98 protein-coding genes, 2 tRNA genes and 2 pseudogenes (2 of these 102 running past the window's edge) are annotated in these 115343 nt (G+C 71.4%); 55 read left to right on the top strand and 47 right to left on the bottom strand.

From position 1 onward, the window contains the following. From CV755_RS29070 to CV755_RS29085, 4 genes are all read right to left on the bottom strand, one after another. On the bottom strand, nt 1–211 hold the 5' portion of the coding sequence (locus CV755_RS29070) for a multifunctional oxoglutarate decarboxylase/oxoglutarate dehydrogenase thiamine pyrophosphate-binding subunit/dihydrolipoyllysine-residue succinyltransferase subunit (protein ID WP_193553494.1). The gene continues 3596 nt to the left of window position 1, outside the view; only the first 211 of its 3807 coding nucleotides appear in the window; it begins with the start codon at nt 209–211; its stop codon lies beyond the left edge, outside the window. 250 nt (nt 212–461) lie between these two features. Further along, nucleotides 462–1559 (bottom strand): HAMP domain-containing sensor histidine kinase, encoded by a 1098-nt coding sequence (locus CV755_RS29075; RefSeq protein ID WP_109283217.1) that lies wholly within the window; start codon nt 1557–1559, stop codon nt 462–464. Beyond that, nucleotides 1556–2293 carry a response regulator transcription factor gene (locus tag CV755_RS29080; protein ID WP_109283218.1) on the bottom strand — a complete coding sequence of 246 codons (738 nt, stop codon included), beginning with the start codon at nt 2291–2293 and terminating at the stop codon, nt 1556–1558. Before CV755_RS29080 ends, CV755_RS29075 begins: the two co-directional genes overlap by 4 nt. A 78-nt stretch (nt 2294–2371) precedes the next feature. Further along, nucleotides 2372–3073, bottom strand: coding sequence for a spermidine synthase family protein (locus CV755_RS29085; RefSeq protein ID WP_109283219.1), 702 nt, complete (start codon nt 3071–3073; stop codon nt 2372–2374). 135 nt (nt 3074–3208) lie between these two features. On the opposite strand from CV755_RS29085, the gene CV755_RS29090 reads away from it, so the two are divergent. From CV755_RS29090 to CV755_RS36815, 3 genes are all read left to right on the top strand, one after another. Beyond that, on the top strand, nt 3209–4081 hold the full coding sequence (locus CV755_RS29090) for a rhomboid-like protein (RefSeq protein ID WP_193553495.1): 873 nt from the start codon (nt 3209–3211) through the stop codon (nt 4079–4081). 302 nt (nt 4082–4383) lie between these two features. Next, nucleotides 4384–6780 (top strand): endopeptidase La, encoded by a 2397-nt coding sequence (gene lon, locus CV755_RS29095; RefSeq protein WP_109283220.1) that lies wholly within the window; start codon nt 4384–4386, stop codon nt 6778–6780. A 338-nt stretch (nt 6781–7118) separates the two neighbouring features. Next, a complete protein-coding gene (locus CV755_RS36815) occupies nt 7119–10367 on the top strand; it encodes an AfsR/SARP family transcriptional regulator (protein WP_109283221.1) in 3249 nt (1082 codons plus the stop codon). 154 nt (nt 10368–10521) lie between these two features. Here the strand turns inward: CV755_RS36815 and CV755_RS29105 are convergent, their stop codons facing one another. From CV755_RS29105 to CV755_RS29120, 4 genes are all read right to left on the bottom strand, one after another. Further along, a complete protein-coding gene (locus tag CV755_RS29105) occupies nt 10522–11082 on the bottom strand; it encodes a CocE/NonD family hydrolase C-terminal non-catalytic domain-containing protein (RefSeq protein WP_161968762.1) in 561 nt (186 codons plus the stop codon). Next, complete coding sequence (locus CV755_RS29110; RefSeq protein ID WP_109283223.1) at nt 11072–11803, bottom strand: ABC transporter permease; 732 nt, start codon at nt 11801–11803, stop codon at nt 11072–11074. Before CV755_RS29110 ends, CV755_RS29105 begins: the two co-directional genes overlap by 11 nt. Before the next feature lie 37 nt (nt 11804–11840). Further along, entirely contained in the window at nt 11841–12740 is a 900-nt protein-coding gene (locus CV755_RS29115) for an ABC transporter ATP-binding protein (protein WP_109283224.1), read from the bottom strand. 135 nt (nt 12741–12875) lie between these two features. Then, on the bottom strand, nt 12876–13115 hold the full coding sequence (locus tag CV755_RS29120) for a hypothetical protein (protein ID WP_162605219.1): 240 nt from the start codon (nt 13113–13115) through the stop codon (nt 12876–12878). Between the two features lie 156 nt (nt 13116–13271). Here CV755_RS29120 and CV755_RS29125 point away from each other — a divergent pair. From CV755_RS29125 to CV755_RS29150, 6 genes and pseudogenes are all read left to right on the top strand, one after another. Next, nucleotides 13272–13757, top strand: a pseudogene (locus CV755_RS29125) (DUF5753 domain-containing protein); the annotation flags it as partial. Continuing rightward, entirely contained in the window at nt 13754–13969 is a 216-nt protein-coding gene (locus CV755_RS29130; protein WP_109283226.1) for a DUF397 domain-containing protein, read from the top strand. The pseudogene CV755_RS29125 and the gene CV755_RS29130, both read left to right, overlap by 4 nt. A 195-nt stretch (nt 13970–14164) precedes the next feature. After that, complete coding sequence (locus CV755_RS29135; RefSeq protein WP_109283227.1) at nt 14165–15886, top strand: acetolactate synthase catalytic subunit; 1722 nt, start codon at nt 14165–14167, stop codon at nt 15884–15886. A gap of 17 nt (nt 15887–15903) precedes the next feature. After that, entirely contained in the window at nt 15904–17181 is a 1278-nt protein-coding gene (gene hemA, locus CV755_RS29140; protein ID WP_241561435.1) for a 5-aminolevulinate synthase, read from the top strand. Then, complete coding sequence (locus tag CV755_RS29145) at nt 17178–18419, top strand: MFS transporter (protein ID WP_206608451.1); 1242 nt, start codon at nt 17178–17180, stop codon at nt 18417–18419. Before hemA ends, CV755_RS29145 begins: the two co-directional genes overlap by 4 nt. Beyond that, the gene (locus tag CV755_RS29150; protein WP_109283229.1) at nt 18416–19681 is read left to right on the top strand and encodes an aminotransferase family protein; all 1266 of its coding nucleotides are present in this window, start codon (nt 18416–18418) and stop codon (nt 19679–19681) included. The genes CV755_RS29145 and CV755_RS29150 overlap by 4 nt, the downstream gene beginning before the upstream one ends. Nucleotides 19682–19908: 227 nt before the next feature. Here CV755_RS29150 and CV755_RS29155 read toward each other — a convergent pair whose 3' ends face one another. The 3 genes from CV755_RS29155 to CV755_RS29165 form a co-directional block, all read right to left on the bottom strand. After that, complete coding sequence (locus tag CV755_RS29155) at nt 19909–20808, bottom strand: LysR family transcriptional regulator (RefSeq protein WP_109283230.1); 900 nt, start codon at nt 20806–20808, stop codon at nt 19909–19911. Nucleotides 20809–20933: 125 nt separating this feature from the next. Further along, the gene (locus CV755_RS29160; RefSeq protein WP_161968763.1) at nt 20934–21752 is read right to left on the bottom strand and encodes a class I SAM-dependent methyltransferase; all 819 of its coding nucleotides are present in this window, start codon (nt 21750–21752) and stop codon (nt 20934–20936) included. Nucleotides 21753–21818: 66 nt separating this feature from the next. Continuing rightward, the gene (locus CV755_RS29165; protein ID WP_109283232.1) at nt 21819–22673 is read right to left on the bottom strand and encodes an arylamine N-acetyltransferase family protein; all 855 of its coding nucleotides are present in this window, start codon (nt 22671–22673) and stop codon (nt 21819–21821) included. Nucleotides 22674–22976: 303 nt separating this feature from the next. Here CV755_RS29165 and CV755_RS29170 point away from each other — a divergent pair, with 303 nt between their 5' ends. Further along, complete coding sequence (locus CV755_RS29170) at nt 22977–25853, top strand: M4 family metallopeptidase (protein ID WP_422070600.1); 2877 nt, start codon at nt 22977–22979, stop codon at nt 25851–25853. A 68-nt stretch (nt 25854–25921) separates the two neighbouring features. Here the strand turns inward: CV755_RS29170 and CV755_RS29175 are convergent, their stop codons facing one another. Then, nucleotides 25922–26758 carry a lysozyme gene (locus tag CV755_RS29175; protein ID WP_109283234.1) on the bottom strand — a complete coding sequence of 279 codons (837 nt, stop codon included), beginning with the start codon at nt 26756–26758 and terminating at the stop codon, nt 25922–25924. A 207-nt stretch (nt 26759–26965) separates the two neighbouring features. On the opposite strand from CV755_RS29175, the gene CV755_RS29180 reads away from it, so the two are divergent. Beyond that, nucleotides 26966–27418 (top strand): MarR family winged helix-turn-helix transcriptional regulator, encoded by a 453-nt coding sequence (locus CV755_RS29180; protein WP_109283235.1) that lies wholly within the window; start codon nt 26966–26968, stop codon nt 27416–27418. 431 nt (nt 27419–27849) lie between these two features. Here the strand turns inward: CV755_RS29180 and CV755_RS34805 are convergent, their stop codons facing one another. Then, a complete protein-coding gene (locus CV755_RS34805) occupies nt 27850–28611 on the bottom strand; it encodes a protein phosphatase 2C domain-containing protein (RefSeq protein ID WP_109283606.1) in 762 nt (253 codons plus the stop codon). Between the two features lie 293 nt (nt 28612–28904). On the opposite strand from CV755_RS34805, the gene CV755_RS29190 reads away from it, so the two are divergent. Genes CV755_RS29190 through CV755_RS29205 form a run of 4 tightly spaced genes read left to right on the top strand, consistent with a single transcriptional unit; the run spans nt 28905 to nt 33367 of the window. Beyond that, the gene (locus CV755_RS29190) at nt 28905–31778 is read left to right on the top strand and encodes a sensor histidine kinase (protein ID WP_109283236.1); all 2874 of its coding nucleotides are present in this window, start codon (nt 28905–28907) and stop codon (nt 31776–31778) included. A gap of 38 nt (nt 31779–31816) precedes the next feature. Next, nucleotides 31817–32329, top strand: a complete 513-nt coding sequence (locus CV755_RS29195; protein ID WP_109283237.1) for a roadblock/LC7 domain-containing protein — start codon at nt 31817–31819, stop codon at nt 32327–32329. Continuing rightward, a complete protein-coding gene (locus tag CV755_RS29200) occupies nt 32326–32739 on the top strand; it encodes a DUF742 domain-containing protein (protein WP_109283238.1) in 414 nt (137 codons plus the stop codon). The genes CV755_RS29195 and CV755_RS29200 overlap by 4 nt, the downstream gene beginning before the upstream one ends. Next, nucleotides 32720–33367, top strand: coding sequence for a GTP-binding protein (locus tag CV755_RS29205; protein ID WP_109283239.1), 648 nt, complete (start codon nt 32720–32722; stop codon nt 33365–33367). Before CV755_RS29200 ends, CV755_RS29205 begins: the two co-directional genes overlap by 20 nt. Nucleotides 33368–33434: 67 nt before the next feature. Here the strand turns inward: CV755_RS29205 and CV755_RS29210 are convergent, their stop codons facing one another. The 4 genes from CV755_RS29210 to CV755_RS29225 form a co-directional block, all read right to left on the bottom strand. Next, entirely contained in the window at nt 33435–34049 is a 615-nt protein-coding gene (locus tag CV755_RS29210; RefSeq protein WP_153068763.1) for a hypothetical protein, read from the bottom strand. 66 nt (nt 34050–34115) lie between these two features. Next, nucleotides 34116–34385, bottom strand: a complete 270-nt coding sequence (locus tag CV755_RS29215; RefSeq protein ID WP_109283241.1) for a hypothetical protein — start codon at nt 34383–34385, stop codon at nt 34116–34118. A gap of 15 nt (nt 34386–34400) precedes the next feature. Beyond that, a complete protein-coding gene (locus tag CV755_RS29220) occupies nt 34401–35141 on the bottom strand; it encodes a TetR/AcrR family transcriptional regulator (protein ID WP_109283242.1) in 741 nt (246 codons plus the stop codon). Nucleotides 35142–35338: 197 nt separating this feature from the next. After that, on the bottom strand, nt 35339–36271 hold the full coding sequence (locus CV755_RS29225; protein WP_109283608.1) for an AurF N-oxygenase family protein: 933 nt from the start codon (nt 36269–36271) through the stop codon (nt 35339–35341). A gap of 192 nt (nt 36272–36463) precedes the next feature. Between CV755_RS29225 and CV755_RS29230 the strand changes: the two genes are divergently transcribed. Both CV755_RS29230 and CV755_RS29235 read left to right on the top strand, forming a co-directional pair. Continuing rightward, nucleotides 36464–37579: a ferritin-like domain-containing protein gene (locus tag CV755_RS29230; RefSeq protein WP_109283243.1), complete on the top strand. Its 1116-nt coding sequence runs from the start codon at nt 36464–36466 to the stop codon at nt 37577–37579. Between the two features lie 161 nt (nt 37580–37740). Further along, on the top strand, nt 37741–38556 hold the full coding sequence (locus CV755_RS29235) for a polysaccharide deacetylase family protein (RefSeq protein ID WP_109283244.1): 816 nt from the start codon (nt 37741–37743) through the stop codon (nt 38554–38556). 69 nt (nt 38557–38625) lie between these two features. Here the strand turns inward: CV755_RS29235 and CV755_RS29240 are convergent. Then, nucleotides 38626–38698 (bottom strand) — tRNA-Arg (locus CV755_RS29240). 357 nt (nt 38699–39055) lie between these two features. Between CV755_RS29240 and CV755_RS29245 the strand changes: the two genes are divergently transcribed. After that, nucleotides 39056–39829: a DJ-1/PfpI family protein gene (locus CV755_RS29245; RefSeq protein WP_161968764.1), complete on the top strand. Its 774-nt coding sequence runs from the start codon at nt 39056–39058 to the stop codon at nt 39827–39829. A gap of 53 nt (nt 39830–39882) precedes the next feature. On the opposite strand, the gene CV755_RS29250 is transcribed toward CV755_RS29245, so the two are convergent. From CV755_RS29250 to CV755_RS29305, 12 genes are all read right to left on the bottom strand, one after another. Further along, nucleotides 39883–40644, bottom strand: a complete 762-nt coding sequence (locus CV755_RS29250; protein WP_109283246.1) for an aspartyl/asparaginyl beta-hydroxylase domain-containing protein — start codon at nt 40642–40644, stop codon at nt 39883–39885. 47 nt (nt 40645–40691) lie between these two features. Further along, nucleotides 40692–41495: an ABC transporter ATP-binding protein gene (locus tag CV755_RS29255; RefSeq protein ID WP_109283247.1), complete on the bottom strand. Its 804-nt coding sequence runs from the start codon at nt 41493–41495 to the stop codon at nt 40692–40694. Further along, the gene (locus CV755_RS29260; protein ID WP_109283610.1) at nt 41492–42457 is read right to left on the bottom strand and encodes a FecCD family ABC transporter permease; all 966 of its coding nucleotides are present in this window, start codon (nt 42455–42457) and stop codon (nt 41492–41494) included. Before CV755_RS29260 ends, CV755_RS29255 begins: the two co-directional genes overlap by 4 nt. A 47-nt stretch (nt 42458–42504) precedes the next feature. Continuing rightward, on the bottom strand, nt 42505–43536 hold the full coding sequence (locus tag CV755_RS29265; protein ID WP_109283248.1) for an ABC transporter substrate-binding protein: 1032 nt from the start codon (nt 43534–43536) through the stop codon (nt 42505–42507). A gap of 32 nt (nt 43537–43568) precedes the next feature. Then, entirely contained in the window at nt 43569–47906 is a 4338-nt protein-coding gene (locus tag CV755_RS29270) for a non-ribosomal peptide synthetase (RefSeq protein ID WP_109283612.1), read from the bottom strand. Further along, nucleotides 47899–48156 (bottom strand): phosphopantetheine-binding protein, encoded by a 258-nt coding sequence (locus CV755_RS29275; protein ID WP_109283249.1) that lies wholly within the window; start codon nt 48154–48156, stop codon nt 47899–47901. Before CV755_RS29275 ends, CV755_RS29270 begins: the two co-directional genes overlap by 8 nt. A gap of 42 nt (nt 48157–48198) precedes the next feature. Then, nucleotides 48199–49791, bottom strand: coding sequence for a fatty acid--CoA ligase (locus CV755_RS29280; RefSeq protein ID WP_109283250.1), 1593 nt, complete (start codon nt 49789–49791; stop codon nt 48199–48201). Between the two features lie 76 nt (nt 49792–49867). Next, nucleotides 49868–50401 (bottom strand): (2E)-enoyl-ACP glycyltransferase, encoded by a 534-nt coding sequence (gene scoD / locus CV755_RS29285; protein WP_109283251.1) that lies wholly within the window; start codon nt 50399–50401, stop codon nt 49868–49870. Continuing rightward, nucleotides 50398–51285 (bottom strand): (3R)-3-[(carboxymethyl)amino]fatty acid oxygenase/decarboxylase, encoded by an 888-nt coding sequence (gene scoE / locus CV755_RS29290; RefSeq protein ID WP_109283252.1) that lies wholly within the window; start codon nt 51283–51285, stop codon nt 50398–50400. The genes scoD and scoE overlap by 4 nt, the downstream gene beginning before the upstream one ends. Before the next feature lie 29 nt (nt 51286–51314). Beyond that, a complete protein-coding gene (locus CV755_RS29295) occupies nt 51315–51551 on the bottom strand; it encodes an acyl carrier protein (RefSeq protein ID WP_109283253.1) in 237 nt (78 codons plus the stop codon). Further along, entirely contained in the window at nt 51548–52636 is a 1089-nt protein-coding gene (locus tag CV755_RS29300) for a beta-ketoacyl-ACP synthase III (protein WP_109283254.1), read from the bottom strand. Before CV755_RS29300 ends, CV755_RS29295 begins: the two co-directional genes overlap by 4 nt. 102 nt (nt 52637–52738) lie before the next feature. Continuing rightward, nucleotides 52739–54133 (bottom strand): MFS transporter, encoded by a 1395-nt coding sequence (locus CV755_RS29305; protein WP_241561437.1) that lies wholly within the window; start codon nt 54131–54133, stop codon nt 52739–52741. A gap of 1132 nt (nt 54134–55265) precedes the next feature. Between CV755_RS29305 and CV755_RS29310 the strand changes: the two genes are divergently transcribed. After that, entirely contained in the window at nt 55266–56690 is a 1425-nt protein-coding gene (locus CV755_RS29310; protein ID WP_153068764.1) for a glycoside hydrolase family 18 protein, read from the top strand. Nucleotides 56691–56925: 235 nt separating this feature from the next. Here CV755_RS29310 and CV755_RS29315 read toward each other — a convergent pair whose 3' ends face one another. Together CV755_RS29315 and CV755_RS29320 are read right to left on the bottom strand one after the other, a co-directional pair. After that, nucleotides 56926–57339 (bottom strand): type II toxin-antitoxin system VapC family toxin, encoded by a 414-nt coding sequence (locus CV755_RS29315; protein WP_109283257.1) that lies wholly within the window; start codon nt 57337–57339, stop codon nt 56926–56928. Beyond that, on the bottom strand, nt 57336–57599 hold the full coding sequence (locus CV755_RS29320) for a CopG family transcriptional regulator (protein ID WP_109283258.1): 264 nt from the start codon (nt 57597–57599) through the stop codon (nt 57336–57338). The genes CV755_RS29315 and CV755_RS29320 overlap by 4 nt, the downstream gene beginning before the upstream one ends. Nucleotides 57600–57739: 140 nt before the next feature. On the opposite strand from CV755_RS29320, the gene CV755_RS29325 reads away from it, so the two are divergent. Beyond that, complete coding sequence (locus CV755_RS29325; RefSeq protein ID WP_109283259.1) at nt 57740–61036, top strand: AAA domain-containing protein; 3297 nt, start codon at nt 57740–57742, stop codon at nt 61034–61036. Between the two features lie 349 nt (nt 61037–61385). Here CV755_RS29325 and CV755_RS29335 read toward each other — a convergent pair whose 3' ends face one another. Continuing rightward, nucleotides 61386–61706, bottom strand: coding sequence for an ArsR/SmtB family transcription factor (locus CV755_RS29335; RefSeq protein WP_241561438.1), 321 nt, complete (start codon nt 61704–61706; stop codon nt 61386–61388). 25 nt (nt 61707–61731) lie between these two features. Between CV755_RS29335 and CV755_RS29340 the strand changes: the two genes are divergently transcribed. Then, a complete protein-coding gene (locus CV755_RS29340; protein WP_109283261.1) occupies nt 61732–62466 on the top strand; it encodes an SDR family oxidoreductase in 735 nt (244 codons plus the stop codon). 243 nt (nt 62467–62709) lie between these two features. Further along, nucleotides 62710–63198: pseudogene (locus CV755_RS29345) on the top strand (tyrosine-type recombinase/integrase); the annotation flags it as partial. A gap of 167 nt (nt 63199–63365) precedes the next feature. On the opposite strand, the gene CV755_RS29350 reads toward CV755_RS29345, so the two are convergent. Continuing rightward, nucleotides 63366–63437: transfer RNA gene (locus tag CV755_RS29350), tRNA-Arg, on the bottom strand. 111 nt (nt 63438–63548) lie between these two features. On the opposite strand from CV755_RS29350, the gene CV755_RS29355 reads away from it, so the two are divergent. The 25 genes from CV755_RS29355 to CV755_RS29475 all read left to right on the top strand — a co-directional run bounded on the left by CV755_RS29355 (nt 63549) and on the right by CV755_RS29475 (nt 89157). Then, nucleotides 63549–64037, top strand: a complete 489-nt coding sequence (locus CV755_RS29355) for a response regulator (RefSeq protein WP_422070601.1) — start codon at nt 63549–63551, stop codon at nt 64035–64037. 80 nt (nt 64038–64117) lie between these two features. After that, a complete protein-coding gene (gene nrtL / locus CV755_RS29360) occupies nt 64118–64945 on the top strand; it encodes an ArgS-related anticodon-binding protein NrtL (RefSeq protein WP_109283263.1) in 828 nt (275 codons plus the stop codon). A 13-nt stretch (nt 64946–64958) separates the two neighbouring features. Beyond that, complete coding sequence (lysA, locus tag CV755_RS29365) at nt 64959–66350, top strand: diaminopimelate decarboxylase (protein ID WP_109283264.1); 1392 nt, start codon at nt 64959–64961, stop codon at nt 66348–66350. Nucleotides 66351–66459: 109 nt separating this feature from the next. Next, on the top strand, nt 66460–67752 hold the full coding sequence (locus CV755_RS29370) for a homoserine dehydrogenase (protein WP_109283265.1): 1293 nt from the start codon (nt 66460–66462) through the stop codon (nt 67750–67752). 16 nt (nt 67753–67768) lie between these two features. After that, nucleotides 67769–68842: a threonine synthase gene (gene thrC, locus CV755_RS29375; protein ID WP_109283266.1), complete on the top strand. Its 1074-nt coding sequence runs from the start codon at nt 67769–67771 to the stop codon at nt 68840–68842. Nucleotides 68843–69117: 275 nt separating this feature from the next. Next, the gene (gene thrB / locus CV755_RS29380; RefSeq protein ID WP_109283267.1) at nt 69118–70032 is read left to right on the top strand and encodes a homoserine kinase; all 915 of its coding nucleotides are present in this window, start codon (nt 69118–69120) and stop codon (nt 70030–70032) included. Between the two features lie 403 nt (nt 70033–70435). After that, a complete protein-coding gene (gene rho / locus CV755_RS29385; protein ID WP_109283268.1) occupies nt 70436–72481 on the top strand; it encodes a transcription termination factor Rho in 2046 nt (681 codons plus the stop codon). A gap of 362 nt (nt 72482–72843) precedes the next feature. Next, a complete protein-coding gene (locus CV755_RS29390) occupies nt 72844–73956 on the top strand; it encodes an LCP family protein (RefSeq protein ID WP_109283269.1) in 1113 nt (370 codons plus the stop codon). A gap of 133 nt (nt 73957–74089) precedes the next feature. Continuing rightward, nucleotides 74090–74314, top strand: a complete 225-nt coding sequence (gene rpmE, locus CV755_RS29395) for a 50S ribosomal protein L31 (RefSeq protein WP_109283270.1) — start codon at nt 74090–74092, stop codon at nt 74312–74314. A 115-nt stretch (nt 74315–74429) separates the two neighbouring features. Further along, a complete protein-coding gene (gene prfA, locus CV755_RS29400) occupies nt 74430–75509 on the top strand; it encodes a peptide chain release factor 1 (protein ID WP_109283271.1) in 1080 nt (359 codons plus the stop codon). A gap of 43 nt (nt 75510–75552) precedes the next feature. Then, nucleotides 75553–76398, top strand: coding sequence for a peptide chain release factor N(5)-glutamine methyltransferase (gene prmC, locus CV755_RS29405; protein WP_109283272.1), 846 nt, complete (start codon nt 75553–75555; stop codon nt 76396–76398). A gap of 52 nt (nt 76399–76450) precedes the next feature. Beyond that, nucleotides 76451–77098: an L-threonylcarbamoyladenylate synthase gene (locus CV755_RS29410; RefSeq protein WP_109283273.1), complete on the top strand. Its 648-nt coding sequence runs from the start codon at nt 76451–76453 to the stop codon at nt 77096–77098. After that, nucleotides 77095–77748 (top strand): arsenate reductase/protein-tyrosine-phosphatase family protein, encoded by a 654-nt coding sequence (locus CV755_RS29415; protein ID WP_109283274.1) that lies wholly within the window; start codon nt 77095–77097, stop codon nt 77746–77748. Before CV755_RS29410 ends, CV755_RS29415 begins: the two co-directional genes overlap by 4 nt. 80 nt (nt 77749–77828) lie before the next feature. Then, on the top strand, nt 77829–79121 hold the full coding sequence (locus tag CV755_RS29420; protein ID WP_109283275.1) for a serine hydroxymethyltransferase: 1293 nt from the start codon (nt 77829–77831) through the stop codon (nt 79119–79121). 113 nt (nt 79122–79234) lie between these two features. Next, nucleotides 79235–80530: an MraY family glycosyltransferase gene (locus CV755_RS29425; RefSeq protein ID WP_241561439.1), complete on the top strand. Its 1296-nt coding sequence runs from the start codon at nt 79235–79237 to the stop codon at nt 80528–80530. A 264-nt stretch (nt 80531–80794) separates the two neighbouring features. Next, complete coding sequence (locus CV755_RS29430) at nt 80795–81232, top strand: Cg1360 family ATP-synthase-associated protein (RefSeq protein WP_109283277.1); 438 nt, start codon at nt 80795–80797, stop codon at nt 81230–81232. A 279-nt stretch (nt 81233–81511) separates the two neighbouring features. Continuing rightward, on the top strand, nt 81512–82306 hold the full coding sequence (gene atpB / locus CV755_RS29435) for a F0F1 ATP synthase subunit A (protein ID WP_109283278.1): 795 nt from the start codon (nt 81512–81514) through the stop codon (nt 82304–82306). Nucleotides 82307–82388: 82 nt separating this feature from the next. Beyond that, nucleotides 82389–82640: an ATP synthase F0 subunit C gene (gene atpE, locus CV755_RS29440; protein WP_193553496.1), complete on the top strand. Its 252-nt coding sequence runs from the start codon at nt 82389–82391 to the stop codon at nt 82638–82640. A 36-nt stretch (nt 82641–82676) separates the two neighbouring features. Continuing rightward, on the top strand, nt 82677–83237 hold the full coding sequence (locus CV755_RS29445) for a F0F1 ATP synthase subunit B (protein WP_109283280.1): 561 nt from the start codon (nt 82677–82679) through the stop codon (nt 83235–83237). Next, nucleotides 83234–84049 (top strand): F0F1 ATP synthase subunit delta, encoded by an 816-nt coding sequence (locus tag CV755_RS29450; protein WP_109283281.1) that lies wholly within the window; start codon nt 83234–83236, stop codon nt 84047–84049. Before CV755_RS29445 ends, CV755_RS29450 begins: the two co-directional genes overlap by 4 nt. 111 nt (nt 84050–84160) lie before the next feature. After that, on the top strand, nt 84161–85732 hold the full coding sequence (gene atpA / locus CV755_RS29455) for a F0F1 ATP synthase subunit alpha (protein ID WP_109283282.1): 1572 nt from the start codon (nt 84161–84163) through the stop codon (nt 85730–85732). A gap of 2 nt (nt 85733–85734) precedes the next feature. Further along, the gene (locus CV755_RS29460; protein WP_109283283.1) at nt 85735–86655 is read left to right on the top strand and encodes a F0F1 ATP synthase subunit gamma; all 921 of its coding nucleotides are present in this window, start codon (nt 85735–85737) and stop codon (nt 86653–86655) included. Next, nucleotides 86656–88098 carry a F0F1 ATP synthase subunit beta gene (atpD, locus tag CV755_RS29465; protein ID WP_109283284.1) on the top strand — a complete coding sequence of 481 codons (1443 nt, stop codon included), beginning with the start codon at nt 86656–86658 and terminating at the stop codon, nt 88096–88098. A 114-nt stretch (nt 88099–88212) separates the two neighbouring features. Then, the gene (locus CV755_RS29470) at nt 88213–88590 is read left to right on the top strand and encodes a F0F1 ATP synthase subunit epsilon (protein WP_109283285.1); all 378 of its coding nucleotides are present in this window, start codon (nt 88213–88215) and stop codon (nt 88588–88590) included. 117 nt (nt 88591–88707) lie between these two features. Then, complete coding sequence (locus CV755_RS29475) at nt 88708–89157, top strand: DUF2550 domain-containing protein (protein WP_109283286.1); 450 nt, start codon at nt 88708–88710, stop codon at nt 89155–89157. Between the two features lie 110 nt (nt 89158–89267). Here CV755_RS29475 and CV755_RS29480 read toward each other — a convergent pair whose 3' ends face one another. The 3 genes from CV755_RS29480 to CV755_RS29490 form a co-directional block, all read right to left on the bottom strand. Further along, nucleotides 89268–91556 (bottom strand): glycoside hydrolase family 18 chitinase, encoded by a 2289-nt coding sequence (locus CV755_RS29480; protein WP_109283287.1) that lies wholly within the window; start codon nt 91554–91556, stop codon nt 89268–89270. Between the two features lie 92 nt (nt 91557–91648). Continuing rightward, a complete protein-coding gene (locus CV755_RS29485; RefSeq protein ID WP_241561496.1) occupies nt 91649–92296 on the bottom strand; it encodes a response regulator in 648 nt (215 codons plus the stop codon). Between the two features lie 131 nt (nt 92297–92427). Further along, nucleotides 92428–93597: a sensor histidine kinase gene (locus CV755_RS29490; RefSeq protein WP_422070611.1), complete on the bottom strand. Its 1170-nt coding sequence runs from the start codon at nt 93595–93597 to the stop codon at nt 92428–92430. Nucleotides 93598–93740: 143 nt separating this feature from the next. Here CV755_RS29490 and CV755_RS29495 point away from each other — a divergent pair, with 143 nt between their 5' ends. Then, entirely contained in the window at nt 93741–94277 is a 537-nt protein-coding gene (locus CV755_RS29495; RefSeq protein ID WP_109283290.1) for a hypothetical protein, read from the top strand. Nucleotide 94278: 1 nt separating this feature from the next. Here the strand turns inward: CV755_RS29495 and CV755_RS29500 are convergent, their stop codons facing one another. Next, entirely contained in the window at nt 94279–94851 is a 573-nt protein-coding gene (locus CV755_RS29500) for a cob(I)yrinic acid a,c-diamide adenosyltransferase (RefSeq protein WP_109283291.1), read from the bottom strand. A 262-nt stretch (nt 94852–95113) separates the two neighbouring features. Here CV755_RS29500 and CV755_RS29505 point away from each other — a divergent pair, with 262 nt between their 5' ends. The 3 genes from CV755_RS29505 (at nt 95114) to CV755_RS29515 (ending at nt 99161) form a co-directional block, all read left to right on the top strand. Then, nucleotides 95114–95962 carry a 3-hydroxyacyl-CoA dehydrogenase family protein gene (locus CV755_RS29505; protein ID WP_109283292.1) on the top strand — a complete coding sequence of 283 codons (849 nt, stop codon included), beginning with the start codon at nt 95114–95116 and terminating at the stop codon, nt 95960–95962. Nucleotides 95963–96107: 145 nt separating this feature from the next. Then, nucleotides 96108–96452: an STAS domain-containing protein gene (locus CV755_RS29510; RefSeq protein ID WP_109283293.1), complete on the top strand. Its 345-nt coding sequence runs from the start codon at nt 96108–96110 to the stop codon at nt 96450–96452. A gap of 210 nt (nt 96453–96662) precedes the next feature. Then, the gene (locus CV755_RS29515) at nt 96663–99161 is read left to right on the top strand and encodes an AAA family ATPase (RefSeq protein WP_109283294.1); all 2499 of its coding nucleotides are present in this window, start codon (nt 96663–96665) and stop codon (nt 99159–99161) included. A gap of 192 nt (nt 99162–99353) precedes the next feature. Here the strand turns inward: CV755_RS29515 and nucS are convergent, their stop codons facing one another. Further along, the gene (gene nucS, locus CV755_RS29520) at nt 99354–100016 is read right to left on the bottom strand and encodes an endonuclease NucS (protein WP_109283295.1); all 663 of its coding nucleotides are present in this window, start codon (nt 100014–100016) and stop codon (nt 99354–99356) included. 209 nt (nt 100017–100225) lie between these two features. Between nucS and CV755_RS29525 the strand changes: the two genes are divergently transcribed. After that, nucleotides 100226–100618, top strand: a complete 393-nt coding sequence (locus tag CV755_RS29525) for an SCO5389 family protein (protein ID WP_109283296.1) — start codon at nt 100226–100228, stop codon at nt 100616–100618. 238 nt (nt 100619–100856) lie between these two features. Here the strand turns inward: CV755_RS29525 and CV755_RS29530 are convergent, their stop codons facing one another. Continuing rightward, nucleotides 100857–101891, bottom strand: a complete 1035-nt coding sequence (locus tag CV755_RS29530; RefSeq protein WP_109283297.1) for an LLM class flavin-dependent oxidoreductase — start codon at nt 101889–101891, stop codon at nt 100857–100859. Between the two features lie 197 nt (nt 101892–102088). On the opposite strand from CV755_RS29530, the gene CV755_RS29535 reads away from it, so the two are divergent. Continuing rightward, nucleotides 102089–102424, top strand: coding sequence for an ATP/GTP-binding protein (locus CV755_RS29535; protein ID WP_109283298.1), 336 nt, complete (start codon nt 102089–102091; stop codon nt 102422–102424). A gap of 47 nt (nt 102425–102471) precedes the next feature. On the opposite strand, the gene CV755_RS29540 is transcribed toward CV755_RS29535, so the two are convergent. The 7 genes from CV755_RS29540 to mce all read right to left on the bottom strand — a co-directional run bounded on the left by CV755_RS29540 (nt 102472) and on the right by mce (nt 113203). Beyond that, nucleotides 102472–103332, bottom strand: coding sequence for an ABC transporter permease (locus CV755_RS29540; RefSeq protein ID WP_109283299.1), 861 nt, complete (start codon nt 103330–103332; stop codon nt 102472–102474). Next, complete coding sequence (locus tag CV755_RS29545) at nt 103329–104855, bottom strand: ABC transporter ATP-binding protein (protein ID WP_109283614.1); 1527 nt, start codon at nt 104853–104855, stop codon at nt 103329–103331. The genes CV755_RS29540 and CV755_RS29545 overlap by 4 nt, the downstream gene beginning before the upstream one ends. Nucleotides 104856–105109: 254 nt before the next feature. Beyond that, nucleotides 105110–105880 (bottom strand): ABC transporter permease, encoded by a 771-nt coding sequence (locus tag CV755_RS29550; protein WP_109283300.1) that lies wholly within the window; start codon nt 105878–105880, stop codon nt 105110–105112. A 3-nt stretch (nt 105881–105883) separates the two neighbouring features. Beyond that, entirely contained in the window at nt 105884–106849 is a 966-nt protein-coding gene (locus CV755_RS29555; protein ID WP_109283301.1) for an ABC transporter ATP-binding protein, read from the bottom strand. A gap of 150 nt (nt 106850–106999) precedes the next feature. Next, a complete protein-coding gene (locus tag CV755_RS29560; protein ID WP_109283302.1) occupies nt 107000–107938 on the bottom strand; it encodes a coiled-coil domain-containing protein in 939 nt (312 codons plus the stop codon). Nucleotides 107939–108062: 124 nt separating this feature from the next. Beyond that, nucleotides 108063–112589 carry a polarized growth protein Scy gene (gene scy / locus CV755_RS29565; RefSeq protein ID WP_435881470.1) on the bottom strand — a complete coding sequence of 1509 codons (4527 nt, stop codon included), beginning with the start codon at nt 112587–112589 and terminating at the stop codon, nt 108063–108065. 173 nt (nt 112590–112762) lie between these two features. After that, complete coding sequence (gene mce, locus CV755_RS29570) at nt 112763–113203, bottom strand: methylmalonyl-CoA epimerase (protein ID WP_109283304.1); 441 nt, start codon at nt 113201–113203, stop codon at nt 112763–112765. 138 nt (nt 113204–113341) lie between these two features. Here mce and CV755_RS29575 point away from each other — a divergent pair, with 138 nt between their 5' ends. Continuing rightward, nucleotides 113342–114553 (top strand): acetyl-CoA C-acetyltransferase, encoded by a 1212-nt coding sequence (locus tag CV755_RS29575; RefSeq protein WP_109283305.1) that lies wholly within the window; start codon nt 113342–113344, stop codon nt 114551–114553. A gap of 53 nt (nt 114554–114606) precedes the next feature. Further along, nucleotides 114607–115343: the 5' portion of a methylmalonyl Co-A mutase-associated GTPase MeaB gene (meaB, locus tag CV755_RS29580; protein WP_109283306.1), read on the top strand. The gene runs 223 nt beyond the window's last position; only the first 737 of its 960 coding nucleotides appear in the window; its start codon is at nt 114607–114609; its stop codon lies beyond the right edge, outside the window.

Consider the following 115343-nt stretch of genomic DNA (forward strand, 5'->3'; position numbering starts at 1 on the left):
CGGGCGCTGCCGCCTGCGGCGGATTCGCGCCCGGCTTGTAGTCGGCGAAGAAGTCCCACCAGGCTCGGTCGACCGAGTTCGGGTCCTGGAGGTACTGCTGGTAGATCTCGTCGACGAGCCACTCATTGGGACCGAACACGTCGGCAGGGCTCTTGCCCTGCCCGTCTTGGTCGGTCGAGATGCTCGATGAGTTCGGGGACTGTGGCGACACGGCGGCAACCGCCCTCTTCCGCTTCCTAAGGTGGTGGACAGCGGGAATAAAGGCTACGCCTGTCAGGGGCTCCGATGCAGGCCACCGGGGCCAGTCGTCGCCTAAGTCACACTCTCCACCGGGTTTCGTGGCATGACGGGACGGGAAACACACGGGGTTCTGCGTCTCCCCGTGGTTTCCAGGTTCGCTGAAGCTCGCCCCACATCCATCGGAATGTGTGCGTCCGCCATCGACCCTACGTCAACTCTGATCACGAAGGTCCTCCCGGAAGAGTGACCTTGATACGACAACCACGCGCTGACTCGGCCACCCCTATGCTCCCGCCGTGCAGATCGACCGCCCAGCGGGCGATCGCCAGCCCCAGCCCGGTGCCGCCGTCGCCGCCCGGCCCCTGGTGGTCCGCGCCGCCCCGGTTGAACCGCTCGAAGACCCGGTGCCGCTCCGCCTCCGGGATGCCCGGCCCCTCGTCCAGCACCTCCAGCGCCAGCGAGCCGGGTGTCTCGCCCTGGCGGGCCCGTACCGTGACCCGGCCATGCGGCGGGCTGTGCCGCACCGCGTTCTCCACCAGATTGGCCACCACCTGGTGCAGCCGCTCGGCGTCCGCGTGCGCGGTCAGCTCCGGCGGCCGGACGTCCAGATGCAGATGGACGTCCTTGCGGGACCGCGCGGTACGGCCGGTGACGGCGTTGCTGGCCATGCTCGCCTCCTTGAGCACCCCGGCCAGATAGGGCCACACCTCGAAGCGGCGGGCGCGCAGCGGGACCACCCCGTTGTCCAGCCGGGACAGATCCAGCAGCTGTTCCACCAGCCGCCCCAGCCGCTCGGTCTGCTGAAGGGCGGTGCGCATGGTCTCCGGGTCGGCCGCCGAGACCCCGTCCACCACGTTCTCCAGCACCGCCCGCAGGCCCGCGATGGGGGTGCGCAGCTCATGGGAGACATTGGCGACCAGCTCCTTGCGGTGGGTGTCCACCGCCTCCAGGTCGGCCGCCATCCGGTTGAAGGCGGTGGCCAGCGCCCCGAACTCGTCCCGCCGCCCGTCGCTGACCCGCCGGGTGTAGTCGCCGTGCGCCATGGCGCGGGTGACCTCGGTCATCTCGTCCAGCGGCGCGGTCAGGCCATGCGCCACGAACTGGGTGATCAGCAGCGAGGCGATGATCGAGAAGATGGTGATCACCCGTAGCTCGGTGGCCGAGTGGATGGCCAGGAACACCAGCAGGGTGGTGATCACCACCGAGCCGATCACCAGCGCGCCCAGCGCGGCCTTGACCGAGCGGAACGGGTCCAGCGGCCGCAGCGCCTCCCAGACCCGCGCCCACAGCCCCGGCCGCTCCGCCCCGCCCGTCCTCACGCCGCCGGGGTCTCCAGCGCGTACCCGACCCCGTGCACGGTGCGGATCCGCTCCGCCCCGATCTTGCGGCGCAGCGCCTTGATATGGCTGTCCACGGTGCGGGTGCCGGAGGCGTCCGCCCAGTCCCACACCTCGGCCAGCAGCTGCTCCCGGGAGAGCACCGCCCGCGGGGTGTTGGCCAGACAGACCAGCAGGTCGAACTCGGTGGGCGTCAGATGGACGTCCGCCCCGCGCACCCGCACCCGCCGCTGGGCGTGGTCGATCTCCAGCTCGCCCAGCCGCAGGATGCCGCTGCGCGGGGTGTGCGCGGCCAGCGTGGCCCGCTCCACCCGGCGCAGCAGGACATGCACCCGGGCCGCCAGCTCCCGCATGGAGAACGGCTTGGTCATATAGTCGTCGGCCCCCACGCCCAGGCCGACCAGCATGTCCGTCTCGTCGTCCCGCGCGGTGAGCATCAGCACCGGCACCGGCCGCTGCGCCTGCACCCGGCGGCACACCTCCAGCCCGTCATAGCCCGGCAGCATCACGTCCAGCACCAGCAGATCGGGCTGCCATGCCTCATTGGTGTCCACGGCGGCCGGGCCGTCGCCCGCGGTCCTTACCTGAAAACCCTCGGCGCGCAGCCGTGCCGCGATGGCCTCGGCGATGGTCCGGTCGTCCTCGACGATCAGCACCCGCCGCTGTGCCCCGGCGGAGACCGCCGCACCGCTCGGGCCGATGTGTGTCTGCTCCATTGCGCCCGCCCCCAGCGTTTTAGTGCCCGCCACCCTCCAGGTGTGGCAAGCAGGGTACGGGCAGGTGGCGGGGCACGGCTACGCGGCGCCGAACGCCAGGTGGACGACGTCCGGGACGCCTCGGGCAACCGCGATCTCTTCGGTGGTTACCTCGGCGAATCCGGCATTCCGGAGGGCTTCGTCAAACTCTTCGGACGGCTGTGCGGACCATACGGCCAGCACTCCGCCGGGCGTCAGCAGCTTCCGGCAGGCGGCCAGTCCGGCGGGGGAGTAGAGACCCCCGTTGTCCTCGGTGACCGTCCAGCCGGGACCGTTGTCGATGTCCAGGCAGAGCGCGTCGAAGGAGCAGCCGCCCTGCTGGACGTAGGCCACCAGATCCGCCTGGACGATCTCGGTGCGCGGGTCGGCCAGCGCCGCCGCGGAGAAGGCGCCCAGCGGGCCGCCGCGATGCCAGTCGATCACCGCCGGCTCGCGCTCCACCACGGTGATCCGGCCCCAGCGGGGCTCCTCGGCCGCCCTGGCCAGCGAGAACCCCACCCCCAGGCCGCCGATCAGCAGGGCGGGATCCCGGCGCCCGGCGGGCAGCGCGGCCAGCGCCGCCTCCACCAGCCGCCGCTCCGAGCGGCCGTCGGAGGTGTCCATCAGAAAGCAGCCATTGGCGATGATCTCGTGGACGGCGCCCGGCCCCTCGCCACGGCGGCGCAGCACCACCTCCCCAAAGGGGCCGTCGCGGCGGTCCAGGGTGACGGGAGGGTGGTGCGGGGCGTGTGAAGCGGTCATAGGAGCCTCCGTCGGATGTCAGGGTGGTGACAAAGGACTTCCTGATCCTTCCAAGGAGTTGATGCGCCGGGGGGCGTGCCCCTTAATGTTCGTAGCGAGCGGCCGGTCCAGGTCGCCGGAAAGGGGCCTGGCCGAGTGAGTGCGGTTGACCCCGGCGGGGTGCGGCGGCGGCTTCGCGCGCTGGGCGAGCTCATACCCACGCTCCGGGCCACCCCGTTCACCTTCTGCTACGGGCTGGTGCTGCTGGCCACCGCCCTCTATGCCGAGCTGGCCGACGAGGCCACCGTCAACCGCCTGCTGCGCGGCTCCAGCACGGACGCCGCGCATCTGGCCGACCGTCCGGCGCTGGTCATGGTCGCCAGCGCGCTATGGATAGCGGGCGGCCTGTTCTCCTTCTACGGCCTGGCCTTCGCCCCCGTGCTCGGCGCCCTGGAACGCCGGGTCGGCGGGCTGCGTACCGCCGTGGTCTTCACACTGGGCCATGTGCTGGCCACCCTGGCCACCGAGCTGCCGGTGGCGGGCGCGGTGGCGGCGGGGCGGCTTCCGGCCGCGTCGCTGCACCGGCTCGACTACGGCATCAGCTTCGGGCTGATGGCCTGCCTGGGGGCGCTGGCCGGGCTGCTGGCCCCGGCCTGGAAGTGGACCATCCTGGGCGGCGCGGGCCTGCTCTGCGCCCAGGACCTGATCGAGTTCGCCGATCCACTGGCCAGCTGGGGGCATCCGATAGCGCTGCTGATCGGCATCGCCTGCCAGGTGCGGCTGCGTGACCGGGTCCGTCCGGGGTACGGGGCCGCTCCGGCGCGGGGCACGGCCGGCGACCCGCCCCGGGTTCCGGAAGGGTTGCTGCCGGTACCGGACGGGCCGCTGACCATCGCCCGCGCCGCGGAGGCGCCGCGCGAGAGCGGGCTGCTCCACGGGCCGCGTCCGGCCCGGACCGAGCCCGCCCCGGCCCCGGATGCGGCGCCCGGCGGCGAGCCCCGCCATGCGGACGCCCTCGGACCGCGCTGAGGCCGGCGCCCCGTAAGGGGCGCGGGGCGGCTATTCGATATGCGGCTCCGCCGCGTGGGCGCGACAAGCCCCCACCGGCCCGCAGGTGACAAGTGGCCGCAGTCCAGAGCCGATCATCGGGCGTCCTGACTGCCCATACGCACCGCGCGCCCCGCGAGAGCTCGTGCTCACCGGCCCCGTGAGCGCCCCGTCCTCACCGCACCCCGCGGTGATCGCTCAGAGCGAACAAGCCCTCGGGAACAACCGCACCCTCCCCACGCATTGAGTCGGCATAGCTCAACTTGCCTGCCGAAGGGGAGATCATGGCTTCGACGTCCACACCGCTCACCCTGCCCGTCCTGCCGCTCGACGACGAGGTCGTGCTGCCCGGCATGGTGGTTCCGCTGGATCTGTCCGCCACCGAGGTACGCGCCGCCGTCGAGGCCGCCCAGGCCGCCGCGCAGGGCGGGGCCAAGCCGCGGGTGCTGCTGGTGCCCCGGGTGGACGGCACCTACGCCGGGGTGGGCACCCTGGGCAGCGTCGAACAGGTCGGCCGGCTCTCCGACGGCGACCCCGGCGCGCTGATCCGCGGCCTGCGCCGGGTGCGCATCGGCGCCGGGACGACGGGCCCGGGCGCGGCCCTCTGGGTGGAGGGTGCGGTGATCGAGGAGGTCACCCCCGACCCACTGCCCGGTGCCGTCACCGAGCTGATGAAGGAGTACAAGGCCCTGGCCACCAGCTGGCTGCGCAAGCGCGGCGCCTGGCAGGTGGTGGACCGGGTCCAGCAGATCGAGGACCTCTCCCAGCTCGCCGACAACTCCGGCTATTCGCCCTTCCTCACCGTCGCCCAGCGCGTCGAGCTGCTGGAGACCGCCGACCCGGTGGCCCGGCTGAAGCTCGCCGTGAAGTGGCTGGGCGAGCACCTGGCCGAGCAGGATGTCGCCGAGTCCATCGCCAAGGACGTCCAGCAGGGCGTGGACAAGCAGCAGCGCGAGTTCCTGCTCCGCCGCCAGCTGGAGGCCGTCCGCAAGGAGCTGGCCGAGCTCAATGGCGACCCGGAGAACGAGTCCGAGGACTACCGGGCCCGGGTGGAGGCCGCCGAGCTGCCGGAGAAGGTCCGCGAGGCGGCCCTGAAGGAGGTCGGCAAGCTCGAACGGGCCTCCGACCAGAGCCCGGAGAGCGGCTGGATCCGCACCTGGCTGGACACGGTGCTGGAGATGCCGTGGAACGAGCGCACCGAGGACGCCTATGACATCCCCGGTGCCAAGGCCGTGCTGGACGCGGACCACGCGGGCCTGGAGGACGTCAAGGAACGGATCACCGAATACCTGGCCGTGCGCAAGCGGCGCGCGGACCGGGGCCTGGGAGTGGTCGGCGGGCGGCGCGGGGGCGCGGTGCTCGCGCTCGTCGGCCCCCCGGGCGTGGGCAAGACCTCGCTGGGCGAGTCCGTGGCCCGGGCCATGGGCCGCAAGTTCGTCCGGGTGGCGCTCGGCGGTGTCCGGGACGAGGCGGAGATCCGCGGCCACCGGCGCACCTATGTCGGCGCGCTCCCCGGCCGCATCGTCCGCGCCATCAAGGAGGCGGGCGCCATGAATCCGGTTGTCCTGCTGGACGAGATCGACAAGGTGGGCTCCGACTTCCGCGGCGACCCGGCCGCGGCCCTGCTGGAGGTCCTGGACCCGGCCCAGAACCACACCTTCCGCGACCACTATCTGGAGGTCGAACTCGACCTGTCCGATGTGGTGTTCCTGGCCACCGCCAACGTTCTGGAGGCCATCCCGGAGGCCCTGCTGGACCGGATGGAGCTGGTCCGGCTGGACGGCTACACCGAGGACGAGAAGGTGGTCATCGCCCGTGACCACCTGCTGCCCCGCCAGCTGGAGCGGGCCGGACTGGACGCCGCCGAGGTCACCGTCGCCGACGAGGCGCTGCGCAGGCTGGCCGGGGAGTACACCCGCGAGGCGGGCGTACGCACCCTGGAGCGCACCATCGCCCGGCTGCTGCGCAAGGTGGCCGCCCAGCATGAACTGGGCGAGCGCGAGCTGCCGTTCACCATTGGCACGGACCAGCTGCGGCCGCTGATCGGCCGCCCGCACCACACCCCCGAGTCCGCCCAGGACCCGGCCGAGCGGCGCACCGCGGTGCCCGGTGTGGCCACGGGGCTGGCCGTCACCGGTGCCGGCGGCGACGTCCTCTTCGTGGAGGCGTCCCTGGCCGACCCCGAGACCGGCGGCGCGGGCCTGACCCTCACCGGCCAACTCGGCGATGTCATGAAGGAGTCGGCCCAGATCGCCCTCTCCTTCCTCCGCTCCCACGGCGCCGAACTGGAGCTCCCGGTCGGTGACTTCAAGGACCGCGGCATCCATCTCCACGTCCCCGCGGGCGCGGTGCCCAAGGACGGGCCCAGCGCGGGTATCACCATGACCACCGCACTGGCCTCGCTGCTCTCCGGGCGCCAGGTGCGGCCGGAGGTCGCCATGACCGGCGAGGTCTCGCTCACCGGGCGGGTACTGCCGATCGGCGGCGTCAAGCAGAAGCTGCTGGCCGCGCACCGGGCCGGGATCACCACGGTGATCATCCCCAAGCGGAATGAGCCGGACCTGGACGATGTCCCCGCCGAGGTCCTCCAGAAGCTGGAGGTCCACCCGGTCTCCGACGTCCGCCAGGTCCTGGAACTGGCCCTCACCCCGGCCACGGCGGAGGTCGCCATGGCGGCGTAGGGGCCCCGCATGGCCCGCGGCCGAACAGGCCGCCCCTGCGGGGCGGATCACCCCACCCACGCACCACCCGTGGAGGCCAACCGCCAGGGTTGCGCTCTCCGGTGGGGGGCGCCCGCCGTTGGCGTCAGCGGGCCGCGGTGGGGGTGCCCCGCCAGGGGCGCGGGGAACTGCGCGGCCAGCCACACCCGGCCCGCGGTCGGGCGACAGGCAGTTGTCGGCAGACGCTTCGTCGCCGGGCGGGGCGCCCTCCCAGGGGCATGGGGAACGCACGACCGGCCGCCGTCCCCCGAAGCAGCCCACATCGCCAACCCCCACCACACATTCCTTAACCTTGGGCCGTGCAGTTCTCGATCCTGGGCCCGGTGGCCGCATACAACTCCGAGCGGCCCGTGCCGATCGGCGGCCTGCGGGTACGCGCCCTGCTCGGGCTGCTCGCCCTGGAACCCGGCCGTACCATCCCGGTGGACCGGCTGGTGGACGCCCTCTGGGGCGACGAACCACCGGCCAAGCCACGCAACGCCCTGGCCACCGTGGCCAAACGGCTCCGCGCCGCACTCGGCGAGACCGGGCTCGTGGCGGGCGGAGCCGTCGGCTACGCCCTGGCGGCCCCGCCGGAAGCGGTGGACGCCGAACGCTTCGCCCGCCTCGCCGAGCGCGGTACCGCCGCCCTCTCCTCCGGCGACCCCGAGACCGCCGCCTCGCTGCTGGCCGAGGCGCTGGCCCTGTGGCAGGGACCGGAAGCGCTGGCCGACCTCATCCAAGTTGCTCCCTACGCCGCCCCCGCCGCCGCCCGGCTGGCCGAGCTGCGCCTGCGGGCGGTGGAGGACCTGGCCGCCGCCCACCTGGCCGCCGGCCGGTTCGCCCAGGCCCTGGACGCCCTGGCGGCCGACCGCGCCGCGCACCCGCTGCGCGAGAGCCTGGCCGCCCTGGCGGTACGGGCCCTGGCCGGCGCCGGCCGCCAGTCCGACGCGCTGGCCCAGTACGAACTGACCCGCGCCCTGCTCGCCGATGAACTGGGCATCGACCCTTCCCCGGAACTCTCCGCCGCCCACCTGGCCGTCCTGCGCGGCGAACTCCCGCCGCAAGCGGCACCGGCCCGCCTGACGGCCGTATCCACCGCCGTATCCACCGCCGCACCCACGCCCGCATCCGAGCCGGCCACCCACAACCTCCCCACCCACAACCTCCCCACCCCCCGCACCGGCTTCATCGGCCGGGAGGACGAACTCGCCGAGCTGACCGCCATGTTGGCCACGGGCCGACTGGTCTGCCTGGTCGGCCCCGGCGGGGCGGGCAAGACCCGGATCGCGGTGGAATGCGCCGCCCGCGCAAAGGAGTCGGCCGTCCGCATGGCCGAACTGGCCGCGGTCACCGACCCCGACCAGGTGCCCTACGCCGTGCTGGCCGCACTGGACGTCCGGGACACCGTGCTGCAGCGCGACGACGGCGCCGCCGCCGACCCGCTGGACCGGTTGGTCACCGCCCTCACCGGACGCCCGCTGCTGCTGGTGCTGGACAACTGCGAGCAGGTGATCGAGGCGGTGGCCGAGCTGGTGGACCAGGCCCTGGCCCGCTGCCCGCAGCTGCGGGTGCTGGCCACCAGCCGGGAACCGCTGGGCATCCCCGGCGAACAGCTCTGCCCCGTACCGCCGTTGGGCCTGCCCGGGCCCGGGGACGGCTGGCAGCGGATCGCCGAGGCCCCCGCCGTACGGCTCTTCGCCCAGCGCGCCGCCGCGGTCCGCCCCGGCTTCACCGTCGATGAGGACAACGCGGCCGCGGTGGGCGCCATCTGCACCCGCCTGGACGGCATGCCGCTGGCCATCGAACTGGCCGCAGCCAAGGCCCGGATGCTCACCCCCCGGCAGCTGGCCGACCGGCTGGACGACCGCTTCCGCCTGCTCACCGGCGGCAGCCGTACCGCCCTGCCGCGCCAGCAGACCCTGCGCGCCGTGGTCGCCTGGAGCTGGGACCTGCTGACCGAGGACGAGGCCCGGGCGGCCCGCCGCTTCTCGGTGTTCGCGGGCTCGGCCACCCTCGAGGACGCCGAGCGGGTGTGCGGCGCGGATGCCCTGGACGCCCTGCTCTCGCTGACCGGCAAGTCCATTCTGACCGCCGGCGACGACGGCCGGCTGCGGATGCTGGAGACCATCCGCGCCTATGCCGCCGAGCGCCTGGCCGAGGCGGGGGAGGCGGCCGAATGGCGGCTGCGGCACGCCCGTTGCTTCACCGAACTGGCCGAGACGGCCGAGCCCCTGCTGCGCACCCGGGCCCAACTGGCCTGGATCGACCGTCTGGTCACCGAGCACGACAACTGCCTCACCGCGCTGCGTGGCGCCCTTGAACTTGCCGAGACCGCCCTGGCGTTGCGGCTGTGCGCCGCGCTCGGCTGGCTGTGGTGGCTGCGCGGCCAGCGCGGCGAGGCCGCCCACTGGGCGGGCCTGGTGCTGGCGGCGGCCGGTCCCGTCCCGCCCGCCGGAGCCGTCCGCGCCCATGCCGCCTGCCTGCTTGTCTCGCGGATCGGCGACTTCGCCCACCCCACCGACTTCACCGCGGTCGCCGGCGAGTGGCCGGCGGAGTTCGCCGCCGGCTTCGAGGAGCTGACCGAGCGGTTGGCCGCGGAAGGCCCGGTGCACCCGCTGCTGCTGATCTCCGGCGCCTCCCTGACGGCCGTCGCGGGCCGCACCGAACGGGCCGTCCAACTCTTGGACGGCTACGCCGAGTCCACCGATCCCTGGCTGGCGGCCACCGCCCGCCTGGTACGCGGCAGTCTGCGGATGCACGAGCGGCGGCCCGACCTCGCCGATCCCGATCTGGAAGCCGCCGCCGACGCCTTCCGCCGGCTCGGCGAACGCTGGGGCCTCAGCCAGGCGTTGATGCTGCTGATCCGGCACCGGGTACTGCGTGGCGGCGGACTGGCCGCGGCCGGGGCGCTGATGACCGAGGCGGACGGTCTGATCGCCGACTGGCTGGGCGCGGACGAGATCGTCGCCACCCTGCTGCGCCACGCATATCTGCGGCTGCGCGAGGACGATCCGGACGGGGCGGCGGCGGATGTGGCCCGGGCCGCCGGGGCCGCCTCCGGCGCGGGGGCCGGCGCCGCGCTCCAAGTGGGGCTGGCGCGGGCCGCGGTGGACGCCCGCCGTGGGGACTTCGAGGCCGCGTTGCCCGCCTTCGAGCGCGGCCTGGCCGAACTGGAGGCGCAGGGGGCGAACCCCTATGACACCGCGTTCTTCCGCATCAACCATGGGCGGGCGCTGAGCGCCCATGGTGACCACGCCGCCGCGGTGGAGCGGTTCCGCACCGCGCTGCGCAGCATGGAGCGGGTGCCCTACACCCCGTTGCGCATCATGGCCCTGCTGGGATTCGCCGCCACGGCGGTGTCCGCGGGGGAGTACGAGACGGCGGCGGTCGTCTACGGCGGCTGCGCGGCGGTGTTCGGAGTGGGCCAGGGTTCCCCGGACAGCGTCCGGGCCCGGGAACGGGCCCGCGCCGCGCTCGGCCCGGCGGCGTACGAGGCCGCGTTTGCGCGGGGCGGCTCACTGGATCTGGGGCAGCTGCTGGAATTCGTGGCCTCGGCGGGCTTCTGACGTTGATGTGGCGCACCCGCCGCGTTGTGTCCACCGGGCTGCACCCGGCGGCGATGCCGGCGTCCGCTGATGGCCCGCTTCGTTCGGCTGCGGGCCATGGGTGGCTGGTCGCGCCCACGCGGCGGAGCCGCACATGTGACAGCGACCCGCGCCCCTAAAGGGGCGCCCCCAGCACCAGCCGGGAGGGGCGGGCGGTGTCGTGGTGGACGCGGTAGACCGCCGGGGCGTTCAGCGGTGCGGGGTCCGCACCGTAGCGAGGCCGGCCCAGGGCGGAGAGTTCCAGGCGGATACGGTGGCCGGGGGCGAACTCCGCGTACCCACAAGCAAGTTGGACGCGCAGTTCGCGGGCGGCGGCCGGGCCGGTGCAGACGGCCTCCGCAAGGGCCAGGGCCAGCACCTGCCCGTCGGGCCGGACATCGGTCAGAGCCACCAGCAGCCGCCCCTCGGCCACCGGGATCCGCAGTCGCAGCACCGCCTCGGCGGCTCCCGCCGGGACCGGCCCGGGCAGCGGGCCGGAGGTCCAGCACAGGACGTCCTCGCGCAGCTGGACCGGCCCGCGGTCGGCGCCGCGGGGGAGCGGCGGCACGGGGGTGTACGGGTCGTGGTACAGCACGTCGGAGGGTTCCCGGCCGGGAGGGGCCAGGACCAACTTCCCGTCACCCGCGGCGCTTTGGGCCGCGCCGCCACTGCTCAGGAACCAGGTCTCAGGCCGCACGGGAACCCCTGCGGCAGGCCACCAGCGCAAAGCCGGCCGAGGCCAGCAGCCAGCCGGCCAGCACCAGCAGGGCGGCGGCGTGCGGCGCCCGGCCGTGGGCGGCGTCCAGCGCCAGCTCCGCATAGCGGTTGACCGGGGTCACCCGGGACACCCCCTGAAGCCAGTGCGGCAGCTTGTCCACCGGCGCCCACAGGCCGCCCACCACCGACAGCAGCACATATCCGGCCACCGAGACCGCCTGGGCGAGCTGCGGGCGCAGCAGATGGCCCACGCCCAGCGCCAGCAGGGCGAGCGGCGCCACCCCCAGCCACAGCACCAGCACCGTGGCCGCCCACTGGGCGGGCGAGTGGTGCACCCCGTAGCCCAGCGCACCGGCCAACTGGACGGCCAGCACCGGCGGCACCGCGCCCAGCATCCCGGTCAGGGCGCGCACCCCCACCACCTGGGCCGGGCGCACCGGCATCAGGCGCAGCTGGCGCAGCCAGCCGCCGGCCCGGTCCTCGGCGATACCGCTTCCGCTGTTGAGCACCGCGCCCATGGCGCCGAAGGCGGCCATGGTGACGGTGAGGAAGGACAGCGACTCGGTGTCCTGGGCACCCCTGGCCTTGTTCGCCAGCACCACATACATCACCAGCGGGGTGACCAGCGAGACCATCAGGAAGCTGATATTGCGCACCAGCCGGGTCGCTTCCAGGCGCAGATAACCGAGGGTCATATCCATTTTCGCGTTTTCCTTAATGTGCAAAGGGAGTTGATGGTCAGCGTCCGGCACCGGTGAGGGCGACAAAGGCGTCCTCCAGCCCGGCGCCGGTCACCTCCAGGCCGCGTACCGGCCCCAGCGCGGCGAGGGTGGCATCGGCGTCCACGGTGCGCAGCCGGACCCGGCCGCCCCGCGTCTCCGCTTCCAACACGCCCGGCAGCATGGCCAATTGGGAGACGGGCATACCCGGGTCGGCGAAGCCGATGATGCGGCCGGCCGCCGCCTGCTTCAGCTCGGCGCTGGTGCCGTCGGCCACCAGCCGGCCGCGGTCGATCACCACCACCCGGTCGGCGTTGGCGTCCGCCTCCTCCAGGTAGTGGGTGGAGAAGACAATGGTCCGGCCCCGGGCGGCGTACCGCCGCAGCGCCGCCCACAGTTCCCGGCGCGCCTCCACATCCAGCGCGGCGGTGGGCTCGTCCAGCACCAGCAGCTGTGGGTCACCGGCCAGCGCCATGGCGAACCGCACCCGCTGCGCCTGGCCGCCGGAGAGCCGGTCCACCCGCTTGCGGGCCAGCCCCTCCAGTCCGGCCGCCCGCAGGATCTCGGCCGTGGGCAGCGGCCGCGGGAAGGCGCGGCGCACAAAGCGGATCAGCTCGGCGACGGTGACCCGGGAGACCAGCCCGCCCTCCTGCATCATCGCGCTGACCTGCCCGGCCCGTACCGCCTGCGCCGCGGGGCAGCCGAACAGCTCGACCCGGCCCTCGTCCGGCTCCAGCAGGCCCAGCATCATCGCCACCGTGGTGGACTTGCCCGCCCCGTTGCGGCCGAGCAGGGCCACCATCTCGCCCCGCCGGATCGTCAGGTCCAGACCGTCCACCGCGGGGGCGGCGCCACCCGGGTAGCTCTTGCGCAGCCCCGACAGCCGGACCGCCGTCGCCGCCGTCTGACCGATCTCCATCGTCCTTGAATCCCTTGCCCTCGCCGTGCTTGACGACTTCACTGTCGAGGGAGGCGATGGCAGGCCGATGGCACCGCGATGGCAGCGCCGATGGCAGCACCGGGGGGGCGCCCATGGCCGGGCCCGCCGTGGATATCAGGGCTCCAGCACCACCATGTGCCGCCGCTTGTTGTGCTCCCTCAGCGCCTTGCCGAGTTCCCGAGCGCTGCTTCCGTCACCCCGCTCCAGGCAGGCGTCCCGGGCCCGCATGAACTGGACGCAGGCGTCGCAGGTGACGTAGTTGACGGACCCCATGGCCGAGGAGTGCGGCACGGTCACGACCGGGGCCGCGTGGGTCATGGTCAGCGGCATGGCGATGGGCCGGGGCATCATCATGGGCGCGCCCCCCGGCTGACGCCGCCGCTCCGGCCGACGACGACCGGAGGACGGCCCCCGAGTGCCGAAGGGTCGTCCTGGCCGCTCGCCCCCACTTGCCGCCTCTCGTCGGCCCCGGCCGGCCGCAGCGCGTCGGGCCGGGCCTCCCACTCTGCCCAGACGCCGGAGTACGCAGGAGCGCTGGAAGAGGGCAATGTGAAGCGGGGCGCCATCACCCCCGAACAAGCCGCTGAACGAGTCGAGTCCCTGGCGGAGCGGCAAGCGGCTCTGGTGCGGCGCACTCCACCCCTCGTGGTCGTGATCCTGGATGAGAGTTGCATCCGGCGGCCGATCGGAGGGGCTGAGGTCATGGAGCGCCAGCTGGCCAGACTGATCGAGTTCGCCGAACAGCCGGACAACACGCTCCAGTTGGCGCCCTACGCCATAGGCGAGCGACGCCCGTTCAACCGGCTGGTGAATCTGCTGGTCCTGTCCGACCGCTCTGTTGTCTCCTACGTGGAGTCCGAAACGCATGGGCACTTGGACCGGGAAATGACCTCCTCGCTGCCGTTGATGAGGGCCTCCCATCAGCTACAGGCCGAAGCACTCTCCCAGGCGGATTCAGTGGCCGTGATCGAGCAGGTACGAAAGGGCACCCCATGACGACCGACTCCCTCCCCCTCACCTGGTTCAAGTCCTCCTACAGCGGCAACGGCGGTTCCTGCATAGAGGTCGCCACGGACCTCGTTGCCTCGCGTGGCGTGGTCCCCGTCCGTGATTCCAAGGACCCTCATGGGCCCGCACTGCTCTTCGGCTCCGGCGCCTGGTCGTCGTTTGTGACCAGCGTCAAGAACGAGGAGCGGCAAGGCCGTTAACCTCCGTCGGCCGGAGCCCTGACCTGCTACCCGCGGGCCGGGGCTTCTTTGTTGCGGCCGGCGGCGGAACGGACGTCATCCCGCGCCAGGGTGCCCGACGCGACCGGACAAGGGCGTACCCGATAAACGCTTCTTATCCGCCGATACAAAGCCGGTATTGGACGCGCGAGTTACGCGTCCCCAAAACTTACCTGCATGCCGCAGCTTCAAGATTCCACGCAAAAGTCGGTCGCCCAGGTACTCGCGGACGCGATGGTGCGGCATGGTGTCGCGGAAGTCTTCGGGCAGAGCCTGCCCACCGCCTTTCTGCTGGCCGCCGAGAGCCGTGGCATCCGGCAGGTGGTCTATCGCACCGAGAACGCGGGCGGCGCCATGGCCGACGGCTTCGCCCGCGTCAGTCATCGCACCGCCGTGGTGGCGGCCCAGAACGGGCCCGCCGCAACCCTGTTGGTGGCCCCGCTCGCCGAGGCGCTTCAGGCGTCCACCGCCGTGGTGGCCGTGGTCCAGGATGTGCCGGCCGGCAACCGGGACCGCAACGCCTTCCAGGAGCTGGACCACTTGGCGCTGTTCGCCTCCTGTGCCAAGTGGGTGCGCCGCCTGGAGGACCCGGCGCGGGCCGCGGACTACGCCGATATGGCCTTCACCGCCGCCGCCTCCGGCCGCCCCGGTCCCGCGGTGCTGCTGGTGCCCAAGGACGTGCTGGACCAGGAGGTTCCGCCCGAAGTGCCGCCCCGTACCGCCTGCCTGGGGCGGGTGCCGCTGGACCGGCCGCGGCCGGCTGCCGAGCAGGTGCGCCGGGCCGCGGAACTGCTGGCCGGTGCCGCCCGCCCGGTGATCATCGCGGGCGGCGGGGTGCATGGCTCGGACGCGGCGGCGGAACTGGCCGCGCTCCAGGAGCACGCCGCGCTCCCGGTGCTCACCACCCCCATGGGCAAGGGCGCGGTGGACGAGCGCCATCCGCTGTCCGGCGGCGTCATCGGCCACTTCATGGGCCACCGCGGCATGGCCCATGGCCTGCTGCCCTGGCTGGCGAAGGCGGACGCGGTGCTGCTGGTGGGCACCCGTACCAACGAGAACGGCACCGACTCCTGGCGCACCCTGCCGCGCAGCGCCCGCTATGCCCATCTGGACATCGACGGACGGGAGATCGGCCGCAACTACGAGGCGCTTCGCCTGACCGGAGACGTACGGGCGGGCCTGGCGGATCTCCGCGCCGCACTGGCCGGGCAGGCCGTCCGCCCGGAGGCCGAGCGGGCCCTGGCCGAGGCCCGCCGCGGCTATCAGGACAACACCCTGGACGTACGCACCAGCGAGGCCGCCCCGCTCCGCCCGGAGCGGGTGATGGCCGAGCTGGACCACCGGCTCACCCCCGAGACGGTGGTGGTCTCCGACGCCAGCTACTCCTCGGTGTGGACCGCCAACTATCTGCACGCCCGCCGCCCCGGCCAGCGCTTTGTGAGCCCGCGCGGACTGGCCGGCCTCGGCTGGGGCCTGCCCATGGCGCTGGGCGCCCACCTGGCCCGGCCCGGCGCGCCGGTGGTCTGTGTCACCGGTGACGGCGGATTCGCCCATGTCTGGGCCGAGTTGGAGACGGCCGTCCGCGAACGGCTGCCGGTAGTGATCCTGTTGCTGGACAATCGCCTGCTGGGCTACCAGAAACACGCCGAGATCCACACCTACTCCGCCGCCACCAGTGCGGTACCGCTGGGCCCGGTGGACTACCCGGCCATCGCCCGCGCCTGCGGGGCGCCCGCCTGGGATGTCCGCCAACCAGCCCAGTTGGGCGGCGCGTTGGACGAGGCCCTGGCGGCGGGCCGGCCCGCACTGGTGCGCATCGCTACCGACCCCGATGCCTTCCCGCCGCTCACCGGGTGGGAGAACGACCCCCGGCTCGGAACCCAAAACCCTCAGGAATGAATCCGAAAGGAAGCTCCGTGGTCGACTACCGTGCCTTTTTCGCCGAGAAGATTTCCGAGATCAAGGGCAACGGCCAGTACCGCACCTTTATCGAGATCGAGCGTCTGGCGGGACGTTTTCCCACCGCGCTGCACCACCACAAGGACGGCCCCCGGGAAATCACCGTCTGGTGCAGCAACGACCATCTGGGAATGGGGCAGCACCCGGAGGTCGTGGCGGCCATGCAGCGCTCCATAGAGCGTTCCGGGGTCGCGGCCGGCGGATCCCGCAACATCTCCGGTACCAACCACACCCATGTGCTGCTGGAACGGGAGATCGCCGAACTGCACGGCAAGGAGGCCGGGCTGACCTTCATCACCGGCTATGCCGTCAATGACGCCGTGCTGGGCGTCCTGGGCAAACTGCTGCCGGGCGTGGTGTTCTTCTCGGACGAGCTCAACCACGCCTCGATGATCCTGGGCATGCGCGCCACCCGCGCCGAACGCCGCATCTTCCGCCACAACGACCCGTCGCACCTGGAGGAGTTACTGTCCGCCGCCGACCCGGACGTGCCCAAGGTGGTGGCCTTCGAGTCCATCTACTCCATGGACGGCGATATCGCCCCCATGCCCGAACTGTGCGCCGTCGCCAAGCGCCACAACGCCCTGGTGTATGTGGACGAGGCCCATTCCGTCGGCATGTACGGCCCCGGCGGCGCCGGGATGGCCGCCCAGCTGGGCTGCGCCGACCAGGTGGACCTGCTGATGGGCACCTTCGCCAAGGGCTATGGCACCGCGGGCGGTTACCTGGTCGGTGACGCCCCCATCGTGGACGCGGTGCGCAGCTTCGCCCCGGCCTTTATCTTCACTCTGGCCATGCCGCCAGCGCTGGCCGCCGCCGCGCTGACCAGCGTGCGCAAACTGCGCGAGAGCGACAATGAGCGCATCCTGCTGCACCACCGCGCCCAGCTGGTCAAGAGCCTGTTCCAGGAGGCGGGCATCCCGCTGGTGTCCACCGAGAGCCATATCGTCCCGGTGCTGGTGGGCGACGCCCATCTGTGCAAGGAACTGGCGGACCGGCTGCTGGAGGACCACCTCTGCTACGCCCAGCCCATCAACTTCCCCAGCGTGCCCCGGGGCACCGAGCGGCTGCGCATCAACCCCTCGCCGGTGCACAGCCCGGCCGCGGTGCGGCACTTCGTCAGCGCGGTGGACGAGGTGTGGGACGACCTGGGCCTGCCCCGGGTCCCGGCGCCCGTCACCGGCAGCGGCACCGGCACCGAGCCGGCTCCGGCCCTGCGGGCGGGCGCCCGGTGACCGCGCCCGCGAGCCCGCGTCTGTCCGCCGGGCCGGCTGAGGACACCGATCCCCAACCGGCCACTCCCTGGGCGAAGTTCACCCTGCTCTACGCGGTGTTCTTCCTGATGGGCGCGGAAATGTACCTGGTCTCCCCGCTGTTGCCGACCATCTCCCGGGACCTGCACTCCTCCACCACCGCCGCGGCCGCGCTGGTCACCTCCTATGTCCTGACCTACGCCATCGCCGGACCGCTGTTCGGCGTCTGGGCCGACCGGGTGGAGCGGCGCCGGTTCATCACCGGGGGAGTGGCGGTGTTCCTGGTGGGCAATGTGCTCTGCGCGCTCGCCCCCACCCTGCCCACCCTGATCGCCGCCCGCGCGGTCACCGGCCTGGGTGGCGCGGCCGCCGCCCCGGCCATCTGGGCCCATCTGGCCGAGGCCAGCGCTCCGGCGCAGCGCGGCAAGGCCGTCTCCTGGGGCGCCTCGGTCTACTCCCTGGGCCAGGTGGCCGGTGTGCCGCTGGGCACCCTGATCGCCCAACTGTCCTCCTGGCGCTGGCCCTTCGCCGGTATCGGCATTCTGCTGGCCTGCACCGTCCCGGTGCTGGCCACCCGGCTGCGCGGCCCGCGCCCATCCGGCGGGCGCGGCTGGGCCGCCATCGTCCGGCCCTGGGGCGATCCCCGGATCCGGCTCGGCCTGCTGGCCACCGCCCTGCTCCAGGCCGGGCGGCTGGGCACCTACACCTATGCCGGCGTGCTCTTCTCCCGGCGCTTCGGCTTCTCGCTCGGCAGCCTGGGCCTGATCGGCCTGCTGGTGGGCTTCGCCTCGGTGGCCGGCTCCACGCTCACCGGACACCTGGTGGACCGGGCCCGGCGCCAGGGCACCCATGAGATCCGGCTGGCCATCGGCTGGGCGCTGGTGTTCACCGTGGGGGTGGTGGTCGCGGTCAGCACCACCACCCTCTGGCTGAGCCTGGCCGGGCTGTTCGTCTGGTTCGTCGCGGGCGGCGCCTTCTACAGCACCCAGCAGGCGTACCTCAGCACCGTGGATCCGACCCAGCGGGCCTCGGTCGTCTCCTGGAACAACTCCATGATGAACGCCGGCATCGCGGCGGGCACCAGCCTGCTGGGCGCCCTCACCGTGGGCGGCGCCGGATTCGCCACCCTGGCCGGGGCGTTCGGCGTGGCCGCCGCCCTGTGCTCGGCGGGTGTCGTCCTCGCCGGCCACCGCCGGACCGTCGCGGAAGGGACCTCATGACCGCCTCACCGCTCCCCATGGCCGCGTCCGCCCAGGGCTCGTATGTGTACGACGAGACGGGCAAGGACTATCTGGACGCCTCCTCCGGCGTCCTTAACGTCAACCTCGGCCATGGCAACCCCCAGGTCCTCGCGGCCATCCGGGACCAGCTGGCGAAGGTGACCTTCACCCACCGCACCCAGTTCGCCAACCGGCCGCTGGCCCGGCTCACCGAGGAACTGCTGGCCGTCGCCCCGGCCGGGACAGGGCATGTCGAATACGCCAACTCCGGCTCCGAGGCCAATGAATGCGCCCTGCGCATCGCCCTGGCGTACCACCATCGCACCGGCTCGCCCGGCCGTACGGTGGTGCTCTCCGAACAGCCCAGCTATCACGGGATGACGGCGGGTGCGTTGGCCCTGACCGGCCAACCGCCCAAACTGGACCCGTCGTTCGCCCCGCTGCTGCCCTCCGCGCTGGCCGCCGACGGCAGCCGGGTACGGCCCGTGCCGGGCGCCCTGCGGGCCGGGACGGAGCAGTGGCGGCACGCCCTGGACACGGTGGGCCGCGCCCGGGTCGCGGCGGTGATCGTCGAACCGGTCGGCGGCTCCTCCTCCGGCGCGGCCCCCATGGCCGAGGACACCCTGCGATGGCTGCGGGCCGAGGCGGACCACCATGGCTTTCTGCTGATCGCCGATGAGGTGATGTCCGGGTTCGGCCGCACGGGGCGCTGGTGGGCCTGCGACCATGCCGGAGTGGCGCCGGACCTGCTCACCTCCGGCAAGGGGCTGACCGGCGGCTACACCAGTCTGGCGGTCACCCTGGTCCAGGAGCGGGTGGCCGCTGCGTTCGAACGGCCGCTGGGATCGGTGGTACTGGGCCATACGATGTCCGGGAATCCGCTGGCCGCGGCGGCGAGTCTGGCCGTGCTGCGGCAGTTGCGCGGCCAGGACCTCCCGGCTCGGGCGGCCGTGCTGGGGGCGGAACTCTTGGAGCGGCTCTCGAAGTTGGGGGCGCCCTACCCTCTGGTGACCGGGGTCCGCGGCCGGGGCCTGATGCTCGGCCTGGGACTGTCCGGGGACCCGGCCCGGCCCCTGGAACTCTCCCGGACGCTGATCGCCGCCGCTCGCCGGCATGGACTGATTCTCTGCCCCGGGGGCATCGATGCCACCACTGAGAGTGTCATGGTGGCTCCGCCGTTGACGACATCGGATCACGAACTCACCGAGCTGCTGCGGCGATTGGAGTGCGCCTTGGGTGAACTCCCCGCTCCGGTGCGGTGAGCGGTCTTCATGCGCGGGCGGTGCGCGGCTGCCCGCGCATGGCGTCTGCCGATGGCCGTTGCCGGTCGGCTGCGAGCCCGCTTGGCTTGTTCGCGCAGTTCCCCGCGCCCCTTATGGGGCGCTGCGCGACCAGCCCAGGCGGGCCCGCAGCCGAACGGCCAAAGGTATCGGCAGACGCCGGAACGTTGCCGGGTGTGCCCTTTTGCTGGCCCGCACCCGGACACCGCCTAGTCCGGGCGAAGCCACTCGCGCCCTCGGGACCTGCTGTACCCCACAAAGTCCCGCACCGCGGGCGACTCCTCGCCCCGGCGCCAGGCCAGGGCCACCCCCACCCGTACCGGGCCGTCCGCGAACGGGCGTACCACCGCGCCCGGCGGGCACAGCTTCAGGGCCCGGCGGCGGTCGAGTACCGAGACCCCCGCCCCGGCCGCCACCGCCGCCAGGATCTGTTCCGACTCCGGCTCCTCCTGGACCAGTTGGGGGCCGCCGTCCGGCCAGACCTGCTCGATGATCCGGTCGTAGAAGGCCGGTCCCTGGTGGCGAGGCCACAACACCACCGGCTCATCGGCGAGTTCGGCCGCCGGGACGCACTCCAGCGCGGCCAGCCGGTGGGTCCGGGGCACCGCCACCACCATCTCCTCCGCGCCCAGCTGGAGCACCTCCACCCCCTCCGGCCGCTCCGGCCCCCGGATAAAGGCCACATCCACCGTCCGTTCCAACAGCAGCTCCAGGTTCCAGCTGGTCCACCCGGTCAGCGCCTCCACCCGGTAGCCGGGGTGCTCCTTACGGAAGCCGCGCACCAGCTCGCCGACCCGCAGATCCGCCCCCGAGCGGGTATAGGCCACCCGCAGCAGGCCGGAGGAGCCCCGCGCCGCGCTACTGACCGCCCGTACCAGCGCCTCGCTGCGCTCCAGCAACTCCGGGGCGCCGTCCAGCAGTCGCCGCCCCGCGGCGGTGAGCCTGACCTCTCCCCGTCCGCGGACGAACAGCTCCGCCCCCAGCTCCTTCTCCAACACCTTGATCTGCTGGGACAGCCCCGGCTGGGCGATCCCGATCTCGGCCGCCGCACGCCCGAAGTGCAGGTGCCTGGCGAGGACGACAAAGTAACGCAGACGCCGTAATTCCATGATCCGGATGGTAGGCGGGGGGCTGCCGGGACTCCATGGGGCGATTCCCGGGTTGACCCGTCAGCGGATGGTCAGCGGATGGTCAGCGGATCGTGAGCGGGCCGTCAGCGGATTGAACGCCGGCCTCAGCCGACCGTTCTGGCCAGGAACAACCCCGTGGTGGTGGTCATCCGCACCGCCCCGCCATGGGCGTCCACCAGCGAGGCCACCTCGGCCAGCAGCGCCGCCCGGGTGTCCGGCGGAAGCCGCCGGTAGAAGGAGAGCGAGGTGAGCAGATCGACCGTGCCGGCGGTGGAGCGCACATGCTCGGTCACATACCGCCGGTGGGTGAGACCGGCGAACCCCCGGTCCGCGCGCAGTTCCTCCCACACCCAGTCGTAGTCGCCCATCACCGACTCCCGGGGCCGGGCGTCCAGGATGGAGTGGTCGGGCAGTTCGCCGAGCTGCCGCAGGTGTGCCTCGATCACCTCCTCGCGGAGGGCGTCCTCGGACAGATACCAGTCGTTCCAGAACAGGGCCACCGCCCCGCCCGGCACCAGCGCGGCCTTGGCCAGTTCCCAGCGCAACACCGGATCGACCCAGTGCCACGCCTGGGCCGACAGCAGCAGCCCGAACCGCCGCCGGGCCGGGCGCGGCCAGCTCTCGAACTCCCCGGCGACCACCGTCACCCCGCCCAGCCCGGCGGTCTTGCGCTCCAGTACGGCGGCCATCCGCGGATCCGGCTCCACACAGGTCAGCCGCACCCCGCGGGCCGCGAACGCCAGGGTGGCCTTCCCGGTCCCCGCCCCGACCTCCAGCGCGTCCCGGCCCTGCGGCCCGGCGAACTCCAGGACGTCGTCCACCAGTTGTTCCGGATAGCCGGGCCGGGCCGACTCATACTGCTCGGCGACTTCCCCGAAGACCTTGCGGCGCTCAGGATCGGGCTGCGCATGGATGTCCGTCATGCCCCCACACATTAGGGCCCCAACCTGACGGTGGCGGACTTCAGTTGACCGACGCGCGCTGCCGGATCAGGCCGAGTCCAGCCCCGCCGCCAGATGCGCCAGCTGCTCCCCGGAGAGCTCGATACCGAAGGTCTCCGCCAGCACCGTCCCCAGCTCCGCCGGTTCGATCTTCCGCTGGGCCAGCAGTTCTTGGGGGCCGAAGGTGTCCAGCGCGGTGGCGTCCAGACGGTGGTGCTCGGTGACGCCGAACCGCTGGGCGAAGGGGCGCTTGACGAAGGGGGAGCGCTGATGGGTGGAGACATAGTGGTTGGCCACCACATAGTCGATGGGGTGGCTGGGGTGCAGGGTGAAGGTGTGACGGTCCACCCAGCCATCGGCGCCGTACTGGTGCAGCCACCACTCGTCCACGCCCAGCGCACCCTCCCGCCGCTCCATGCGGAAGCGCCAGCCGTCGAAGTCCGCCTCCGCGCCATCGGTGATCTCCACCGGCTCCAGCGGGCCCCGTCCGAAGCCGACATCGCACAGCCATAGCCGCGGGTCGCCGTCCGCTCGTACGCCCATCAGGGCATGGGTGGCGGGCAGTACCTTCTCCGCGCCCAGCGTCACCCGCCCGATCAGCCCGGTGAACTCAAAGCCGAACCGCTCCAGTGCGGCGGCGAACAGCACCGCGTGCTCAAAGCAGTAGCCGCCCCGGCGGCGGTGCACCAGTTTGTCCTGCACCGCGGCCAGGTCCAGTTCGACTGGTATGCCCAGAATGACGTCCAGGTTCTCGAAGGGTATGGAGGTCACATGCGCCCGCTGGAGCCGCCGCAGCGCCTCAAGCGTCGGCGCCCGTTCCCCCGTGTATCCGATCCGGTCCAGGTAGGCGTCGAGGTCCAGCCGGTGGCCGTCCCAAATCCGCGTGGCAGCCGCCTGATTCATGGGTCCCAACTCTCCCGGATCCCGTGATCCGTGCTCTTGGTACAGCTTGTGCCGGCTCTGAACTGTAAGCGGCGAGCGGTGGCCGCACCTCTGTCGCGAGACCGTACTCAGTCAACTCCCGGTCCTAGGGCGAGGGACGGAGGGCGCCACCGCCCGGCATGGGGCGGGCCTGCTCCAGCGCCCCGCGAGCGGCCGAAAGTTGACCGTAGCCAATCAGGCCCCATTGATGGGTTAACACATCACCGCTTGCATGGCCCTGCCCAAGAGATGTTCCGGTGCAGGTGCAGGTACGGAGGGAATTCCTTGCGTAAGGCCAGAGCACAGAGCGGCAGGACACGCGGCAGGAAAAGCGGTGGGGGGAGCGGCCGGCGGGGCCCGGGCGCGGGCATAGGCGGTCTCGGTGGCGCGGCGGCGCTGGTCTCGGCCGCCGCGCTGGTGGTGAGCGGGGCCCCGGCCCTGGCCGCCGCCAGGACCCCCGCCCCGTCCCCGGTGGAGGTGATCCCGGGGCAGGGCACAGCAACTCCCGCGCTGGTGACCGGAATCCGGGAGGCGGTGACCGCCAAGGCCGGCCCGGCGGACGCGGCACGCGCGCACCTGGCGCGCCAGGAGGGCCGGTACCGGATCGCCGATCCGGACCATAACCTCACGCCGGTACGGACCCTGCGCCAGGACGGCACCGAGACCGTGCGGCTGCAACAGCGCTACCGGGGCGTGGAGGTCCTCGGCGGCCAGTATGTGGTGCGGATGGAGAACAAGGACGGCAAGCGGGTCGTCACCGGCACCTCCGGCAGGTACTTCACCGGCCTCAGGACCGCGGTCCGGGCCCAGGTCGGCGAGCAGACGGCCGTACGGCGCGCGGTCGCCGCGGTCGCCGGGCAGCTGGGCGGGCGGACCCTGGGGCCCAAGGATGTACCGCCCCGCCCCGGCCGCCCCACCCCGGCCGCCGCCGCGCTCAGCGGGACGGCACGGGGCCTGGTGGTGCTGCCCCGGGGCAGCGGGGTGCTCACCCAGCACATCACGGTGCACGGCCGGAACCCCGTCACCGGTGAACCGGTGCTGCGCGAGGTCTATATCGACGCCCGGGCCGGGTTCCCGGTGCTCCAGTACAGCGGCATCCAGACCTTCGCCGGGCCCGCCGCGCCCGGCACCGCCACCGCCCGGAACGCGCGCCAGGACACCCGGCGGGCCACCGGTGACCCGGTCACCACCGGCTCCGGGGTGAAGTACGACGGACAGACCGTCGAGCTGGGCGTGGAGCTGGACCCGGCACGCAAGGAGTATCTGCTGCGCGACCGCAGGCGGATGGCGGATACCTCGAAGAATGTGATCGCCACCTGGGACGCCCGCGGCAAGGACGTGGCCGAGGCAAATGGCAAGTGGCCGGCGGGCATCCGGGAGTTCGGCTCGCCCACCCCGGAGTTCGGCAAGGACGCCACCGAGTCCGGCGCGGTGGACGCGCACTGGGCGGCGGCCCAGGTCTATGACTACTACCGGTCCGTCCACAAGCGGGACAGCCTGGACGGCCAGGGCATGACCATCAACTCCCTGGTGGGCGTGACCGACTTCGGCGGCAGCTATGTCAACGCCTTCTGGGACGGCACCAAGATGGTGTACGGCGGCGGCGACAAGGAGTACCGGACGCTCTCGGCCGGACTGGACGTGGTGGGCCATGAGATGACCCATGGGGTGGTGGAGAACTCCGCCGGCCTGGTCTACGCGGGCCAGTCCGGCGCGCTCAACGAGGCGCTGGCCGACTACTTCGGCGCCGCCATCCGGACCAACACCTACGGGATCGCCATGGACGACCCCGACGCCGGGCTGCTGGGCGGCTCGCTGTGCCGCACCAAGTCGCCCCGCCAGTGCGCCTTCCGGGACCTCGGCGACGGCCGCACCACCAGCAAGAGCTTCCTGGGCGTGAGCTTCGCCACCGACAATGGCGGAGTACACCTCAACTCCACCATCTTCTCCGGTGCCTTGTGGGATATGCGCAAGGACCTCGGCCCCACCCTGGCCGACAAGATCGTCTACCGGGCGCTCACCCGCTATATGACCCCGCTGGACGGCTTCACCGAGGGCCGCAACGCGGTGCTGGCCGCCGCCCGCGAGCTGAAGATCTCGGCCCGCGCCCTGCGCGCGGTGGAACGGGACTTCAACGCCCATGGCATCGTGCCCAACTGGGAACTGGCGCTGGGCGTGGACTCCGACCGGCTGCTGGACAAGGTGAACACCAATGACAGCACGGTGGGCGCGGGCGGCGGCTACTGGGCCGCGGCCAAGTCCAATGACGACGGCTCCGAGCCCTACTCGGTATGGGCCGGCCACTCCGACGGCACCGGCGCCACCCGGCTGCTGAGCCCCAACGACGGCCGCTACCACGTCGATCCGGCCACCGACGGCAAGACGGTGGCCTGGGCCGCGTACGGGCCCGACGGGGTGGATGTACTCTCCCGGCCGCTGTCCGGCGGACCGGTGCGCAAGCTGTACTCCACCACCGGCACCGTCACCCATGTCCGGGTCTCCGACATCGCGGTGGTCTTCGAGGTCGCCGACCCCTTCGGCGGGCGGCATGTGGGCTATGTGCGCACCGGGGAGAAGAAGGCCGCCTTCGTGGACGACGCCCGCCCCGAGCAGTCCACCTCACTGCCCTCGGTCAGCGGCTACCGGATCGCCTACGCCCGCGCCTACCCGGAGGGCGACTCCTACCGCTATGGCACCGAGGTGCTGGATCTGAGGAGCGGCACCAGGACCTTGATGTCCCAGCTCGGCACCCCGGCCGAGATCGGGCAGACCGGTATCAACCACCAGAATGTCTTCTGGCTGGTGCCCGATGGCCAGGGCCAGGGACGGACCGTGGTGCGCCGGGCGGCCCTGGACGGCACCGCGCCGGTGGACTTCGCCCGGGACAAGGCGGCCGAGGCCGGATACGCCTTCGACCTGACCGTCTCGGAGAGCGCGGTGACGGTCAACTCCCAGGTTCCGGACCAGGGGTACCACAACGAGACCATGGCCAAGCTCTGGCAGTTCACCACCGATGGCGCTCCCCGGGGCCGGATGTCCTGCAACCGGGGCGAGCAGCTCTCCGGGGTGGCGGTCAGCGGCCGTCAGGTGGTGTGGCTGGACGGCACCACCGGCTGGACCGACCTGGTCACCCGCACCCGCCCGGCCGGTAACTGCGGCTGACCGACCGGGAAGTGAGACCGTGCCCCCCGGCGCCGATGTGCCGGGGGGCACGGCGGTACGGGGCCGGCTCAGCCGTCGGCCAGGGCCTTCAGCCGGGCGTAGGAGCCGTTGAAGCGGTCGTGGTCCCCCACGGTGGGGCCGGAGTCGGTGTACTGCCACACGGTGTGGAAGCTCCAGCCGGCCGGGAGGGCGCCGGGCGTGGCGCCATAGCGCGCCGTCCACAGCGGGTTGACGGAGCCGAAGCCGGTGTAGTCACCGGTGCAGCGGTGCCACCAGCCGGTGGTGGTGTAGAGGACCGCGTCCCGTCCGGTGCGGTCCCGGTAGGTGGCGAAGAAGTCGGCCATCCAGTGCGTCAGTTGGCGGGCGCTCAGGCCGTAGCAGGCCTCCCCGTAGGGGTTGTACTCCATGTCCAGCACACCCGGCAGTGTCCGGCCGTCCGCCGACCAGCCGCCGCCATGGCCGGCGAAGTAGGCCGCCTGCGCCGCGCCGGAGGAGTTGTCCGGCAGGGCGAAGTGGTAGGCGCCGCGGATCATTCCGGCCTGGTACGGGCCGTCGTACTGCTGGGTGAAGTAGGGGTTGGTGTAGCTGGTGCCCTCGGTCGCCTTGGCCCAGGCGAAACGGACCCCGGAGCGGTAGAGGGAGCCCCAGGGGACGTTGCCGTTGTGGCTGCTGACGTCCACGCCCTCCACAAAGGCCAGCGGCGCGGGCGGGGGCGCTCCATGGCCGCCGCCCTCGTGGGGCCGTACGGTCACGCCCATCCAGTCCCGCCCGGGATGCGATGGTCTGGGCGGGCCGCCTGCGGCCCGGGCGGCGCCGGGCAGCGCGCACAGCAGCGCCAGCGCGGCAAACAGGGCGGTGAGCAGGGAGAGGGCCCTCGGGGGGCCGGAACAGTGGTGCGCGGGCATGGTGCCTCCGGGAGCTCGGTGGGGGAGTCTCGGTGGGAGGTGGGGTTTTGGCCATTGGTGTGGTCATGTCATGGCCTTGAGTCAGTGATACCCCGGCCCGGGGCCCGGGATGCTGCCATTGGTCCGATCCTGGGAAATACTGGCCCGGCCGCGGCGAATGGCCGCGGTGGAGAACTGTCGGCGGCGGAAAAGCGAAGAGGGCGCGAGGTGCGGGAGATCGGCGAGGACGGGGAGCAGGAGTTCCTGGCGCTGGAGCGGGAGTTGGCGGTCTTCCTGCGCCGGGCGCGGGCGTCCTCCGGGGAGATGGCCCGCGAGGTCCACCCCGAGCTGGAGCCCGCCGCCTATGGACTGCTGGTGCGGCTGGCCGAGACGGGGCGGCAGCGGGCCACCGAGCTGGCCGCCTACTTCGGCGTGGGCAAGGCCACCATGAGCCGCCAGCTCCGGGCGCTGGACGAGCTGGGGCTGATCGCCCGCACCCCCGACCCGGCGGACGGCCGGGCCTCGCTGGTCGAGCTGACGGAAGAGGGCAGCGAGCGCTTCACCCGGGTCCGGGATGCGCGGCGTGCGCAGTATGTCCGCAAACTGGCGGACTGGGACCGCGCGGAGATCGCGGAACTGGCCCGCCTCCTCCACCAACTCAACACCAGCGTCGGCCCTTAGGCCGCCCCATCAGGGGCGCGGGGAACTGCGCGAGCAACCACCCCCGGCCCGCGGCCGAACATCAAGGGGCATTGGCAGACGCCGTGTCGGCGCCGGGGTGCGCCCTTCCAGGGGCGCGGGGAACTGCGCGAGCAAGCCCCACGGCCCGCGGCCGAACACCAAGATGCGCTGGCAGACGCCGCATTGGCGCCGGGTTGCGCCCCTCTCAGGGGCGCGGGGAACTGCGCGACCAGCCCAGGGCGGCCCGCACCGGAAATGGGGGTCTCGTCGCCGGGTGCGGCCCGGTGGTCGCGTTGTGCCCACCCTCCCCCAGCCTCCGGCCGGGGGTGCCCCCATCGCCAGCGGAACGACTGCCCACAACGCGGCGCCGGTGCGCCCCTCTCAGGAGCGCGGGGAACCGCGAACGGTTCGCGCCCGGAAACGGGACGGGCCTACAACTCCGCGTAAACCGCGGACGCGTCATCATGCCGCTTCCCACACCCCACCGGAGCCGTCAGCTCCAACTCCCGCACCCGGTCGATCAACATACCCGGCCCCCCTTTCGCAAGCAGCGCCGCACAATCCGCCCAGCCCCCCTCCCGGAAAACCTCCACCCACCGCGCAGCCCCATCGCTGAGCGCGGCCAGCGCCCGTACCGAATCCCGCGGCAGACTCCCGGTGACAGCCCGCCGCACCACCGACGGATCCGCGGCCGCCGTGAAGAACCCACCCTCCGCATTGCGATGCTCATCCGTCACCGCACCCCTCCCCGCCAGCACCGCGATCCGCTCATCCAGCACCGGCGTCACCTCCCCGCCCACCCCCTCCACCAGCAACACCGAATCCGACAGCACCAGATACTCCACCCGCTCCTCGTCCCAGCGGGCCACCACCACCGTCGCCTGCGGCGTACGCCGATGACCGAGGTCACACAGGTCCCCATGCGCCTCGGCGGTACGGGAGATGGCGGCGCCCAGACACTCCGCCAGCGTCAAGTCCCGCCGGGAGACCGCCCCTTCGAGCAACGCTCCGCCAAGTCGCGCCGCATACCAGGGCACATCGTGCGTACAGCCCGTCTCACCGGACGGCGGCGGCGTCACCCCGTCCAGCAACACCAGTGCCCCGCCCAGCCCCATGGCCGGCAGCACCGCCGATACGAAGTCCTCATTGGGGCGCCCGGGATCACCCGGGCGAGTGGCGAGTTCGATGCGCATGGGGCCAGTGTGCACCAGCCCTGATTTCAGCGGACGTTGGCGCGCATCCTTCCGGCGGGCAGGGCGGTTTACCGGGTGGCGGTCGCCGGGGGGGAACCCGGGGGAGAACCCGGCGGGGGATCCCAGGGGGAACCCAAGGGGGAACCCAGGGAAACCCCTAGCGGGTCATCTCCCCGTCCGGAGCCACTCCTTCGAGTGGCCCAGCGCATGATCGGCGGCCGCTGCGCAGAGGTGCTGGAAGGGTCACTTGAGCACCTGGGGTGGGTACGGATGAGAGCAGATGGTGAGCACCGGTGCGGAAGAAGCGGCTTCGGGGCGGGCAGCGCGAGCAACAGACCACGGCGGTGCCCGAGCGCACCGCCCGGGTACGGAACCGGCTCATCGTCGCCGTGTTGATCACCTCGCTCACGGTGCTCGGCGCCGGGGCCCTCGGCCTCGCCGACGCCCTGCGCGAGGCGGGGGACTCCCAGCGCGCGGTCCCGCTGGGCCGTACCGCCGCGGACGCGGTCCAGCTGGCCCATGCGCTCGCCGATGAGCGGGACGCGATGACCGAGTATGTGGCCGCCGGCCGCGGGCCGGTGCCGGCCGCGCTCACCGCCCAGCGGGCCCAAGTGGACCGTACGATAAGGCGGTTCGCCGCCGCCCCCGAGGTGCGCCATGCCCTGCCGTCCGCCGTACGCGGCCGGCTGGACAAGCTGGCCGAGGTACGGCGCCGGACCCTGGCCGGTCCGGGCGAGCCGCTGGCCGCGTTCACCGCCTACACGGCCACCGTGCAGGCGCTGCACGGCGTGGCCGGGACGCTGGCGGTACGGCTGCCCCCCGGCAGCGGGGCGGCCGATGCCTCCGCCGTGGCGCTGCTGGGCCGCGCGGTCGAGGAGGACTCCGCCACCCGTGGCCTCTATCTGGCCGCCCTCGCCGGCCGGGGCACCCGCCCCGAACTCCAGGCCGCCGCCCAGCAGACCGCCTTCCGGGAACAGGCCGCGCTCGCCGACTTCACCCAGCTCGCCCCGGCCAAGGCCCGCGACGCCTATGCCGCCACGGTGACCGGACCACAGGCCACCGCCGCCGAGGCCCGGCTGGCCCGGATCACCGAGGGACGGCAGTCGGCGGACACCGAACGGGCCGTGGACCCGGACACGGTGCGCGGCACGCTCACCGCCCGGCTGGCACTGATGCGCCAGGTGGAGTCCGCGCTGGCCGGCGCGGAGGCGGCGCACCTGGACCGGGTGCACGGCCGGGACGTCACCGCGCTCCAGGCGCGCTGTGCACTGATCGGCTGCTGCCTGCTGCTGGCGCTGCTGGCGGGAATCCAGTCCGCCCGTTCCGTCACCCGTCCGCTGGCCGCGCTGCGGCTGGGCGCGCGCCGGGTGTGCGCCGACCCCCTGGCCCGGGAACCGGTCTCCGTCAAGGGCCGGGACGATGAGTTCGCCGAGGTGGCCCGGTCGGTCAATGTGCTGCATGGCACCGTGGTGCGCCAGCGGGAGCGGATCGGCCTGCTGGAGGGGGAGCGCGCCCGGCTGGACGCCGCCCGCCAGGACCTCGCCGACGAGCGGGACGCGCTGCGGGTAAGGGACCGCGAACTCACCGAGCGACTCGCCGGGTTGACGGTACGGGCCCATGCCACCTGCGCCGGTCTCTCCCAGCGCACCCTGCTGCTGGTGGAGCGCCAGCTGTCGGTGATCGAGGCGCTGGAGGCGCACGAGGCGGACCCCGACCGGCTGGAAGTGCTGTTCAAACTGGACCACTTGGCCACCAGGATGCGCCGGAACAGTGAGAACCTGCTGGTCCTCTCCGGGGCCGAGGCGGGCGCCGGGCACGCCGGGCCGGTGCCGCTGCTGGACGTACTGCGGGCCGCGGTCAGCGAGATCGACCGCTATGAGCGGGTACGCATCCACTCACTGCCCGCCCGGGCGCAGCTGGCCGGGTCCGCGGCGGACGATGTCAGCCATCTGGTGGCCGAACTGCTGGAGAACGCCACCGAGTTCTCCCCGGCGGATGTGCAGGTCCAGGTCTCCGGCTGGCTGCTGGAGAACGGCGATGTGATGCTCTCCGTCCAGGACGAGGGCATCGGCATGGCCCCGGACCGCCTGGACCAGCTCAACTCTCTGCTGGCCCAGCCCGATCCGGAGCCCCGGGTTCCGATGCCGGGGGCGGACCGGGGGCCGGATGACGCGGTGATGGGCCTGGGCCTGTATGTGGTGGCCCGGCTGGCGGGCCGCCACGGGGTACGGGTGCAACTGCGCGAGCAGCGGCCCGGGGGCATCACTGCCGTGGTGGTCCTCCCCGCCCGGCTCCTCCCCCGGGACACCCCGCCCGCCGCCCCGCCCCGTACCACCCGCCGCACCTCCAGCATCGGCCCGCTCCCCGCGCCCCCGGACCTCCCCCCGGACGACGCCACCCTGGAACTGGCCCTGCCCCCGGCCGACCGCCCCCCAACGGGCCGCCATGCCCGCCCGGTTCCGCGCCTGGCGCAGCCGGGGGGCGTACCACCGGCGGAAGCCGGGGCTCGCCTCGCTCCCGGCACCGGTGACGCGGGGCCCGGTGGCCCGGGTGCGGTACCGGGGCCGGTTGGCGTACCCGACGTGGCAGGTGCCGGACCCCGTCCGGGCGCCGGGCTCGGGGCCGCGCCCGGACAGGGGCAGGGGCCGGGTGCGGAATGGGCCCGTCCCGCCGCCGGTGAAACGTACGTGCCCGGGGCGACGCCTCGCAGCGCTGCGGCGGCACACGGCATGCCCGGCGCCACCGGCGGCGTAGCCGGCACCGGGACGGTGCCCGGCACCGCGCGGACGCGGGAGACCTGGGCCGCAGCGAGCGGTGCGCCCGGCACCATGGCGGCAACAGACGACATGCCCGGCCCCGCGGGCGTACCCGGCATGGCGCGGGCGCGGGACACCGCGGCGTCGGCGGCGCCCGGCAGCGCAACCCGCAGCGCGGTCACCGGCAATGGGCTGCCGAAGCGGACGCCCAAACCGCTGGCGCAGAAGCCGCCGCAGCACCGTGTGCGCCGCGCCGTGGACGCCGAGGCGCTGCGCCGCAAGCTGGCCGGGTTCCAGCAGGGGGCGCGGGACGGGCGGCGCGACGCGGCGGCGGAGCTGGCGGGGCGGGAGCACAACGGCCGGGCGGGGGAGCCGGAACAGGGCGGCAATGTCGAGGAGGCACGCGGTTGACTGCAATTTCCCGGGGGGCGACCCCCGTCACTCCCGGCATGGTGAACGGTGCCGGTTATGGACTGAGCCATGAAGCGCGCAGTCTGCGCTGGCTGTTGACGGATGTGGTCGATGAGGTGCCCGGCGTGCGATCGGTGGCCGTGGTCTCCTCCGACGGGCTGCTGCTGCTCTCCTCCGAGCCGGAGCACGACCCGGAGTACGACCCGCAGCATGGCTCGCAGCACGGCCCGGCGGCCGGCCCCGGGCCGGAGAGCCCACGGGAATCCATCGCCGACCTGGCCACCATCGTCGCCGGCCTGGGCAGCCTGACCACCGGCGCCGCGGCGCTGATGGACGGCGGCACGGTCAAACAGACCATGGTCGCCATGGAGGAGGGCAGCCTGTTTGTGATGACCATCAGCGATGGCTCACTGCTGGGCGTGCATGCCGCCCCGGACTGCGATATGAGCGTGGTCGCCTACCATATGGCGCTCTTCGTCGGCCGGGCCGGACATGTGCTGACGCCCGAACTCCGCAGGGAACTGAGGCAGTCGGTGGAGGCGGTCAGATGAGGATGTTCTCCGTCGCGGGCGAGGCCGACCGCTGGGCGCGGGCCCGCCGCACCGCCCGGGTACGCCCGTACTCGCTCACCGGCGGGCGCACCCACTGCGGACATGTACTGCTGGTGGAGAGCTTCGTCGGGGCGCTGGACTCCGCCATCGACCCGGAGGCCACCCCGCCATTGGGCGTCCCCACCGGCAGGACGCAGCCGGAGTCACGGGCCATCGTCGGGCTCTGCCGCCGGCTGCGCTCGGTCGCCGAGGTGTCGGCCCTGCTGAGGATGCCGCTGGGAGTGGTGCGGGTACTGCTCAGCGATCTGGCCGACCAGGGAAGGATCCGCGTCTACGGCACCGGTCACGGCACCGGACGGCCGGACCGCGCGCTGCTCGAAAGGGTGCAGTGTGGACTTCGCAGGCTCTGAGACGTTAACGCACCAGCCGGCGGGCCGGGACCGGCCGCAGAGCTGGGAGACCGACCGGACCCGCGCCCCCTCCGCCACAAAGATCGTCATCGCCGGGGGCTTCGGGGTCGGCAAGACCACCTTCGTGGGTTCGGTCTCCGAGATCACCCCACTGCGCACCGAGGCGGTGATGACCGTGGCGGGCGAGGCGGTGGACGACCTCACGGCCGTTCCCGAAAAGGAAATGACCACGGTGGCCATGGACTTCGGGCGCATCACCCTCGAACCCGACCTGGTCCTCTATCTGTTCGGCACACCCGGCCAGAAGCGGTTCTGGTTTATGTGGGACGACCTGGTGCGCGGGGCGATCGGCGCGGTGGTGCTGGTGGACACCCGGCGGCTGGAGGACTGCTTCCCGGCCCTGGACTACTTCGAGAGCAGCGGCCTGCCGTACATCGTCTCGGTCAACCACTTCGAGGGAACGGCCCGTTATGAGGCGGAAGAGGTCCGCGAGGCCCTCTCACTGACCGACCAGGTACCGGTCCTGATCATGGACGCCCGAAAACGGATCAGTGTCGTGGAGTCCCTCCTCACCCTGGTGGGCCGCGCCCTGGACATCACACCGGACCGAACACCGGAACGGAGGTGAGGCGCGGGGCGGCGGTTGACGTCACCGGGCGCCCGGTGGGCCGGAGTTGGCGCCATGCGGCGGCGCTTCAGGAGCGCTCCAAGCGTCGCAGCCCGGCGAGTTCCGCGCCGCTGACGCCGGCCAGCCGGCGTTCCACCTCCGCGAGCCGGCCTCGGGCTGCGTCCCGCTGCCGCTTGCGCTCGGTGGTCAGCGACAGCTGGGAGTCGAGCGCTGCCCGCGCCCGCCGGGCCTCCTCGGCGGCGCGTCGTTCGCCGTCCACCAGCCCGGCGACGGCAGCCAGCCGCCGGTCGGCCGCCGCCCGGTACGCCTGCCAGCGCCCGTACCCCGGCAGGTCCCCGCCGAGCAGGAAGGCCAGGGTCCGGGAGAGCGCACCGGCGCCGGTGCGGTACTGCTCCCGGGCCACGGCACCCACCGCGTCCCGGCCGCTGGCCAGCTTCACCCGGGCCCCGGCCAGGGACTCGTCCAGCCGGGCGGCGGCGGCCCGCCGGGTGCGCAGCTCCGCCTCGGCGGCGCGCCAGGCGGTGTTGGCCGCCTCCGACCGCCGGTACAGCGAACGCAGCCGGGCGAGCAGCACGCTCACCGGCTGTCCGGGCGGCGGGGCCGCCGCCCCCGGCACGGGGGTCAGCACCAGGCCGGTCAGCAGCACCAGGGCACACAGCGCACACCTCAGTCGTCCCGGCACCGGCCCACCTCCTCGGCAGGGAGGATGACCGGTCCGGTACTACTTATCGCGCGGGGCCGGGGCAGATCACCCGCGCGGGCGCGACCAGGGCCATCTCAGTCCCCGGGCGGGCCCGCCCTCGGGATCATGGACGTACTTCCAGCCCCGGGGCAGCCCCAGCCGGCGCGTGGTGCCGGCCACCTCACGGCGGTAGACGAGCACCGTCGGCGGCCCGCCCCCGGCGTCCGGGACGGGCACCCGGTAGGTCTTCGGCGGGTGGCCGGTCACACCCAGCAGTACCGGCAGCACCCGGCCGTCCAGCGGCCCGCCCACAAAGGGCACATCCTCGCTTTTCACGGGGTCCAGTGTCCGTCAGGCGTCCCCGCACGGCGGAATCAGGTGCTCCGCCTGGGCCAGTACCGGCAGCACCCGGCCGGCCAGCCGGGCCACCGGACCGTCCGCGGGCTCCTGGGCGAGCACCGCCCGTACCACCCGGGCCGCCTGTTCATCACCGGCGGCCGTGGTCACCAGCAGCGCGACAAAGTGGTCCACCAGCCAGTCGCGCAGCTCCCCGGTCGCCGGGTTCTTGTGCTCGTCCAGCCAGATCAGCGAGGCGCCCTCCACCGCCGTTATCCAGGTGCGCACCATCATCCGCAGTCTTATCCCCGGCTCGGGCACCCGAAGATGCGCCAGGATCTGCGCCGCGGCCGCCCGGCGCACCTCGTCCACGATGGCGCAGGTGCGCGAGGTCTCCACCACACTGCCGCCGCGCAACAGGGCGGCGAAGCCGGTGTCATGCTCGTCCACAAAGGCCAGATAGCGGTCCAGGGCCGAGGCCAGCCGGCTGCTGAGCGGGCCGGACGGCGGCTCCGCGAAGCACAGTTGGAGATCGTCGGCGGCGCTGCGCAGCGCGGCCTCGTACAACTGGGGCTTGCCGCCCGGGAAGTAGCGGTAGACCAGCGGACGGGAGACGTCCGCCGCGGCCGCCACATCGTCCAGCGAGACCTCCTCCGGCGGGCGGTGCGCAAACAGCGCCAGCGCGGCGCTGATCAGCTGGGCGCGCCGCTCGGCGACACCGAGCCTGCGGTAGGAGGCGGTTGGGCTGCCGGTCATGCCCGCAGCGTAACCGGCGCATGGGGCCCCGGCCCGGGACGGGCCATCACCGTTGGGCCCCGGGGGCGCGTCACGCCGGAGCGCGGACCAGGGCGCGCGCCCGCGTGCGGGGCGCACCACGGCGCGGCCGCCCTACGCGACCGCAGCCCCGCAAGGGGCCCCGTATGCGCCCCATGCACCGCAGCAGCACGCACCCCTCACGCCAGCAGGCCCGAACTGCGCCACAGCCGGCGGCCCGTGCCGCGCAGTACCCCTATCTCGTCCAGGAAGTCGGTCAGCCGCTTGGCCCCGGCCCGCATCACCTCGCGGCGGTGGTCGCTGGCCCGTACCTGGGCGACGGCCTCCCGGCGGTCCAGGCCGACATTGGTGTAGACGGCCGGGTTGACAAAGGCGATGGAGAAGACCCGGGCCGCCTCCCCGGAACTCAGCCGGGTCAGCCGGGCCTCCCAGCGCGGGCAGGTGGTCATCTGGCGGCGCAACTCCTCGCGGGCGTACCGCACATGGCGGGCCTCCTCCACCACATGGATCCGGGTGATGCCGCGCACCAGTGGCTGCACCCGTTCATCGGCGAAGGTCAGACGCTGCATATAGTCCAGGATCTCCTCGCCGAGCAGGGTGCAGGCGAAGGAACCGGGCGTGGTGGAGACGGTCTTGAGGACCCGGGCGAGGTTGTGGTGCAGCCGGGACACCGGGTACGCGGGGGCACCGCTGTGCCGGATCATCCGGGCGAACATCTTGGAGTGGCGGCACTCGTCCGCTATCTCGGTCAGCGCATAGCGGACATGCGCGCTGGTCACGGGCTTGTCGTAGATATGCCGGACCAGCAGCTGCATCAGGATGATCTCGAACCAGATGCCCAGCGAGGCCAGTGCCGCGCCCTCATGGCGGGCCAGTTCCATGCGCTGTTCCTCGGGCATCCGGCGCCAGAGCGGGGTGCCGTAGAGCGAGACCAGCTCCGGCGGCCAGTACCACTTGCCCGGCACCTCGGGGGCGTCCCAGTCCAGCTCGGTGTCCGGGTCGAAGGAGTGTCTGGCGGAGGACTCCAGCAGCCGCTCGGCCACCTGCTCGCGGTCCCTGAGCGGGCCGAGCGCGTCCCGGAGTCCCTGCGTCGCGGTCGCCCTGTCGGCCATGGCGGTTCCCATCTTCTGTCCAGGACTGAGGTACCTCGGTGCCGGGGTACACCTGCTTATGAGACTGCTTGTCAGCAAGCGCGTCAATCCCCGGAATGCCTGCCGACACGAGTTGCTGACGGCTCATTGACCCGGGAGTAACCGCGTGTGAGCCTGCCAGGCAGCGGCGCGGTGTGATGCGAGGAGGCATCGATGACGACCCGGCAGCTCTATGTGAAGCCGACCGAGCCAGGGTGGGAGGTGCCGGCCAGTGGTGCGGCCCGCTTCGGCTGGGAGTACCAGGACGGCCGGGAGCGGCTCCTCGCGCTGTACCAGAAGGGCAAGGACAAACAGTGGGACGCCGGCAAACGGCTGGACTGGGACCTCGAGGTCGATCCGGACGACCCGCTGGGCGTGCCCGATGAGAACCTCACGGTGTACGGGACCCGTTACTGGGACCTGATGAGCGAGGCCGACAAGCGCCAACTGCGCCATCACTTCGCCTCCTGGCAGTTCAGCCAGTTCCTGCACGGCGAACAGGGCGCGCTGGTGTGCGCCAGCCGCATCGTGGAGTCGGTGCCGGATCTGGACGCCAAGTTCTACTCGGCGACCCAGGCCATGGACGAGGCCCGGCATGTGGAGATCTACAGCCGCTTCCTGCACGAGAAGATCGGTCTGCTCTACCCGATAAACGACAACCTGCGGGCGCTGCTGGGCGACACCCTGCGCGACTCCCGCTGGGACATGCCCTATCTGGGGATGCAGGTGCTGATCGAGGGCCTGGCGCTGGCCGCCTTCGGCATGCTGCGCGACACCACGGACAAGCCGCTGCCCAAGCAGATCCTCACCTATGTGATGCAGGACGAGGCCCGTCATGTGGCCTTCGGCCGGCTCGCACTGCGCGACTACTACCGGCAGTTGACCGAGGCCGAACTGCGCGAGCGCGAGGAGTTCGTCATCGAGGGCTGTTATCTGATGAGGGACCGGCTGCGCGGTGACGAGGTGCTCACCAACTTCGGGATCCCGGCGGGCGAGGCCGGCGAACTGAGCGAGCGCTCGCAATTCCTGCAGGTTTTCCGGAAGTTGCTCTTCAGCCGTATTGTGCCCTGTGTGAAGGACATCGGTCTGTGGGGCGAGCGGCTCCAACGGGCCTATGCCGACATGGGGGTGTTCGAACTCGGTGACGCCAACCTGGACCTGTTGATGGCTCAGGACGAGGAGCTGGCCGAACAACTGGACGCCCAGCGCTTCAAGGCGGAGGAGGCGGCCCGTACCGCCGAGGTGGCACGGACCATCGCCGAGGGAGAGGCGAGCGAAGCGGAAGAGTGAGGATCCTGCGGTAACTGCGGAGCAATCAAGGACTTTTCACGCGCTTGGCGCTGCTTTGTCACCGTTTTGTGAGCTGTGGCGCATAACGGAACGCCTTGCGGTACAAGGACGTCTTCGCGGGGAGAACCAGGACAGGCAGGCGCGAGGGAGTGGGATCGTTCATGGCTGAACTTCACGAGCGGAGGCGGCATATCGCGGTGGCGGCGGGGGCCGCGCTGGCGCTCGTCGCGGTGATAGGGGGCTCCGTGGCCATGGCGACCCAGGACTCCGACGACAGCGCCCAGGGCCGGGTGACGGTCGGCGCCCCGGGCAGGGTCCCCAGCGAACGGGGCAAGGCCGCCGATCCGGAGGCGCCCGCCAACTCGGGCCCGGTGTCCGACGAGATCTCCCATGACAGCGAGACCGAGGGCAAGGTCGTCAACATCACCATCGATGACGGCCCCGATCCGGTGTGGACCCCCAAGGTCCTGGAACTGCTGCGCAAGAACGGGGCAAAGGCGACCTTCTGCATGATAGGGCCGCGCGCCAAGGAGTATCCGGACCTGGTCAAAAAGGTGGTCGCCGAGGGCCACCGGCTGTGCGACCACTCCGTGGACCACAACACGGCCATGGACAAGCGTTCCGAGGACTACCAGAAGCACCAGGTCCTGGACGCCCTGAAGATGATCCAGGACGCGGCCGGGGACGGCGCCCGGGTCCAGTACTACCGAGCCCCCGGCGGCGCCTTCACCCCCTACAGCCGCAAGCTGGCCGCCGAGCACGGCATGCGGCCGCTGGGCTGGCAGGTGGACTCCAACGACTGGCGGCGCCCCGGCGTCGCCCGCATCGAGTCCAACGTCAAGCGCGAACTGCGCAACGGTCCCACCATCCTCTTCCACGACGGCGGCGGGAACCGCTCGCAGACCATGGCAGCGCTTGACGAAACGCTTCCCTGGCTGAAGCAGCAGGGCTATGGCTTCAGCTTCCCCAAGATCTGAACCCACGAGGTGCCTCACGGGCAGCGAAAAGCCCGCCCCGGAATTCCGGAGCGGGCTCTTTCATCGCTGTGCGCTCGGCAGGATTCGAACCTGCAACCTCTTGATCCGTAGTCAAGTGCTCTATCCGTTAAGCTACGAGCGCTTGGCGTCCCGGCGGATTTCACTTGCACCGCCGTTCAGCTGCTGGAACAGCTTACATGCTCCGGAAGCCTGCTTCGCCCCGGAAGTGGGACACCGTGACGACTCTCACAAACCGGACTTCTTGTGGCGGCGCGGAACGCGCACCAGCCGCGCTTCACAGCCGTCTGCCGGACTGTTCACTGCCAAGACCGACCGGTGGTGCGCATCGTCTGGGTGGCGACGGGAGGGAAATGTTCTGGTCGCGAGTGATCGTCTGTGGCCGGAAGTTGGCCATCCATGGCTGTCTCTCTACTGTTCCTTGACCGATTGGGCGATGACGCTGTCCCCAGTGCTGATACAAGGACTCAGGGGGGAAGCAGTGCATCGCAGGAATCTGCTGAAATCGGCCATGGCTCCGGCCGCCATCGGGGCCATGGGCGTCATGGGGGCCAGCGGAGCCGCCTCGGCCGCTGAGCGGCCGGCTCGTTCGCCGGAGAGCGGGAAGAAGGCCACCGCGGCGGGTCGTTCGGCGCCGCTCTGCGTGCAGATCGTGATGTTCGACGGGGTGGAGGAGCAGGACTACATCGCGCCCTTCGAAGTATTCGCGGCGGCGAAGAGGATCGGCGGTGCCCTTGAGACGTCGTATGTGGCGCTGGACGGTCCCCGGACCGTGACGTCCTCCTATGGAACGAAGATCGTGGTCGAGAAGGGCTGGGCGCCGGAGTCGGCCGACCTGCTTGTGGTGCCCGGCGGCGGCTGGGGCTCGGCCGGGGCGGGCGTCTCGCAGGAGATCCGCCGCGGGACCCTGCCGAAGGCCCTGGCGGACGCCAAGCGTCCGGACCTGATCATGGCGTCCATCTGCACCGGGGCGATGCTGCTGTCCGCGGCCGGGCTGACCAAGGGCCGCAACTGCACCACGCACCACAAGGTGAAGGATGAACTGCGCAAGCAGGGCGGGGTCATCCGGGACGCCCGGGTCGTCGATGACGGCGACCTGGTGACGTCGGGCGGGATCACCTCGGGGCTCGACCTCGCCCTGTGGCTCGCTCAGCGGGAGCTGGGCGACTCCGATCTGGTGCTGTCGCTGGAGCTGATGCTGGAGTATGAGCGCCGCGGCATCGTCTGGCACGCCCCGGGCGCGGCCGCCAGGTAGCCCGCGGGGAGCGGAGCCCGGCCGGCCTGCCCGGCAGGCCGGCCGGGCTCCGCTCAGCCCTCGCCCATCATCTTGCGGATCTCGGTGATGAGGACGGTGAGGGCCTTGCGCTCGGGGACCGTGGTCTCCGGGTGCCAGAGATCCATCAGCAGGCAGGTGCGCGGGCGCGTGCCGCGGTTCCACGCCTCGTGCTCGAAGGAGTAGTCGAAGAGCAGCGTCTTGCCCTCCTCCCAGGCCCGGGTCTCCCCGGCGACCGTGATGCCGCAGCCCTCCGGGATATCGACGGCCAGGTGCAGATTGATGCTGAAGTTCCACAGGTCGCAGTGCGGGGCGATCGAGGCGCCGGGCAGCAGGGTGGAGAAGTGGCACTCCAGGAGCGGGCAGAGCAGCTCGGTGTCTACGGCCGACTCCTTGAGCACCCGGTACGCGGTGGGCACCGCGGCCGCCGACTCCGCGACGAGGCCGCCCTTGCGGTACAGATACAGGGCCTGCCAGTCCTCCTGGCGCCGCAGATAGTGCTCGTAGTCCGAGAACGCGCCGCGACGGTCCGCCCAGGCGGTCTCCAGTTCGTCCTTGATCGTGGCGTGCGCCGCCTCGAAGGCCGTGACCACAGGGGCGAGTTCGGGGTGGCCATGGGGGTCGTGCCAGGGTCGCTGGGAGATCCCCGGCAGGATCCACTTCGCCGCCTTCTGGAGGGGATGCCGCTGGTGCCGCTGTCGCGTCTGCGGCGCGAGCATCTCGTCCACGCGCTCAAGCGCGTCGGAGCCGTACTCCTCCCTGAGGGCGGCGAAGGCGAGTTCTATCTCCGGTGTCATGGGACCTCTCCAGGATGTGCGGAACGGGGACTGTGTGTGGACGGCGGTCAGCCGGCCGCGGTCTCGGGTACCACGCCCAGACCGAGCGGATCGGCCCCGTAGGTGATGCGGATGACGCCGTCGGTGTGGCGGTCCGCGGTGGCCGCCACACCGAAGACCTCCCGCAGGAGGCCCGGGGTCAGCACGTCCAGGACCGGGCCCGCGGCGACAACGGCGCCCTGGTGGAGCACCACGAGGTGGTCGCAGAGCCGGGCGGCCAGGTCGAGGTCGTGAAGGACGGCCAAGGTCGTGATGCCGGTGGAGCGGATGAGGGCCAGGAGCTCGAAGCGGGCGCGGATATCGAGGTGATTGGTGATCTCGTCGAGGACGAGGAGCTCCGGCTGCTGGGCCAGCGCCCGGGCGAGCAGCACACGCTGGCGCTCGCCGCCGGAGAGCGAGGTGAAGTCCCGTCCGGCCAGGGGGCGTGCGCCGCATGCGTCGAGCGCCTCCTCGACCGCCGCGTGGTCAGCGGCCCCGTCCCGGCCGAGCAGCCCGTGGTGCGGGGTGCGGCCGAGGGCCACGACCTCGGTGACGGACAGCCCGGCCGGGCCGGCCCCCGCGTCCTGGAGGACGGCGGCGGTGCGGCGCGCGGCGGCCCGCGGCGACAGGGACCAGACGTCGTCCCCGCCGACCCGGACCACGCCGTGCTCCGGCCGCAGGGAGCGGTACACGGCGCGCAACAGGGTGGACTTGCCACTGCCGTTGGGGCCGACGAGGCCGACGATGTCCCCGGGGCGCGCCTCCAGGGACGCGCTGTGCAGGACGGGCCGGCGGTCGAGGGTGATGCGGAGCTGGTCCACGGTCAGTTTCATGCAGCGTCCAGGCTGTTGTTGCGGCGGAGCAGCCAGAGGAAGAAGGGCGCGCCGAACAGGGCGGTGAGGATGCCGATGGGCAGTTCGTTGGGGCTGTTGACCGTGCGGGAGAGCAGATCGACGACCACCAGGTAGATCGCGCCGACCAGGGCGGCCCGTGGGAGCAGCCGCCGGTGGTCGGCGCCGCTGGTGAGGCGGACCAGATGCGGGATCATCAGCCCGACGAACCCGATGCCGCCGGCGACGGCGATGACGGTGCCGGTCAGCAGCGCGGCGAGCAGCAGCAGAACCGCCCGCAGCCGGTTGACATCGACGCCGAGTGCGGTGGCCGACTCGTCCCCCGCGAGCAGGGCGTTGAGCCGCCGTCCGAAGAGCGAGAGGAGCGCGGTGACGGCGACGACGACGGTGGTGACCACGGGGAGCTGCTCCCACTGGGCGCCGGCGACGCTCCCCAGCAGCCAGAAGACCACCTGTCGCAACTCGGTCGGAGTGGCCCGCAGTTGGAGGTAGCTGGTCGCGGCGAGGAAGACATAGCCGACGGCCACGCCCGACAGCACCAGCCGGGTGGGGGCCAGCCGGCCCCGGCGCCGGCCGAGAAGGAAGACCAGGACCACGGCGGCGATCGCGCCCAGGAACGCGGCGGAGGACACGCCGAGTCCGCCGAGGGCGCCGCCGGCGAGGGTGATGACCAGCACGGCGCCCAGGGAGGCGCCGGAGGAGACGCCGATGACGTAGGGGTCGGCCAGCGGGTTGGCGACCACCGCCTGCAGCACCACGCCGGACACCGCCAGGCCGGCGCCGACCAGCGCGGCGAGGACGACGCGGGGAACCCGGAAGTTCCAGACGATCTGGTCCAGGGCCGGGTCGCCGGGCGCGCCGCCGCCCGTCACATGGTGGAGGACGATCCGCCAGACGTCGGCCGGTGGCACATCGACGGCCCCGATGCCGACCGCAACCATCATGACGGCCGGCAGCAGGGCCGACAGCACCACCAGGACCAGTGCGGGACTCAGCCGTTGGTGAAGGCTTCGGGGTGGAGCATCCTGGCGATCCGGTCCACCGCCACGTCGTTGCTCGGCCCCTCGTAGATCGAGTCGGACAGGACGACGAAGCGATTGTTCTTCGCGGCTGGCCACTGGGGGAACTCCTTGAACAGTTTACGGGCGTAGGCCGCGGGGTCGGGATCCTTGTAGCTGATGACCACAAGGGCGTCCACCGGTTCCGAGGCGACCTTCTCCTTGCTGATGTTGGCGAACGGGCCCTTGGAGGCGGACGCGAAGGCGTTGCTGCCGCCGGCCTTGGCGAGGATGTCGTTGAAGATCCCGTTCGCCGCGATATAGCTGAAGTCGTCACCCGTGTTGGAGAACCCCACCATGACCCGGGGGACCCGCTTCCCCCGGACCTTGGCGGACGTGGCGTCGATCGCCTGCCGCGAAGCCGCGATGATCTTCTCGGCGCGGTCGCCGACATGGAAGATCTTTCCCAGGTCGCGCAGCAGGGTGTAGCTGTCGGCGATGGTCGCGTGCGAGGTGTCCTGGTCACAACCCTGAGGGGAGACATACGCGTTGGCGCCGACGGAGGCGAGGTCCTTGCGGGTCGCGACGCCGTTCTTGGCGTCCAGACCGTAGGACGTGGGGGTCAGGACCAGGTCCGGGCGCAGGCCCAGCATGGTCTCGCGGGGGACGTCCGAGGCTTCGTTGAGCTTGATGTTCCCGGTGGGCAGGGCCTTGATGGCGTCGGCCCTGCCCTTGACCTCGGAACGGCCGTAGGACTGGGTGTTGGCGACCACGCGGTCGCCGAGCCCGAGTGCCAGCAGCGAGGAGACCTCGGCGACGGAGGCGCCGTTCATCACGACCACCCGGCGGGGTGCCTTGGTGAACGTGAGGGTCTGGCCGCAGTTGGTGAGGGTCACCGGATAGCCGGGGCCGCTTGTCTCCGCCGACGGTTTGCCGGCCGGCGAGGGCGAGGACCCGCAGGCGGCGGTGGCCAGACAGAGCAACCCTGCCAGGGTTGCTCCCGCTACGGACCGATATGATGGCAATTCGGGCTCCTAGAACAGGGATTGACTGCCTCTCAGTAGTCGGACCGGGACCCCTCGGAGTTCCCCTGCGAAACCGGCTTCCCGGCGAGCGGCTTCTTCTCCGGGGGAGCGGGCAGGGCGCCCGTCTGCACACAGTGGTCGAGATAGCGGAACACCAGGGCGCGGTCGGCCTCGGGGCAGACGATCCCGGTATCCTCCAGGCCGCGCAGCACGTTGTCCGCCCTGACCCGGCCCAGCCCGAGGTCCGGCTCGTCGCCGTCGTCGGACCCGGCCGTCCAGGAGTCGAGGAACGCGCCGGTCGTCGCCGCCACGTCGGCGGACCGCGGCAGTTCCTCGCGCCACCGGCCGAGCGGCAGCCGCTTGACGGCGTAGCCGTACTCCTGCACCCAGTCGTACAGGTCGTCCAGCCTCACCTGGGGAACGGGCGCGTGGTTGAACACCGTGCCGGCCGCCGCGGTCAGGGACAGCCGTACGACCGCCTTGGCCACATAATCAACCGGCGTCCAGACCTCCGCCTCGAAGAGCTCCGGCAGGATGCCCGCCGGAATGCCCGAGCGCAGCACGCTCCAGAGGAAGTCCCGCTGGTTGACGAAGCCGGTCCCCGCCGGGCCGGTCACCCGCCCCAGCCGGTGCAGGGTGACCGGGAGCCCGCGCTCCGCGGCCTGCTCCAGCAGCCGCTCCGAGGCCCACTTGCTCTGCTGGTAGCCGTAGACCAGCCCGGAATGCGCCGGAAGGAACGCCTCCGGCACCTCGGGGCTGTGGCTGCGCGGCGGGGCGACGGACAGGGTCGAGACGAGGTGGACCGGGACGGAACGCTCCGCCGCCATACCCAGCAGCCGCCGGGTGGCCTCGGTGTTGGCGCCGCGCAGGCTGGAGTAGTCCCGCATGATGCTGACCGTCGCGGCGTTGTGCCAGATCGCGTCGCAGCCCGCGGCCAGCTCGGCGAACCGGTCGGCCGAAAGACCCAGCAGGGGCCGGGAGAGGTCGGACGGGACGGCGGTGATCCGGCCCTCGTCCGCCGGCCACGGCAGTCGCTGTCCGGCGAACGACGTGCGGAGCCGCTCGGTGGCCTCGGCCGCGTCCTTGGCGCGGACCAGGCAGACGATCTCCGCGTCCGTCATGGCGAGGAGTTCGGCCAGCAGATGGCTGCCGACGAAACCGGTCGCGCCGGTGAGCAGGACCCTGCGCGGCGCGCCCGTCGGGCGGGTCCCCCCGCCCGGCCGGATGTCCTCGTCCAGGACGGCGTCGGCGAGGAGGGCCGCGGGCAGCGCGGGGGCGGCCGGCCCGGGTGCCGGGTCCCGGCGGTCCTTGTGGTCCTCATGGGCCAGGAACCCGGCGAGTTCGGCGGCCGTCGGGTACTGGAACAGCCAGGCGACGCGCACCTCCCTGCCCAGTTCCACGCCGAGCCGGTTGGCGACCTGGATCGCCTGGAGCGACTGGGCCCCGAGGTCGAAGAAGTCGTCGCCTGCCGCGATGCCGTCCAGGCCGAGGACCTGCTCCCACAGGCCGGTGATGGCGCGCTCCACCGAACCGCCGGCGCCGGGCGCCTCGGCGGCGGCCGGCGCCTCGGCCGCGAGCAGCGCATTACGGTCGATCTTGCCGGAGGCGGTGCGCGGCAGCCGGCCGGTGAACCGGACGGCGGACGGGACCATCGCGGGGGGCAGGATCGCCCGCAGGTGGTCCCGGAGCTCGGCCGCGCCCGGCGCCGGGGACTCCGCCGCCACATGTGCCACCAGCCGGCGGGTGCCGTCCGGCAGGACCTGCCCCACGACGGCCGCCTCGCGGACGCCGGGGTGGGCCAGGAGGACGGTCTCGACCTCGGCGGGCTGCACCCGATGGCCACTGATCTTGAACTCGTCGTCCGCCCGGCCGCCGAAGTACAACTGGCCGTCGTCGCCGAGCCGCACCAGGTCGCCGGTGCGGTACGCGCGTGGACTGCCGGTCAGCCGGGGGAGCGGGGCGAAGCGCGCCTGGTCCGCCACGCGGCCGCGGTAGCCACGGGCCAGCGCGTCGCCGACGATGTGGAGCTCGCCGTCGAGAACAGCGGCGCGCAGGCCCGGCAGCGGAAGCCCGATGGGCACCTGGCCGGCGGCCAGGTCCGGGTCGTGCAGGTCCGCGACGGTGGCGACCACGGTCGCCTCCGTCGGGCCATAGGTGTTGAACAGCCGCACGGCCGGGCCGACGGCCTTACGCCACCGGTCCACCCGCTCCGGCAGGGCGGCCTCGCCGCCGATGATGACCGCCCGCAGCCCCTCGGGCAGCGCCGCGGCACCGGTCGAGACGGCGTAGGCCACCTCGTGCCAGTAGGCCGTGGGCAGATCGAGGAAGCTGACACCCAGCCGCCCGCAGGCGTCCAGCAGCCCGGACACCGACTCGGTCATGTCATCGGTGCGCACCACCAGGGTGGCCCCCGTGCACAGGGTCAGGAAGATCTCCTCGACACTGGCGTCGAAGTGCAGCGGCGCGAACTGCAGGACCCGGTCGTCGCGGCGCAGGCCGTAGCGGTGGGCCGCGCCGGTCACGAAGTGGGCCAGCGCACCGTGGGTGATCTCCACGCCCTTGGGCTTTCCGGTGGAGCCCGAGGTGTAGATGACGTACGCCAGGTCGTCGGACGCGCCCGAGGACGCGAGTGGGGCGCGCTCGTCGTCCTGGCCGTCCTCGCCGTCGAGCAGCAGCACCGGGTGATCCCCGAACGCGGCCGCGTGGGCCGCGAAGGTGAGGACGACGGCCGGACCGGCGTCCTCCAGCAGCGCCGCCGTACGGGACGCCGGGGCGGCCGGGTCCAGCGGGCAGTACGCGGCCCCCGAGAGCAGGACGCCCAGGATCGCGGTCACGGCCTCGATGCCCCGGGGCAGGGCCACGGCGACGAGCGTGCCGGGACCGGCCCCGCGGGCGGCGAGCCGCTGGGCGACGGCCCGGGCGTCGCCGAACAGCGTCCCGTAGGTGACGCTCCGGCCGTCGTGCTCGACGGCGATCGCGCCCCCGCGCCGGGCGGCATGGTCGGCGATCCGGGCCAGGACCGGCCGGACAGGCCCGGGGAGCGGTCCGCCGTCGAGCACGGTCAGCGGCCGCAGTTCGCCGAGCGGCCGGCCGGGCCGGGCGACGGCCTCGCGCAGCAGGCGCAGCAACCCCTGCTGATGCGCGGCCAGTTCCGCCTCCGTGTAGAGGCCGGGGTTGGCGTCCATGGCGATACGCAGGCCCGCACCCTCGGCCCGGTCGTAGACGTTGACCGACAGATCGTCCACGGGACCGGCCGACACATTGTGGACCGTGCTGCGGTGCCCGGCGAAGCGCAGGTCGTACTCGAAGGGCATGACGTTGATGCCGGGGCCGGACAGCCGCCGGGTGCCGCCGACCAGCTTCAGATCGCGCCGCAACTGCTCGTAGCGGTAACGCTGGTGAGGCAGCCCGGCGCGCAGTTCGCCGGACACCCGCAGCGCGAGGTCCCGCAGGCCGTCCCCGTCCTCGACGGCGACGCGCAGTGCCAGGACGTTGCGCACCATGCTCGGCACGCGCAGCGACACCGAGCCGAGGCGGCCCATGGCGGGCAGGCTCAGGACGATGTCCCGCGCGCCCGACACCTGGTGGACGTAGCCGGCGGTGACGGCCACCAGTACGTCGGACCAGGTCACCGAGAGCTCACGGGCCAGGGCGCGCAGCGGCTCGACGTCCTCGGGACCAAGGTCCACCACGCGGCGCAGGAAGGTCCGCGCCGGCAGGGCATGCCGGTCGGTGAGGCTGGCCACCGCCGGACGGTCGGCGAACCGCTCCATCCAGTAGGCGCGGTCCTTCGCGCAGCGCTCGGACTGGCGGTACGCGGTCTCCTCGGCCCGGACCGACTCCAGGGTCCCGAAGCCGTTGGGAGCGAGGGGCCTGCCCTCCACCAGGGCCGTGTAGGTCTCCGCGACGCGGCGGGCGACCAGGGCGAGGCCGAAGCCGTCCAGCGCGATGTGGTGCACGCGGTGGTACCACAGGAAGCGGTCCTCGGCTATGCGGAACAGCGCATGCCCGAAGACCGGTTCGCTGGTGAGATCGACCGGGCGGTCCATGTCGCGCGCCATCCAGGCCAGGGCCGCCGCGCGCGGGTCCGCGAGTCCCGTGAGGTCGGCCGTGTGCGGGCGCCACTCCAGGGCGGGCACGGCGACCTGCCACGGCTGTCCCTCGTCAACGACGAAGCGGACGTTCAGCGCCTCGACCTCGGCGACGGTGTCGCGCAGGGCCCGTTCGAACACGGTGGTGTCGACCGGGCCGTGGATCTCGACGTACTCGCCGGTGTTGAACGCCGGGCTGTCCAGGTCGAGTTGCTGGCCGGTCCAGATGCCCTCCTGGGCGGCGAGCAGCGGCCGGCGCCCGTTGTCCTGGTCAGGCATCGCCACGGGAGACTCCCGCCTGGCGCTCGGACAGCAGCGTCCACCACTCGCCGAAGGATGTGCGTTCGGCGAGCTCCAGGAAGGTCACCTGGACTCCGGCGGCCCGCCACCGCTCGGCCAGGGTGGTGATGCGCAGCGAGTCCAGGCCCGCGAGGAGGGGGTTTTCGTCCAGGTCGACGTCGTCGGGTCGCTGGTGCAGGAACTCCGCCAGATCGGCGCGGAAGACCGCCAGCGTCAGGGGCTCAGCCATGTCGTTCTCTCTCGTTGCTGCGGGGTGGTAGCTGTGGGCCGGTCAGTTGACCTTGCGGTCCGAACCGCTCCAGAAGCGCTCGCGCAGCTCCCGGCGGAGGATCTTCCCGCTGGGGTTGCGAGGCACCTCGTCGATGAACTCGTAGGCGGCGGGCAGCTTGAAGGACGCGAGCCGGCCGGCGAGGAAGCGGTGGAGGTCGCGGGGGGTGGGTTGGTGCCCGGGGGCCGGGACGATGAACGCGTGGAGGGTCTCGCCCCAGCGCTCGTCGGGGGCGCCGACGACCACGGCGTCCGCCACGCCGGGGTGGGCCTCCAGGGCGTTCTCGATCTCGGCCGGGTAGACGTTCTCGCCGGCGACGATGACGGCGTCCTTGATCCGGTCGCTGATGAAGACATAGCCGTCCTCGTCGATGTATCCGGCGTCCCCGGTGTGGATCCAGCCATCGACCAGGGTCTCGGCCGTCTTGCCGGGCAGGCCCCAGTACTCGACCATGCGGGCCGGGGTGTGGAGGCAGACCTCGCCGACTGCGCCGGTGGGCAGTTCGCGCCCGTCGGCGTCGATCACCTTGGCGCGGACGCCCGGGTAGGGGTGGCCGGCGGCCTTCATCAGCGGGCTTCCCGGGACATGGGCGTGCGGCGGCAGGCAGCAGGCGGTGTTGCCGGTCTCGGTGAGTCCGTAGATCTGCGCGAACTCGCTGCCGAACATCGCCAGGCTCTCCTCCAGCAGGGACTCGGAGATCGGCGAACCGCCGTACACGATCTTGCGAAGCGTGGTGAAGTGCTCCGGGGTGATACCCGGTTCGGCCAGCATGAGCCGGAGCATGGCGGGGACCACGCACGCGGTGGTCACCCCCAGCTCCCGGATGAGCTCGACGGCGGTGTGGGCGGCGAAGGCCCGCATCACGACCACGGTGACACCGGCGTTGAAGTTCTGGGTGGCCCACCACAGGCCACCGACGTGGAAGCCGGGGATGCCGACCAGCGCGACATCACCGGTCCGCCAGTCGATCCACTCCAGACCCTCGCTCGCGAGCGCGTCGCGGATGGCGAAGCAGCTGCGGTGGGCGAGCACGACGCCCTTGGGCAGGCCGGTGGTGCCGCTGGTGTAGATCTGGGCGAGTGGGGTGTCGGGTCCGGCGTCCACCTCCGGTTCGGTCGCGGGGTGGGCGGCCTTCCAGGCCGCGAACCCCTCGGGAGCGCCGAGCCGGACCACGGTCGTCGGCGGACCGTCCGGCAGACGGTCGACAACCGGCGCGAACTCCTCCTCCAGGAAGAGCAGTTCGGTGCCGGAGTCCTGGAGGATGTGGCTGACCTCGTGGGCCGTGAGCCGCCAGTTGATGGGCACCAGCACGGTCCCGCTCTTGGCACAGCCGAAGAGGATCTCGTAGTAGTGCGCGGACTCCTTGCCGAGGTAGGCGACGCGGGTGCCCGGGGCCGCGCCCGTGGCCCTGATGGCGTGGGCGATGCGGTTGCTCTCCTCGTGCAGCTGTCCATAGGTGGTGGTGCTGCCCTCGAAGAGGATCGCGGGGGACCCGGGCTGCCGTCCGGCGTGGAAGCGGGCCGTTTCCACGAGGGTCCGGAGCTCCGGGTGGTACAGCTTCTCGCCGGTGGTCTGCTTCTCCGTGAATTCGGCCATTCCCAGGTCACTCCGCTCTCGGCAGTTCATCGGGTGCGCCGCCGCAGGGAGGCGGCGGCGCACATGGAAAGGGTTGTCACTCGGCGTTGACGAAGGCGAGTTTCACTTCGCCGTCACAGCGCCCGCCGGCCTCGTCCCAGTACCGGTACGTGGTGTCGGCGAGGATCATCGGGGCGGAGCCGCCGGGTGACCGGCGCGCCACCGACGCGAAGGAGAACTCACCGGAGAATCCACGGGCGTTGATGGGACGGCGGAAGTTCCCGCCGAACCGGGCGATGAGGATGTCGGGCAGCTGGTGACGCCAGTAGTCCTCCAGCGTCCAGCCGGCGAACTCCTTCAGCAGCCCTTCCTTCACCGACTTGGCGACCGCGTAGTACATCATCTGGTTGTAGCTGATGTTGACCTCGACCGCGTTGAGATGACCGGTGTCGTCGATGTAGCACGACTCCGGGATCGCGAACTCGCAGCGGGCCGAGACCTGTCCGTCGCGGACGAAGACCACGGCGGAAGTGAGGTACTTGCAGTGCGCCTTGTACGGCTTCAGCACCCGCTCCATGAGTCCGGGATCGTTCCCGAACTCCAGTGGTTTCGCGTCGAGTTGCCCGGTCATGCCGGCATACCGTCGTAGAGCTTGTGCTCGTCGTGCACGGTCACGCGGAAGGAGACCACCGGCTCCGGCGTCTTGGTGTGCAGCGCGCGGTGGATCAGGCTCCGGTTGTCCCAGATCAGCAGGTCGCCCTGTTCGGGGTGGAACAGCCGGATGTTCTCGTGCGCAAAGGTGTCGTCCAGCTGACCGGTGGCCTCGAAGAGCCGCCGCAGCAGGTCCGACTCGACCGGCTTGCCCTGCGCGTCCTCCAGGCCGACGGTGAAGCCCTCGCTGATGTAGAGGACGGTCTCACCGGTCAACGGGTGCTTGAAGGTCAGCGGATGGCGGACCGGAGGGGTGTGCTCCTCGATCTCGGCGAGGATCTCGGAGATCGGCCGGTAGACGTCGTGCGGACGGATCTTGAAGTACTTGCGGACCGAGTGCACGCCGTAGAGGCCGGCCACCTCGTCCTTGAGCTCCTGTGGCAGACGCTCGTAGGCCTGGCCCATGTCGATGTAGTAAGTTCCCCGGTTCTTCTGGGGGATGACCTGCGGGTAGATCAGTGTGAGTCCGAAGGGGTCGGGCATGAACTGGTAGTCCGCGTGCCAGAACTTGCCGGTCTTCGGCACACCGATCTGCTTGCCGTCCTTGGGCACATTCGAGGAGACGAATATCTCCTCGACCTCGGGGTGCTTGTACATGGGCTCGTAGTAGACCACCGGGCGGCCGAACATCTTGCCGAGCTCAAGGTACTGGGTGGGCGTGAGGTCCTGGCCCTTCAGCACCGCGATCTTCTTGGTGTAGATGGTTTCCTTGATCGCCTTGATGTCCTCCGACGTGGCGGTGGTGTGGTCGAATCCCTCGACCGTGGCTCCGAAGGAGGAGCCGGACTGCGCTTGGATCTTCACGGTTTCTCTTCCGTTCCGCTGAAGTGTGGTCACTGGGCGAGCTTGGAATCGATCAGCTGGGCGGTCGCGTCAAGAGTGAGGTCCTCCTGAAGCTCGTTGTCCGCGATGGTGACGCCCAGATCGCGCTCGATGCGCATGCTGATCTCCACCAGGGTCAGCGAGTCCACGTCCAGCTGTGCGAAGGTCGCCTCCGGGGCGAAGAGTTCGGCCGGAGCGTTGTGCAACGTCTTCACGATGCCGACCAGTTGGTCGTAGGTGGTGCTCATGACGCTAGTTCTTCTCCTTGGTCGTGCGGCAGGCCGGGCTGAGCGAGAGCCGGCCAGGTCAGAAAGCAGGAGCCCCAGGTGAGGCCCCCGCCGAAGGCGGTGAGCAGGACGTTGTCGCCGGGCCGGATCGCACCGCGGGCGGCCGCGTCGGCCAGGGCGAGCGGGATGGACGCGGCGCCGGTGTTGCCCACCGACTCCACGTTGGACACGCAGTGGTCCATGGGGAGTCCGAGGTTCTCGGCCACCGAGCGCAGGATCCGGAGGTTGGCCTGGTGCGGGACGAAGTGATCGACGTCCTCGGCCTTGTGGTCGGCGAGGGCCAGCGTGTTCCGCGCGGACGCCGTCATCCGGGTCACCGCGTGCCGGAAGACCTCTTTGCCCCGCATCGAGAAGTGCCGCTCCTCCCGGCTCGCCTCCCCGGGCGAGGTGCGCTGCCGGGAACCGCCCGCGGCCACCATGATCATTTCTTCGTTGGCGCCGTCGCTGCCGAGGTCGAAGTGGCCGACCGCGCCCGGCTCTTCGGGGCCGCCGGCCCGGAGCACCACGGCGCCGGCCCCGTCCCCGAAGATGATCGCGTTGGTCCGGTCATCGGGATCGACGATCGACGAGTAGGTGTCCGCGCCGATCAGCAGTACCCGCCCGGCCACCCCCGCCGCGATCAGACCGGCGGCCGAGGCCAGCCCATAGACGAAACCGGTGCAGACGGCGCTGATGTCGAACGCGGCCGCCCCGTCGAGCCCGAGCCGGGCGGCGACGACCGGGGCGGTCGCCGGGCACGGCCGGTCCGGGGTCGTGGTGGCGACCACGACGGCGTCCACGGCGTCCGTGCCCGCCGAACGCAGGGCCAGGCGGCCCGCCTCCACCGCCACATCGGAGGTGGCCTGGCCGGGCTCGACGAAGTGCCGCTGCCCGATGCCGGTACGGGTCCGGATCCAGGCGTCACTGGTGTCGAGCCGCCGGGACAGTTCCTCGTTGGTCACCACCCGCGGCGGGACCCAGCCGGCCAGCCCGCACAGGACAGCGGCCCGGCCCTGCCGGGCGGCGGAGGGAAGTACGGACGGACTGGTGGGGGAAAGGCTGGGCACGACGGTGTCTCCTCGGATCACATGCTCTTCTTGCGGATGCCGGTGTGCGGTGGCCGGACCGGGCGGAGCCGCCGGGCACGGCGGCGGGCCGGGGGCGCGTCGCTACCGGGCGGGACGCCCGCGGAGGGCCAGGACCGCGACGGCACCGGCACAGATGCCGGCCGCGATCACATAGACGGCGGTGCGCACCCCGTCCAGCAACTCACCCTGGGAGAGGCCGTGGTTGCCCACGTCCCCCACGGCGATCAGGGCCGCCAGCCCCACGGCGCCGCCCACCTGCAAGGTGGTGGACGCCAGGCCCGAGGCCACGCCCTGGTCGCCCGGCTCGACCCCGGCGGCGGCCGTGATCCACATGCCGGTCCAGGCGGCACCCTGGCCGAGGCTCATGAGCACGATGCCGGGCACCAGGCGCAGATAGGAGCCGTGGTCGTCGAAGGCCAGCGCGAGCGCGAGCGCGCCCACGGCCCCGACGGCCAGGCCGCCGACGAGCATGGTCCGTACCCCGAGGACGGCCACGGCCCGCTCGCCGGCCTGCGTGCCGACGGCGACGACCACCGCGGGCAGCAGGAAGGCGAGACCGGTGCCGATCGCGCTGTAGCCGCGCACGGTCTGGAAGTAGACGGTCAGGAAATAGGGCACCGAGCTGAATGTCGCGTTGAACAGCGCGGTCATCCCCATCGCACCGAGCAGCCCGCGGTGCGTGAACAGCCGGGCCGGTGTGAGGGGGGCGCGGGTGCGTTTCTCGACGACGGCGAACAGCGCCAGCAGGAGCACCGAGAGGACCGCGCTGACCAGGATCGTGGGGCTGCCCCAGCCGGCCTCGGGGCCGTGCACCAGGACGAAGACCAGCAGGGTGATGCCGCCGGTGGCGCTCAGGGCACCGAGGAGGTCGAAGTCCCCCCGGCGGGAGAGAGGTTCGTCCGGCGGGAAGAGTACCCAGCCCGCCAGGGCCAGGGCGCCGGCGAGGGGGACATTGACGACGAAGACGGACGGCCAGCCGAAGGCGTCCACCAGGACACCGCCCAGGAGCGAGCCGAAGCACAGCCCGCCGGCGCCTGCGGCGCCCCAGACAGACAGGGCACGGTTGCGGCTGGGGCCTTCCTCGAAAAGGGTGTTGATCAGGGAGAGGGTGGCGGGGAAGAGCAGGGAACCGCCGATGCCCTGGACCGCGCGGACCGCCACCAGGACGCCCGCGGAGCCGGACAGCCCGCCGATCAGTGACGAGACGGCGTACAGCAGCGAGGCGGCGACGAAGACGCGGCGCCGGCCGAGCAGGTCCGCTGCCCGGCCGCCCAGCAGCAGGAACCCGCCGGTGGCCACCACATAGGCGCTGACCACCCATTGGAGGTCCTGGCCGGAGAAACCGAGGCCCGAGCCGATGCTCGGCAGGGCGACATAGACGATGTTGAAGTCGAGCGAGATGACCAGTTGCGCGGTGGCCAGGACAAGCAGGGCCAGACCGAGTCGCGTGCGCGCAGGGGCGCTCGCCGTTTGCAATCCAGGCATTGTGTGGAACTTCCCCCTTGATCCACTGAACCGGTGCATAGGGGATTCCATGTCAGCGCCCCACAGGAGTGGGTGAGCCTGGTGGCAGCCCTTCTGCATCGCGCCGTGCGCAGTCAGGTCCCCACCTACGGCGAGTCACCTGTAAGGAGTACGGCTCGAACTGGATTCTGATGTATGCGGTGATCTTCGGCCAGCTTCGACGCCGGATATCGGACTGTCCCCGAGCAGTCTTGCCGAACGCGCTTCCATGCGCTGTGCATGGGGATGGTCCGGGCCGCGTGATTGTTCATTCCCGGGATATCGAAGCAGGTCAGGTCCGAGAGCCTGGAGGTTCCTCCGATGGCTCGGGGAGTGTCATGAGCGACATATGGGGCTGCCGCCGTGAAGGCCGTTCGAGAGGAATCCCTGATTCGGTAGTCAGTTTCCGGCCCGCTCAGAGAAGTTGGGAAGTAAGAGATGACTGATTCGCGCCCTTGGCTGAAAGCGTGGAGTTGGTTACTCCCGGTGTCCGGGGGAGTGGGTGTAGGGGCGGGGTCGGACGAGACTGCTGGAAGGGGAGTGGCTGTTGTCACGGACAGATACGGCCGGTGAGGGGGAGGCAGAGGTTCCGCACGAGGCCGCTGGCATGGCCGGAAAGAGCGCAGCCGCCGCGGACCTGGCCAACTTCCTTGATGTGCCCCGTTTCCGGTCAACAACCGCCCCGGTTCACGCGTGGTTCGATACACCGGTATCGCTGAACTTGCCGCGAATAGCCGGACGTTGGCGGTGCCGCCGGGCCCGCCCGGGCGGCCCGGAGTGATGCCGGGGCGGGGCTTTCTTCACGGAGTCCCGGACGCGAAGCCCGCTGCCCCCGGGTGAGCTGCGGTCTGTACCAACACCGTCGCCAGAGCCGTTCCAAGACCGGTGCGAGGAGGCCGGAAAGAGTGCCTGTCTGCGAATTCCGGCGCGACTTCGGTTCCACGGGGGGCGCTTGTGAGGAATGTGGCGCACAGAGGGCGGAAGACCCCCTTCCCATGGCGGGATCCGGCCTCACCCAGGGGTGATCACCATGTTGAACGGGGAACCGAATCCGCGGCCGGCGCGACGGCGCCGCGCCCAGTGGACCACGCCGAGGAGGAACCCCATGCGATTGCGCCCCGTCCTGGCTGCCGCGGCCGCCACCCCCATCCTGCTGGCCACCGTCGTGGGGGCGGCGGGCACATCGGCGGCCTCCCCTCGGGCGACGGCCGTCGGACACCCCGTGCCGTCGGCGGCCGCCGGTCCGTTCGCCGCTCCCGACCCGCTGCGGGCCGTGTTGCTGGAAGGGGCGGACAAGGCGACCGTGCAGTGGGTGGGCGACCAGTCCGGCTCATCGGACCGGGACTGGTCGACCGGCGGCAACTACCACTACAGAATCCTTCCCACGGCCGGGCAGGACACCGCCGGCGTCGGCTGGAAGCTCCGGTTCACGCTGCCCGAAGGGCGGATCTTCGCCCAGGAATACGAGCAGGACAGCGTTGTGCAGGACGGCAGCACCGTCACCATCACCCCCAGGGACGGCTACCGCGGAAACCTCCCGGCGGCCGGGATCGGTGTCGTCCTGGAGTGGCAGGCCGACGACCGGCCGGTCGAGGCCGTACCCGGTGATCCCGGGAAGGCCGCACCCTTCACCCCCTACGCGGACGCCGGTCTCTACCCGACGCCCGACCTGGAGGCCCTCCACCAGGCGTCCGGTGCCCGGCAGTTCACCACGGCCTTCATCGTGGCCGACCCCCAGGGCGGTGCGGTCCCCGTCTGGTCCGGACAGCACTCGCAGCCCGTCTCCGGCAACTTCCTGGTGCCGCAGATCAACAAGCTGCGCCGGTCCGGCGGCGACGTGGTGGTGTCCTTCGGCGGCGCGAGCAACCAGGAACTCGCCCTGGCCATCGGCGACACCGCGGGGCTCACCGCGGCCTACCGTGGCGTGGTGGAACGGCTGAAGGCCACCAGGCTCGACTTCGACATAGAAGGCACCGCCATCCTCGACTCCCGGGCCAACACCCGCCGGGCCCGGGCCCTCGCCGCGCTCCAGCGCGAGTACGAGGCGAAGGGGCAGCCCCTCCATATCTCCTACACGCTCCCCGTCATGGAGGACGGCCTGACGGCGGATGGCCTGGCCATCGTCCGGGACGCGGTGGCCCAGGGTCTGAAGGTTGACACCTGGAACGTTATGACCATGGACTACGGGCACCCCGTCAAGGACATGGGCGGCGCCGCGATATCGGCGGGCACCGCGCTGCACGAGCAGCTGAAGCCGGTCTACCCGGCGGCCTCCGACGCCGAGCTGTGGAAGGAGGTCGGCATCACCCCGATGCTCGGGAAGAACGACGTCCCCGGGGAGACCTTCACCATCGACGACGCCGCCCGGCTGACCCGGTGGGCGAACGAGAAGCACATCGGCCGGCTCGCCATGTGGCAGATCCAGCGTGACCACCCGTGCGCCGGCGCCACTGTCGAGCTCAACTGTTCCGGTATCCCGGACCAGAAGGACTATGGATTCAGCGCTGAGTTCAGCAGGTTCACGGGCTGAGTACGGTGGTACAGCCGCCGCTCACTGTTGCCGGCGGCCGAGGCTGACCAGCCGCAAGTGCTGCCGCCGCGCCGTGTCCGCGATCCGGCGCTCGCCCTTGTGCCGGTGCGTTCCGATGCCGGTGCGTTCCGGCGCGCCCCGTCGTTGTCGCAGGTCAGAGCATTCCTGATACCGCATCAGGTGTGCGGTCCCGTGTATGTCCCGCGATGGCGAAATATGCGGTTCATGTTTGGCGTCAGATCTTGATGACGGTGGCGCGCGTTCCGCACAGGGCCGTGAGATCTTCCGGGTCCGAGGTGAGCACGGTGACGGGCCCTGGGGCGGCGAGGGCGGTCGCGCCGAGCATGGCGTCGATGGCGTACTTGCGGCCGTGCATGCCTGCATCGGTGAGCAGGGCGGCGGCGTGGCGCGCGACTGCGTCGGTGACCGGCTCCACGACGATGCGGGAGAGTGTCCACTCCAGGGCCGGGCGGTTGATGCGTGGGTGGACGACTTCCACCAGAGTGGCTGCCGACGTGATCACGCGCAGGTCATCGGCGCGTGCCAGGGCGAGCCAGGCGGTGACCGTGCGGTCGCGCAGCACGGACTTGGCCAGTCCCTCGCTGTCGAGCACCAGCGTGCCGCCCGGGGCGGCAGGGGAGCGTGTCACGCCGCGCCGGCCTCATCGCCGGTCTGCGCCGCGCGTGCCTCGTGGAGCTGGTCGCGCAGGGCCTGCACCTCCTCCTCGCTGATGGGGCCGTGTTCTGCCTCGGCGACCTGGATGAGGTCGTTGAGGTTGTCGCGCTCGATCTGGCGGGCGACCGCGGCAGCGACGTATGAGGACAGGCCGGAGGGGCCGCTGCGGGCGCGGGCGGCTTCGGCGATGTCCCGGGGCATGGTGATCGAGTACTTCTGGGTAGGCTCGCTCATGCTCTTCATGCTACCGAAGATGCTACCTCCACGCGCCGAGTCGACCACGGTCCACCTTGGCCAGATCGGTGGTGGTCAGCGATGGGCTGCTCTGGTACCACGGGATCAAGATCCAGACAGCGCGGTCGTAGCGGGGGAACGTGGGCTGGCAGGAAGAAGTCGTCTCGGCGCTGGATGCCTGGGTGGCCCACGAGGGCGTACCGGCGCGGGAGCCACGGTGGCGTCTCCTGGGGCGGGCGGTACGGGGCCGAAAGCCCGGCGAGTACGTCGTTGACGTGCGCGGCTCCGACATCGGGACGGATCAGCTTCAGGGCGACAGCCTGAGACTGGCCGGGCCCGACGAGAGCGGTGTCGATGCCGGCCACTCCGTCCTCGACGTCTTCAAGGACGGTACCGCCTTGCGGGTGCGCGTTCCCGAGTTCGCGGACCCCCGAGACCCCCATCTGTGGATGAAGCCGCAGCCCACTGGCTTCCTTGTCAAAGCGCTACGGGAGGGCATGGCCGCGCTGACCGATGCCCCGCTCGCTCACCTCATGGCTCGAGGCGAGGCGGGCACGGGGCGGCTCGCACCGACCGGGCCTCCGCAGGGCGTGCTCCTGCCGGCCCAGGAGCACGCGTACCGCGCATGCATGGGTGAGGGGCTGTGGCTGGTCTGGGGCCCACCGGGCACTGGGAAGACCACGGTCCTCAAGCGGGCCATCGGTGACCTGATCACCCGGGGCAAGCGGGTGCTGCTGGTCTCGGCCACCAACATCGCCGTGGACAACGCCCTGTGCGGCGTGGTGAAAGAGCGGCGCCACGCAGGCGGGGAGATCGTCCGAGTGGGGCCGCCCCACCTACGAGAGGTCGCGGAGGACGCGAGCGTCTGTCTCACCCTGATGGTGCGCGAGCGGCTGGCCGAAGCCGATGCACGGCGCCGCGCCGTCGCGGCTCAATTGGTCGAAAGCCGGGAGCGGGCACGTCAGTTGGAGGAGTTGGAGCGCAGCCTGACGGACTTCGATCCGGTGGCGTACGCGGCAGACCGCACCAGGCTCGATGATCCCGCCCGTACACCCGGGGCCCTGAAGAAGGCGCGCGACGAGGCGCACCGCGACTCCCAGGCGGCAGGAGATACGGTCACCCGACTGGAAGAGGCGTACCGGTCCGCGGTCGAAGCAGTGAAGGCGACGGAACAGGCCCAAGCCGACTGGAAGTCCCACGACGAGCACGAGGCACACCTCGCCCGACTCCGGTCGGTGGTCACCGACCTGGAGGCGAAGGCCCTCCTGGCTGACAGCGATCGTGCAGCGGCTCAGGAGCTTCTGGACGGACTCGAGCAGCTGAAGGGCTTCGCGAAGCGCCGGGCCAGGCGGGACAGAGAAACGGCGCGGGTCAGACTGGAGACGGTAGGAACCGAGGCCCGGAAGGCCGAGGAGAAGGCGGCGGATGCCCGTTCCGTCCTCGCCCGCCAGGAGGAAGGCATCACCGGACGACTGGCGGAGTTGCGCGCGCGGATCCCGTTCAGCAAGCAGGAGATCACGCTCCGGCAGACGACCCTGCGCACGGTGGAGAACGACCTGGACCAGGGCTGGCGAACCCACCGGACCACCACCGCCCGCCTGGATACCCTCGCCAGGGAACTCGGCCTCTCGCAAGCGGCAGAGGCTCGCGTCGCGGAGGCCGACCGCCTCGGCCATCCCAGGTGCCATGCTCTGGCGACAGCCCTCAAGCCTCAAGTCGTCGCGGACCAGGAGAGCCGTCCTGTCCTGGAACGCCGCCACCGCGAACTCCAGGAGGAGTACGACAAACTCGCCCGCGACGCCCAGGGCGAGATCATCCGCGGCGCGAAGCTCGTGGCCACCACGCTCGCCCGCTTCCGAACCACCAGAGCGGTGTTCGAGGGCGAGTACGACGTCGTCCTGGTTGACGAGGCCGGCGCCGCGACCCTGCCCGAAGTCCTCCTGGCTGTGGGCAAGGCGAAGACCACGGCCGTTCTGCTCGGAGACTTTATGCAGCTCGGCCCTGTCCTGCCGAAACTCGACGCCAGGAAACGGCCGGATGTCGCCCGCTGGATCCTGCGCGAGGTATACGAACACTTCGGCATCGAGTCACCGGCGGCTGCCGTCAGCCACCCGGGCTGTGTCGTCCTGGACGTCCAGCACCGCTTCGGCCACGACATCATGAGCCTCGCGAACGCCCTCGCGTACGACGGTGTGCTGAAGCCCGGCCCCGGCGTCGAACAACGTGCCGCGCGGCGCGCACCCGACGACGCCGAAATCGTGATCATCGACACCGACGGGCTCCAGAACCTGGCCCAGGCCCACCGTACGGGCCGCCGCAAGGGATGGTGGCCGGCCGGTGCCCTGCTGGCGCGGGCACTGATCGACCTCCACCGCGAGGACGGCGAGGCGGCCGGAGTCGTCACGCCCTACCCGGTACAGGCGGAAGCCACCCTGGAGGCACTCCGCGACAACGAGTTGACAGATGGCCAGGTCGCCGAAGTCGGGACGGCACACCGCTTCCAGGGCCGTGAGTTCCCGGTAGTCGTCTTCGACACCGTGGAGGACGACTACGGCGACGGCCTCTGGATGTCCCAGGCAACTCGGGCCCCCGAGGCGACGACCTGGGCCCGCAACGGCGTACGCCTCTTCAACGTCGCCGTCACCCGCGTACAGACCAGGCTGTACGTCCTCGGAAGCCGCAGCCGCATCCTCGCCGCGGGCGAGCAGACGGCCATGGGCAAGCTCGCCGCACTGATCCACGACCGGCGCGCCAAGTGGGTCCCCGCGAGTCAGCTCGTTGCCCCCGGTGGGCAGCCCGACATCCCTCTCGGCCCGTTCAGCACCCGCCTCGCAGACGTACTTTCGCGTCACGTGGAAGTCACCGACGTCCACGACGAGATCTCCTTCTACGAGACCTTCGCCGACCGCCTGGCCGAGGCCCGCACCTCCCTGTGGATCTGGTCCCCCTGGACCGCGAAACGCCTGCTCGGCCTCCTCCCGGTGCTGGAGGACGCGGTACGCCGAGGAGTGCGCGTGACGGTCTTCGTCCGCGACCCCTACGACACGGGCCAGAAGAAGCACGCCCACCTGGTCGGGCAACTGCGGACCGTGGTTCCAACCGTTGTTTCCGTCAATGTCATGCACCAGAAGATCGTTGTCATCGACGAGCACACGGTTCTGCTGGGCAGCCTCAACTCCCTCTCGCAGAGCCGTTCCCGCGAGGTGATGCTGACCATCAAGGGCGGCCACTTCGCCCGCAAGATCCTCACCCACGAACACGCGGAGGACTTCGCGAGGCCGCCGCGATGCGGTGCGTGCAAGGGAGACGACGTGGACCTACGGCGTCGAGGCGACGGCTCCTGGTACTGGAGGTGTTTCAACCGGGCGTGCCCGGCACGGCAGGGCACCCGGGCGTGGGAAGCGCCGGTGCGCCTCGGGTCGGGGCGTCGTCGCTGAGCTCGATCTCCGCCCACACGGTCTTGCCGGACGGGGGACGCGGCACGGTACCCCAGCGCGCCGCTGGCGACTGGACGATGAGCAACCCTCCGGCCGTGCTCGGTGAGCCTCCGTCAGCGCATCCCCGACAAGGTGCGTGGAGGGTTGCCGACCTGGCTTGACTCAGGTCGCGGACCGCCCAGTGGCCGCGGCGGGTGGACGAGAACGGGCGATGGTGCGGCTGGCACTGGGACACGACGACCGGGCCCGAAACGGCTGCGGCCGGCCCCCTGCAATGGAGGCCGGCCGCAGTTGTCGGTGCAGGTCGGCGGTGTCCCGCCGAGTGGTGCGCGTTCCGCCCGTCTCTCGCTCAGCGGGCACCCAGAAGCTCTGGCGCCGTATTGAGAACCGAGTCGAGCAACCCGGGGAAGCAGGAGTCCAGTTCGGCCCGCCGCAGGCTCAGCATCCGGCGGGAGCCGTCCACCCGGACCCGGATCACACCCGCCTCGCGCAGCACGCGCTGATGATGGGAGAACGTGGACCGGCTGATATCCAGCCCGGCGGCCTGCTGAAGCCCGGTGCAGGGCGACTCCCCCTGCTCCGCCAGCGCGCGCACGGCCAGCAGCCGGGCCGGATCGGCCAGCGCCGCAAGGACTTTGGCCAGCCGCAGGTCGGCCGGTTCGATATTCATCGACGCGTTAAGAGGTGGGTTGCATATGAGCACCGGCAAAGTGGCCATGGTCACCGGCGGTTCCCGCGGCATAGGCGCGGCCATCGCCCGGCGTCTGGCGGAGGACGGCCTGCGGGTGGCTCTCACCTATGCCGATTCGCCGCACCGCGCCGACGAGGTGGCCGGGCAGATCGAATGCGCCGGAGGCCAGGCACTCGCCCTGCGGGCCGACGCGGCGGACCCCGATGCGGTCACTGCCGCGGTCGAGCGCACCGTCGCGGCGTATGGGGGCCTGGACGTTCTGGTCAGCAACGCGGGCGTGGCCACCGTCGGCGCCCTGGACGAGCTGGCGCCCGAGCAGATCGACCGGATGATCGACGTGAACGTACGCGGCGTCGTCCACGCTGTACGGGCAGCGCTGCCCCACCTTGGCGACGGCGGCCGGATCATCACCATCGGCAGCGTCAACGCCGAGCGCATCCCCTTCGCCGGGGGTGCGGCTTACGGCATGACCAAGGCCGCCATTGCCGGGTTGGTGCGCGGCCTGGCCCGGGACCTGGGCCCCCGGGGTATCACCGTGAACAACATCCAGCCCGGCCCCACCGCCAACGACCGCATGACGGAGGACGGGGCGCTGGCCGAGGCCATGCTCCAATGGCTGGCCCTGCCGCGTATCGGCAGCCCGCGGGAAATCGCCGCCCTGGTCTCGTACCTCGCGGGGCCAGAGGCAGCATTCATCACCGGGGCCAGCCTCACGATCGACGGTGGCTTCACTGCATAACGGCCGGGCCAGCCGTCTGGCCGGCCCGGGACTCAGGGCGAATGACGTCCCCCGCCGGATGGTCCAGCTATCCGGTCCGGTGAAGCCGAGCGCAGAGCGTGATACCCCGGCACCGGAAGTGGTCGCCATGCTGGAGAAGGTACGGAAGCGCTCCAGCGACTGCGGCGAGCACCGGCCACTTTTGGCGTAAACGCCTGTGAATGCGAGCCCCGTTGCCTTCCAGGACGGCCTGGCCGCCGACAGGACTGCACGCTGCCCGAAAAGGGCTGGGGTTCGCTGATCTTGGAGAAGACCCGCCCGACGGCCGGGAAAAGGTGGACCGGTACGGGCGCCGTACACGATGAGCGAGGACTCAAGAATCGCCCGGCCAACGAAACGCGGGTCGCTCCCGTCCCTCCCCGGCTGGTGCGCATGCTCCTGACGCATATCGAGACCTTCGGGACCGCGGAGGGCGGTCGGCTGTTCTTCAATGAGCGCGGGGGAGTGGTGGCCTCCACCACCTATTGGCGGGTTTGGGATGAAGCGCGCCATATCGCGTTCAGCCCGGAGCAGGTCGATTCGCCGTTGGCCGGCCGTCCCTACGACCTGCGGCACGCCGCACTGTCGTCCTGGCTGAACGCCGGGGAGGTTGCCGAGCGTGCGGGCAACAGCGTTGAGGTGCTGCTGAGTCGGTACGCGAAGTGCATCGACGGCCGCCAGGACATGGCCAACCGCCGTATCGCCGAGCTGCTGGATGTTTCTGGGGCCCGACCTGCGGAAACGGACCCTGGATCCCGTCCACGAATAGTCCACGGGGCCCGAAATACAGCCGCTCACGGTGGCATCCGCTCGCATATGCACGAAGACCCCGCACTCAGCGATCTCGCTGACGGCGGGGTCTTCCGGCACTTCAAGTGAAGTGCCCCCGGCAGGATTCGAACCTGCGCACACGGCTCCGGAGGCCGTTGCTCTATCCCCTGAGCTACGGGGGCGACTCGTCCGCGTTCTTCGCTGTTCCCGCGGCGACGAGAAGAACAGTACCAGCTCCGGGCGGGTGATCAGAAACGAGTACCGGGGGGCTGCCTCCCCCGGGCGGGGTGGAAGTGGGGAAAAGCCGGACGCGGTGCGGTGGGCGCGCCTACTCTCGGGTTGTGCCTGGGTTGTCCGGCCGGGTGCTGGTTGTCGATGACAACCGGGTCATCCGGCAGTTGATCAGGGTCAACCTCGAGCTCGAGGGCTTTGAGGTGGTGACCGCGGCCGATGGTGCCGAGTGCCTGGAGATCGTTCACCGGGTCCGCCCCGATGTGGTGACGCTGGACTTCGTCATGCCCCGGCTCGACGGTCTGCGTACGGCCGCGCGGCTGCGGGCCGACGTACGGACGCGGGAGATACCGATCGCCATCATCAGCGCCTGCACCCAGCTGGAGCTGGACGGCGGCCGCGCGGCGGGGGTGGATGCCTTTCTGGCCAAGCCCTTTGAGCCGGCCGACATGGTCCGCCTGGTGCGGAGGCTGATGCGGGGTCCCGGGGGAGAGGGGGAGGAGGCGGCCGCTTCGGGGGATGTGGAGCCGGTGGTGCGGCCCGCCGGGTAGTGGAGTCATAACCGGGGAAGCCGGGGGCCGGGGGAAACCTGTTCACGGGGTGCTCATCTTTCTCCCCTAGGCTTGGGCCTGTGACCCCCGCCGATCTCTCCCGCACCGTGTTGCACACCGTGCGGTGCGCCGTCGAGGCCGATGAGCTGCGCGCCGCCGTGCCGGACGGTGCCGGGGTGCGGGTTCCGCCGCGGCCGGGGTGCGGCGACTACGCCACCAATGTGGCGCTGCGGCTGGCCAAGGAGAGCGGGCGTCCGGCGCTGGAGATCGCCGAGCTGCTGCGGCGCCGCCTGGCCGGGGAGCCGGGCATCGCCGGGGTGGAGATCGCCGGACCGGGGTTTTTGAACATCACGCTGGAGCGGCCGGCGCACGGTCGGCTGGTGAGGGAGCTGCTGGCCCGGGACGAGCGCGCCGAGCCCTTCCCGCTGCGGCCCGCCGAGGAGTCGGTGCGACGGCTGGGGATGGACGCGGCCCGCTGGAGCCTGGTCACCCCGCCCGGAGTGGACCGCCGGCTGCTGCTGGTGCAGCGGGAGGAGAACCCCCTGTTCCGGGTGCGCTACGCCCATGCGCGCTGCCGGGCGCTGCTGCGCAATGCCGCGGATCTGGGTTTTACGCCCCAAGTGGGCGACGAGAACGGGGAGTTCGGGCCGGGCAGCCAGGAGCTGCTCGCCGAACTGGGCGAGCACCGGCGGATCGCCGCCGCCGGTGACCCCGGCCGGCTCGCCCGGCATTTGGAACGTCTCGCCGAGGGCCTGCTGCGCTGGCAGGCCCGATGTCCCACGCTGCCCCGCGGGGACGAGAAACCCTCGGCCGTCCACCGCGCCCGACTGGCCCTCGCCGAGGCCACGGGCAAGGTGCTCGCCGACGGCCTGACCCAGCTCGGCATCACCGCACCCGCACACCTCTGAGGAGATCAGAGTCATGAGCCGCTCCGCCCACCCCGCCGGGCCCCGCTACGCCGATGTACTGCCGGAGGGCGGCTACTCGGCCCCGCCCGCCGACCTCAACTCCCTTGATCCGCGCGTCTGGTCGCGTACCGTGACGCGCAACGCGGACGGTGTGGCCACCGTCGCCGGGATCGACGTCAAGCAGCTGGCCGAGGAGTTCGGCACCCCCGCCTACTTCCTGGACGAGGAGGACTTCCGGGCCCGCTGCCGCGCCTGGAAGTCGGCCTTCGGCGAGGAAGCCGACGTCTTCTATGCGGGCAAGGCCTTCCTCTCCCGGGCCATTGTGCGCTGGCTCACCGAGGAGGGCCTCAACCTGGACGTCTGCTCCGGCGGCGAGCTGGCCACCGCGCTGGACGCCGGGATGCCCGCCGAGCGGATCGCGCTGCACGGCAACAACAAGTCCACCGAGGAGATCACCCGGGCCGTCCGGGCGGGCGTGGGGCGGATCGTGGTGGACTCCTTCCAGGAGATCGCTCGGGTGGCACATATCGCCGAGCGGCTGGGCAGGCGGCAGCGGGTGCAGATCCGGGTGACGGTGGGCGTCGAGGCGCACACCCATGAGTTCATCGCCACCGCCCATGAGGACCAGAAGTTCGGCATCCCGCTGGCCGGCGGTCAGGCCGCGGAGGCGGTGCGCCGGGCGCTGAAGCTGGACGGCCTGGAACTGGTGGGCATCCACTCGCACATCGGCTCGCAGATCTTCGACACCTCCGGCTTCGAGGTGGCCGCGCACCGCGTGGTGGGCCTGCTGAAGCAGGTCCGGGACGAGCACGGGGTGGAGCTGCCGGAGATCGACCTGGGCGGTGGCCTGGGCATCGCCTACACCTCCGAGGACGACCCGCGCGAGCCCCAGGAGATCGCCGGGGCGCTGCGCGAGATCGTCGAGCGGGAGTGCAGGGCCGCCGGGCTGGCGGTGCCGCGGCTGTCGGTGGAGCCCGGGCGGGCCATTGTGGGCCCGACCGCCTTCACCCTCTACGAGGTGGGCACCGTCAAGGAACTGCCGGGCCTGCGGACCTATGTGAGCGTGGACGGCGGTATGTCGGACAACATCCGCACCGCGCTCTATGACGCCGAGTACTCCGTCGCCCTGGTCTCCCGTACCTCCACCGCCGGGCCCATGCTCTCCCGGGTGGTCGGCAAGCACTGCGAGTCCGGCGACATCGTGGTGCGCGACGCCTATCTGCCCGCCGATGTGGCCCCCGGCGACCTGCTGGCGGTGCCCGCCACCGGCGCGTACTGCCGTTCCATGGCCAGCAATTACAACCACGCCCTGCGTCCGCCGGTGGTGGCGGTCAAGGACGGCGCGGCCCGGGTGATCGTGCGCCGGGAGACCGAAGAGGACCTGCTGCGGCTGGATGTCGGCTGACGTACAGCACCCGGGATCCCATATCTCGGATGCTGGACGGGCGAGGGAAACGCCCGTCCGGTGAGTGAGACTGGTGCGTACCAACAATGTGCAAAGGAAACGAGGTCGGATGATGCGTGAGCGTCCGCTGAGGGTGGCGCTGCTGGGCTGTGGAGTGGTCGGCTCCGAGGTGGCGCGCATCATGACGACGCACACGGACGACCTCACGGCGCGCATCGGAGCGCCGGTGGAGCTCGCCGGTATCGCCGTGCGCCGGACCGGCCGGGTACGCGCCGGAGTGCCCCAGGAGCTGATCACCACCGATGCCACCGCGCTGGTCAAACGCGGGGACATCGATGTGGTGGTGGAGGTCATCGGCGGGGTGGAGCCCGCCCGCTCCCTGATCACCGCCGCCTTCGAGCACGGGGCCAGCGTGGTCTCGGCCAACAAGGCGCTGCTGGCCCAGGACGGCGCCGCGCTGCACGCCGCCGCCGAGGCCAGGGGTGTGGACCTCTACTACGAGGCCGCGGTGGCCGGTGCCATCCCGCTGATCCGCCCGCTGCGCGAGTCGCTGGCCGGGGACAAGGTCAACCGGGTGCTGGGCATCGTCAATGGCACCACCAACTTCATCCTCGACCGGATGGACTCCAGCGGCGCGGGCTACTCGGAGGCGCTGGACGAGGCCACCGCCCTGGGCTACGCCGAGGCCGACCCCACCGCGGATGTGGAGGGCTTCGACGCCGCGGCCAAGGCCGCCATCCTGGCCGGAATCGCCTTCCACACCCGGGTACGGCTGGATGACGTCCATCGCGAGGGCATGACGGAGGTCACCGCCGCGGACTTCGCGTCCGCGAAGCAGATGGGCTGCACCATCAAACTGCTGGCCATCTGCGAGCGGGCCGCCGACGGCAGGTCGGTCACCGCCCGGGTGCACCCGGCGATGATCCCGCTCAGCCATCCGCTGGCCAGCGTGCGCGAGGCGTACAACGCGGTGTTCGTGGAGGCGGACGCGGCGGGGCAGCTGATGTTCTACGGGCCCGGCGCGGGCGGCTCGCCCACCGCCTCCGCGGTGCTGGGCGACCTGGTGGCGGTCTGCCGCAACAAGCTCGCCGCCTCCACCGGCCCCGGCGAGTCGGCCTACACCCGGCTGCCGGTGAGCCCCATGGGCGAGGTGGTCACCCGCTACCACATCAGCCTCGACGTGGCCGACAAGCCCGGTGTGCTGGCCCAGGTGGCCACCGTCTTTGCCGAGCACGGGGTCTCCATCGACACGGTCCGGCAGCAGGGCAAGGATGGGGATGCCTCCTTGGTGGTGGTCACCCACCGGGCCACCGACGCCGCGCTGTCCGACACCGTCCGGGCGCTGCGCCGGCTGGACACGGTGCGCGGGGTCGCCAGCATGATGCGGGTCGAGGGTGAATAGGGGAGTGAAGGAAGCCATGTCTGCAAGCAAGGCCACCCGCCAGTGGCGCGGCATCATCGAGGAGTACCGCGACCGGCTGCCGGTGAAGGACACCACCGAGGTGGTCACCCTGCGCGAGGGCGGCACCCCGCTGGTGCCCGCCCAGGTGCTCTCCGAGCTCACCGGCTGTGAGGTGCATCTGAAGGTGGAGGGCGCCAATCCCACCGGCTCCTTCAAGGACCGCGGGATGACCATGGCCATCACCCGGGCCAAGGAGGAGGGCGCCAGGGCGGTCATCTGCGCCTCCACCGGCAACACCTCGGCCTCCGCGGCGGCCTACGCGGTGCGCGCCGGGATGGTCTGCGCGGTGCTGGTGCCGGAAGGCAAGATCGCGCTGGGCAAGATGGGCCAGGCGCTGGTGCACGGCGCCCGCATCCTCCAGGTGGACGGCAACTTCGACGACTGTCTGACGCTGGCCCGTTCGCTGTCCGACAACTACCCGGTGGCGCTGGTCAATTCGGTCAACCCGGTACGTATCGAGGGCCAGAAGACGGCCGCGTTCGAGATTGTGGACGCCCTGGGCGACGCCCCCGACATCCATGTGCTGCCGGTGGGCAACGCCGGTAACATCACGGCCTATTGGAAGGGTTACCGGGAGTACGCCGCGGATGGCGTCGCCGCCCGCACCCCCCGGATGTGGGGCTATCAGGCGTCCGGTTCGGCGCCGATCGTGCGCGGGGAGCCGGTGAAGGACCCGCACACCATCGCCACCGCCATTCGCATCGGCAACCCCGCCTCCTGGAAGTTCGCCGAGCAGGCACGGGACGAATCGGGCGGACACATCGATGAGGTGACGGATCGCCAGATCTTGGCCGCCTACCGGCTGTTGGCCTCCCAGGAGGGCGTCTTTGTGGAGCCCGCCTCGGCCGCCAGTGTGGCCGGCCTGCTCAAGGCCGCCGAGGAGGGCAAGGTCGATTCCGGCCAGCGGATCGTCTGTACGGTCACCGGCAATGGCCTCAAGGACCCGGACTGGGCGGTGGCCGGTGCGCCGCAGCCGGTGACGGTGCCGGTGGACGCGGCCGCCGCCGCGCATAAGCTCGGCCTGGCCTAGCCGTTCGCGGGCCCGTACCGGCGCGGGCCCGTACCGGGACAAGTCCCGGACAAGAAGCCGGAACCCAGGGCAAATCCCCTGGAGAGCGCAGGTTGGCGTGCGACACGCATCGCGCGCCTCCTGTGCGCCCTATGTCGCCACAGAACCTTCCTTCGATAGGCTGTCCTCACTCCGCCCCGTCGCTGACCGAGCCGCACTCCACGCGGCCTTGCCGTCGCGGCCCTTGCGGATGTCGCACGTCCTGCCAAGGCCCCACCAAGGAGAGTCATCGAACGATGGCCGGTCCCGCCTTCCGCGCCGCCGCCGTCCGAGTGCGCACCCCTGCCACCAGCGCCAACCTCGGTCCCGGCTTCGACGCCCTCGGTCTGTCCCTGGGCCTCTACGACGACGTCGTGGTCAGGGTCGCCGAGTCCGGCCTGCATATCGACATCGCCGGTGAGGGCGCCGACAGCCTGCCGCGTGACGAGGCCCATCTGCTCGTACGGTCCCTGCGCACCACCTTCGACCTGCTGGGCGGGCAGCCGCGTGGGCTGGAGCTGGTGTGTGCCAACCGCATTCCACACGCCCGGGGCCTGGGCTCCTCGGCGGCCGCGATCTGTGCCGGGATCGTGGCGGCCCGGGCGGTGACCATAGGCGGCGCCGAGCGGCTGGACGACGCGGCGATGCTGGAGCTGGCCACCGAGCTCGAGGGCCACCCGGACAATGTCGCCGCCTGCCTGCTCGGAGGCTTCACCCTGGCCTGGATGGACGCCGGAGCGGCCCGGGCCATTCGGATGGACCCTGCCGATTCCATCGTTCCGGTGGTCTTCGTCCCGTCCCGGCCGGTGTCCACCGAGACCGCCCGGGGGCTGTTGCCGCGCACCGTCCCCCATGTGGACGCGGCGGCCAACGCCGGACGGGCGGCGCTGCTGGTGGAGGCCATGACCAGGCGTCCCGAGCTGCTGCTGGCGGCCACCGAGGACCGGCTCCACCAGGAGTACCGCGCCCCGGCGATGCCGGAGAGCGTGGCCCTGATGCAGCGACTGCGCGCGGACGGCATCGCCGCGGTCGTCTCCGGCGCGGGCCCCACGGTGCTCGCGCTGGTCGAGGACAGTGCGGCCGACAAGGTCGCACGGCTGGCGGGCGAGGGGTGGGCGGCCAACCGGCTGGCCCTCGACGCCGGGGGGACGAGCGTGCTTCCGCTCGCCTGAAAGGGCGGCCGGGAGCCATACCCGGCCCCGCGAAAAACGCGGTTGCCGGTCTTCGAGAGGGGGAATGTTTGTGGGATCCGGTAGTGTTAACCTCAAGTCTGCACCCGAAGCCACATCGGCTCGGTGCTCCGTGTCCCGATCAGGGACCGCTTTTCTTCCGGGAGCCTCCCAGACTGCCTGAGCAGATTCGAGCACGCTCCGGAATCGGCGTGAGCGACTGAGTGAAGCGATGCGTCTTGTCTTCACTGAATCCTTCACGCCGGCACCAATGCACTGATTTCCTCCGCCGTGATGACCGCGGCGGACCACCGCCCCGGCCGGTCGCGTACAGGACCGCAGCCGGACAGCACAACCGGTCGCCGAGCCAGACAGGCCGACGCCCGCTCCAGGGAAGGACCCCTTCGTGAGCGACACCACCGATCTGATGGGCGTGAACGCCACCGGCACCTCCGATGCCGCCACGTCCGCCACGGACGCTCCCGCCGCGCCTGCCACCGGTGCCGCCGCCCCCAGGCGGCGACGCTCCGGCACCGGCCTCGACGCCATGGTCCTGGCCGAGCTCCAGCAGCTCGCCTCCAGCCTCGGCATCAAGGGCACCGCGCGGATGCGCAAAGGCCAGCTGATCGAGGTCATCAAGGAGAGGCAGGCGGCCGGCTCCGGTTCGTCCGCCAAGACCGCCGCCGAGCCGGCCGAGGCCGCCGAGGCCAAGCCCAAGCGGCGGGCCACCTCCCGGACCCGTACGGCCGGCGCCAATGGCGCGCAGCCGGAGGCCGCGGCGGACACCGCCAGGCAGACGGCCGAGCCGGCCGCCGCCCAGCAGCAGATCGAGATCCCGGGCCAGCCGAGTGGGGGCGCCCCCCAGCTCGAGCGCAGCCGAGAGCTTGGGGGAGACGAGGCTCCGGCGGGCGAGCGGCGCCGTCGCCGGGCCACCGCGCCCAGCGGCAGCCCCGAGCCCTCCGCCGAGGCGCGCGGTGAGGCCCGTACCGAGGTGCTGACCTCGGAGAAGCCGGCGGAGGCCGCGGCGGACACCGCCGAGGGCCGTACCGCCAAGGGCGACCGCCAGGAGCGCGGCGACCGCGCCCAGAAGGGCGAGCGCCGGGAGCGCGGCCAGCGCGAGCGCGACCGCCGTGGCCGCGGCGAGGACGGCGCCCAGCAGGGCGGCCGTCAGCAGCGTCCGCAGGGCGGCGCCCAGGACGAGTTCGACGAGGACGGCGGTGGCCGCCGGGGCCGTCGCGGCCGCTACCGCGACCGCCGGGGCCGCCGGGGCCGTGAGGAGTTCGCGGGCGAGCCGCAGGTCTCCGAGGACGATGTCCTGATCCCGGTCGCCGGCATTCTGGACATCCTCGACAACTACGCCTTCATCCGGACCTCCGGCTACCTGCCGGGCCCCAACGACGTCTATGTCTCGCTGGCCCAGGTCCGCAAGAACGGCCTGCGCAAGGGTGACCATGTCACCGGCGCGGTGCGCCAGCCCAAGGACGGCGAGCGGCGCGAGAAGTTCAACGCCCTTGTCCGGCTTGACTCGGTGAACGGCATGGCGCCCGAAACCGGCCGCGGCCGCCCGGAGTTCAACAAGCTCACCCCCCTCTACCCGCAGGACAGGCTGCGGTTGGAGACCGACCCGGGCGTGCTGACGACCCGGATCATCGATCTGGTCGCCCCCATCGGCAAGGGCCAGCGCGGTCTGATCGTGGCCCCGCCGAAGACCGGCAAGACCATGGTCATGCAGGCCATCGCCAACGCGATCACCGTCAACAACCCCGAGTGCCACCTGATGGTCGTCCTGGTGGACGAGCGTCCGGAAGAGGTCACCGACATGCAGCGGTCGGTCAAGGGCGAGGTCATCTCCTCGACCTTCGACCGCCCGGCCGAGGACCACACCACCGTCGCCGAGCTGGCCATCGAGCGCGCCAAGCGCCTGGTGGAGCTGGGCCACGATGTGGTCGTCCTGCTGGACTCCATCACCCGCCTGGGCCGCGCCTACAACCTGGCGGCCCCGGCCTCCGGCCGGATCCTGTCCGGTGGTGTGGACTCCACCGCGCTCTACCCGCCGAAGAAGTTCTTCGGCGCCGCGCGGAACATCGAGGACGGCGGCTCGCTGACCATCCTGGCCACCGCGCTGGTGGAGACCGGCTCGCGGATGGACGAGGTGATCTTCGAGGAGTTCAAGGGCACCGGCAACATGGAGCTCAAGCTCGACCGGAAGCTCTCGGACAAGCGCATCTTCCCGGCCGTGGACGTGGACGCCTCCAGCACCCGCAAGGAGGAGATCCTGCTGGGCGGCGAGGAGCTGTCCATCGTCTGGAAGCTCCGCCGGGTGCTGCACGCCTTGGACCAGCAGCAGGCCATCGAGCTGCTGCTGGACAAGATGAAGCAGACCAAGTCCAACGCCGAGTTCCTGATGCAGATCGCCAAGACGGCGCCCGCGCCGGGCAACGGCAACGACTGACGGCCGGACCGGCGCTGACCACCCGGAACCTCCCCTTCACCGATGGTGAAGGGGAGGTTCCGCGTTTTGGCCGCCTCATTTGTGATCTTGCCGAGTCCTCTCCGTGACCTCCTGAGACTTCCGCCACAGCCGACGCACCCGCCGCCGTCCGTCGCACATCCGGTCGAGCGCCGGAAAGTCGCAGGTGAGAGCGGGTGTGACCGGTCCGGAAAGCCTCGCCGGAGCGGTCCGTTCTTAAGAAAGTCCTCACCTTTCGCTGTGCAACCCTGTCGCAGACCCCGCCGTCTGAGCTGGCGAACATCCGCCCGAGTGACCGGGGGCGGCAGGGGGCAGCAGCAAACCAGCGGAGGACTGAAGAGGGTATGGCTGACGACAGCAGGAGCACGGCCACGTCACGCCGCCGTGCCGGCCGGTCTCGCGGCCGCAGGCGCAAGCCCCCGGTCCGCCGCAAGGGCTGGCGAATAACGCTGTGGACGGCCGCCGCGCTGGTCGTCCTGGGCGGAGGCGGACTCGGCTTCGTCTACTACAAGCTCAACGGCAACATCCATGGCGTGGACATCAATGCCGCGCTGGGCACCGACCGGCCGGAGAACGTGGACAACGGCTCCGAGGACATCCTGGTCCTCGGCTCCGACTCCCGGGCCGGTGCCAACAAGGAGTACGGCGACGACACCGGCAGCGCCCGCTCCGACACCGCGATGATCGTCCATGTCTACGCGGGTCATAAGCAGGCCAGCGTGGTCAGCATCCCGCGCGACACCATGGTTCCCCGCCCGGCGTGCAAGACCACCGACGGCAAGGTCAGCCCGGCCGTCCGGCGGGCCCAGTTCAACGACGCCTACTCGGTGGGCGGCGCGGTCTGCGCGGTCAAGACGGTCGAGGCGATGACCGGGATCCGCATGGACCACTACCTGGAAGTGGACTTCACCGGCTTCAAGAAGCTCATCGACAAGCTGGGCGGCGTGCCCGTCACCACCACCAAGGCCATCCACGACAACAAGAGCCACCTGGACCTGCCGGCCGGCACCCACACCCTCGACGGCGAGCAGTCCCTCGGCCTGGTGCGCACCCGGCACGGCGTGGGCGACGGCAGCGACCTGGGCCGGATCAAGCTCCAGCAGGCCTTCATCAAGGCCCTGATCGAGCGGGTGAAGTCGGTCGGTCTCTTCAGCAGCCCCACCAAGCTCTACGGCCTCGCCGACACCGCCACCAGCGCCCTGACCACCGACTCCGAACTGGCCTCGGTGAACAAGCTGCTGGGCTTCGCCAATGGGCTCAAGGGCATTGGCTCCAGTGATATGCACATGGTGACGCTGCCGGTGGCCGCCGACCCCATCGACCCCAACCGGGTCGCCCCCATCAACTCCGCCTCGAAGCAGATCTGGCAGGCGCTGCACGACGACAAGCCCATCCCGGACGCCGCCGTCAAGGCGGGCGCGGGTGCCAAGACCGGCGCCGATGGCGTGGTGAAGTAGCCCGGGAATACCGGCGGGCCGACCCCCGTTTTGGGGGATACGGCCAGTGCTGGCAAACTGGTACGTCGGCCCCGGTTCACGTCCGGCAATCCCGCCGTACGACCCGGAGCCCTCCCGAACCTAGGAGAATCCCTTGAAGCGCGACATCCACCCGGAGTACGTGGACACCCAGGTCAGCTGCACCTGTGGCGCCTCGTTCACCACCCGTAGCACGATCGCCGGCGGCACCATCCGCGCCGAAATCTGCTCCGAGTGCCACCCGTTCTACACGGGCAAGCAGAAGATCCTCGACACCGGTGGCCGTGTGGCGCGGTTCGAGGCCCGCTTCGGCAAGAACGCCGGGTCGGCCAAGAAGTAGCGACCCGACGGCGCCGGTCGGCCGCCCCCCGTTGCCATGGGAGGCGGCCGCACCGGCGCTTTGTCGTCCAGCAGGCCAGCAGGCCCGTCCAGTCCTTTTCGCTTAGGGAATCCTGATGTTCGAGGCAGTCGAGGAACTCACCGGTGAGCACGCCGACCTCGAAAAGCGGCTCGCCGACCCCGCCGTACACGCGGACCAGGCCAATGCCCGCAAGCTCAACAAGCGCTATGCGGAGCTGACCCCGATCGTCTCCGTCTACCGGTCCTGGAAGCAGACCGGCGACGACATCGAGACCGCCCGCGAGTTCGCCGCCGCCGACCCGGACTTCGCCGCCGAGGTCAAGGAGCTGGAGAAGCAGCGCGAGGAGCTCACCGAGCGGCTGCGCCTGCTGCTCGTCCCGCGCGACCCCAGCGACGACAAGGACGTCATCCTGGAGATCAAGGCCGGCGCGGGCGGCGACGAGTCCGCCCTGTTCGCCGGCGATCTGCTGCGGATGTATCTGCGCTACGCCGAGCGGGTCGGCTGGAAGACCGAGATCATCGACTCCACCGAGTCCGAGCTGGGCGGCTACAAGGACGTCCAGGTCGCGGTGAAGACCAAGGGCGGCAATGGCGCCACCGAGCCGGGCCAGGGCGTCTGGGCGCGGCTGAAGTACGAGGGCGGGGTGCACCGCGTCCAGCGGGTGCCCGCCACCGAGTCCCAGGGCCGTATCCACACCTCCGCGGCCGGTGTGCTGGTCACGCCGGAGGCCGAGGAGATCGACGTCGAGATCAACCCCAACGACCTGCGGATCGACGTCTACCGCTCGTCCGGCCCCGGCGGCCAGTCGGTCAACACCACCGACTCCGCGGTGCGCATCACCCACCTGCCCACCGGGGTGGTCGCCTCCTGCCAGAACGAGAAGAGCCAGCTGCAGAACAAGGAGCAGGCGCTGCGCATCCTGCGCTCCCGGCTGCTGGCCGCCGCCCAGGAGAAGGCCGAGGCCGAGGCCGCCGACGCGCGCCGCAGCCAGGTGCGCACCGTGGACCGCTCCGAGAAGATCCGGACGTACAACTTCCCGGAAAACCGGATCTCGGACCACCGGGTGGGCTTCAAGGCGTACAACTTGGACCAGGTACTCGACGGCGACCTGGACGCGGTGATCCAGGCGTGTGTGGACGCCGACTCGGCGGCCAAGCTCGCGGCCGCCCAGTAACGTCCGCAACGTTGGTCATGGAGCGCAACAGGAGGAAGGCCCAGTGAACCTGCTGCTCGCCGAGGTGGCACAGGCCACCCAGCGGCTGGCCGACGCCGGCGTGCCCTCCCCGCGCTTCGACGCGGAGGAGCTCGCCGCCTGGGTGCACGGCGTCAAACGCGGTGAACTGCACCAGGTGGCCGACGCCGACTTCGACGCCCGCTACTGGGAGGCCATCGCCCGCCGGGAGGCCCGCGAACCCCTTCAGCACATCACCGGCCGGGCCTTCTTCCGCTACCTGGAACTCCAGGTGGGCCCCGGGGTGTTCGTGCCCCGGCCGGAGACCGAGTCGGTGGTCGGCTGGGCCATAGACGCGGTACGGGCCATGGACGTGGTGGAGCCGCTGATCGTCGATCTGTGCACCGGCTCCGGCGCCATCGCGCTGGCCCTGGCCCAGGAGGTGCCCCGTTCCCGGGTGCACGCCGTGGAGCTGGACGAGGGGGCGCTGGCCTGGGCGCGCAAGAACATCGAGGGCTCCCGGGTGCAACTGCACCACCAGGACGCCCTCCAGGCGCTCCCCGAGCTGGACGGCCAGGTGGACCTGGTCATCAGCAACCCCCCGTACATCCCGCTCACCGAGTGGGAGTACGTCGCCCCCGAGGCCCGCGACCACGACCCGGAGCTGGCCCTGTTCTCCGGCGAGGACGGCCTGGACACCATCCGCGGCCTGGAGCGCACCGCCCACCGGCTGCTGCGCCCCGGCGGCGTGGTGGTCATCGAGCACGCCGACACCCAGGGCGGACAGGTGCCCTGGATCTTCACCGAGGAGCGCGGCTGGGCCGACGCGGCCGACCACCCGGACCTGAACAACCGGCCCCGGTTCGCCACCGCGCGAAAGGCGATGCCGTGACGACGGCAGCGGCAGCACAGACATTCACCCCGTACCAGGAGGTTGGCTAGAGATGGCACGGCGTTACGACTGCAGCGACGCGACCGACCGCAAGACCGGTCTGCGCGAGGCGGCCGCCGCGGTCCGCCGCGGCGAACTGGTCGTGCTGCCCACCGACACCGTGTACGGCATCGGTGCGGACGCCTTCAGCCGGGAGGCCGTGGGCGACCTGCTCCAGGCCAAGGGCCGCGGCCGGGGCATGCCCTCGCCGGTCCTGATCGGCTCGCCCAACACCCTGCACGGGCTGGTCACCGACTTCTCCGAGCAGGCCTGGGAGCTGGTGGACGCCTTCTGGCCGGGCGCGCTGACCCTGGTCGCCAACCACCAGCCCTCGCTGACCTGGGACCTGGGCGAGACCCGGGGCACCGTGGCGGTGCGGATGCCGCTGCACCCGGTCGCCATCGAACTGCTCACCGAGTTCGGCCCGATGGCCGTCTCCAGCGCCAACCTCACCGGCCACCCGGCCCCGCAGACCTGCGACGCCGCCCAGGAGATGCTGGGCGACTCGGTCTCCGTCTACCTCGACGGCGGCCCCACCCCGGCCGATGTGCCCTCCTCCATCGTGGACGTCACCGGCAAGGTGCCCGTCCTGCTGCGCGCCGGTGCCATCAGCGCCGAGCAGCTCCGCGAGGTGGTACCCGAGCTCGAGGTGGCCAATTGATCGCCCCGCAGGGGCGTGGCATAGCGGGACCGGAGCAGACCACCGACACCTTCCGCATCCTCCACGTCAGCACCGGCAATGTCTGCCGCTCGCCGATCACCGAGCGGCTGACCCGCCATGCCCTCACCGAGCGCCTGGGCGACCCCCTCGCCGGCGGCCTGGTGGTGGAGAGCGCCGGCACCTGGGGGCACGAGGGCGCGCCCATGGAGGCGCACGCCGCCACCGTGCTCTCCGACTTCGGCGCCGACGCCCAGGGCTTCACCGGCCGGGAGCTGCTGGACGAGCACGTCATCCGGGCCGATCTGGTGCTCACCGCCACCCGCGACCACCGCGCCCAGGTCATCTCCATGGGGCACTCGGCGGGCCTGCGCACCTTCACCCTCAAGGAGTTCACCCGCCTGGTACGGGCCATCGACCCGGCCACCCTGCCCGCCCCGGACCACCCCGGCGGCATGGTCGAGCGCGCCCGTGCCCTGGTGCAGGCGGCCGCCGCGCTGCGCGGCTGGCTGCTGGCCCCGGATGCCGAGGCCGACGAGGTGCACGACCCCTATGGCGCCCCCATCACCTTCTTCCGCTCCATCGGCGATGAGATCAACCAGGCGCTGGACCCGGTGGTGACGGCGCTCACCGGCGTCCCCGCTCCGGCGTAGGCGCTGCATACGCCCGGCCGCGGGCCTACATTGGGTGGTGAGCACCCCTTCTTCGGCGCACTGCTGCATCGGAGCCCACGATGCCCGTCACACCCGCTCCGGCCAGGGCCGCCGCCGCGGCCGACGTCCCCGTCCCGGGTCCCGGCCGGGGTCCGGGCTTCGAGGCCCTGCTCAGACAGGACCCCGAGGTCGCGGACCTCCTGCTCGGCGAGGAGGCCCGGCAGTCCTCCGGCCTTCAGCTGATCGCCGCCGAGAACTTCACCTCCCCCGCGGTGCTGGCCGCCCTGGGCTCCCCGCTGGCCAACAAATACGCCGAGGGCTATCCGGGCCACCGCCACCACGGCGGCTGCGAGGTGGTGGACATGGCCGAGCGGATGGCCATGGAGCGGGCCAGGACGCTGTTCGGCGCCCAGCACGCCAATGTCCAGCCGCACTCCGGCTCGGCCGCGGTGCTGGCCGCCTATGCCGCCCTGCTGCGGCCCGGTGACCGGGTGCTGGCCATGGGGCTGCGCGAGGGCGGGCACCTCACCCATGGCTCGCCCGCCAACTTCTCCGGCCGCTGGTTCGCCTTCACCGGCTATGGGGTGGACCCGCACACCGGCCTGATCGACTATGCCCGGCTGCGCGCGCTGGCCCGGGAACTACGGCCCCGCGCCATCGTCTGCGGCTCCATCTCCTACCCCCGCCACCTCGACTACGCCCTGTTCCGGGAGATCGCCGACGAGGTGGACGCCCATCTGATCGTGGACGCCGCGCACCCCATCGGCCTGGTCGCCGGGGGAGCGGCGCCCAGCCCGGTGCCCTACGCCGATGTGGTGTGCGCCACCACGCACAAGGTGCTGCGCGGCCCGCGCGGCGGGCTGCTGCTGTGCGGGGAGCGGCTGGCCGAGCGGATCGACCGGGCGGTCTTCCCCTTCACCCAGGGCGGGGCGCAGATGCACACCGTGGCCGCCAAGGCGGTGGCCTTCGGCGAGGCCGCCACCCCGGCCTTCGCCGAGTACGTCCACCAGGTGGTGCGCAATGCCCGGGCGCTGGCCGCCGCGCTGGCCGAGCAGGGCCTGGCCATTGCCACCGGGGGCACCGACACCCATCTGATCACCGCCGATGTGGGTCCGCTGGGCCTGGAGGCCACCGCCGCCCGCGGCCGGCTGGCCGCCGCCGGGATCGTCCTGGACACCTGCGGACTGGCCGCGCACGGGGCTACCCGGGGCCTGCGGCTGGGCACCGCGGCGGTCACCACCCAGGGCATGGGGGAGCCGGAGATGACCCGGGTGGCAAAGCTGATGGGCGCCGCCCTGGGCGGTGCCCAGGGGGTACGCGAGGAGGTGGCGGAGCTGGCCCGGCGGTTCCCGCCGCCCGCCATCGGGTCCTGAGCCGGCCGCAACCGCCGGGGGGTCATCAACGTCCTCATCTGCATTCACCGGATACCCCCGCCCGCGCTTATGGTGGTGGGCTGTGATGTCCTGCGAGAACCCTGGGGCGGCCCGTGCGTGAATACCTGCTGACGCTGTGTGTCACCGCGGCGGTCACCTATCTGCTGACCGGCCCGGTTCGGAAGTTCGCGATCGTGGCCGGTGCCATGCCGGAGATCCGTGCGCGTGATGTGCACCGCGAACCCACCCCACGGCTCGGCGGCATCGCGATGTTCGGCGGGCTGTGCGCGGGACTGCTGGTGGCCGCGCATCTGACCAGCCTCAAGCCGGTCTTCCAGGCGTCCAACGAACCCCGCGCGCTGCTCTCCGGCGCCGGGCTGATCTGGCTGCTGGGCGTGCTGGACGACAAGTGGGGCGTGGACGCCCTGGTGAAGCTGGGCGGCCAGATGATCGCCGCAGGTGTGATGGTGCTCCAGGGCCTGACCATCCTCTGGCTGCCGGTCCCCGGCGTGGGCACGGTGGCGCTGACCCCGATGCAGGGCACCCTGCTGACCGTCGCCCTGGTGGTGATCACCATCAACGCGGTGAACTTCGTGGACGGCCTGGACGGCCTGGCCTCCGGCATGGTGTGCATCGCCGCGGCGGCGTTCTTCCTGTACGCCTACCGCCTCTGGTACGGGCACAACGTGGAGTCCGCGGCCCCGGCCGCACTGTTCGCCATTGTGCTGATGGGCATGTGCCTGGGCTTCCTGCCGCACAATATGCACCCCGCGCGGATCTTCATGGGCGACTCCGGCTCGATGCTCATCGGGCTGGTGATGGCCGCGGGCGCCATCTCCATCACCGGGCAGCTGGACCCGGACGCGATAAGCCTGTTCACCGGCTCCGAGCGGGCCACCACCCAGAGCATGGTGCCGGTCTACATCCCGCTGCTGCTGCCGCTGACGGTGATCGCGGTACCGGCCGCCGACCTGGTGCTGGCGGTGGTGCGGCGCACCTGGAACGGCCAGTCGCCGTTCGCGGCGGACCGCGGGCATCTGCACCACCGGCTGCTCCAGATCGGCCACTCGCACAGCCGGGCGGTGCTGATCATGTACTTCTGGTCGGCGCTGATCGCCTTCGGCACCGTGGCCTACTCGGTGCACTCGGGCAGCGGGTGGCTGTTGCTGCTGGTGGTGGCCTTCAGCGCGGTGGGGCTGGTGCTGCTGCTGATGCCCCGCTTCACCCCCCGGGTGCCCTCCTGGGCCCAGTGGGCGGTCCCGCCGCGCTACCGCAGTACGCCGCCCCAGCAGGCCGGCCCCGAGGAGACCGCGCTGGCCGAGGAGGCCGCCGCCCGGATGGGGCTGCATGGGTGCACCGCGGTGGGGGAGCGCCAGCGCTTCGCCTCGGCTCCCAAGACCGGCGGCTAGCCGGGACCAGCCACCGGAAACGCCCGTACCAGACCCCGGACCGCCCGTCAGTCCGGGGACGGGCGGCTTGACCCTTGCGTGTGACGGGCGGCACACGATATAGGTAAAGGCCTCATCAAATAGTTTGTGATACCGTTCACTAAACCCGGTGGCTGAACGAAGGACCGTAGTGCGACGGCCCTTCGGTCGCGAGTCCCCTCGTGCGCCCGGGATACGCTCGTCCCCGACGAATCGTTGCTTCCAACTCCGCCGGAGAGACCCTTCATGCAGGCCAACGACGCCCGAATGCCGGTTCAGTGCGCCGTGCCGACAGCTGCTGTCGGTGTAGTCGCCATCGCCGTAGGTTTCGCACTCGCCGGAGGAAAGGGAGCCATCGGTTCCGCCGTCGGCGTCCTGCTGACGCTCCTGGTCATGGGCGGCGGGCTGCTCGGCCTGCAGCGGACGGCCAGGCAGTTCCCGCAGCTGTTCCAGGCCATGGGCCTGCTGCTGTACATGACCCAGTTCCTCTTTGTCGCGGTGTTCCTGATGGTGTTCAAGGGCACCACGCTCTTCAGCCCCAAGGCCTTCGCCTTCTCGCTGCTGGCCGCGACCCTGACCTGGATCGCCGCCCAGGCCCGCGCCTGGATGAAGGCCAAGGTCTTCTATGTGGATCCGCGGCCCGTGGACGCCGAGAAGCCCGCGCCGAGCGGCTCCCCCTCATGAGCGGTAGGGCCGAGATAAATGCTTGCGTGCTCACCTGCTATCGTCCGGTGCCATCTGAGGTGCAGCGGACGCGGATGACCGGATCCCCGTTTTCAACGGAAGAGAGCCGGACGTCGGCGCAGCTGATGCCCGTGATGTCTTTCGGCCACCGGCCGACCTGCCGCACCCCCATCCGTAAGACCAGTCCAGTGCCGTTCCGTGGCTGCACGCCGCGCCGACACAACGAGGTTGCCGTACCTATGCGCCACGCCGAAGGAGCTCGCGGTGAGTGCTGACCAGATGCTCGCCTTCGAGACCGATTGCCACATCTTCAACGGGTGCGGCTTCCCGGCCCCAGGGCTCCACTCGTTTGTCTTCAAGCCGCTGTTCACCATCGGCGGGGTCGAGTTCAACAAGCCCATGCTGCTGGCTGTGTTGGGCTCGCTGGTGGTCGTCGGCTTCTTCTGGGCGGCCTTCGGCCGCGCCAAGGTGGTGCCGGGCAAGCTGCAGATGATCGGTGAGGCCGGTTACGACTTCGTCCGCCGCGGCATCGTCTACGAGGCGCTCGGCAAGCGAGTGGGCGAGAAGTATGTGCCCTTCATGGTCTCGCTGTTCTTCTTCGTCTGGATGATGAACCTCTGGTCGATCATCCCGGTCGCCCAGTTCCCGGTGACCTCGATCATCGCCTACCCGGCGGGCCTGGCCGCGGTCGTCTATGTGATGTGGGTCTTCCTGACCTTCAAGAAGCACGGCTTCACCGGCGGCTGGAAGAACATCACCGGCTACAACAAGGAGCTGGGCTGGGTCCTGCCGCTGATCGTGGTGATCGAGGCCCTGTCGAACCTGATCATCCGGCCCTTCACCCACGCGGTCCGGCTCTTCGCCAACATGTTCGCCGGCCACCTGCTGATCGTGATGTTCACCATCGCCAGCTGGTACCTGCTGAACGGGGTCGGCATCGCCTACGCGGGCGCCTCGTTCCTGATGACCGTCGCGATGACCGCCTTCGAGCTCTTCATCCAGGCCGTCCAGGCGTACATCTTCGTCCTCCTGGCCACCAGCTACATCCAGGGCGCGCTCTCCGAGCACCACTGAGCACCCCCGTCCCGCCCCAGTTCAACCCCTAACGTCCGGTGGCCAACCCCCATCGGTCCGTGAAAGAGAAGGAAGTAACGGCATGTCCGCTGCTCTCGACATGGTCAACCTCGCCTCCGACAAGGCCTTCACCGGCAGCGCCAGCGCCATCGGCTACGGCCTCGCCGCCATCGGCCCCGGCGTCGGCGTCGGCATCATCTTCGGCAACGGCACCCAGGCCCTGGCCCGTCAGCCCGAGGCGGCCGGCCTGATCCGCACCAACCAGATCATGGGCTTCGCCTTCTGTGAGGCGCTCGCCCTGATCGGCATCGTCATGGGCTTCGTCTTCAAGTAAGCCCAGCGACCACCCTTTTCGACGAAAGGCACTGATGTGAACGCCCTGGTCATGGCGGCGGCCGAGGAGGCGGAGAACCCGCTCCTCCCGCCGATCCCAGAGCTTGTCATCGGCCTTATCGCCTTCCTCATCGTCTTCCTGTTCCTCGGCAAGAAGCTCCTCCCGAACATCAACCGGGTTCTGGACGAGCGCCGGGCGGCCATCGAGGGCGGCATGGAGAAGGCCAAGGCAGCCCAGGACGAGGCTCAGCAGGCACTCGAGGACTACCGGGCCCAGCTCGCCGACGCCCGCCACGAGGCCGCGCGGCTGCGCCAGGAGGCGCAGGAGCAGGGCGTCGCGCTGATCGCCGAGATGCGGGCCGAGGGCCAGCGGCAGCAGGAGGAGATCATCGCTGCCGGTCACGCCCAGATCGAGGCCGACCGCCAGGTCGCCACGGCCACGCTCCGCCAGGACGTCGGCAAGCTGGCGATCGACCTGGCAGGCCGGATCGTCGGTGAGTCCATGACGGACTCCGCGGTGCAGAGCCGCACCATCGACCGCTTCCTGGACGCCCTGGAGGCCAAGGCGGCCGAGCAGAAGACGGAGGCCGGCCGGTGAACGGAGCGAGCCGCGAAGCCCTGGCTTCCGCACGTGAGAGCTTCGACGCGCTGGCGGACAACACCGCCGCCGACGCCGAGAAGCTGGCCCAGGACCTTGCCGCCGTCACCGCGCTGCTCGACCGCGAGGTGTCGCTGCGCCGGGTCCTCACCGACCCGGCGCAGGCCGGCGAGGCCAAGGCCCAGCTGGCCGCCCGCCTGCTGAGCGGCCAGGTCGGCGAGGAGTGCGCCGAGCTGGTGGCCGGTGTGGTGCGGTCCCGCTGGTCCTCCTCGCGCGACCTGGTGGACGCGCTGGAGGAACTGGCCGCGACCGCCGAGCTGGTGGCCGCACAGCGGGCCGGCGCCCTGGACGACGTCGAGGACGAGCTGTTCCGCTTCGGCCGGATCGTCTCCTCCGACTCCGCACTGCGCGCCGCGCTGACCGACAAGGTGGCCGCCCGTGCCGCCAAGGCGCAGTTGCTGCACAGCCTGCTGGGCGGCAAGGCGCACCCGGTCACCGAGCGTCTGGTTGTCCGGCTGGTCACCGCCCCGCGGGGCCGTAGCCTGGAAGCGGGCCTCACCGCCCTGTCCAAGCTGGCGGCGGAGCGCCGTGACCGGATGGTCGCGGTGGTCACCTCGGCGGTACCGCTGAGCGACGTCCAGAAGCAGCGCCTCGGCGACGCTCTGGCCGGACTCTACGGACGCCGTGTCCACCTCAACCTGGATGTGGACCCCGAGGTCCTCGGCGGCGTCCAGGTGCGGATCGGCGACGAGGTCATCAACGGCACCATCGCCGACCGGCTCGCCGAGGCGGGCCGCCGGATGGCCGGCTGACCAGCCACCAACTCAAGAGCAGTACTGACGGCCCGAGTTGGGCCGTCCTGTGGGGCCGGGCCCCGCAGGCAAGAAATACTTCGGGCCCAACAAGGAGAGCAGGGAACCCAGATGGCGGAGCTCACGATCCGGCCGGAGGAGATCCGGGACGCGCTGGAGAACTTTGTCCAGGCGTACAAGCCGGACGCGGCCTCGCGCGAGGAGGTCGGTACGGTCAGCGTTGCCGGCGACGGCATCGCGAAGGTCGAGGGCCTTCCCTCGGCCATGGCGAACGAACTGCTGAAGTTCGAGGACGGCACCCTCGGCCTCGCCCTCAACCTCGAGGAGCGCGAGATCGGCGCGGTCATCCTCGGCGAGTTCAGCGGCATCGAGGAGGGCCAGCCGGTGCAGCGCACCGGTGAGGTGCTCTCCGTCGGTGTGGGCGAGGGCTACCTCGGCCGCGTCGTAGACCCGCTGGGCAACCCGATCGACGGCCTCGGCGAGATCAAGACCGAGGGCCGCCGCGCCCTCGAACTGCAGGCCCCCACGGTGATGCAGCGCAAGTCGGTCCATGAGCCGATGGAGACCGGCTACAAGGCCGTTGACGCCATGACCCCGATCGGCCGTGGCCAGCGTCAGCTGATCATCGGCGACCGCCAGACCGGCAAGACCGCCCTGGCGATCGACACGATCATCAACCAGCGTGCCAACTGGCGCACCGGCGACCCCAACAAGCAGGTCCGCTGCATCTATGTCGCCATCGGCCAGAAGGGCTCCACCATCGCCGCGGTCCGCGGCGCCCTGGAGGAGGCCGGCGCCCTGGAGTACACGACCATCGTCGCGGCTCCGGCGTCCGACCCGGCGGGCTTCAAGTACCTGGCCCCCTACACCGGTTCCGCCATCGGCCAGCACTGGATGTACCAGGGCAAGCACGTCCTGATCGTCTTCGACGACCTGTCCAAGCAGGCCGACGCCTACCGTGCCGTCTCCCTGCTGCTGCGCCGTCCGCCGGGCCGTGAGGCCTACCCGGGCGACGTCTTCTACCTGCACTCCCGGCTGCTGGAGCGCTGCGCCAAGCTCTCCGACGACATGGGTGCCGGTTCGATGACCGGTCTGCCGATCGTCGAGACCAAGGCCAATGACGTCTCGGCGTTCATCCCGACCAACGTCATCTCCATCACCGACGGCCAGTGCTTCCTGGAGTCGGACCTGTTCAACGCCGGCCAGCGCCCGGCGCTGAACGTCGGTATCTCGGTGTCCCGAGTCGGTGGCTCGGCCCAGCACAAGGCCATGCGCCAGGTCTCCGGCCGACTGCGTGTGGACCTCGCCCAGTACCGCGAGCTGGAGGCCTTCGCCGCCTTCGGTTCCGACCTGGACGCGGCCTCCAAGGCGGCCCTGGAGCGCGGCAAGCGCATGGTCGAGCTGCTGAAGCAGACCCAGTACGCCCCGTACGCCACCGAGGACCAGGTCGTCTCCATCTGGGCCGGCACCACCGGCAAGATGGACGATGTTCCGGTGGAGGACATCCGCCGCTTCGAGCGCGAGCTGCTCGACTTCCTGCACCAGAGCCACAAGGGCCTGATGACCAGCATCGTCGAGGGCGGCAAGATGTCCGACGACACGCTGCAGGCGCTGGGCGACGCGGTGGAGTCCTTCAAGCAGCGCTTCGAGACGTCGGACGGCAAGCTGCTGGGCGAGGGCTGAGCATGGGTGCCCAGCTCCGGGTCTACAAGAGGCGGATCAAGTCCGTCTCCGCGACCAAGAAGATCACCAAGGCGATGGAGATGATCGCCGCCTCGCGCATCGTCAAGGCACAGCGCCAGGTGGCCGCGTCCACTCCGTACGCCAGTGAGCTCACCCGGGCAGTGACCGCGGTTGCCACCGGGTCGAACACCAAGCACCCGCTGACGACCGAGGCGGAGAACCCGGTACGGGCCGCGGTCCTGCTCGTCACGAGCGACCGCGGTCTGGCCGGCGGCTACTCCTCCAACGCCATCAAGGCGGCGGACAAGCTCACCGAGCGGCTGCGCGCGGAGGGCAAGGAGGTCGTCCACTACATCGTCGGCCGCAAGGGCGTCTCGTACTACGCGTTCCGCGAGCGCCCGGTCGTCGATGCGTGGACCGGGTTCACCGACAGCCCGACCTACGCCGACGCCAAGAAGGTGGCGGACCCGCTGATCCAGGCCGTCCTGACGGACACGGCCAAGGGCGGCGTGGACGAACTGCACATCGTCTTCACCGAGTTTGTGTCGATGATGACGCAGAACCCGGTCGAGAAGCGGCTGTTGCCGCTCAGCCTGGAGGCGACGGAAGAGGAGTCCGAGACGGCGAAGGACAAGATCCTTCCGCTGTTCGACTTCGAGCCGTCGGCCGAGGGCGTGCTCGACGCGCTGCTGCCGCGCTATGTCGAGTCCCGGGTCTACAACGCGCTGCTGCAGGCCGCGGCTTCCGAGCACGCGGCCCGCCGCCGGGCGATGAAGTCCGCGACCGACAACGCGGAAGAGCTCATCAAGTCGCTCAAGCGGCTTGCCAACGCGGCCCGACAGGCCGACATCACCCAGGAAATCAGCGAGATCGTCGGTGGCGCGAGCGCCCTGGCCGACGCGACCGCGGGGAGTGACCGATAAATGACCACCACTGTTGAGACGGCTGCTGCGGCGGGCCGCGTCGCACGGGTCATCGGCCCCGTCGTCGACGTGGAGTTCCCCGTCGACGCGATGCCGGAGATCTACAACGCGCTGACCGTCGAGGTCGCCGACCCGGCCGAGGCCGGCAAGAAGAAGACCCTGACCCTGGAGGTCGCGCAGCACCTGGGCGAGGGCCTGGTGCGCGCCATCTCCATGGAGCCCACCGACGGTCTGGTCCGCCAGGCCCCGGTGACCGACACCGGCGAGGGCATCACCGTCCCGGTCGGCGATGTCACCAAGGGCCGGGTGTTCAACACCCTGGGCCGGATCCTCAACGAGCCCGAGGCCGAGGCCGAGGTCACCGAGCGCTGGTCCATCCACCGCAAGGCCCCGGCCTTCGACCAGCTCGAGTCCAAGACCGAGATGTTCGAGACCGGTCTGAAGGTCGTTGACCTGCTGACCCCGTACGTCAAGGGCGGAAAGATCGGTCTGTTCGGTGGTGCCGGTGTCGGCAAGACCGTGCTGATCCAGGAAATGATCATGCGTGTGGCCAAGCTGCACGAAGGTGTTTCCGTCTTCGCCGGCGTCGGTGAGCGCACCCGTGAGGGCAACGACCTCATCCAGGAAATGGAAGAGTCGGGCGTTCTGGACAAGACCGCGCTGGTCTTCGGTCAGATGGACGAGCCCCCGGGCACCCGTCTGCGCGTCGCGCTGGCCGGCCTGACCATGGCCGAGTACTTCCGTGACGTCCAGAAGCAGGACGTGCTGTTCTTCATCGACAACATCTTCCGCTTCACCCAGGCCGGTTCCGAGGTCTCCACCCTGCTGGGCCGGATGCCCTCCGCGGTGGGTTACCAGCCGAACCTGGCGGACGAGATGGGTCTGCTCCAGGAGCGCATCACCTCCACCCGTGGTCACTCGATCACCTCGATGCAGGCGATCTACGTCCCCGCGGACGACCTGACCGACCCGGCCCCGGCCACCACCTTCGCGCACCTCGACGCGACCACGGTGCTCTCCCGTCCGATCTCGGAGAAGGGCATCTACCCGGCGGTGGACCCGCTGGACTCCACCTCCCGCATCCTGGACCCGCGTTACATCGCGCAGGACCACTACGACTGCGCCCGCCGCGTCATCGGCATCCTGCAGAAGTACAAGGACCTCCAGGACATCATCGCCATCCTCGGCATCGACGAGCTCGGCGAGGAGGACAAGCTGGTCGTGCACCGCGCCCGCCGCGTTGAGCGCTTCCTGTCGCAGAACACCCACGCGGCGAAGCAGTTCACCGGTGTGGACGGTTCGGACGTCCCGCTGGACGAGTCCATCGCGGCGTTCAACGCCATCTGCGACGGTGAGTTCGACCACTTCCCGGAGCAGGCGTTCTTTATGTGCGGTGGTCTTGAGGACCTGAAGAACAACGCCAAGGAGCTGGGCGTCTCCTGAGCATCCCGATGCTCGCGGTCCGGGGGCGGGGCACCTCCGCCCCCGGACCGTACGTCCCCTATTCTTTGACCCAACGCCTGCCTGCCCGGCAGGTGTCCAACCCGAGGAGCCACGTTGGCTGCTGAGCTGCACGTCGAGCTGGTCGCGGCGGACCGGAGCGTCTGGTCCGGCGAGGCCACCCTGGTCATCGCGCGTACCACATCGGGTGACATCGGCGTCATGCCCGGCCACCAGCCGCTGCTCGGTGTGCTGGAGTCCGGCCCGGTGACCATCAGGACCACCGACGGCGGTTCCGTCGTCGCCGCGGTGCACGGGGGGTTCATCTCCTTCGCGGACGACAAGCTTTCGCTGCTCGCGGAGGTCGCGGAGCTGGCGGACGAGATCGATGTCCAGCGCGCGGAGCGGGCGCTGGACCGTGCCAAGTCGGAAGCCGACGCGGCCGCCGAGCGGCGCGCGGCCGTCCGGCTGCGTGCGGTCACGGGCGTTCACTAGCCCGGGACCGACCAAGAACATCCCTCAGCCGCGGGCCGCCTGGAACAATCCGGAGCGGTCCGCGGCTGAGGCAGTACAGGTGCGGTTGCTCTGGATCATGCGAGGAGGTCGGTGGTGATGGTCCTCGCTCTGCTCGTGGGCGGCATCGTCGTGCTGCTGGTTCTGCTGGGTCTGTTTGTCTTCGGCCTGCGCCGGCGGCTCATCCAGCGGTCGGGCGGCACCTTCGACTGCAGCCTGCGCTGGAACGTTTCCGAGGAGCCGGCCGAACCGGCGGGCAAGGGCTGGGTCTACGGCGTCGCCCGCTACAACGGCGACCGGATCGAGTGGTTCCGGGTCTTCTCCTACGCTCCACGCCCGCGCCGGGTGCTGGAGCGTGCCTGTATCGAGGTGGCGGAGCGCCGTCCCCCGCTGGGCGAGGAGGAGTTGGCGCTGCTGTCCGACGCGGTGGTGCTGGTCTGTCTGCACCGGGGCACGCGTCTGGAGCTGGCGATGAGCGAGGACGCGCTCACCGGCTTCCTGGCCTGGCTGGAGGCGGCGCCGCCCGGGCAGAGAGTCAATGTGGCTTAAATAAAAGGTGTCTCTCTGAATGGGGGTACCTCCCAGCGTTAGCTGGGGAGAGTCAATGTGGCGCAGGGGCCCGGGGCTTGTGCCCCAGGCCCCCGGTGTGCGGCCGTCCGCTACCTCAGCCCGTTGTCCAGCGCGGTCATCAATGTCCCGCTGTCTCCGGACATTTCCCAGATCATCGCCCCGCCCAGGCCCTTGGACTTCAGCCAGGCGGTCTTCTTGCCGATGGACCAGGCGTCGTCGAAGGTCCACCACTGGCCGTTGTCGCCGGTGAACCCATAGGTGGCGACGGCCTGTTCATCGTGGTAGACGGTCATGTCCGGTACCGAAGCGATCAGGTTGTCGTAGCCACGGGTCCCGGCCTCCTCCGGGAACTGTCCCGGTGCCGCTCCATTGGCCTGCTGCCAGGCGCCATGCGCTCCGCCGTCCGCCACCTGCTGCCAGCCGCGGCCGTAGAAGGCCAGTCCCAGAGCAAGCTTTTTGGGGTCCACCCCGGCGTCCAGATAGGTCTGGACGGTCTTCTCCACACTGAACTTGGTGGTGTTGGGGTCCTTGGGGTCCTGGTAGAGGTTGCCCTGGTGGCCGGTGCGGTGGGGTTCCCAGCTGTTGTCGCTGCCGGAGCCATGGAAGTCATAGCCCTGGACATTGGCGTAGTCCATGGAGTCGAAGACATTGGGCTTGCCGGAGGCGATCTCCCAGCCCGCCGCCAGCTTGGCCGGGTCGGCCGGGGTGAAGGCGGAGAGCAGGTACTTCTTGCCGGTGCCGGCGCTCAGCGCGTCCAGCTGCCGCCGGAACTCGGCGAACAGCAGGGTGTTGTTGGCCTTGTCGTCCGGTGAGACATGGTTGCCCGGGTGGCCCTCGGAACCCGGCCATTCCCAGTCGATGTCAAAGCCGTCGAACACCCCGGCCGCCGAGCCGTCACCGCCGCGTCCATTGCTGACCGGCAGATTGCCCTTGATGTACATATCGATACAGGACTTGACGAACTTCTGCCGTGAGGCATCGGTCTTGGCGACATCCGAGAAGTACTTGCTGTACGTCCAGCCGCCGATCGAGATCAGCGTCCTCAGCCCCGGGTATTTGGCCTTGAGCTTCTTGAGCTGGTTGAAGTTGCCGGCCAGTGGCTGGTCCCAGGTGTCGGCCACGCCGTCCACCGAGTCCCCGGCGCCAAAGCCCTTTTCGTAGTCCGCCCAGGAATCCCCGGCGCCATCACCCTGGTTGGGGTCCTCCGGGTTGGAACCGGTGGCCTTGGTGACGCCATTGAGACAGGTGAGGTTGGTGGGATCGATGTTGGAGAAGGCGTAGTTGAGCTGGGTGAGCTTGGCCGCCGCGCCCGTGGTGTCCAGGGACTTCACGGTGTAGTTCCGCCCGTAGATGCCCCATTGAACGAAGTAGCCGATCTTGGAGTAGCCGCCGGGCTGCCCCTGGCCGCCGGTGGTCCGTACGGTCAGCGGGGCGCTGGCCGGGCCGGTCTGGCCGGCGTTGTCCCGGGCCAGCACGGTGTAGGTGTAGTCGGTGCCGGGCGTCAGACCGGTGTCGGTGTACGAGGTCTGCGCCGTGCTGCCCACCTTGCCGGTGCCGCGGTAGATGTCGTACTCCTTGATGCCCTTGTCCGCGGTGGCGGCCGTCCAGCTCAGGGTTATCGAGGTGTCGGTGACGGCCGTGGCCTGCGGGGTGCCGGGTGCGGAGGGCGGCTGGTCGGAACCGCTCTTTGTGGTACGGAAGGTGGCCGCCGGGCTCGCGGGACCGGTACGGCCGTCGAGGTCACGGGCCACCACCGTGTAGCTGTACTCGGTGTCCGGGGTCAACCCGGTGTCGGTGTAGGCGGTTTCGCCCACCGTGGCCACCTTGGCGGCGCCCCGGTAGACGTCGTACTCCTTGATGCCCTTGGCGTCGGTGGCCGGGGCCCACTTCAGCGAGATGCTGGTGGCGGTGATGGCGGTGGACACCGGCCGGCCGGGGGCGCTGGGCGGAGTGCCGGTGGAAGAGCCGTCACAGGAACCACCGTTGAGCTTGCAGCCGGAGGGGGCGCCGTCACCGTAGGCGGTAAAGCCGAAGCTGACGCTGGCGCCGGGCGCCAGAGTGCCGTTGTACTCGCGGTTCTTGGCGGTGTAGTGCGAGCCGGAGCGGGTGACCAGGGCGTCCCAGTAGGCGCCCAGGGTGGTGGTGGAGGGCAGATCCCACTCCACGGTCCAGCCGTTGAGGGTGGTGCTGCCGGTGTTCTTGAGGGTCCACTGCCCCTGGTAGCCGGTGCCCCAGTCGGAGGTCTTGGCGAAGGTGGCGGTGGGTCCGTCCTGGAGGTGGGGCCGGCTGCTCTGGCCGTGGGCCGGGGCGGCGAGGCCGATGAGTGCCGCGGCCGGCAGGAGGAGGGCGGCAAAGGCCGCGGGGATTCTGAGGTTCAAGGGTGCTCCTTGAAGAGGTCCGGATGGTGGGGGGGTGGGGGGTTGTCCGTGACCTGCGAGTGAAGGGAGCGTAAAAAGGTCTGTACCAACGGTCAAGAGGTCTGGACCAGACCCAACTCCTGGGCCAGTACGGCCGCTTGCACCCTGCTGCGCAGCCCCAGCTTGGGCAGCACCCGGCTGACATGCGTCTTCACCGTGGTTTCGGCCATTCCCAGCCGCTTGCCGATCTCCGCGTTGGACAAGCCCTCGCCCAGGGCCGCCAGCACCTGGTGCTCTCTCGGGGTCAACGGCCGGAGTACGGCGGGGTCCGCGCGGGGGGCGGGGGTGCGGCGGGCGAACTCCGCGATCAGGCGACGGGTCACGGTGGGGGAGATCAGGCCCTCGCCGCGGGCCACGGTGCGTACGGCGGCGATGAGTCCGTCGGCCTCGGTGTTCTTCAGCAGGAAGCCGGCGGCGCCGGCGCGCAGGGCGCCGAAGACGTACTCGTCCAGGTCGAAGGTGGTGAGGACCAGGACGTCGGCGAGGTGCTCGGTGGTGATCCGGCGGGTTGCCGCGACGCCGTCCAGGCGGGGCATTCTTACGTCCATCAGCACGATGTCCGGCCGCAGTTGGCGGGTGAGGCGGACGGCTTCTTCGCCGTCGGCGGCTTCTCCGGCGACTTCGATGCCGGGGGCGGAGCGGAGGATCAAGGTCAGGCCTGAGCGGACTGCTGCCTGGTCTTCTGCGACCAGGACGCGGATGTCGTTCACTCTGCTTCTCCTTTGGCGGGTGCGGTTGCTGTTTGGCTGCGGGGCGTGGGTGGCTGGTCGCGCAGTTCCCCGCGCCCCTGACGGGGCGCACCCGGCGAGGGCAGCGGGGGTGCCCCCGGGCATTAGGCGGGGTCCAGGGGGAGTTGGGCTGCCACCTGCCATAGGCCATTCGCGGGGCCCGCCGTGAGGGAGCCGCCCAGTAGGGCGACTCGTTCACGCATGCCGGTCAGGCCGGCGCCCGCCCCCGGAACCCGGGGCGCTCGCCCGTCAGCGGTGAGCTCGCTGGTCACCCGGACCGTCAGCGCGCCCTCGTCCGCGCAGAGCACCACCCGCACCGTGCCCGGCGCCGCGTGTTTGACCACGTTGGTCAGGGACTCCTGGACGATGCGGTACGCGGCCAGTTCCACCGGCGCGGGCAGCGGGTCCGGCCCGCGCTCATCGTGCAGCCGGAACCGGAACCGCCGGTCCCCCGCGGCGGCGCGGGCCTGGGCCAGCAGCCCCGTCAGCCCGTCCAGCGTGGGGCGGGTGGCCGGCTCCTCGTCCCCCGGCTGGCGCAACACCCCGATCAGCCGCTTCATTTCGGCAAGCCCCTGCACACTGTTCTCCCGGATCACCCCCAGCGCCTCCCGGGACGCTTCGGGCTCCCCGATGGACAGTGCGGCGGTGGAGTGCAGGGCGATGGCGGACAGATGCCCGGCGATCACATCATGCAACTCCCGTGCCATCCGGGAGCGTTCGGCGACCACTGCCTGGCGCCGGTCCAACTCGGCGAGCAGCGCGGTCCGTTCGGCGGTCAGCCGGGCCGTCTCGGCGGCGTCCCGGTGGCGGCGCACACTCACCCCGGTCCAGGCCGGGGCCGCGGTGAGCACGCCCAGCGTCACCCCGATCAGCACCGCCGCCGGCCGGCGGAGGACCGCGATGGCCGACAGCGTGCCCAGCACGGTGACCAGTTCGCAGGCGCGGGGGAGGATCCGGCAGGCGGCGGGCGGGCCGTAGAGCACCGCCGCGTAGACCAGGTCGGTGTACATCACCCAGGAGGCCAGCAGGCCGCCGGTGGCCATATCGAGGGCCAGCGCCGCCGTGCCGATGGCCAGCGCGGTCAACGGGGCGCCGCGGCGCAGGACTTCGGCCCCCGCCATCAGCACCAGGGCGGCCAGCGCCAGCCGCTTGGGCAGGCCCAGCGGCCCGGCGTTGCTCAGCCCCAGTGCGTACAGCAGGAGCCCGCCGGTCAGCCCGGCGGCCGCGACCAGCAGATCGACGGTGTGCGGGCGGCGCGGCGGACGGAGCGGTATGGAGACGGGCACGCCCCCATCACAGCACCTCAAAGGGGCGCGGCCGTACATCGAAGGATGCAGGCGGAAATCCTCTTGGCCGACGAGGATCCGGCCCCGCGCCCCGGCGAACCTGGAGGGGAGACCGAGGAAGGAGCACCGCCGTGATCGTCACCCTGATCGTGGTCTGCGAGGCCGGCTTCTGGGTGCTGCTGGCCGCCGGGCTGGGCCTGCGCTATCTGGCCGGGATGCCGCGGACCGGGGCGGCGGTGCTGCTGCTGGAGCCGCTGCTGGAACTGGTGCTGCTGATCGCCACCGCCGTGGACCTGCGCAATGGTGCGACCGCCGACTGGAAGCACGGACTGGCGGCCGTCTACATCGGCTACTCGGCCGGGCTGGGCCACGCCACCCTGAAGTGGGTGGACCAGCGCTTCGCCCACCGTTTCGCGGGCGGGCCGCCGCCGGTGAAGCCGCCGAGGTACGGGGCGGCACGGGCGCTGCACGAGTGGAAGGTGGCGGGCCAGTGGGTGCTGGCCGCCACCGTCGCGCTGGCCCTGCTCCAGGCGGCGGTCTGGTACGTGGGCGACTCCGGGGACACGAGTTCGCTGCGCGCCTGGCAGGGGAAGATGCTGCTGGTCATCGGCATCAACCTGGTGATCGCGCTGAGCTACACCCTCTGGCCCAAGCGGCCCGAGCACTGACTCACCGGTTCTCGCCGGGCACCCAGAGCACGTCGCCCAACTCCTTGTTGGCCGTCCGGGCCAGAATGAACAGCAGGTCCGAGAGCCGGTTGAGATAGGTCGCAGTCAGGGCGTTCATGGAGTCGCCGTGTTCGGCCAGCGCCGCCCAGGTGGAGCGCTCCGCACGCCGCACCACCGTGCATGCCTGGTGCAGCAGCGCGGCCCCCGGAGTACCGCCGGGCAGGATGAAGCTGCGCAGCTTCTCCAGGTCCGCCAGGAAGCGGTCGCAGTCCGCCTCCAGCTTGTCCACATAGGACTGCTCCACCCGCAGCGGCGGGTACTTGGGGTTTTCCACCACCGGCGTGGCCAGGTCGGCGCCCACGTCGAAGAGGTCGTTCTGGACCCGTACCAGCACCCGGACCACCTCCTGCGGCAGTTGCCCCAGCGCGATGGCCACCCCGATGGCGGCATTGGCCTCATTGGCGTCGGCGTAGGCGGCGATCCGGGTGTCGGTCTTGGCGGTGCGGCTCATATCGCCCAGGGCGGTGGTGCCGTCGTCTCCGGTGCGGGTGTAGATGCGCGTCAGATGGACCATGCGGTCGAGGGTATGCGCTGCCGGGTTGCCGGCGGCCGGCCGCGCCCGCGCGGCGAGCGCCGTACCGGGGAGCGGCCGTGCGCCCCTTACGGGACGCACGGGGCGCAAGGGGCCCAACTGCTCTGTGTGGCACGCCCGGTGGGGGCGCGGAGTGTGACGTCCGTCAAACAGGACGTGACGCGCATCTCTAACTTCCCAACTGCGCCCCGCCGGGCGCTAAGGTCCGCCGGGAGAGCGTATGAACCGTGAGTAAGGGGAAGCTGTGGCCAGGAAGCTCGCCGTCATCGGTGCCGGACTGATGGGTTCGGGTATCGCGCAGGTCTCCGCGCAGGCCGGCTGGGACGTCGTGCTGCGGGATGTCACCGACGAGGCCCTCAAGCGCGGTACGGACGGCATCGCGGCCTCGTACGAGAAGTTCGTCGCCAAGGGCAAGCTGGAGGCCGCCGCGGCCGAGCAGGCGCTGGGCCGGATCACCGCCACCACCGACCTGGACGCGGCCGCCGACGCCGACATCGTGGTGGAGGCGGTGTTCGAGGACATCGACACCAAGCGGGAGATCTTCCGCACCCTGGACGGCCTGGTGCGCGAGGAGGCCGTGCTGGCCTCCAACACCTCCGCCATCCCCATCACCAAGATCGCGGCAGCCACCCGGCGCCCGGAGCGGGTGGTGGGCACCCACTTCTTCTCCCCGGTGCCCATGATGCAGCTGTGTGAGCTGGTGCGCGGCTACAAGACCAGCGATGAAACCCTGGCCACCGCACGGGAGTTCGCCGAGGGCGTGGGCAAGACCTGCATTGTGGTCAACCGCGATGTGGCCGGTTTTGTGACCACTCGTCTGATCTCGGCGCTGGTGGTGGAGGCGGCCAAGCTCCATGAGTCCGGCGTGGCCAGCGCCGAGGACATCGACATCGCCTGCAAGCTGGGCTTCGGCCACGCCATGGGCCCGCTGGCCACCGCCGACCTCACCGGGGTGGACATCCTGCTGCACGCCACCGAGAACATCTACACCGAGTGCCAGGACGAGAAGTTCGCGCCGCCGGAGAGCATGCGCCGCATGGTGGACGCCGGCGACCTGGGCCGCAAGAGCGGTCAAGGCTTCTACCAGTACTGACCGGCAAGCGCCAAAATCCGTTCACCCCACCGTGTGAATTCGGTATTGATTCGCTAACAGACGGCAACTTTGGCGTGTGAGAGGCAGTCAGTTCTTTGGATCCACTTCCACCCGCATCCATCTCGCAGCACTCCCGGGAGCGCATATGCACATCAGGGGCGATCACGCCGAGCTGGTCGTCGGGGGGCGCCTCGACGTCCGTAATGCGGCGGACGCCCGTACGGTCCTGCACTCCGCTCTGGACGCCGGCCGCGGCGATCTGGTCCTGGACCTGACCGAGCTGGACTCCTGGGACGCCACCGGACTGGGCGTCATCATGGGCGCCCACCGCCGGGCCGGGCGCACCGGCCGGCGGCTGGTGCTGCGCGGGGTGCCGGACCGGATGCAGCGGGTGCTGGTGGCCACCCGGCTGCACCGCATTCTCGCCATCGAGGAGGGCTCCCCCCAGAGCCCCTCGGCCGCCCGGCCCGCGTGCAAGCGGGCCGGATGAGCCGGTCGTTTCACCAGGTGCCCCGATTCCTCATCGGATCGTGACGTCCGGGGGGCCACGGCACCCTTCGCTTCGGCGATACTGTCCCACGGTCTGTTCGGTTTCCCGTCGCAACGCAAGCCCACGACGGGCGCCGGACCGGAGGTCGTAAAGAGCGCGGACAGGCCGTGAGGGCATGACGGTACGCCACGCGACTTGGGGGCTTTGACCATGGACCCGACCAACTACGACCCGGTGCCCGGGGATTCGGGCGACATCCGCGGTGACACCGGCGCGGAAGCGGCGGCGGCCGAGGAGGCCCCGGCCCGCGGCCCCGCCCAGGCCCGGGTGGTCCGGCTGGTCGCCGGGGACTATCTGCTGACCGTCAACCCGGTGGACGGCAGCGAGATAGAGCCCTGCCCGCCGGGTGAACTGCCCGCCCGTCCCGAGCGCCATGACGCCGCCGAACGCGCCGAGTTGCGGCGGGCGGCCGCACCGCCGCCGCCCGCCCGCCCGGCCGGTCCCCAACTGCCTTTGGTGGGACGGTCCCAGGAGCGCGAGCGGCTGGGCCGACTGCTCTCCCGCGGGCGTTCGGTGCGGCTGACCGGCCCGGCCGGCTCCGGGCGCACCGCGCTGCTGGACGCCCTCGCCGAGGACTGCGCCACCCTGGCACCGGACGGCGTGGTGCGGCTCTGCGGCCACCAGCGTTCGGTCACCGAGCTGCTGCACGAGCTGTTCACGGCCGTCCACCACGCCCCGCTGTACCGCCCGGACCGGGCCGAACTCCTGGCCCACGTAAGGGAGATCGGCGCCGTGGTGGTGCTGGACGACCTGGAGTTCGGCGGCGCCCAGCTGGACGAGCTGCTGGACGCCACCCCCGAGTGCGCCTGGCTGCTGGCGGCCACTCCCGAGGTCGCCGCCCCCTCCGCCGACTCCCATCTGGAAGAGGTCTTCCTCTCCGGGCTGGACCGCACCGACTGCCTGGAGCTGCTGGAGGCCGCGGTCGGCCGGGCGCTCACCGACCAGGAGGCCGACTGGGCGGCGGATGTCTGGTTCGACTCCGAGGGGCTGCCGCTGCGGGTGGTCCAGGCGGGAGCGCTGCTGCGGCTGGGCGCCGCGGTGGACGGCGAACAGCGGCCGCCGGTACGGGAACTGGCCGTGGAGCTGGCCGGCCGGCTGTCCGAACAGGCCCGGGAGGCGCTGCGGTTCGCCCTGGCGCTGGGCGGCGAACTGCCGCACCAGGCGCAGCTGCCCGCGCTGGTGGGCGACACCCACGCGGACGCGGCGGCCGGCGAGCTGGCGTCCGCCGGGCTGGTCACGGCCGCGGGCGCGCGCTACCGGCTGGCGCCCGGGGTGGCGGAGGAGCTCATCGCGAACGGGCGGGGTGAGTACGGAACGGACGCGGGCGCGGACTCGGGCTCGGACTCGCGCTCGGGGGAGCGGGTGCTCTCCGCCGCCCAGCACTACTCCTGGTGGGCCGGGCACCCCTCGGTCGCCCCCGAGCGGATCGCCGCCGAGGCGGACGCCGTGCTGGCCGTACTGGCCGCGCTGGTGGCCGGCGGGCGGCCGGGGCAGCCGTCGGCGGCGGTGCTGCTGGCCCGTACCGCGGCACCGGCGTTCGCCGCCGCCCTGCACTGGGGCGCCTGGGAGCGCGCCCTGCGCCATGGCCAGCAGGCCGCGCGGGTGGCCGGTGAGGTGGGCGAAGAGGCGTACTTCCACCATGAGTTGGGCGTACTGGCGCTGTGCACCGGCCAGGTGGAACGGGCCCGCGCCGAGCTGGAGACCTCGGTGGGGATGCGGGGGGCGCTGGCCGACAAGCGCGGCGCGGTGGCCGGGCGCCGGGCCCTGGCCCTGGTGGAGGACCGGTCCCGGCAGGCGCGGGGCGCTGGGGCGGGTACACCGTCCGGGGTTTCCGGGGCGGGCGTGAAGCCCGGTGCGCTTCCTGGGTCCGCCGGGCCGCGTTCGGTGCGTCCTGGGGTGGTGCCTCCTTCGGCGGTGCCTCCTGCGGTGGCGCCTCCCGCGGTGGTGCCTCCTTCGGTGCCGCCGGTTCGGCCTGCCGATGACGCCACCACGGCGATCATCAGCCGGGTGTCGGCGGTGCCGGGTCCGTCGGCCCGTCCTTCCGGTGTGGCCGGTGTGGCTGGTACGGCCCGTTCCGCGCAGGGTGCGGCGGCGCCGCAGGGCTGGGCCAAGAAGCTGATGGCGGGAGGCAACCGGCGCAATCTGACGGCCGCGGGGGCCGGAGTGCTGTTCGCCGCGGTGCTGGGCACGGTGGTGACCATCGGGGCGACCTCCGGCAAGCACGGGGACGACGGCGGTCCGGCGGACCGGGTCAGCCCGCGCCAGTCGGCGTCCCAGCAGGATGACAACGGTGGGATGAGCGCGGACCAGCCGGTGACGGGGGAGAGCGGACGGCCGCCGGTGCCCGGCCTGCCGGGCCGTCCCGGCCACAGTGCCGGGCCCGGCGCAGAGCCGTCCGCGTCGCATGGGGCGACCGGAGGGCCCGCGCCGTCCACGCCGGGGCAGAGCGGGGCGCCGGTTACGCACTCGCCTCAGCCGTCGGATACGGAAACGGGGGAGCCGACGCATACGGGGTCGCCGTCGCCGACGGACAAGCCTTCGCCGTCGAAGACGGCTGACCCGGGGCCGACGGGTAAGCCGTCAACGCCGGGGCCGAGTCCGGTTACCCAGTCGGCCAGCGTGTCGGCGCCGTCCAAGACGAAGGGGTAAGGGTTCGCAGCCCGGTGCGGGGTCTGCGGCTGGCCGCGGGGGTTCCCCGCGCCCCTGGCAGGGCGCACCCGGCGACGAAACGGTGTCTGCCGACGGCCCTGGTCGTTCGGCTGCGGGCCGCGTGTGGCTGGTCGCGCAGTTCCCCGCGCCCCTAAGGGGGCGCGGGTACCCGAGGGGTGACCCTCTGGGGGGTCAGAAGAGGCGGAGCTTGTCGTCTTCGATGCCGCGCATCGCGTTGTAGTCGAGGACTACGCAGCCGATGCCGCGGTCGGTGGCGAGGACCCGCGCCTGCGGCTTGATCTCCTGGGCGGCGAAGATGCCGCGCACCGGCGCCAGATGGGGGTCGCGGTTGAGCAACTCCAGGTAACGGGTGAGCTGTTCGACCCCATCGATCTCACCGCGCCGCTTGAGCTCCACCGCCACCGTCTGCCCGTCCGCGTCCCGGCACAGGATGTCCACCGGGCCGATGGCGGTGGGGTACTCGCGGCGGATGAGGGTGTAGCCCTCGCCAAGGGTCTCGATGCGGTCCGCCAGCAGCTCCTGAAGGTGCGCTTCCACGCCGTCCTTGATGAGGCCCGGATCGACGCCCAGCTCGTGCGAGGAGTCATGGAGGACTTCCTCCATGGTGATGATGAGTTTCTCGCCCGCCTTGTTGATCACCGTCCACACCCCGTTGTCGCCCTCCTTGAGCGTGCAGGGCGGCGACATCCAGTTGAGGGGCTTGTAGGCCCGGTCATCCGCGTGGATGCTGACGCTTCCGTCGGCCTTGACGAGGATCAGGCGGGGGGCGGAGGGCAGGTGGGCGGTGAGCCGGCCGGCGTAGTCCACGGAGCAGCGGGCAATGACGAGACGCATGGTGAGCCACGCTACTCGACGACCCCTGCTCCACGCGATTCGCCCTGGATGGGCCCCTTCGCCGTTGGCCAGTTGTATGTGCGTTCTCCTGGTGGGGCCGCAGTGGCCGGATTACCGTTGAAGCGGGCGGTCGCCGTACGGGCACAGGGCGTCGTCGTCCGCTCGCCCATCCCTGAGACCCCGTACGCGGGGTCGCGAGAGGAGAACCCATGTCGCTCGACGTCTCACCGGCCCTCCTGGCACAGGCCGAGCGAGGCGAGGTCGATGAAGCGGAGTTCATCGACTGCGTCCGGAACTCCCTGCCTTATGCATGGGAGATGATCAGCTCCCTGGTGGCCCAGCTCAGGGTTGACGGTGGAACGTTCGCCGACAACCGGACGCCGCCGCCGGACGAGCAGGCGCGCGGCCAGTTGCTGCGGGCCATGGCGAGTGACGCGATTCGCGGTGCGCTGCAACGGCACTTCGGGGTCCGGCTGGCGTTCCAGAACTGCCACCGGGTCGCGGTGTTCCCCCTGGATGCCTCGGCGGACGAGCGCCTGGCCCGATTCACCTCGATCCGGGGCCAGTTGCTCAATCAGTCGCCGGAGCTTCGCGACTGCTGACGCGGCGCCGCTGCCGCTCCGGGCGAGGGGCGCATCCCGCGGAGTGGTGTAGTGGTGCGGGTACGCCACTCCGCGCCGGGAGCGAGGCGCCGGCCGGCTCCGGACGGCGTTCGCCACCCGGGGGGCGGCCGTACCGGAGTGGCGCACCCGGACACCTGCACCGCACCGCACGGGAGCGGCAGCGCCCCGGATTCCTGTGACCGGGGGCGCTCAAGGAGGCAAAAGGCCAGGGGAACGCTCAGGGCAGGAGGGGCAGCAGGGGCAGCACCTCGGCCCCCAGCCGGCGCAGGTTCTCCTCGGTCCCGGCGAGGTCGCCGCAGCCCTCGGCGAGCAGCGCGAAGCGCCTGATGCCGGTGCGCTCGGCGGTGGCCGCCAGACGGTCGGCGCACAGCCGCGGCGGGCCGACCGCGTGCAGCTCGCACAGCAACTCCGTGTAGGCGTAGGGGTCACGCATCCGCCGTACCCGGCCGTCCACCGTCACATGGGCGCCCAGCCCCTGCTGGAGCCAGCCGGGCATCGCCTTCTTCAGGGTCTCCGCCGCTTCCGCGCGCCGGTCGGCGATCTGCAGCACCCCGGCCGAGACATGCCCGGCCGCCGCCACCTGATCCGGTGAACTCCCCGCCTCCAGCGCGCACTTGCGCCAAAGCGCGATCATCTCCGCCTTCTCCTGGTCACCGCTGTGCATGCCCAGCAGCATGGGCAGCCCGTGCCGGGCGGCCAGCCGTACGCTGGCAGGCGAGGTGCAGGCGACTATCACCGGCGGGCCGGGATGGTCCAGCAGCTCGTCGGGCCGGGGGACCACCGGCACCTCGCGGAAGGAGAACCGTTCCCCCGCGGCGCTCACCCTGGGCCGGCGCAGCCAGCGCATCAGCAGGTCCAGGGATTCGGGGAAGTCGCTCTCGTACGCCGCCAGGCCGGAGTTGAACACCTCCAGGTCCACCCAGGGGCCGCCGCGGCCCACGCCCAGGGTGAACCTGCCGCCCGAGGTGAGGTGCAGCAGGGCGGTCTGCTCGCCCAGGGCGACGGGGTGGGTGGTGGGCAGCACGCTGACCGCGGTGCCCACCCCGATCCGCCGGGTGCGGCCCAGCAGCAGGGCGGCCAGGGTGACCGCGGACGGGCAGACGCCATAGGGGACAAAATGGTGCTCGGCCACCCAGACCGCGTCCAGCCCGGCCTCCTCGGCGACCTCGGCCGACCGTACGGCCCGGTAGAGAGCCTCCCCATGGCCCTGGCCCGGGAACTGGGCGGCCAGGACGAATGCTCCAACGCGCATCGCTTGTGTGCCTCCTAGCGACGGACTGGCGATCGAATCGCCGTCCCGGAGGCAATAACGGCCGACGCGGGCCCGAAGGTACGGCCCTCCGGCAGGTTTTCATGATGATCGTCAGAGCGCGGTCGGCGTCCCGGGGTGGTGACGGGGACGCGTACGCTGGTCACAGGCCGTAGCTCCCCAGAACTCCGAGGTGCCCCGTGTCCCCGCGCCGAAACCGCCCGCGAGGCGGCGCCGAAAGGCGAGCCGAGATCCCGCCCGAGCGCGAGGGGGGTGACCGCTACGGACTGGAGCGCACCGAGAGCTGGCAGGGCGAGGAGTGGTCGGTGCGGATGATCGGCGGCGGGGCGGCCGCCAAGCACTACCGGTGCCCGGGCTGTGACCAGGAAATCCCGCCCGGGGTCCCGCACTTGGTGGCGTGGCCCCAGTACGGGGCCGGGGTCGAGGAGCGGCGGCACTGGCACAAGTCGTGCTGGAACGCGCGGGACCGCCGGAGCGCGAGGCTCCAGCGGTCCCGTAACGCGCCGCGCTATTAGGTGAGTTGGGTTGTGTTGGGCTGTACGGGGCCCCTCGCGGGGCGCGGTCAGGCGTCGCGGCGGCTCATCAGCGCATGGGCGCCGGCCAGCGAGGCGGCGGTGAGGACGGCCGCGATCAGCAGCGAGATCCCGGCCCCCGGGCCGCCCGGACCGTTGGCGGCCGGGTAGAAGCCGCTCAGCTGGGCCGGGACCGAGTACTCCACCAGCTTGGCGGCCAGGCTCCGGAAGGAGCCCAGGAACATCGCCAGGATCAGCGGCAGCAGCACCAGGCCCAGTACGGTGCTGATCGCTCCCGCGGAGTGCCGCAGCATGCCGCCGATGCCGAGGGCCAGCAGGCCCAGCAGGGAGAGGTAGAGGCTGACGCCGGCCGTCGCCCGCAGCCAGTCCATGGCGGTGTCCCGGTAGTCGGTGTGCCCGCCCAGCGCCGCCTGGTCGATCAGGGCCACCAGGGTGTTGGCGACCAGGGTGGTCACAAAGGTGAGCGCGAAATAGACGATCGCCTTGGCGGCCAGCACCCGGGTGCGGCTGGGGCAGGCGGTGAGCGTGGTGCGGATCAGGCCGGTGCCGTACTCCGAGGAGAGCGTCAGCACACCCAGGGTGAGCACCGGCAGCATGCCGAGCAGCACCCCGATGAAGCCGAGGTCCAGGGCGCTGGACGTCCGGTCGGCCGTCCCGGAGGCGCGGGCGGCCAGTACCACGGCGACCAGGGTGCCGACGCCGATGACGACCACCAGCATCACGCCCAGCGTCCACATGGTGGAGCGCAGCGAACGGATCTTGGTCCACTCGGCCTTGACCGCGTCGCCGAGGGTCGCCTCGCGCACCGGGATGGGCGACACATAGCCATCCGGGCCGGCGGTGCCGGGCCAGTAGGGCTGCTGCTGGGGCATCGGGGTCGGGGCGGTCATCGGGCGTCGTCCTCGCTGTGGCGCCGCGCGGCGGCGGTCCCGGCCGGGGCGGTGTCGGTGGTGGGCGGCTGTTGCGGTGGTGCGACCGGGGCGGATGCGCTGGGCTGGGCAGGCGCGGCCGCCGTGGCGGGTGCCTGTGGTGTGGCGGCCGTGGACGGGGCTGCTCCGGCGGGCATCGGCACGCTCCGGGGCGCCTGGCCCGGCGCGGGTGGTGCGGCGGGTGGTGCGGGTGCGTCCTGCGGCGCGGCGGGGGCGGATGCGCTGGGCTGGGCAGGCGCGGCCGCCGTGGCGGGTGCCTGTGGTGTGGCGGCCGTGGACGGGGCCGGTCCGGCGGGCATCGGCACGCTCCGGGGTGCGGCTGCGCCCCGCCCGGCGGCGGCGTCCGCCGGCGTGTGGGCGCTGTGGGGGGCCGCGAAGGGGGACGGGGCCGTGGGCGCGTACCCGGCTCCGGGGGCGGCGGGCGCCGTACCCGCCGGCGGCGCCGGCTGCTGGGCGTAAGGGTTGGGCAGCTCGCCCGGCAGGACCGGGTAGACCTCGCCCGGCCCGCCCGGCGGCGGTGTGCCCCAGCCGGGCGCGGCCGGCTGCTGGTAGCCGGCGCGCGGGTCCGCCGTGGAGCGGTAGTCCACCGCGGCCTGGGTCATCCGCATATATGCCTCTTCCAGCGAGGCCTGGTGCGGGGAGAGCTCCCACAGGCGGATGCCCGCCCCATGGGCGAGATCGCTGATCCGTGGCAGTGGCAGGCCGGTGACGCGCAGCGCCCCGTCCGGCTCCGGCAGCACCTGGCCGCCCGCCTCCACCACCGTCGCGGTGAGCTTTTCCCGGGCCTGGGGCTCCCCGTCGGGCGTACGAACCCGGGCGAACCCGGCGGAGTTGGCCGCGATGAAGTCCGGCACGCTCATGTCGGCGAGCAGCTGCCCCCGGCCGATGACGATCAAGTGCTCGGCGGTCAGCGCCATCTCGCTCATCAGATGCGAGGAGACAAAGACCGTACGGCCCTCCGCCGCCAGCCGCTTCATCAGGTTGCGGACCCAGAGGATGCCCTCCGGGTCCAGCCCGTTGACCGGCTCGTCGAAGAGCAGCACCTGGGGGTCGCCGAGCAGCGCGGCGGCGATGCCCAGCCGCTGCCCCATGCCCAGCGAGAAGCCCTTGGAACGCTTGCGGGCCACTTGGCGCAGGCCCACCACATCCAGCACCTCGTCCACCCGGCGGGCCGGGATGCCGGAGTGCTGGGCCAGGGACAGCAGGTGGTGGTACGCGCTGCGGCCGCCGTGCACGGCCTTGGCGTCCAGCAGGGCGCCGACCCGGCGGGGGGCGTTGGGCAGCTGCCGGTAGGGCAGCCCGCCGATGGTGACCCGGCCGGAGGTGGGCACGTCCAGGCCCAGGATCATGCGCATGGTGGTGGACTTGCCGGAGCCGTTGGGCCCCAGGAAGCCGGTGACCATACCCGGTCTGACCTGGAAGGTCAGATTGTGTACGGCCGTCTTGGCGCCATAGCGCTTGGTCAGGCCGACTGCCTCGATCATGCTCCGCCCCTCGCCGGTGGTCGGGGCCATTGCGCCTTGTGGGATGCCCCCTTTCGGGTAAAGAGGATAACGAGCGGCTGACGGGTTCCCGCTGTCGCCGAAATGCCGCCCGCAGGCCCGTAAGGGGCGCGGGGAACTGCGCGACCGGCCACAGACGGCCGGCACATGACAAGCAGCGGCCGCCCCCGGCGAAGCCGACCGCACCCGCCGAAGGCGACCGCACCCGGCGACGGCACGGAGCCGTCAGACAACCCCTACGCGTCGCGCCTCTTCAGCACCGCATAGCCCCCCAGCAGCGCGGCCACCACCCACAGCACCATGATCCCCAGGCCGCCCCAGGGGCCATAGGGCGTCTCATCGGTGCCCGGGATCACCTGCATCACCTTCTGGCCGGCCTTGTCCGGCAGATAGTGGGCGACCTTCCTGGTGGCCGAGACCCCCTGCAGGATGTTGGAGATCAGGAAGAAGAACGGCATCAGAATGCCCAGCGACAGCATGGGGCTGCGCAGCATCGCCGCCACACCCATCGAGAACATCGTGATCAGCGCCATATAGAGGCCGCCGCCGATGACCGCGCGCAGCACTCCGGGATCACCGAGGTATGCCCGGTGATCACCCAGCATGGCCTGTCCCAGGAAAAAGGTGAGAAAGCTGGTGGCCATGCCAATGACCAGGGCCAGCAGCGTGGCAACAGTGATCTTGCTGAACAGGAAAACACCACGCTGGGGAACGGCGGCCAGCGAAGTGCGGATCATTCCGGTGCTGTATTCATTGGCGATCACCAGCACCCCGAAAACGATCAATGCCAGCTGTCCCAGGCCCATGCCCGCGAAACTGATGAAGGTCGGGTCGAAAGTGAACTTCTCGCGGACCGAGAGCTTGTCGTAGTCGTCCCCGGCCAGCTTGCTGATCAGCGCCCCCAGTCCCACCGTCACCAGCACCGCGACCCCCAGCGTCCACACCGTGGACCGCACCGACCTGACCTTGGTCCACTCCGAACGCAGCACCTGTGCCGCCACCGCCATGGCTCACGACCCCTTCTTCTGCCAGTCGGCTCCCCAGCCCGCCTCCGGCGGCCGGGCCTGGTGGTTGGGATGCGCGTGGTACTCCACCGCCCCGGCGGTCAGCCGCATAAACGCCTCCTCCAGCGAGGCCCGCTGGGGGCTGAGCTCATGCAGGGTGATCCGGTGCCGCGCGGCCAGCTCGCCCAGGTGCTCCGCGTCCTCGCCATGCACCTCCAGGGCGCCGTCCGCGGCCGGCACGGCGGTGATCCCGGCGCCGGAGAGCACATCGCGCAGCCGCTCGCCCTCCGGTGACCGCATCCGGACGAACGACCTGGAGTTCTGCGCGATGAACTCGGACATCGAGGTGTCCGCCAGCAGCCTGCCCTGGCCGATGACGATCAAGTGCTCGGCGGTGAGCGCCATTTCGCTCATCAGGTGCGAGGAGACAAAGACCGTACGCCCCTGGGCGGCCAGCGACTTCATCAGATTGCGGATCCAGTGGATGCCTTCCGGATCAAGGCCGTTGACCGGTTCGTCGAACATCAGGATCTGGGGATCGCCCAACAGCGCGGCCGCGATGCCCAGTCGCTGCCCCATGCCCAGCGAGAAGCCCTTGGCGCGCTTACGGGCCACCGGGGTCAGGCCGACTACGTCCAGTACCTCACGCACGCGTACCGCATCGATGCCATTGCTCTGCGCCAGACACAGCAGATGGTTGTAGGCGCTGCGACCACCGTGGATCGCCTTGGCGTCCAGCAACGCGCCCACCGTGCGCAGGGGGTTGTGCAGCTGGCGGTAGTGCCTGCCGTCGATACGCACCGTGCCGCTGGTCGGATTGTCCAGATCCAGCATCATCCGCATGGTGGTGGACTTGCCCGCGCCATTGGGGCCCAGGAAACCGGTGACCATGCCCGGCCGTACGGTGCAGGTCAGACCGTCAACGGCGAGCTTGTCGCCATAGCGCTTGGTCAAGCCCTCAAGCTCGATCATTCAGCCACGGTAAGGGCGCCCGGAGCCATCCGCCACCGGAGCGGCAGGGTCCGTACCCGCCCACGTGCCGCGCGGCAAGCCGCCCCCCGTGTGGGCATCGTCCGCCCATATGCGGCCTACCGCGGAAAACCGTGGGAAAGGAAAGCGCGCCTAGCGGCTCTGCTGGGCCGGCACCCCGCGCGAGATCGGCTCGTCGTCCCCCGGCACCCCGGCCGCGGCCACCGCCGCGCCGGTCAGCGTGGCCAGCATCTCGCGGACATTGGTCAGCTGGGCGTTGATGGAGTCCCGGCGGTTGGTGAGGGCCGCCAGCTCCCGCTCGGATTCGCTGCGGATACGGTCCGCCTTGGCATTGGCGTCGGCCACGATGTCCTCGGCCTGGCGCTGCGCGGTCTCCACCGTCTGCCGGGCCCGGCGCTCCGCGTCGGTGCGCAGCTTCTCCGCCTCCAGGCGCAACTGCTCGGCGCGGTGCTCGATTTCGGCCAGCCGCTTCTCCGCCTTGGCCTGCCGGGAGGCCAGATCGCGCTCGGACTGCTCGCGCCGCTTGGCCAGATTGGTCTCGAAGTCGGCCGCCGCCTGGGCCGCCTTGGCGCGCGTCTCCTCGAAGAGGGCGTCCGCCTCCTCCCGCTTGGACTGCGCGTCCTTCTGCGCCTCGGCCCGCAGGGTGGCCGCGTCGCCCTTGGCCTTCTCCACGATCCGGGCGCCCTCGTCCTCCGCCTTGGCCTTGCGGTCGGCGGCGAAGGACTCGGCGTCATTGCGCACCTGCTGGGCCGCCGACTCGGCGAGCTCGCGGTGCTGCTCGGCCGCCCGACGGGCCTCCTCACGCAGATCCTTGGCCTCTTCCTCGGCCAGCCGAAGGATCTTCTCGACCCGCGCCCCGAGCCCCGCGTACGACGGCTCGGAGTCGTTGATCTGCGCCTGAGCGTTCTGCGTTTCGAGGTGCAGCTCCTCGATGCGCTTTTCCAGAGAGGTGATCCGGGCCAGTGCGCTGTCACGGTCGGCGACGAGCTTGGTAATGCGGTCGTCCACCTGGCCGCGGTCGTATCCACGCCGCACGAGCTCGAAGCCGAAGGGGGAGGAAGTGTCGCTCATGGGGTTCCTGTCGAAAGAGACCGGTGAGGTGATAGAGGGAATCCTAGGGGCGATAGCGGCGTGTCAAGGGGCAGATGGTTGTACTCGTGTGGGAGATCTGGAAAATGTCCCCCCGATTGAGTGGCTACTTTCCAGACTGCTTACCACCCGATCGAGTTGAGCCGACACCAGCGGTCGCCTTCACCCCGCCCTCCTTGGAGCCGCCTGCCCCGGGGGACTCAAATGATTCCAACGCCTCCAACACGTCCTGGACACGGGAAATCTCGGCGTTGATGTCCTTGCGCCGGCGCATCAGCGCCTCCAACTCCCGCTTGCCCTCCTCGACAAGGGCCTCCGCCTCGGCGGTGGCCTCGGTGCGCAGGCGCTCCGCCTCGCGTACCGCGGCGGCCTTCTTCTGCTCGGCCTCCTTCAGCAGGCCCTCGGCCTTCTTCACCGCGGCGATGCGCACCTTGCTCGCCTCACCACTGGCGTCCGACAGCATCTGCTTGGCCTTGGCCTCCGCCTCGGCGAGCTGCTCGGTGGCCGCGGCCACCAGCTTGTCGCAGCGCTCGCCGGCCGACTGCATCGCCTCGGCCACCTCCCGGCGGGCCCGCTCGTGCAGCTCCTCGACCTCACTCTCGATCCGGGTACGCAGCTCCTCGGCCCGCTCCCTTATGGCGGTGGCGTCCCCGCGCGCCTCGGACAGCAGCGAGTCGGCGTCCGTACGGGCCTGCTCCACCAGCGAGTTGCTCTCGCCGGTGGCCTCGGCCACGATCCGCTCGGCCTCCTTGCGGGCCGCGCCGACCATGGCGTCGGCCTGCTCCTCGGCCGCGGCGGCCGACTTGACCGCCTCCTCCTGCGCCTTGGCCACCAGCGCGTCGGCCTGCTCGGCCGCCTCGGTACGGCGCCGGGCCGCCGCCTCGCGCGCCTCATCGACCGTACGCTCGGCCTCTTCGAGCGCCTCGGTACGGATCCGCTCCGCCTCCAGCACCGCATCCGCCTTCAACTTGGCCGAATCCGCACGGGTGCTGTTGGCGTTCTCCTGGGCCGCGCTCAGCGCCGCCTGCGCCTCGGCCGCCATCCGCTCCGCCTCCGCGGTGGCCTCGGCGATCAGCTCGTCCGCCTGCGAAGCCGCCTCCGCACGGCGGGAGTTGGCCGCCTCGCGGGCCTCGTCGGCGATCCGCTCCGCCTCCCGGCGGGCGCTTTCCAGCACCTCGGCCGCGTCCCGGCGGGTGCGCTCCGCCTCCGCGGCCGCGTCCGCCACCATCCGCTCGGCCTCGCCACCGGCCTCGGCCAGCCGGACCCGGGCCGCCTCCTGGGCCTCCACCAGCGTGGACTCGGCCTCCGCCCGCAGCTTCTCGCCCTCGTCCGCGGCCTTGGCGATCAGCTCGTCCGCCTGCCGGGCCGCCTCCGCCCGGTGGGCGCCCGCCTGCTTGCGGGCCTCGTCCACGATCCGGTCGGCGTCCTCCTGCGCCGAAGAGGTCAGCTCCGCCGCCTCGTTGACGATCCGCTCGGCCTCGGCATGCCCGTCCGCGCGCATCTTGTTGGCGTCCTCGCGGGCCTCCGCCCGGGTGCGCGCCGCGTCCTGCTCGGCCTGGGCCAGCGCGTCCGAGGCGTCGGTACGCATCTGCTGCGCCCGCGCCGAGGCGTCCGCCACCAGCCGGTCCGCCTCCGCGGTCGCCTTGGCCAGCAGCTCGTCCGCCTGCTGCGCCGCCTCCATCCGGTGGGCGTCGGCCGCGTCCCGCGCCTCGTCCACCGTACGGGCGGCCTCCGCCACCAGCCGCTCGGCCTCGGCCCGCGCCTCGGCGCGCTCCGCCTCCGCGGTCTCGATCGCCTCCTGGAGCGTGCCCGCCGCCTCGGTACGCAGCCGCTCCGCCTCCGCAGCGCCCTCGGCGCGCTCGGCCTCGGCCGCCTGACGGGCCTGAGCCAGGGCGCGCTCGGCCTCGTCCACCAGCTTGCCGCTCTCCGCGGTGGCCTCGGCGATCAGCTCGTCCGCCTGCCGGGCCGCCTCGGTGCGCTTGGCATGGGCCGTCTGCCGCGCCTCCTCCAGAACCCGGGCGGCCTCCTCCTCCACGCCACGGGCCTCGGCGATGGCGTCGGCGATGGTGCGCTCGGCCATCTCCTGGGCGGCCTCGGTGGCCGCCTGGGCCTCGGCGCGCAGCCGCGCCGCGTCCTGACCGGCCCGCTCCCGCTCGGAGTGCGCCTCGGACCGGACCCGGTCCGCCTCCTGCTGCGCCTCGCTCAGGGTGCGCTCGGCGTTGTGCTCGGCCGCCGAGCGCAGCCCGGCGATCTCCTCCTCGGCCTGCTCATGCAGTCCGGCCACCGCATCCCGCACCTGCTGGGCGGTCGCCTCGGCCGCCGAGACCAGCTCGGCCGCCCGCTGCTCGGCCTCCTCGACCAGGCGCTCCGCCTCGGCCTGGGCCTCGGCCACCCGCTTGCGGGCAGCCGCCAGCAGCTCCTCGCTCTGCTCATGCGCCGCCTGGCGCTCGGCCTGGGCCTCGCTCCGGGCGTCACCCAGCAGCTCCTCGGCCTCCCGGCGGCGGCGCGCGGCCTCCTCCTGGGCGGCGGCCAGCGCCTCGGCCGCCTCGGCGGCGGTCCGTTCGGCGGCCGCGTTGGCCTCGGCCCGCACCCGGTCGGCGGTCTCCTGGGCCTCGGTACGCAGCCGCTCCGCCTCCGCGGTGGCCTCGGCCAGCAGCCGGGCCCCGGCCGTCTCGCCCTCGGCCCGGGCGGCCGACGCCTCCTCGGCCGCCTCGGCACGCAGCCGCTCGGCCTCCTGCTCGGCCTGCGCGGTCAGGGCGCGCACCCGCTCGGCCGCCTCGGTACGCAGCCGCTCCGTCTCCTCGGCCGTCTCCCGGCGCAGCCGCTCGGCCTCGGTGCGTGCCTCGCGCAGTGCCGACTCGGCGGACTCAAGACGCTGCTCGGCCTCGGTACGCAGCCGGTCCAGCTCCTCGGACGCCTCCTGGAGCCGGGCCGCCGCGGCCCGCTCGGCCTCCTCCCGCGTCTTCGCCGCCGCCTCGGCGGCCTCGGCGCGGGTGCGCTCGGCGTGGTCCTCGGCCTCCTCGGCCATCTCCTCGGCCTCGGTACGGGCCCGCGCCAGCAGCTCCTCGGCCTGCTTGCGCGCCGCCGCCGACCGCTCGGCCGCCTCGGCGCGCACCCGCTCGCTCTCCGCGGTGGCCGCCGCCCGGGTCTCCTCGGCGTTGGCCTTGGCCTTGACCAGCAGCTCCTCGGCGGTCCCGGCCGCCTCCTCGATCTGCTGCAGGGCCTTCTTACGGGCCTCGGCCCGGATCCGCTCGGCCTCCTCGCCCGCCTCGGCGCGCAGCTGCTCGGCCTCGGCACGCAGCCGCCGGGCCTCCTCCTGGAGCTCGACCGTCTTGGCCCGGTACTCCTTGGTGTCGTCCTTGGCCGCGCCCTTGAGCTGCTCGGCGGTGTCCTCCGCCTGCGCCCGCAGCCGCTCGGCCTCCGCCTGTGCCTCCCGGCGGATCCGCTCGGCCTCGGCGGCCGCCGCCTTGGTGGTGGCCCGGGCCTCCTCGGAGGCCTTGGACAGCACCTCCTCCGCGGTACGGGCGGCCTGGGCCAGCCGCGCCGCCGAGTCCTCGGCGGCCTCGTTACGGGCCTTCTCCGCGGCCTCCGCGATCAGCCGCTCCGCCTCGGCGGCGGCGTCGGCGCGCAGCTGCTCGGCCTCCGCGCGCAGCGCCTCGGCCTCCTTGGTGGCCTCGCCCACCAGCCGGGCGACCTCGGCCTTGGCGGTACGGGTGCGCTGTTCGTTCTCCGACTCGGCCTCGCTCAGCCGGGCCGAGGCCGTCTGACTCGCCTGGGCCAGCAGCTTCTCCGCCTCGGCCCGCGCCTCGCGCAGCGCGGCGTCGGCCTCCTGCATCCGGGCCTCGGCGGCCCGGGTCAGCTCGGCGGCCGTGCTGCGGGCCTGGTCGGACTCGGCGCTGGTGGCCGTGCGCAGCTGCTCGGCGTGCTCGGTGGCCTCCTGGGCCTGGGCGGAGGCGGCGGTCAGCAGCCGCTCGGCGTCGGTGCGCGCCCGGCGCAGGATCGCTTCGGCTTCGGCCCGCGCCTCCTCGGCGGCCACACTCAGCCGGGCCCGGGCCTCCTCGGTCAGCCGCCGCGCCTCGGCGCGCGCCGCCGACAGGGCCTGCTCGGCCTCGGCGCGGGACTCCTCCAGCAGCCGGCGGGCCTGTGACTCGGTACGGGCCCGCAGCTGTTCGGCCCAGGCGACGTTCTCATTGACATGCGACTCGACGGTCTGGCGGCGCTCATTGAGCTCCTCGTCCAGCCGCTGACGGCGGGCCACGGCCTCGGCGTGCAGCTCGGCGTCCAGCCGGGCCTGCCGCTCGGCGGCCTCCTGGAGCAGCCGCTGGGTCTGGGCCCGGGCCTCGCGCAACTCCCGCTCGGCGTCGGTGCGCAGCTGGTCGGCCTGGATCTGGGCATTGCGCAGCAGCTGCTCGGCCTGGTAGTCGAGACCGGCCGCGTCATAGGCGGGGCGGTGGGCCAGGGCGCGGCGCGCCTCATGGAGCTTGGCGCGCAGCACCTCGACTTGGTAGCCGAGGTCATCGGCGTGCTGGACCGCCTTCTCCCGCTCGGTCTTCAGCCGCTCCATCTCGGCCTCGAACTTCGAGAGGTGGTCGGCCTCCTCCAATTGACTCTCGTGGCGCTCGTAGCCCCGCACAGCGCGGTCCATCCGTCCCCTGGTCGCGTCGGTGGCCGGCCCCGTACTGCGTGTGGTGGAAACCCGGAGCCCGCCCTTCCGAAGAAATGGTGTCAGATCATCGGCACAGCCTGGGCCGGGCCCCACCCGCGCCCCGGCCGAACCTGCACTCTACCGGCCGGGGAAGGTGTGGGTCAGTGCTCCTCGGCGCGGCGGGGTGCCGAGGTGACGAGTTCGGTGAGCACGCCATGGCAGTCCTTGGGGTGCAGGAAGGTGATGCGCGAGCCCATGGAGCCGGTGCGCGGCTCGTCGTAGAGCACCCTGACGCCCTTGTCCCGGGTGGCCTGGGCGTCGCCGTCCACATCGGCGGTGCCGAAGGCGATGTGATGGACCCCTTCCCCGTTCCTGGCAAGCCACTTGGCGACGGTGGAGTCCTCCCGGACGGGCTCCAGCAGCTGCAGATAGGAGGCGCCGCCGTCGGAGGTCTCATTGATCTTCAACATGGCCTCGCGAACGCCCTGTTCCTCGTTGACCTCGGTGTGGAACACCTCGAAGCCATAAGTGGCACGGTAGAACTCGACGGTCTTGTCGAGGTCGAAGCAGGCGATCCCGATGTGGTCGATGCGCGTCAGCATGGAACCAGTGCACCGCCGTACGGTTGGTTACGCAACGTGCGCGCGATCACACCACGGGGCCGGTGACCGCGGCCGTACCGCTCAGTACATTGACGAAACCACGTCACCGCCCGACATCCGCCCGAAGGAGCCGTGTTCATGTCTGGTACGAACGGTCCGACCGGTACCACCTCTGTGATCGTCGCGGGCGCCCGGACGCCCATGGGCCGGCTGCTCGGCTCGCTGCGCTCGTTCTCCGCGGCCGACCTGGGCGGGGCGGCCATCAAGGCCGCGCTCGACCGGGCGGGCATAGGGGGCGACCAGGTCCAGTACGTGATCATGGGTCAGGTGCTGCAGGCCGGCGCCGGCCAGATCCCGGCCCGCCAGGCGGCGGTCAAGGCCGGCATCCCGATGAACGTCCCCGCGCTGACCGTCAACAAGGTCTGTCTGTCCGGCCTGGACGCCATCGCGCTGGCCGACCAGCTCATCCGGGCCGGGGAGTTCGAGATCGTGGTGGCCGGCGGCCAGGAGTCGATGACCAACGCCCCGCATCTGCTGCCCAAGTCGCGCGAGGGCTACAAGTACGGCGCCGTGGAGATGCTGGACGCCATGGCCTACGACGGACTGACCGACCCCTTTGAGCACATCGCCATGGGGGAGTCCACCGAGAAGCACAACACCCGTCTGGGCATCCGCCGCGAGGAGCAGGACGAGGTGGGTGCGGCCTCCCACCAGCGGGCCGCGGCCGCCCAGAAGAACGGCCTGTTCGAGGCGGAGATCACCCCGGTCGAGATCCCGCAGCGCAAGGGCGAGCCGGTCATCTTCAGCCGGGACGAGGGCATCCGGCCGGAGACCACCGTGGAGTCGCTGGGCAAGCTGCGGCCGGCCTTCGCCAAGGACGGCACCATCACGGCCGGCACCGCCTCGCAGATCTCCGACGGTGCCGCGGCGGTGGTGGTGATGAGCAAGGCCAAGGCCGAGGAACTGGGCCTGGAGTGGATCGCCGAGATCGGCGCGCACGGCAATGTGGCCGGGCCGGACAACTCCCTTCAGTCGCAGCCCTCCAACGCCATCAAGCACGCACTGGCCAAGGAGGGCCTGGGCGTTGACGACCTCGATCTGATCGAGATCAATGAGGCATTTGCGGCCGTAGTGGTCCAGTCAATGAAGGATCTGGGCGTTTCCCTGGAAAAGGTGAACGTCAACGGCGGGGCCATCGCGTTGGGTCACCCCATCGGCATGTCCGGTGCCCGGGTGGTGCTGCACCTGGCGCTGGAGCTCAAGCGGCGCGGCGGCGGGATCGGCGCGGCGGCGCTGTGCGGTGGCGGCGGCCAGGGTGACGCGCTGATCCTGCGCGTACCCGGCAAGTGAGCCGTCCCGGCACTGCCTTTCAGCACTGACCGCACATTCGGAACGGAGCGGATATGACGGACGTCCCCGCACTGGTCGAGCAGGCGCGGGCCGGCCGGCCCAGGGCCGTGGCCCGGCTGATCTCGCTGGTGGAGGGGGCGTCCCCGCAGTTGCGCGAGGTGATGGCGGCCCTGGCGCCGCTGTCCGGCAACGCCTATGTGGTGGGCCTGACCGGCTCGCCCGGGGTGGGCAAGTCCACTTCCACCTCCGCCCTGGTCACCGCCTACCGGCGGATGGGCAAGCGGGTGGGCGTACTGGCCGTGGACCCCTCCTCGCCCTTCTCCGGCGGTGCGCTGCTCGGTGACCGGGTGCGGATGTCCGAGCACGCCTCCGACCCCGGGGTCTATATCCGCTCCATGGCCACCCGGGGCCACCTGGGCGGGCTGGCCTGGGCCGCCCCACAGGCGATCCGGGTGCTGGACGCGGCCGGCTGCGAGGTGATCCTGGTGGAGACGGTGGGCGTCGGCCAGTCCGAGGTGGACATCGCCTCCCAGGCGGACACCTCGGTGGTGCTGCTGGCCCCCGGGATGGGCGATGGCATCCAGGCGGCCAAGGCCGGAATCCTGGAGATCGGTGACGTCTATGTGGTCAACAAGGCCGACCGGGACGGGGCGGACGCCACCGCCCGGGAGCTGAACCACATGCTGGGCCTGGGCGAGGCCCGCAGGCCCGGTGACTGGCGGCCGCCCATCGTCAAGACGGTGGCCGCCCGCGGCGAGGGCATCGACGAGATGGTCGAGGCGCTGGAGAA

This window comes from Streptomyces orinoci (assembly GCF_003121295.1).
Taxonomy (GTDB): Bacteria; Actinomycetota; Actinomycetes; order Streptomycetales; family Streptomycetaceae; genus Streptomyces; species Streptomyces orinoci.

Coding starts and splice junctions, on each gene's coding strand:
- CV755_RS29540 (WP_109283299.1), bottom strand. CDS start 103,332: ATGACCGCCCCGACCCCGATGCCCCAGCAGCAGCCCTACTGGCCCGGC.
- CV755_RS29430 (WP_109283277.1), top strand. CDS start 80,795: ATGCAGGCCAACGACGCCCGAATGCCGGTTCAGTGCGCCGTGCCGACA.
- CV755_RS29200 (WP_109283238.1), top strand. CDS start 32,326: ATGAGGATGTTCTCCGTCGCGGGCGAGGCCGACCGCTGGGCGCGGGCC.
- CV755_RS29410 (WP_109283273.1), top strand. CDS start 76,451: ATGGCACGGCGTTACGACTGCAGCGACGCGACCGACCGCAAGACCGGT.
- CV755_RS29515 (WP_109283294.1), top strand. CDS start 96,663: ATGGACCCGACCAACTACGACCCGGTGCCCGGGGATTCGGGCGACATC.
- CV755_RS29235 (WP_109283244.1), top strand. CDS start 37,741: ATGGCTGAACTTCACGAGCGGAGGCGGCATATCGCGGTGGCGGCGGGG.
- CV755_RS29160 (WP_161968763.1), bottom strand. CDS start 21,752: ATGACGGACATCCATGCGCAGCCCGATCCTGAGCGCCGCAAGGTCTTC.
- lon (WP_109283220.1), top strand. CDS start 4,384: ATGGCTTCGACGTCCACACCGCTCACCCTGCCCGTCCTGCCGCTCGAC.
- CV755_RS29130 (WP_109283226.1), top strand. CDS start 13,754: ATGACGACCGACTCCCTCCCCCTCACCTGGTTCAAGTCCTCCTACAGC.
- CV755_RS29530 (WP_109283297.1), bottom strand. CDS start 101,891: ATGCGCGTTGGAGCATTCGTCCTGGCCGCCCAGTTCCCGGGCCAGGGC.
- CV755_RS29335 (WP_241561438.1), bottom strand. CDS start 61,706: ATGAATATCGAACCGGCCGACCTGCGGCTGGCCAAAGTCCTTGCGGCG.
- CV755_RS29390 (WP_109283269.1), top strand. CDS start 72,844: ATGGCTGACGACAGCAGGAGCACGGCCACGTCACGCCGCCGTGCCGGC.
- CV755_RS29120 (WP_162605219.1), bottom strand. CDS start 13,115: ATGATGATGCCCCGGCCCATCGCCATGCCGCTGACCATGACCCACGCG.
- CV755_RS34805 (WP_109283606.1), bottom strand. CDS start 28,611: ATGCGCATCGAACTCGCCACTCGCCCGGGTGATCCCGGGCGCCCCAAT.
- CV755_RS29475 (WP_109283286.1), top strand. CDS start 88,708: ATGGTCCTCGCTCTGCTCGTGGGCGGCATCGTCGTGCTGCTGGTTCTG.
- atpD (WP_109283284.1), top strand. CDS start 86,656: ATGACCACCACTGTTGAGACGGCTGCTGCGGCGGGCCGCGTCGCACGG.
- CV755_RS29175 (WP_109283234.1), bottom strand. CDS start 26,758: ATGCCCGCGCACCACTGTTCCGGCCCCCCGAGGGCCCTCTCCCTGCTC.
- CV755_RS29500 (WP_109283291.1), bottom strand. CDS start 94,851: ATGGTCCATCTGACGCGCATCTACACCCGCACCGGAGACGACGGCACC.
- CV755_RS29575 (WP_109283305.1), top strand. CDS start 113,342: ATGTCTGGTACGAACGGTCCGACCGGTACCACCTCTGTGATCGTCGCG.
- atpE (WP_193553496.1), top strand. CDS start 82,389: ATGTCCGCTGCTCTCGACATGGTCAACCTCGCCTCCGACAAGGCCTTC.
- CV755_RS29560 (WP_109283302.1), bottom strand. CDS start 107,938: ATGAGCGACACTTCCTCCCCCTTCGGCTTCGAGCTCGTGCGGCGTGGA.
- atpB (WP_109283278.1), top strand. CDS start 81,512: ATGCTCGCCTTCGAGACCGATTGCCACATCTTCAACGGGTGCGGCTTC.
- thrC (WP_109283266.1), top strand. CDS start 67,769: ATGTCTGCAAGCAAGGCCACCCGCCAGTGGCGCGGCATCATCGAGGAG.
- CV755_RS29280 (WP_109283250.1), bottom strand. CDS start 49,791: ATGGCCGAATTCACGGAGAAGCAGACCACCGGCGAGAAGCTGTACCAC.
- CV755_RS29220 (WP_109283242.1), bottom strand. CDS start 35,141: ATGACCGGCAGCCCAACCGCCTCCTACCGCAGGCTCGGTGTCGCCGAG.
- CV755_RS29275 (WP_109283249.1), bottom strand. CDS start 48,156: ATGGCTGAGCCCCTGACGCTGGCGGTCTTCCGCGCCGATCTGGCGGAG.
- CV755_RS29255 (WP_109283247.1), bottom strand. CDS start 41,495: ATGAAACTGACCGTGGACCAGCTCCGCATCACCCTCGACCGCCGGCCC.
- CV755_RS29135 (WP_109283227.1), top strand. CDS start 14,165: ATGCCGCAGCTTCAAGATTCCACGCAAAAGTCGGTCGCCCAGGTACTC.
- CV755_RS29320 (WP_109283258.1), bottom strand. CDS start 57,599: ATGAGCGAGCCTACCCAGAAGTACTCGATCACCATGCCCCGGGACATC.
- CV755_RS29510 (WP_109283293.1), top strand. CDS start 96,108: ATGCACATCAGGGGCGATCACGCCGAGCTGGTCGTCGGGGGGCGCCTC.
- CV755_RS29085 (WP_109283219.1), bottom strand. CDS start 3,073: ATGACCGCTTCACACGCCCCGCACCACCCTCCCGTCACCCTGGACCGC.
- scoD (WP_109283251.1), bottom strand. CDS start 50,401: ATGACCGGGCAACTCGACGCGAAACCACTGGAGTTCGGGAACGATCCC.
- CV755_RS29420 (WP_109283275.1), top strand. CDS start 77,829: ATGCCCGTCACACCCGCTCCGGCCAGGGCCGCCGCCGCGGCCGACGTC.
- CV755_RS29460 (WP_109283283.1), top strand. CDS start 85,735: ATGGGTGCCCAGCTCCGGGTCTACAAGAGGCGGATCAAGTCCGTCTCC.
- CV755_RS29225 (WP_109283608.1), bottom strand. CDS start 36,271: ATGGCCGACAGGGCGACCGCGACGCAGGGACTCCGGGACGCGCTCGGC.
- CV755_RS29080 (WP_109283218.1), bottom strand. CDS start 2,293: ATGGAGCAGACACACATCGGCCCGAGCGGTGCGGCGGTCTCCGCCGGG.
- CV755_RS29370 (WP_109283265.1), top strand. CDS start 66,460: ATGATGCGTGAGCGTCCGCTGAGGGTGGCGCTGCTGGGCTGTGGAGTG.
- CV755_RS29155 (WP_109283230.1), bottom strand. CDS start 20,808: ATGGAATTACGGCGTCTGCGTTACTTTGTCGTCCTCGCCAGGCACCTG.
- nucS (WP_109283295.1), bottom strand. CDS start 100,016: ATGCGTCTCGTCATTGCCCGCTGCTCCGTGGACTACGCCGGCCGGCTC.
- CV755_RS29295 (WP_109283253.1), bottom strand. CDS start 51,551: ATGAGCACCACCTACGACCAACTGGTCGGCATCGTGAAGACGTTGCAC.
- CV755_RS29230 (WP_109283243.1), top strand. CDS start 36,464: ATGACGACCCGGCAGCTCTATGTGAAGCCGACCGAGCCAGGGTGGGAG.
- CV755_RS29260 (WP_109283610.1), bottom strand. CDS start 42,457: ATGATGGTTGCGGTCGGCATCGGGGCCGTCGATGTGCCACCGGCCGAC.
- CV755_RS29340 (WP_109283261.1), top strand. CDS start 61,732: ATGAGCACCGGCAAAGTGGCCATGGTCACCGGCGGTTCCCGCGGCATA.
- CV755_RS29550 (WP_109283300.1), bottom strand. CDS start 105,880: ATGGCGGTGGCGGCACAGGTGCTGCGTTCGGAGTGGACCAAGGTCAGG.
- CV755_RS29270 (WP_109283612.1), bottom strand. CDS start 47,906: ATGCCTGACCAGGACAACGGGCGCCGGCCGCTGCTCGCCGCCCAGGAG.
- CV755_RS29310 (WP_153068764.1), top strand. CDS start 55,266: ATGCGATTGCGCCCCGTCCTGGCTGCCGCGGCCGCCACCCCCATCCTG.
- CV755_RS29115 (WP_109283224.1), bottom strand. CDS start 12,740: ATGGAGATCGGTCAGACGGCGGCGACGGCGGTCCGGCTGTCGGGGCTG.
- CV755_RS29150 (WP_109283229.1), top strand. CDS start 18,416: ATGACCGCCTCACCGCTCCCCATGGCCGCGTCCGCCCAGGGCTCGTAT.
- CV755_RS29195 (WP_109283237.1), top strand. CDS start 31,817: ATGGTGAACGGTGCCGGTTATGGACTGAGCCATGAAGCGCGCAGTCTG.
- lysA (WP_109283264.1), top strand. CDS start 64,959: ATGAGCCGCTCCGCCCACCCCGCCGGGCCCCGCTACGCCGATGTACTG.
- CV755_RS29165 (WP_109283232.1), bottom strand. CDS start 22,673: ATGAATCAGGCGGCTGCCACGCGGATTTGGGACGGCCACCGGCTGGAC.
- CV755_RS29555 (WP_109283301.1), bottom strand. CDS start 106,849: ATGATCGAGCTTGAGGGCTTGACCAAGCGCTATGGCGACAAGCTCGCC.
- thrB (WP_109283267.1), top strand. CDS start 69,118: ATGGCCGGTCCCGCCTTCCGCGCCGCCGCCGTCCGAGTGCGCACCCCT.
- CV755_RS29545 (WP_109283614.1), bottom strand. CDS start 104,855: ATGATCGAGGCAGTCGGCCTGACCAAGCGCTATGGCGCCAAGACGGCC.
- prfA (WP_109283271.1), top strand. CDS start 74,430: ATGTTCGAGGCAGTCGAGGAACTCACCGGTGAGCACGCCGACCTCGAA.
- CV755_RS29250 (WP_109283246.1), bottom strand. CDS start 40,644: ATGACACCGGAGATAGAACTCGCCTTCGCCGCCCTCAGGGAGGAGTAC.
- mce (WP_109283304.1), bottom strand. CDS start 113,203: ATGCTGACGCGCATCGACCACATCGGGATCGCCTGCTTCGACCTCGAC.
- CV755_RS29110 (WP_109283223.1), bottom strand. CDS start 11,803: ATGGATATGACCCTCGGTTATCTGCGCCTGGAAGCGACCCGGCTGGTG.
- CV755_RS29525 (WP_109283296.1), top strand. CDS start 100,226: ATGTCGCTCGACGTCTCACCGGCCCTCCTGGCACAGGCCGAGCGAGGC.
- atpA (WP_109283282.1), top strand. CDS start 84,161: ATGGCGGAGCTCACGATCCGGCCGGAGGAGATCCGGGACGCGCTGGAG.